This is a genomic window from Indolivaga macrotermitis (genome assembly GCF_900128985.1).
Lineage (GTDB): Bacteria > Bacteroidota > Bacteroidia > Bacteroidales > Dysgonomonadaceae > Dysgonomonas_A > Dysgonomonas_A macrotermitis.
Map to the genome: position 1 here is coordinate 1 of NZ_FQUC01000014.1, position 114,575 is coordinate 114,575.

A 114,575-nucleotide genomic window follows, 5' to 3' on the forward strand; every position below is an offset into this window, starting at 1 on the left:
CATAAGCATAACAACATACAATATAATATAATTTATAAGATGAGCATATAGGAAACCTTTAGGAGATAATTTAATTTCTTTGTTGAATAGAAAACACTATTAATAGTTAAACCTTTGTCTATATGACCAGTCATATCATATAAGTATAAACAACTCTTTAAACTTAATGATTATGGACACAATCTTTTCATTTGTCTCAAAGAGACTATTTTATTTTCTATTTCCGATTTTAGGAATATTATTTATGTCAACAGAATGCGCCGGCTTTGGCTTAAGTGGACTTGGAGATATTATTTATAATATAGATGGTTCATGTATTAGAGAAGGTGCATCCTCTTCGGGTAGTGTTGTGTATAATATAGATAATAAGTATATAAGAGCAGGTAGTAGTACTTATGGTTCTATTATATATAATATTGATGGTAATAACATTCGGTATGGTAGTAGTGCTTTTGGTACAATAGCATATTACATTGATGGCGATAATATAAGAAAGGATACTTCGGATGGTGTTATTATTTATATAAAAGATGGTAATTATATTCGTGCTAATTATTGAATAATAATTTATAATGATATAAAGTCGGGTAGATAAATATATCTACCCGACTTTATATTATTATGTGGTTTTACTATCGTTTAGTAATTAGTACTACATTGATAAATGAACCGGGCCCTAGCAATGTGCTGATTACATTATAATTAATTACTCCTGATGCTGATATACTATTGATTTTTATAACGTCCTGATCATAGTAAGTAACCACATAATCTAGCTCTGTGGCTGCATAGCGACCTGCCGGAATCATGCTTAAAGTACTGTTGCTTGTTGTATATGATGTATTGCCTGTTTGAATAAACTGCATCTTATATACATTGTTATACAGGTCGAAAGTATATCCAGTACCTATAGCCGAAGCAGGAATAGAAAATGTAGGTAAGTAAAAATATTGTCCCGGTTGGTCTATCGCTTGCCAAAGAGAACCATCAAAGTAGTAATACCCTATATTGATTACTTTTGCAGTTTTAGAGGTCGCTGTGCCATCAATAGCAGTTACGTAGACTATTGCTCCGGATTGAGCTGTAGAGTAGCGAGAATCCTTTGAAATTAGCTGAGATCTTGTCAGATTAGGAGCAATGATTCCTTCGGCCGTGCTACTTGTAGTAGAGAGAGGCATTACGTGTAGACTAGCTTTCGCTCCACTGTTAATAATCCCAACCTGTGCATAAGATGCAGAACTTCCCAATAATAAGAAAGATGCTAGTATATATTTTATTTTTTTCATTCTTTATTTTCTTTATTCATTTATGCCTCTGATGTGAGGATTTACCCTTAATGCACAAGTGTTTATCTTCATCTGTGATGATGTAGTTAACTCTACACCTCCGCTCGAATTGTAAGCGGTGACGGTAATAGTGTAGGTTCCCGGTTTCTTATAAGTATAAGCTTGGGTATATGTTCCTAAAGAAGGACTGGTAATCGTTACTAATGAATTGGCTCCCCCATCTCCAAAGTCCATCACTATTCTGGAAACGTCTGTTAGTCCCATCCCGTTAATGACTTCGAGAAGATAAGTAGCACTAGCTTCGGCACAACGCTCGGAATTGGAGGGTGGATCAATTTCCATACGAAACCAAGGTGCGGCGAAGTTTGGTAGACCCCAAACCCCTCTGGCTGTAAGAAGATCACTTATTTTATACATTTTCATATTGGAGGGATCTTCAGGATTATCAATTACAAACATTCCGGTTGAGTTAAACCGCGGAATATACATGCGTCCATCAGGTCCGGTTTGTATAGCACCGAAATGGTCTGTCACTCCATCTGTTAGAGAAACTGGATTCACTATGGATATTATAGGGCTAATTGTATTAGGGGTAGAAGTAGCTAGCAAAGCTTCAAAGTCAAAAACCAATAATCCTGATGTGTTATTTGTACCTACATTACTCGGGGCATAGGTCAGATATAGATATTTACCACTGGCAGAAAACTCAACTCCATAGCCATAGCCAAAAGGTGATGTAGTATTCAACGCCCCAGTACGAACTCTGACATTGCTTATTATACCTGTCGATGGATTAAAATCTCCATAAACAAAGAACTGATTACCAAAGTCAACCCAAACAAAATGTTGTCCATCCGATGTAAATTTGATATATCCACCGGGAGCACTAGGAGATGTAGCTACATTTACACTAATACTACTATGTCGAGCTGTTTGTACCCCTGTAGAAGTAACTTTCCATACATTCAGGTAATTGGGAGAAGTGGTGTTGCGTCCGACTGCTACTATCCAAAAATCATTTCGGTTACTATGCCTTACTGCTGCAACCGATTCTCCCAGTAAGCCTGATTGACCTGTTAGGAGAATATTCTTATAAGTAGCATCTACTGCACCTAATCCACCTCCTTGAGACATATCTACAACGGAGTAAGAGAGGTTGTCGGCTTGTCTCTCCCCTAAACTTACTGCTATGTATTTAGTCGGATTGTAAGGGTAAGGAAAGATTATCCCTGATTGTGCAGATGATTTATTCCCCGTTAAACCTGATCCGTTAGTCATTATATCCATGTTCTTATCCCAGATAGTCATACCATCCGAAAAGAATAATAGATTTCCATCGGCGTCGGATATTGAAAAACAACCTTCGGATGTAGTTAAAGGTGATCCGGATATAGCTGTGGGCATTCCGGTTAGAGTAGCATTAGCAGTCCCGTACATACCTGTTGCGCTGTAACTGGTCGTGGTTTTCCATGTCATGGCAGCATAATAGCCAAAGAACCAGTTACTATTCTCCTTCTGAGTAAAGCCGGAGAATACCGCTGATAGCAATAATAATAAGATCGAATATTTTTTTAGCATTTGTTCCTCCTTTATTTCTTAACTACCAACACGATATTGATAAATGAATTATTGTCGGGATTGGTGTTCAGTACGTCGTAGTTCAGAACGCCTGCAGCCGATACACTATTAACTTTAATAATGGTATTATCGTAATAGGTCACAACAAAATCGAGTTGACTTGCAGTGTATAGAGTGGGAATCTGAGCTAAACTTGAATTACTGCTCACAAAGTTCGAATTTCCTGCCTTAGTGAATTGCAATTTGTAAACATTGGTGTAAAGATCGTAAGTTACACCTGTTGCTATTGCCGTTACAGGCAGGTTGAAAGAGGGTAGATATAAAAATTCGGGAGTGTAATCCATCGGTTGCCAAATACTACCATCGAAATAATAATATCCCGGTATAGTAATCTTAGCCGTTTTGGTTGTTAGTGTTCCGTCTAAGGTTGTCACATAGACATAGGCTCCCTTTTGATTTGTTGTGTACTGTGCATCTTTGCTAATAACTTGTGCACGGGTCAGGTTCGGCGCAATTATACCTTCGGCTGTCGAGGATCCTGTAGTCTGTGGAGATACATGTAATGTTGCCTGCGGGTTATCTGTGTTTATTCCGATCTGGGCATGAAGCGATCCAAATACGATTAAACTGAGAGTAATTAAATAAAGCTTTTTCATTATCATTCTTAAAAATTTGTTGTTTTTATAAAGAGTTGTTGGGGTCGCAGACCCTTTTGTTGCTGTTTTTGTAATATGAAGTAATTGTTTTTGAAGCAGGATATTGTAGGAGCAGGACTTTGCTCTGCCTTGGCATCTTTGTGTTTCTAACAATTGATTAGATCGATGAAAAGAAAGCAGCAAAGTGCACACGCTGCACCCTGCTGCAAAGGTCAGTCGGCCAAAGCATGATCTGTTATCCGAAATAGTATTCGAACGACAACAAAACAACAATGATTCTACCGGACACAGTTTGCCTAGCCAACTTATTTTGAAATGGATATATATGACGAAGTATACGAAGACATAGAAAAATGTCCCGTAGTTTTGACACAATAGAAAAATTTGTATTTTAGAAAAATTCTGTTTAGTTAACGCAAGTGATGCGTCTCTCTCTCTCTCTCTCTCTCTCTCTCTCTCTCTCTCTCTCTCTCTCTAATATTTCAGCACATAAATACAAATCTAAATTGTTAAATTTTAGATCGTTGTTGTCAATTTTATGTGTGAAAATATTATTCATGTATATTCTATAAAGAGTTATTTCTGTGGCAAATATAGATTCTTTTCTTTTAACAAACAAACTAAATAACTACTAGTGTGGTTAATTAAATAATTTCTCGGCTTCCCGCAAAGCATCATCTAAACAAAAAACAACAACATTATCATAGGGCTCTATTTGAGTATCTCCATCTACGAGCATAGCTTCTCCGTTTCTCATCAATCCTCCTACAGTCATGTTATTAGGCAATGAAAGATGTTTGATTTCTTTTTTTGTTATTTTAGAATTGGGGCGTGCTACAATCTCTGCAACATCGGCATTGGCAAAAGTGAGTGTTTTTACATTTGTTACGTCCGCATTTAATAAGAACCGGTATATATTACTTACAGTTATCAATTTCTTATTAATGATAGAACCGATGTTCAGATTTTCCGCCATTGGGATATAATCCATATTCTCGACTTCGGCTACCGTTTTAGGAACTCCGAAGCGTTTTGCTGCGAGACAAGCCAGAATATTGGCTTCTGCATTTCCGGTTACAGCGATAAAAGCATCTATATTGCGGATACTTTCTTGTTGCATAAACTCGGAGTTACGTCCATCGTCATGAAATACGGTGACATTTTTTGGTACCTTTTCTAGTAACTTATAACATTTTTCTTTGTCTACCTCCAACAGCTTAATATTTACGTCCGATGGGAGGTATTGGCAGGTACGTATAGCTATACGGCTACCGCCCATTATCATTACATCTTTTACTTCGAATTTATTTTTTCCTGCAATAGCTGGAATTTCGTCAATAAATTCATTGGTTGTAGTGAAAAATACAATATCGTCTGTGAAGACTTTATCTTTACCTTTTGGGATGATTGTAGTATTGTTGCGCTTAATGGCTACAATATGAAATTTCTTTTGACTACTTGATATTTCGTATAAGAATTTGTCTACCAATTCAGAATTATCCCGGACTTTTACTCCTACCAATATGATTGATCCTCCAAATAATTCGACCCAAAGCCTGACCCAAGGGCGTTTCAGGGCAGAAACTATTTCTTTGGCAGCCAACATTTCCGGGTAGACCATTGAGTTTATACCTAAACTTTCGAAAAACTCTTTATTCTTCGGTAGCAGGTATTCGAAGTTGTCTATACGGGCAAAAGTTTTTTTTGCACCCATTTTCGCGGCTAACATACAAGAGGTGATGTTTACGGACTCATCAGGTGTAACGCCGATAAATAAATCAGCATTTTCAACTCCTACTTCATCTAAATCTTTCAGAGAAGTGGTAGAGCCTTCCATAGTCATTATTTCAAGATTGCCTTTCGACAGATTCAATTTTTCTTTATCTGAATCCATTAAAATTACATCCTGATTTTCGCCGGAAAGCAATCTGGCCAAATGGGTGCCGACTGCACCGGCTCCTCCGATAACAACTCTCATAGTAAAACCTTTAAGGAATATTATTTTTTGAGAACCTGGCCTAGTTGCTCGGTCAGACCTTCTACATCTATTTTGCAGAGTTTATTCAGTTCGGGAATAGATCCGTGGGTGATGAACGCATCGGGAATACCTATACGTGTAACTTCTATCTCCTGATAATTTCTATCTGAAAAATATTCGAGTACAGCAGACCCCAAACCTCCTGCAATAACGCCATTTTCTACAGTTACCACTTTTTTGAACTTAGATGCCACTTCATCAAGTAATTCAGTATCTATAGGTTTTAAGAATATGATATCGTAGTGAGCTATACTATGTCCTTTTTCTTCTAATTTTTTGATCGCAGAACTTACAGTATTACCTATAGGTCCGATCGAGATCACAGCTAGATCATTACCCTCATTGATTTTCCGTCCTTTTCCGATAGGTAAAACTTCCATAGGGCACTCCCAATCTTTTAATTCTCCTTGTCCTCTCGGGTAACGGATAACAAAAGGGCCATCGTTTCCGTATGCTGCTGTGTACATAAGATTCCTCAAATAATGCTCGTTATATGGAGACGAGACAATGAGATTAGGTACACAACGCATATATGCTAAATCGAAAACTCCATGATGCGTAGGGCCATCTTCTCCAACCAATCCGGCTCTGTCGAGACAGAATATAACATGTAGTTTTTGAAGGGCGATATCATGTATAACTTGATCATAGGCCCGTTGCATAAACGATGAATAGATGTTACAGAAAGGAATTAATCCTTCCTTGGCTAATCCTCCGGAGTAAGTTACGGCATGAGCTTCGGCAATACCAACATCGAATGCCCTTTCGGGAAAGGCTTTCATCATGAAAGTCATAGATGATCCGCTAGGCATGGCAGGTGTAATCCCTACAATACGTTTATCTTTTTCAGCTAATTCGACCAACGTATGGCCAAATACATTTTGATATAATTGGGGCTGGTCTTTAGCCTGTGAAACGATGCGTTCGCCGGTATCTTTATTAAATTTACCGGGTGCATGCCATTCTGTAGCTGATTCTTCTGCCGGTTTGTAGCCTTTGCCTTTAACTGTATGTATATGTAGTAGCTTAGGCCCTTTCAGATCTTTTATATTTTCTAGAATACGTATCAGTCCTTTCAGGTCATGACCGTCAACAGGACCAAAGTACCTTATATTAAGCCCTTCGAATATATTCTGCTGTTTAGTAATCAAAGATTTCAGGCTATTGTTGAATCTGAGAATAAAATTCTTCCCTTTTTCTCCAATCAGGTTCTTACGTTTAAATTTTTGGTAAACATCATTTCTTACTTTATTGTAAGTGTGCGATGTTGTCATCTTTACCAGATAATCCTTTAAGCCGCCGACATTATCGTCAATAGCCATTTCGTTATCGTTCAGGATAATGAGTAGATCATTTGGTTGAGAACTGGCATTGTTAAGACCTTCATAAGCTAATCCTCCGGTTAAGGAACCATCGCCGATAACGGCTACTACCTGCTTCTTCTCGTTAAGAACCTGAGAGGCGACAGCCATGCCCAGTGCAGCCGATATAGAATTGGATGCATGTCCTGCCGAAAATGTATCGTATTCGCTCTCTTCCGGATTTGGGAATCCTGCCAGACCGCCGAATTTTCTGTTTGTATGAAACTGGTCTCTGCGTCCTGTCAATATTTTATGACTGTATGCCTGATGACCTACATCCCATACAATACGGTCGTAAGGGGTATTATATATATAATGTAATGCAACAGTAAGTTCTACTGTACCTAAGCTGGACCCAAAGTGTCCGGGATTGTTGCATAATTGATCTATAATGAATGTCCTCAACTCTTGACACAAAGTGTCGAGCTGGTCTATATTGAGTTTTTTAAGATCTTTTGGAGAATCTATTGTCCGTAATAATGGTATATTGGTCTTCTCGTTCTCAGACATGTTTAACTTATACTTGTGAATATTCTTAGATAATATAAATAAACGAAAAATAAATAGCAAAATTATAAAACAAATGGTTGTAATCCTATGTTTAACTTTTAAAATATGAATTAAATGTAGGTATTATTCTGAAAATGAATTATAAATGGGTTTTTTGATAAGGATATGCTACTTATGATATTGGCAGGTAACTAAAATTCTATTACATTTGCACCGTCTCTTATAATAAACAGAGAGAGGGCGCGATAGTTCAATGGATAGAATAGAAGTTTCCTAAACTTTAGATCCGGGTTCGATTCCCGGTCGTGCTACATTAGAAGCCGCTTCAATAGCGGCTTTTTTATGTCTCACACCTTTCTGATACTCCATTATAAGTACATTCAAGATACATTGCAAGTACATTGCAAAAACATTCAAAGTGCATACAATTTCGGACTTATTTTGTGCATTTTTGATTATTGACTCTTTTAAAAAGTCCGAAATTTGAATAATGTTGCTGTCACTTATAGATATTCAATCTTATGACTAGATCTATGAGTGACGTTGATTTCCATTATTATAAAGAATAGAGCAAGCAAGTTATTACAACACCGAACCAAAATAAACATATGTTGTTTTTATTTATAACGAATAGTTTTGTCAAGGTCAGATTGTTTTGTTCGGTCTGCGAATAGAAAAGATATTCAATAAGAATGCTTATATTTGCGCCGTCGCAAGTAGGGTAGCGATAAAAAGAAATACAAACATATTACAATAAAAAAGTCTGTTAAATAATTATTTATGTATTTTAAGCTGCCGATTGACAAGACTCTTTTATTTTATTTCTAACAAATTATGATTATGAAAAAAAATTACATGGGATTAGTAAAAGGTTTGGCTGTTGCTTGTCTGATCTTTATTGGAGCTACACAAGCTAACGCTCAGCTACGTTTCGGGTTAAAAGGAGGTTTTGACGTTAGCAATAACCGTATCAATAAAGATATTTTGAATGCCCATAACCGTCTAGGCTTCCAAATTGGAGGAACTATGGAACTGATGGCTCCTATTGTAGGATGGGGTGGTGAGCTTTCAGTTTTATACGGACATCAGCAATATGATGTAAAGGACTCTAAAGAAAGCGGAACCAATTATTCTCTATCAGATTATAACTACCTGAGAGTTCCTTTGAATCTTAAGAAGAAATTCAGTATCATGGGATTATTTGGGGTATTTATTCAAGCTGGTCCTTATGCTGAATTTAAGCTGAGCGGAGGTGACTTGAAACCTGAAAATTTAGATACTCAATATAAATCAAAATCGTTCGGAGCAGGTATTAATGCAGGAGCAGGTGTTGAACTGCTGAATCACCTTGAATTGGGTATGTATTACCGCAAAGCTTTGACTGATAATTATTCGGATAATACTGGTTGGGGTAATATATTAAAGAAGAAACCGGACAACTGGAGTGTTAACCTTACATACTTTTTCTAAGAAGATAAATGTTGTATATTGATGTAATAGTGCCGTTACCTTTACAGGGAGTATTTACTTATTCAGTTCCTGATTCACTAGCTGATCAGATTGACATAGGATGTCGTGTGATAGTACAGTTTGGAAAGAAAAAGTATTATACGGCTATAATACATCGTATACATGAAGATAAAAAATTAGAAACGGAGATTAAGGAAATAATCTCCGTTTTAGATAAATATCCGATCGTATTGCCCGAACAATTGCAGTTTTGGGAATGGATCGCTTCGTATTACATGTGTACCTTAGGTGAAGTTTCGAAAGCAGCGTTACCTGCAGCTTTAAAACTAGAAAGTGAAACACATGTGTTTTTAGATCCGGAGTTTGAATCTCAGGTTTCTTTTACACCTAATGAGGAAAAGATATTCTATATCCTGTCTGATACTAAACCACTACGAATATCTGAGATTGAAAAAATTACCCACATATCGAATGCTATTCCTTATGTGAAATCACTGGTCGATAAAGGAGCAGCCTATATTAGTGAACGGGTTAAAAATAAATATTCGGCTAAAACCGAAACTGCCTATCGGCTGGCTAAGGACTTTTCGGATGAAGAACTTTCGCAGATTCTGGATGAATTAAAAAGAGCAAAGAAACAGCTTCAGTTACTATATATTTTTCTTGAGTTAAGACATGAAGCAGGAAATCCTCCCGATTTCTACATACTTAAAAAACAACTGATGGATGAAGCGGCTGTGACTGCTGCAGTATTGGATAGTTTAGAGGAAAAGGGGATACTCAATAGTTTCCGGTTCGAAGTAGGCCGCTTCAATAGTATAGATGCAACGCTGAAACCGATAAAAGACCTTACGCCCGACCAATCTAAGGCTTATAACGAAACTAACCACGCGTTTACTGATAAGCAGGTTGTTCTCCTTCATGGCATTACTTCATCGGGGAAAACCGAAATTTATATCCGTCTTATACAGGATGCTATTGATAGAGGGGAGCAGGTTTTGTATCTGCTGCCCGAAATTTCACTAACGGCACAAATGACCGACCGGTTGAAATCTGTATTCGGTAATCAGTTGATGGTATATCATTCAAAGTTCAATGATAACGAACGGGCGGAGATTTGGCAATCATTGTTAACTAAAGATGATTGCAAGATCGTTTTAGGAGCAAGATCGGCTATTTTTCTTCCTTTCCGGAAGTTAGGGCTCATTATTGTCGACGAAGAACACGAATCATCCTTTAAGCAACAAGATCCGGCTCCTCGTTATAATGCCAAGAATGCATCTATTGTTTTGGCTGCAAATTTCGGAGCAAAAGTTTTGCTCGGAACAGCGACACCTTCTATCGAAACATACTACAATGCCCTCGAAGGTCGGTTTGGATTGGTAACCTTATCTAAACGATATGCAGAGATAGAATTGCCCGAAGTTGTGCCTGTTAATACAAAAGACCTGCGCAGACGAAAGATCATGAAAACCATTCTTTCTCCTCCTCTTCTGGACGAGATGAAGGAAGCGTTGTCCAGAAAAGAGCAGGTCATCCTGTTTCAGAACCGGAGAGGATTTGCTCCATTACTTGAGTGTAAAACCTGTTCATGGACACCGAAGTGTGAGCATTGTGATGTGAGTTTAACTTACCATAAAGGGCAAAGGGTTATGATATGCCATTATTGCGGAGCAGTATATTCTGTACCCTCTCAATGCCCCGAATGTCAGACTCCGACTTTGGACGTTCAAGGATATGGAACCGAACGTATCGAAGAACTTGTAACGGAACAACTGCCTGAAGCGAATGTTGTGAGGATGGATCTGGATACTACCCGTAGTAAGCGCGCTTATGAACGGATAATTGCCGACTTTGAACTAAATATAACCAATGTACTTATAGGTACTCAGATGGTGTCGAAAGGGCTCGATTTTGATAATGTAAGTGTTGTCGGGATCCTCAATGCCGATTCGATGTTGAATTATCCCGATTTCAGGGCTCACGAACGGGCTTTTCAGCTAATGACACAGGTTAGCGGGCGAGCCGGACGAAAGAATAAACGAGGACTGGTGCTTTTACAAACAGCCCATCCCGGACATCCTATCATTTCTTTTATCCGGAATAATGATTATGCCGGTTTTTATGAAACTCAGATAAACGAACGCCAATTATTCCGTTATCCTCCTTTCTATAGATTGATAGAGATTGTTCTGAAGGCTAAAGATGAGTCGCTTGTAGATTCTATGGCCGGAGAATTTGGACGGATATTGCGCCAGACATTTAATGACCGGGTATTAGGTCCGGTTAAGCCTACGGTAGCACGTATCCAGTCTTTATATATCAGGAAAATCCTTCTGAAAATTGAAAATCAGGCCTCACCATCAAAAGTTCGTGAAATGATTGACCTTTGCCATAAATATGTTTTACAAAATTCGAAATATAAATCAGTCCTCCTTTATTATGATGTCGATCCGATGTAAATATCTTATGATAATGAGTTGCTTTTGTTTCCTGTTTTCCTGTAATGATTTGAAAAAGCAGCAAACACGGGAGAAGGAAGACACGGATATTGAAGTGGCAAATGATTCGGTTGTAGTCGAAGATATCGAATCGGTAATTGAGGTATCCGCATTAGAGTCTTATCTTAATGAACATGGTTTGTTGAATATCCGGACTCTCGATCCGTCCATCAAAGTTGACCTGAAATATGCTTCTACTGATAATTTTACAAAGACTATATTATACGATTCATTGAGTAATGTTTACCTGCATCCCCAAGCTGCTGAAAAACTAATAAAAGCTCAAACCTTATTAAAAGACTATGACAATAACCTGTTTTTGCTAATATATGATGCTGCGCGTCCTATGTCTGTCCAAAAAAAGATGTATGCGGTAGTTCAAAATACACCGTATCATGCTTATGTTGCCAATCCATCGAGAACGGGTATGCACAATTATGGTATGGCTGTAGACCTCACAATCTGTACTGTTGAAGGTCTGCCTCTGGATATGGGGACACCTTTTGACTATTTTGGCGCTGCTGCCGGTATTAATAAGGAAGATGAACTGGTTTCAAAAGGGGTTTTGACTACAGAGCAGGTCGTAAACCGCCGACTGTTAAGACGGGTAATGACCGAAGCCGGGTTTATAGCTATTCGTGGTGAATGGTGGCATTTTAATGCTTCGACATTGGAATATGCCAAGAATAATATTCCGCTTATTGAGTAATTTGTTCGTAAGAATAAATCTGTTTCTTTTGCTATTATAATCTTTGCAGGAAGGTGACAGTAAACTAAACAAAGGTGACAAAAAGGTGACACATGTGTAACATCTGTTACCCTACTTATTGTCTGTATTACTGATTCTTATCCCCAATAAGGTGACAAAGGTGACACCTTTCTTAAATTTATTTTTTTAGCTTCCCCTTTTAGTTTCTTCAGTTTCAATATATCAATGAACCCTCTTTTTATATGATAGATAAAAATAGCACGAATCAGAAGTTGAGAGAAGTACTCTGATTTTTTATTTATTCACTAGTATGTGTCTTCGGTTGACAGGCATAGGCTGGATTATGTGTATAACAAAAGAACATTCAACTACAGATTCGCATAATTTTTATTTATGGAATTTCCAGACTTTTATTCTCTATAAGGAAAATAAAAGACTTATGCCATGAAAAATCTATCTCTGAATATAGCCGCACTATGCTGTCTTTGCATAGTATTATTCGGTTCTTGCAAAAATACACCTTCCTCAGAAATGTCGTCTATAAATACAGATTCAACAGTAATAGATTCATCTTCTATTAACATGGATAGTAAAGTCTCGGAAAGTATTATAGATTCTGCTAAAATCAAACCAGAAACCGGAGTATGTTTTATTCCACCTGTAATAATAGAATGTGAAGATATTTCTGATATTGTAGTTGGTGGATGTACCGGATATCCGGAAATTATAAATGATACATTAGAGGTGAAAAATAAAAATAAAGAGCCTTTCCATAACGTAGAACAAATGCCTGATTTTCCCGGAGGGACAGAAGCTCTGATGCAGTTTATCAAGGATAATTTAGAATATCCTGAAAGTGCAGAACACGATGGTGTACAAGGGCGCGTTGTTATCCGTTTTGTTGTAAACAAAGAAGGGGTATTGAGGGATTGGCAAGTGCTGAGAAGCCCTCATCCCGATATGGAAAAAGAAGCTGTAAGGCTTATCCTTACTATGCCACGCTGGATTCCGGGTAAGCAAAATGGGATACCTGTGGATGTATATTATACAATACCGATTACATTTAAATTAGACTCTTAGAGTTGAATGTTTTGAGAATATAAACTACCTTTCGACTTAATAATTTAATGAAACAACACCGTCTATGAAGAAAATCTGTTTAATCTTATTTTTGCCTCTATTGTTGATTGGCTGTAAAAATAATACATCTGCTAATCCGGAGGATGTTGCAGATAGTAATTCTTTGACTGTTGAAGTGGAAGATTCCACATTAGTGAATGATTCAATTGTTATTGATACTATACCTTTAGATGAAGAAAAAGCTCCGGAGAAAGTGCATGTTACTGTATTAAGAGAGCATAAAGTAATAGTTGAAGAAATAGAACCGGAGATAAATATAGAAGTTGATACGATTGGAGTAATGCCTCAGTTTCCGGGAGGAGATCAGGAGTTGATGAAATTTATTTCGAACAATCTGAAATATCCGGTCATAGCACAGGAAAATGGAATTCAAGGGAGAGTTACTCTCCGGTTTGTGGTTAAGAAAGATGGTTCTATTGCAGACATTCAGATAATAAGGGGTTTAGACCCCTCTTGTGATAAAGAAGCGATGAGGGTAGTGAAAGCAATGCCCCGTTGGATTCCCGGAAAGCAGAATGGGCAGACTGCCGATATTAGTTATGTTTTGCCTGTCAATTTTAGGTTACTGCATTAAATAATCTATCATAAACAAAAGAAGGTACCTATATGGTACCTTCTTTTTATATTATGTTATTCGAGTCTTTTTTATAAAGTGACTCCTGATTTGAATATGGCAATTTCTTTGAATCCTGTAATTTCGTGTTTCAGATGCGCTCCGTCAGCTGTTTTGACGATAAAGTTTACAAAATCTTTCAATACTGTTTCCATACTATTTCCTTCAAGAAGGACTCCGGCGTTGAAATCGATCCAGTTGTTCTTGAAATTGAACAAACGGGTATTGGTCGAAATTTTCATCGTTGGAACAAATGCTCCGAATGGAGTTCCGCGACCAGTGGTGAAAAGAACAATCTGGCATCCTGATAGTGCAAGTGCAGATGCTGCTACAAGGTCATTACCCGGAGCGTTTAACAGGTTTAATCCGTGTTTGGTTACAGGTTGGGCATAGTCCAAGACGTCTACTACTTCCGAGTTACCTCCCTTTTGAGTACAACCTAACGATTTATCTTCAAGGGTTGTGATACCTCCGGCTTTATTTCCCGGTGATGGATTTTCGTAAATGGGTTGTTCGAATTTACGGAAATAATTCTTGAAATTATTTATCAATGCTACAGTATCGTCAAATACTTCTTTTGTTTCCGCTCTGTTCATCAGGATAGTTTCTGCACCGAACATTTCAGGTACTTCTGTCAGTATAGTTGTTCCTCCCTGTGCGATCAACCAATCTGAAAATTGACCGACTAGCGGGTTGGCGGTGATTCCTGAGAAGCCGTCGCTTCCTCCACATTTCAGACCAACTTTCAGTTTAGATAACGGAAGAGGTTCGCGCTTATCTTTTCTCATACGTTCAACCAGTTCTTTCATCATCTGGAATCCGGTTTCAATCTCGTCCTGTACTTCTTGCGAAATAAGGAAACGGACTCTTTCAGGATCCCATTCGCCCATCTCTTTCTTAAAGTCCGATTGCTGATTGTTCTCACAACCTAAACTTAGTACAAGTACACCTCCTGCATTAGGATGCTTTGCTAAAGCGGCAAGGGCTTTCTTGGTATTGTTGTGGTCGTCTCCGAGCTGAGAGCAGCCGTAATTGTGTGTGTATACACGTATATCGTCTATGTGAGCAACGTCCAGTTCTCTTTTTACTCTTTCGATAATAGCTTGTGCCTGTCCGTTTACACAGCCTACAGTAGGAACTATCCACAGTTCGTTACGGATGCCCATCTCACCGTTGTAACGTAGATATCCGTTTACCTTCAGGTGGCTTTTAGGTATATCCAGTTTGGGGTGCACAGGTACATACGAGTATTGCAGATTATCGTGTAGATTGGTTTTTACATTCTGAGTGTGTACATGTTCACCTGTTTGTATATCGGTAGTAGCATGCCCGATAGGATACCCGTATTTGATTACGTTTTCGTTTGTTTTGATATCTTTTATGGCAAACTTATGTCCGGTTTCGATCGTATTTTTAATGGTGATTGATGCACCTTCTACATTAACGACATCACCTTCTGCGAGGTTCTCTATCGCTACGCAGACATTGTCGTTTGGGTTGATTTTTATATACTTATTCATTTTACTAGTTCTTTTTTTATAGAATTGATCATTTCTGTATATTCTGGGTCGGTAAGATATACCTTTTGAGGATTCATAACAAAAGTTGAACCATAGTCCGCTCCGTCTACATATTTGGGAGCCAGATGTATATGTAGGTGTGGTAGTTTGTCGGAATAGGCTCCGTAATTGATTTTTGCGGGTGAATATAGCTTTGCCAAAGTGGCAGCAACTTTATTCACATCTGTCATAAATGCCAGAAGTTCTTCGGGCGACAGTTGATATAATTCCACATTGTGGTCTTTATAAGCGATAACGCAACGTCCCTTATACGTTTGTTCTTTGAATAAGAAAACGGTAGAAACACTTAGCTCACAAATTTCGATCATCAGGTCTTTTTGAGTCTGATTTTTATTACAATATAGACAGTCGTTATTCATATCGGAAAAGTTTTTTAGGAAAAAAAAGGGAGAAGGATTTGCCCTTCTCCCTGATATCTGGTTTTAAGCCATAATCGATTTAAGAGCTTTGAGCATTCCGCCGTTTAGTATCAGCTTGACGTCATCGGCAACTTCATCTATGAATTGAGGAACTTCAGCAAAATTTTCTTTCCACATTTCCTTGTGTTTTACAATACCTTCGACCCATCCGTTTATATCGTATTCTTTGAATGTCGATTGGATAAACTCTATAAACTCGGGTGTATCGTTCGGAGTAAATGCTACTTCCGATTTTCCGCTGTAAAGAACCAGTAAGGCCGCAAAAGAGAATATGGTCAGTTTAGCATCCTTATTCAGATTTTTACAGTTGTCATATACTGTCGGATAATCGCGGGTTTCCCATTTCGAGATAGAATTAAGTGATATATCTTTCAGGTAATGTTTCAGGAACGGATTATAAAAACGTTCCAGAATCTTTGCTGCAAATGCTTTTAATTCTTCAGGGTCTTCGTTGATTGCCGGAAGAACTTCTGTAGCAACCATCTGATTGATGTATTTTTCGACCTCAGGTGTATTGAATGCATCCATTACAGTTTCGCATCCTAGTTGTAGGGAAACAGGTACCATCGCGGTATGTGATCCGTTGAGGATACGTACTTTTTTCGCACGGAAATCTTTGATGTCATCCATATAGATAACATTCAAGCCTGCTTTGTCTAATGGAAGTTTGTCTTTGATGATAGAGTCTCCTCCGATAGCCCATACATGAAAATATTCGCCTTTTACAACCAGATTGTCATCGAATCCAATCTCTTCCTTAATCTCATTGATGTTTTCTTTCGGGAATCCCGGTACGATACGGTCGACTAAAGTATCATAGAAATGACAAGCTGTATTTATCCAATTGATAAAATCTTCTCCCAAGTTATTGAACTTAGCATGCTTCAAAACATAGTCATGAAGTGTAGAACCATTGTCTTCGATCAATTCGCAGCATACAATAAGAAGTCCTTTGTTTGCATCGCCGTTAAACTTCGTGAAGCGTTTGTGCAGCAAAGCAGTCATTTTCGCAGGGAATGATTTAGGCGGATTTGCATTCAAATCGTCTCCTTCTTCGTAACGTATACCGGCTTCGGTAGTGTTGGAGATAATCATCTCCAGTTCTTCACTCAGAAATATCTTTTCGTATTCGGCATATTGAGTATAAGGGTTTAATACCTCATTGATACTTTTTACAAGAGAAACCTCTTTTACCGGTTTTTTATCTTTGATACCTTCCAGGTATACGTGATACATACAATCTTGTTCTTTGAACAGATTGGCAACGAATTCTCCTCCCGGAATAGGCTGTACGGCAACTATTCCGTGATTCATAACTCCGGCATCATTTGCTTTGTCTATCATCCAGTCTACAAAAGCGCGAAGGAAATTACCTTCTCCGAATTGCAGGATTTTTACAGGAAGCTGTTTTTTATCGACAGTTGTTTTATTTAGTTTTTTCATTGTCTTTACTTTAAATAGTGTTTTGTTATGGATTAAAGGTCTGTGATAGGTTTATACTTAGGTACAAGTATTTTCATAACTACCCATCCTATCAAGTAAGCTACTGCACAGATAGAGAATATAATCATATATCCGGTGCTGATACCATCTACTACAACCGAACCGCTATCGGTAAGGCTTTGTAAGAAACCTTCGGGAATATGTTCAGTCGCAAATTGAGGGAATTTTTCTAATAGAGGAGCTCCGTCTACAGTAGTCCATTGCAAATGGCTATGGTCGAATAATACCCCTGAACCTTTATTGATAAGGAACGAGCCGATACCTCCGGCCATACCTCCGATACCTGTGATGGTTGCAATGGCTTTTTTAGGAAACATATCACCAATAGTAGAGAAGATATTAGCTGACCATGCCTGGTGTGCTGCTCCTGCAATACCGATGATGATAACCGGTACCCAATAAGAAATATGCCCTAAAGGTTGAGCTAATAATGCCAAAAGAGGGAAGAATGCGAATATCAACATCGCTTTCATACGGCCTGCATATGGGTTCATACCTTTCTTTTCTACAAAGTATGAAGGTAACCATCCTCCGATAATAGAAAGAAGTGTAATTGCATACAATACAAAGATAGCCAACTGCCCTTCGGTATCAGATGATTTGATTCCGTATACCGAGCTTAGGTAAGCAGGTGCCCAGAATAGGAAGAACCACCATACTCCGTCTGTCATGAATTTACCGAAAGCGAAAGCCCATGTTTGTTTGTAGCGGAAAGCGTCTTTAAATGATATTTTTTTGCTTTCCTGTGCTGCTTCTACTTTTTCTTCTACAGGGTCTGTCGATTCCTGATCCGATTGGATATAAGCAAGCTCGGCTGCATTTACTTTAGGATGTTTTTCGGGTTTATTATAGATAAATACCCAAAATCCCATCCAAATGAAACCTAAAGCACCGATGATTATAAAGGACATTTCCCATCCCCATACCGAAGCAATTACAGGAATTGTAACGGGAGCAGCAAGTGCACCGACTGTGGCTCCTGCATTGAAGATACTTGTAGCAAGTGCTCTGTCTTTTTTAGGGAAATATTCGGCTGTGGCTTTGATGGCTGCCGGAAAGTTTCCTGCTTCCCCGATCGCTAAAATTAAGCGAGCAAAGATAAACAGTACTACACTGACACTGGCAACACGTCCTATATTTTGTACATGCGAGATTGCTTCACGTGCACCTTCAAATCCGACAAACCATTCTCCGGCAGTGATACCCGATGTCGCAATACCACAGAAAGCATGGATTACAGCACCTAGTGACCATATACCGATAGCCCAAAGGAATCCTTTTTTAGTATCCATCCAGTCAACGAATTTACCGGCGAACAGCATACTTACTGCATAAAATATAGAGAAGAGTGCGGTAATTGTACCATAGTCGTCATTTGTCCAATGGAATTCGGGCGAAATAAAGTCTTTCCATGTCAAGGACAGAACCTGCCTATCCAGATAATTGATAGTCGTGGCAAAAAACAACATGGCACAGATGGTCCATCTATAGCCGGTCATTTTTCCACTTGTATTATTGGGTGTATTCATGGTTATTATTTTACGGGTTATTATTTGTTTCTCAGTTTAGCGATAATAGCCAAAGCATCTTTACACAATTGGGTGATTTTGCCCCAGTCTTTTGCTGCTACTACTTCTTTAGGAAAAAGGTTTGAACCCATACCTACAGAGCCAACGCCTGCGCTAAACCATTTGCTGAGATTTTCTTCCGCAGGGGTTACACCTCCTGTTACCATGATGTTGGTCCATGGCATAGGAGCTTTAACGCCTTTAACGAAAGCAGGTCCTACAACATCTCCTGGGAATACCTTTACTATTTCGGCTCCCAACTCTTGTGCATAACCTACTTCTGATACCGAACCGCATCCGGGCACATAAGCTACTTGGCGGCGATTACATACTTTGAAAATATCAGGATTAAGTAATGGTCCTACTACAAAGTTTGCACCTAATTGAAGGAAAAGTGAAGCTGTTCCGGCATCAACAATAGAGCCGATTCCGAGAATCATTTCAGGGCATTCTTTTGCAGCCCATTTATTTAGTTCACCGAAGATTTCATGAGCGAAGTCTCCACGGTTAGTGAATTCAAAAGCACGAACGCCTCCTTCGTAACAAGCTTTGACTACTTGTTTCGAAATTTCGAGGTCACTATTGTAAAACACAGGAACCATTCCTGTTGCGGCTATTGCCTGACATACTTGTATTCTTGTAAAACGAGCCATAATTTCTATAATTAAGAATTAAAAATGAAGAATGAGGAATTATAATTTACTTTTTAATGTTTTAACGGATGATACAAGCAACGAGATTAACTCATTACAATCGTTTTTCAAACTTTCGTAAAGTTTCTCATCTATATATTCAGTATCGCATAATAATGATAGCCAATAATCTGTTTCATTAGCTTCTTTTAAAGAAATACTTAATTTATGAACAAAGTCTTGTTTGCTTTGACCAAATTCTGATTCTCTTATTAATGCACCAATAGCCGTACCGCTGCGAAGAATTTGTTTTGAAAGAACATATTCCGATTTTTCTTTCTGCAAATATTGAGATAACCTCACTATACGAATAGCAAAAGTATAACTCTTAATATTTAGAACAGAATCAAGCCGTTTCATTATTCTTCATTATTAATTCTTCATTCTTCATTTGTTTTATTTTTTATCTTGATACACGGCCTGAACCGTCTCCTTTCATCAGGTTTTCTACTTCCGGTACGGTAACAAGGTTGAAGTCTCCGTAAACAGTATGCTTCAAACAAGATGCTGCTACAGCAAACTCCAATGCTTTCTGATCATCCGAAGGATAAGAAATCAATCCATAGATTAATCCTCCCATAAATGAGTCTCCTCCACCTACGCGGTCAACGATATGGGTAATGTCGTAACGTTTCGATTGATATAATTTGTCAGAATACAAACATCCGCCCCAAGTGTTATGGTTAGCATTGATCGAACCACGTAGGGTGATAATTACTTTTTTCGCGCGAGGGAATTTTTTCATCATCTGAGTACATACTGATTCGAATTCAGCAGCATTAACCTCTCCACCGGTATGTGCTACATCGAAACCTTCAGGTTTGATGCCAAATACTTTCTCTGCATCCTCTTCGTTTCCTAATATAATGTCGCAGCCTTCTACTAAGGCAGGCATTACCTGATCAGCTGTTTTGCCGTATTTCCAAAGGTTCTTACGATAGTTAAGGTCAGTTGAAACAGTTACGCCCATTTCGTTAGCTATTTTGATAGCTTCTAAACATGCGTCAGCTGCACCTTGCGACAAGGCAGGCGTGATACCTGTCCAATGGAACCATTGAGCATCTTTCAATACTTCTCTCCAATTGATCATGCCGGGTTTGATTTGTGCAATAGCCGATTCAGCACGGTCATAAACAACTTTTGAAGCACGTGCTACAGCTCCTGTTTCGAGGAAATAAATACCTACACGGTCGCCGCCTCTGACAATATTACTTACACCCACGTTGTATTTACGAAGGTCAGAGATACACCACTCTGCTATGTCATTTTTAGGTAAACGGGTTACAAAATCAGTGGGTATTCCATAGTTAGATAGTGATACAGCTACATTGGCTTCCCCTCCGCCGAATGTGGCATTGAGGTTAGTAGACTGTATAAAACGTTGATAGCCGGGAGTTGCTAAACGCAACATAACTTCGCCGAAGGTTACTACTTTTTTCATATTATTGATAAATTATAATTTTAAATGTTTGTATAAAAATGCTGTTTTAATGTTGCCTTATTTAAAATTGAAAGAAATTTTTCGCATTATAGTAAGATACATCTTCTACCAGTTTACTCAGAAATGGAAGTTCGGATGCTGGGAGTAAACCTTCTTCCACATCATTACCGATGAGGTTGCAAAGAATTCTTCTGAAATACTCGTGACGAGGATATGACAGGAAGCTGCGAGAATCGGTAAGCATACCGACAAAGCGGCTTAATAACCCCAGATTTGAAAGAGAATTCATTTGTGCTTCCATACCTGTTTTTTGATCAAGGAACCACCATCCCGATCCGAATTGGATCTTTCCGGCAACTGATCCGTCCTGAAAGTTTCCGATCATAGTTGCGATCAGGTCATTATCTCTCGGATTCAGATTGTAAATTATAGTCTTAGCCAATTGGTTATTAGTATCCAGACGGTTGAAGAACTTAGACATCGCTTTTGCTGTGTTAAAGTCTCCAATTGAATCGAATCCTGTATCGGGCCCTAATTTATTGAATAGGCGTGTATTGTTATTGCGGATAGCTCCATAGTGGAACTGTTGGGTCCAGCCTTTTTCCCAGTCCATGATAGCACCTTCTACCATCATTGCTGATTTGAACTTGCAGATTTCTTCTTTTGTAAGTTCTTTACCTCCGTATACTTTATTGAAAATAGCTTCAATTTCGGAAGTAGTATAGTCTTCTGCATAAAATTCTTCTATACCATGGTCAGAAAGTTTACACCCGACACTGGCAAAGAAATCATGACGATTGCGCAATGCTGCGATAAGATCAGAGAATTTACTTATAGATACCCCTGATGCCGTAGATAATTTTTCTACATATGTTATGAAATCAGCAGCTACTTCTACAGCCATTGCTTTGTCGGGACGCCATGTAGGAAGAACTTTTATTGTGAAACCTTCTTTTTTCAAAGAAAGGTGATATTCCAGAGAATCAATGGGATCATCCGTTGTACAAACTGTTTCTACACCATAGTGTTTCATTAAGCCTCGGGCTGAAAATTCCGGTGTGCGAAGTTTAGCAGTACAAGCATCGAAAATTTCTTTGGCGGTTTCTGGTTTTAGTAATTTAGTAACGCCAAATGCCGTTTTCAGTTCCAGGTGTGTCCAATGGTATAATGGATTACGCATTGTGTATGGTACTGTTTCTGCCCATTTTTCGAATTTCTCCCAGTCTGTGGTATCTTTTCCGGTGCAGAAGCGTTCGTCTACACCATTTGTGCGCATAGCACGCCATTTATAGTGGTCGCCGGCCAGCCAGATCTCTCCTAGATTGTCGAACTGATAGTTTTCGGCAATCAGTTTTGGATCGAGGTGGCAGTGGTAGTCGATAATTGGTAACTTCTTTGCATGCTCATGGAAAAGCATTTGTGCTGTTTCTGTTTGTAAGACGAAGTTGTCGTCGAGAAATTGTTTCATTGCAAGAATGTTTTTATTATTAGTTAATATTTTTCATATTTACGGTCAACTTTCTGCTTTTTGTCGTCATTTCCGTTTTTTTATTGTGTGTGCGAACACACTCTTGGGCATTATATAACGGATATATGGAAAAGCATCCTACAAATAAAGCTCAAAGGATGCTTATTTCCAATAATATCCGCAATTATTTTAGTCCTGTTATGTTAAATTTACTATTTAACCTGTTTAAAACTTCATCAATGCATTTCAAAAAAGTGGCTTCGTCTTTTACAGGTTCTTTATCTAGCTCCCATGTCGGCATAAAGTAGTATTCTAAATACCCGTTGTCAGGCGACAATACTAATACATGGTTTAACTCATCTTCTGTTATTTGTTTGATTTGCTTAGTATGCACGAATACGACCAATCCCTGCATGTCTTTATTCAAACTTTGTTTGCCAAAGGTCGCAATATATGACCATTCGCTTCCTTCTTCTTTTTTTATTGTCAGCTTAGCGTTTTTATCCTTGATGATTCCTGTAGCCAGATTGTCTATGTTTTTATCCACAAACAGCTCCATGTGGGATGCGCGGCTACCGGCATCAATAGAGATAAGAGATGTAAGGTTACATTTGGTTCCGTTTGCGTCCCATCCATAATATATGGTTTTAACCTGAGAGCGAATCTTTCCGTCCATCGGGATTAAGCAGGTAGTACTGTCTTTTTTATCAACCCGGACAGCTTTGCTCCCGTTCCATACAGCAATGGTGCCGATACCCAGTCCGGCTCCTACTTTCATATTATCCATTCCCCATGCAGCCATATTATGGTAGTTGCTAAATCCGTCTATACCTACACCCGGAAGAACGATTTCGGATGTTTTTTTTGCAAATACATCAATTGCATTGCGGTTATCGAGATAAAAGCGAAAGGCAACTTTATCACTTTCCCAACCCGGGCCTTCGTACTTGATATAATATGAGTGATCGGTAAAACTACCGGGTAGAGTTATATTGTTCGGCTTTACCCAAGAGTGTTCGCCTATATATTCGCGCCCAACAAATTGACCGCCTATCTTATGAGATAATTCGGCATAGGTCCGTTTGGGATATGCTTCGGCATGGCCGCTCTTGATCGTTATTTTCAGTTCTTTATTAGCGTCTATCTTGTCGATAGGTAGTATAGCGAAAGTTTTATTGTATATATTGCTGCTGATCTCTACAGGAACCACTTTGCCTTCGTATTCGGCTATATAGTTACCGAAGGGAAGAGCCAGATTTTCTACCGGAATTTCGAGAGTGTAGTCTGTTACTGTCGTCGAAGAGTTGTTTTTCAGACGGATTTCTTTACTGGTATTCTGACCTGAAAGGCTTACTGATGCTACAGAGAGGAATAAGCCTGCAAAAACAATTTTTTTCAGAAATAAAGCTGATGTGTTCATGATGATAAGGTTCCGATAAGTAAAGCCAATTTTATTGTTTGACTCTTCTGGTTTATACTATATACAGACAAATATAAATAAAAAGAAACTACAATAAGAGGGGTTATTTTGACTTTGGCTAATTCTTCCCCGTATTTGTACGATATTACATTATTTTTTAGACTCAGGTTCTCTGTGCTGGTTTCTGTATTCGCTGGGTGTTGTTCCGAATATTTTCTTGAAACATTGGGTGAAATATTTTGTGTCGGAAATACCTATCATGAAAGAAATCTCTTTTATCGTATATTCATTGTTGTTAGTAATAAGTTTAGCAGCATGTTTTATTTTAATATTGCGCACAAATTCGATGGGCGAATATCCTGTCAAACTTTTAAGCTTCTTGAAGAATACGGTACGGCTCATGGCCATAGCCGATACCAGATCCTCAATAAGGAAATCGCTGTTGTCGATATTTGACTCTATAATTTCCTCTACTTTTTGCAGGAACAGGTTATCATGTCCTGTAATTTGTTGTTCTTCCTGATCAATGGCTTGTTCATCGGATGGCGTTAATTCGGGAGCTACGATGGTGCTGCCGGATTGTAATGTGTAGGTGTCGAATAGCCGTTTTCTTTGCTGTACAATATTATTGATACGGGCACGGAGATATTTGACACTGAAAGGTTTTGTGATATAATCGTCGGCTCCGAAATCGAGTCCGCTAAGCCTGCTTTCCATGTCTGTTTTTGCAGTCAGCAGAATGAATGGAATATGGCTGGTTTCACAGTTGTTACGTATTTCCTGTAAGAATTGTACACCATCCATTTCGGGCATCATCAGGTCACTGAGTATAAAATCGGGGATGTTGGTTACTGCAAGTTCGTACCCCTCTTTTCCATTGGAGGCTTCTAATACATCGTAGTAGGGTAAGAGTATTGTAGAAATAAAATGGCGAAGGTCGTCATCGTCTTCTACAACCAGAATAACAGCTTTCTGTTCTTCTTTGTCAATTGAAGTTTCTTCTGTTTCCGGGGTTTCTGTTTGATCTCCAGTGATGTTATCTTTCTTTTCAGTTGGTATGGGCTGAACGGTTTCGGTTAGATGAACTATGTTAACGCTGTCATCGAAATGCTCCACGCCTAAGGGGAAGAGTACGGTGAACGAAGACCCTTCATTAGGGGTGCTTTCCACTTGTATTTTAGCATAATGCCTGTCTGCTACTTCTTTTACGATAGATAAACCGATGCCTGTGCTGGGCTTACTCTTATCCGGATTGAATGATGCAAACCGTGTGAAAAGCTTGTTTAGCACATCTTTGGTCATGCCTTTGCCTTGGTCAGTAACCTGTAAGGCGATGTATTTATCTTTTTTGAAGATATTTACTTCTATGGTACGTCCGGACGGGGTATATTTGAATGAATTAGATAAAAGGTTGAATGTGAGTTTCTCTACACTGTCCCTGTCTATCCATATCTTTTCACCTTCACTCTGGTCATTCACCTTTAAATCTATATTTTGTCCTTCAGCTGTTTTAGTAAAACTCTGACAAATATCGGAAATATAGCTGCCTATAGGTGTTGCCTGTATGGATAACTGATGCTTCTGTATTTTTCTGAAATCGAGTATCTGATTGACCATACGAAGCATACGGTTAGCATTTTTCAATACTAACTGAAGTTGGGATCTGGTTTCCTGTGGGGTTTTCTCGTCTTCGAGTATATTCTCTACAGGAGATACAATCATTGTCAGTGGAGTTCGTATCTCGTGTGAAATATCTGTAAAGAAACGGGTCTTCATTTCAGTCTGTTCATGCTCCAGTATAACCCTGTCTCTCAATCTGTAGAATGTGAAAATCGTTCTAAGGATAGAGTATAAGATCGCGATGAATATAATTAGGTATAGCAGATATGCCCATCCTGTTTGCCAAAAAGATGGAACTATTTCTATCAGTAGTGTATGCTCGTTATCCATCCAGATACCATCGCTGTTGGTCGATTTGACATGAAAGATATATTTTCCGGGTGATAGATTCGAATAGTTAGCTATCCGTTGATCTTTCGTAATGATCCAGTCTTCGTCGAGCCCATCAAGTTTGTATGAATAACTGATTCTTTTCGGGTCGATATAGTCGAGCGCTGCAAACTCTATACTGATGAAATTTTGTTTGTGGCTTAGACGTAAATGATCTAAATCGTCGATATTCTCTTTCAGAGGTGAATCATCCCCGACCTTAACTACTTTATTCGATATTAGTAATTTTGTCAGTGCTACATAGGGAACAAAGGTGTTTCGCTCCAGTCTTTCGGGGTCAATTGAAATCAGGCCTTTTGAATATCCGAAATATATTATTCCCGATCGGGTTGTAATTCTGGAGCCTTCCGAAAAGTTTTGTCCTTTTATTAATCTGCTTACTTCACTGTATGTCTCGCACGATTGGGTTTTAGGATTGTATCGTGTGAGGTTACCTTCGGATGCTATCCACAGGTTTTTCTGGCTGTCCTCTACTATGGTTAGTACAACGTCTGAGGCAAGGCCGTTTTCGGTGGTTAATGATATAAACTGTGTGGGTAAATTATTTTCGTCGACCTCGCTTATTTTATTTACACCACCACCAAAGGTTGCCAGATAGGTCTCTCCGTCTTTGGTGGTACATATATCATATATATCATTATTTGTGATACTCGTGTTTGTACCCGGAACAAGTGTAAATAGTTTGTATGCTATATCCTGATGGGCTTTGAATTCGGGCGAAAACATGATCAGTCCCAATGTGGTACCTATACATATGTTTCCGTATTTATCGGACGATATTATCCTGATTTTTGCTCCTTGCTGTATCGGATAACCTGTGAGGCTGTTGTTTTTGTTGTAAAACTTTCCGGGCTGGTTTTCTTCTGCAAGGTTAAGTCCACCTCCGTATGTTCCTATCCAGATTCGGTTTTTAGAATCCTGATGTATACTGTATATGCTGTTGTCACTCAGGCTATGTGGATCTGACGGATTGTGCTTGTAATGTTCTACATTGTAAGATTTAGGGTCTGAAGTAGGACTGAGCTTATATATTCCGTCACCTTTGGTTCCTATCCAGATATTTTTCTTGTTGTCTTCGATAATGGAATATCCGGTACCTTCCAGTGGTGCGCCTTCTCCGATTTTGCCATTGAATGTTATATATCCTATCAAATTCAGATCTGTATCATAAAGGTACATTTTTCCTCCTTTGGTAGATACCCAGAGCCGTTGTTGCGAATCTTCGAAAATAGACCTGACATCATTGTTTATGGTAGAGTGTATGTCCGAATCTATGATTGTCGATTTAAAAACACTATTGTTAAATATGATCTTTTCGAGTCCATGAGACCGGGTGCTTAACCAGAGGTTACCCTGACGATCCGAAAATCCGACATGCAACATATTCGAAAATCTCCATGAGGGGGATGAAGGCTCGTTATAAAAAGGGATGAGTTGGTCGTTGACCGGATCATAATACCCAAATCCTCCTCCCCGAAGGTGTACATATAGCCTGTCTTGTTTGTCTTCGAATATAAAAAAGTTAGGAGGAAAAACATTTGATATTGCACTCTCTATCTTCATACTGAAGTGCTTCATTTGTCCGGTAAGGATATTATATTTCGAGACTCCAAGTATATCCATTTCTATCCAAACGTTTTTATCTTTATCTATATAGGTCGATATGATAGAGTCACTCTTTAGGTTAGGTGTGTTGAATTTATTGTGCACAGAGATACTGTCGGTCTTTTTATTATATATGCCGAATCCGTTTTTAGCACTTACCATTAGTATGCGCTCATTGTCTATTTTCTTTATCTCTTTGATGAAAGACCCTATTCCGGTATCGAAATAAATAAAGCTGCCATTGTTATTATTGTATCTCCATATCTTTCCATCGGTACTCCCGAACCATATTTCATCATCAATTTGCTGGGCAGAATAAAAAGGGGATGCCTGTTGTCCTTGGGCTGATTTTGGATTTGTGAAAAAGGATTTTATTTTACTTCCTTCTGCCGGTAATAGGTATAAACCGTTATCGGTAAGTATCCAAGTCTGTAGATTGCTGTCTTCGTATATTTTGTGAATTTTGTTGCTTTGTATTTTCTTGTTTTCGATATTGTAGAATTCAACTTTGAATGTTGAGTCGATAATCGATACACAGCCCATTTTATCAGATAGTAACCATACTTTACCGGATGGTGTAGGAGTAATAGTCGTTGCCGTAAAGGTAAGATCCTGATAATCGGGCAAAGATCTTAATCCCATAAAACGATTGGTCTTCGGGTCGAACCGGTGTGCTTCGCTATCATACGATAATGTCCAAATATATCCGTATTTGTCTTCGTACATATGATCGATACGGTTGCTGAGCATATGGTACGAGTCTCCATCCTGTATCTTATAGGTAGTGAAATTATAACCGTCGAATTTACACAGTCCATTCCATGTCGAAAACCACATGAAGCCTTTCTTGTCCTGCAATATTCCCATGACAGTATGCTGAGGTAGCCCGTCTTCAGTCCCATAATGTTCAAAGAAACATTTGGGTTGGCCAAATATTCCCGAGAAAATGAAAGTAAAGTATATTATAAGGTAGTAGCGTGCAGATGTCATTTCATGGATTTGATAGATTGAGTACAAATATAATTTAGTCATAGCAGAATTCCGAGTAAAAAATACAAAAGTCTCTATAAAAGAGGCTTTTTAATATTTGAAAAGGGGGATAAATTGGTAAAAACTAAAGATTCTGATTATATGCGTGTGTGTAGGTAAGGTGTTGATATGTAAATGAATATCTTGAAACGGAAAAGGGGGCTTTTTGTTTATTATCTGAAGATAATTACCGCTATGTGTATTTTTTTCCATGTTATAAGGTATATCCTTTCAGTGGATAGAGACAATTTCTCACCCCCATATGGTCAAAAATACCCCTGCTTAAGTTGTGTATAAATATTAATATTGCATGACAGAATCTAAATCCACACTAAAATTAACTATAAACACATTTTCGCTATGGAAAAATCTAATCAGAAATTACCGTCTATAGAGTAGAGTTTATATCCAATTATTAGCTGCTTAAATAAAGATGTTGGTGCGAACAACCACTAACCTTATAGATGCTTTATAGAAGCAGGTCCGTTAACTTGAAATTTATTTACAACGATGAAAATATTAAAAAGCATTTCCGTTTTATGTATGGGGTTTTTGCTATTGGCATGTCAGGCTAATAAGCAGGAAGAGTATAAATATGAATATCTGTACAAAGATTTACCATTTGAAATGCCGAGGGTGCAAGCTCCGGTTTTTCCAAATAATAAGTTGTCTCTGTCAGATGTAGGAGGAGTGCCTGATGGAGAGACTCTTAATACAGAGGCCTTTGCTAAAGGTATGTCGGAGTTATCGGCCAAAGGCGGAGGAACTCTCGTGGTGCCTGAAGGTATCTGGTATACCGGTCCGATTACTTTTCAGTCGAATATCAATCTGCATCTGGAGAAGGGGGCGTTGATTCTCTTTTCGGATGATTTTGATTTATATCCGTTAATATCCACTAGTTTTGAAGGATTGGAAACCAAGCGTTGCCAGTCACCTATCTCAGGTCGTAATCTGGAGAATATTGCAATAACGGGACAAGGATCGATCAACGGTTCAGGAGGTTCGTGGCGTCCGGTGAAGAAAGGAAAAGTTACAGAAGAACAGTGGAAAGCTTTACTTGCTTCGGGTGGTGTCGTCGAAGGCGGTTATTACTGGTTCCCTACAGAAGGTGCTCACAAAGGTTTCCTTATGTCGGACATGAATGTGCCGACCGGAGACTTGACAGAAGAGCAATGGAACGAGATAAAGCTTTTTTTACGTCCGGTAATGGTTAGTTTTGTAGAATGTAAGAATGTGCTCTTACAGGATGTTTTGTTCGAAAACTCTCCTAGCTGGAATATACATCCGCTGATGTGCGAAAATGTTATACTGGATAATCTCATTATACGAAATCCGTCTTATGCCCAGAATGGAGATGGTTTGGATCTCGAATCATGTAAAAATTCTATTATAGTAGATTGTACGTTCGATGTCGGAGACGATGGTATCTGTATAAAATCGGGTAAAGATGAGGACGGACGCAAAAGAGGACTTCCTACCGAAAATGTGATTGTTGATAATTGTAAGGTTTTCAAAGCGCACGGAGGTTTTGTTGTTGGTAGCGAAATGTCGGGTGGTGTAAAAAATATCTCTGTAACCAACTGCCAGTTTTTGGGAACAGATGTCGGATTGAGATTTAAAAGCAGAAGAGGACGCGGCGGTGTTGTCGAAAATATTTATGTGTCTGATATTCAGATGTTCAATATTGCAACAGAGTCTTTCTTATTCGATTTATATTATGGAGGAAAGTCTGCCTTAGAATCTTTAGTTGATGGGGATGAAACTCCTGTATCAGAAGTAATTCCTTCTGTGGATGAAACTACTCCTGTTTTCAGGAAGATATACGTGAAAAACCTGACATCCCGAAATGCACGTCGTGCTATGTTCTTTAATGGTTTGCCTGAAATGAATATAAGCGACATACATGTCGAGAATGTAACGATCTCGTCTCAAATAGGTGCGGAACTGGTAGAATCAAAAGATATTTCATTCAAGAATGTAAAGATCGTTCCGGCTGAAGGTCCGGCTTTGATTCTGAAAAATGTACAGAATATGAATGTTGAAGGGTTTACTTTTCCTGAGACATTGAAAGAAGTAGTGAATATAAGCGGAGAAAAATCGCAGAATATTAATCTTCCTGCTTCAGTAAAAGAAGATCTTGTGCAAAATTCTTCTAAATCAAAATAATATGAAAATACGATTGTTACCGATATTGATGTTTGTTCTGGCTTCTGTATTTCCCATAGAGGCCGGAAACAAATATTATCAGCAGATGAGTGATTCGGAAATGAAGAGAAATCCCGAATCATGGATGCTTGATTTTTCAAAGACTCCGAAATGGAACTATTGCCATGGTTTGATGCTACAGGCAATATTGCAGACATGGAATGTTACACATGATCAAAAGTATTTCGATTATGCGTATAGTTTTGCCGATCTGATGGTCGCTCCCGACGGGCAAATCAAAACATACAAACCGGAAGAGTATAATATCGACCGGGTGAACTCGGGTAAAATGTTATTCCCGATTTATGCTAAAACGAAAGAAGAGCGCTTCAAACTCGCTTTGGATTTGATGCGTAATCAGATGAAAACCCATCCACGTACGGCAGATGGAAGCTTTTGGCATAAGAAAATATATCCGCATCAGGTATGGCTTGACGGTTTGTATATGGCCGGGCCATTTTTAGCGGAATATGGTAAAACGTTTAATGAACCGGGATTATATGACGAGGTTGTTCTGCAAATAGTGGATGCTCATAAATATCTGTATGATGCCAAGACCGGATTATATTATCATGGATGGGACGAAAGCCGTCAGCAGAAATGGGCTGATCCGGTAACGGGGCTTTCTCCGAATTTCTGGTCGAGAAGTATCGGTTGGTATATGATGTCAATCGTAGATGCTTTGGACTTTATTCCAGAGGATCATCCTAAACGCCCTGAGTTGATCGGGATATTGAAGGATATAAGTGCTGCTGTAGAAAAATTCAGGGAGCCTAAGACCGGAATGTGGTATCAGGTAACTAATCTGGGCACACGCGAAGGTAATTACCTCGAATCAAGCGGATCTGTCATGTTTATTTATACATGGGTTAAGGGTGCGCAAAGAGGGTACCTCGACAAATCGTATTTGAAGAAAGGGCAGAAAGCATATTCTCAATATCTTAAGCGATTTGTAAAAAAAGAATCGGATGGAACTATCTCTATAACCGACGGATGTAGTGTTGCCGGTTTAGGAGGTGAAAAAGTGTACCGCGACGGAAGTTTCGAGTACTATATTTCGGAACCGGTGCGGGATAATGATCCTAAAGCAGTGGGACCGTTTATTATGCTGAGTATATTATTGGATAAGTAAATGTGATATTACCAATTACCCGAAAAAAAATAGAACGATGAAAACTAAATGTATAATGTTTCTGTGTTGCTTGCTGGTATCCGGCGTGTTTTCGGTAGACGCTCAAACTTTAGCCTTTCCCGGAGCCGAAGGTGGCGGGATGTACACCACCGGAGGACGAGGTGGTAAAGTTTATTATGTGACATCACTGGAGGATACTCTGGTTGGTGATAAAGAACTGAGAGAGGGAACTCTGCGTTGGTGCTTAGACAGGTCTGGCCCTAAAACTATATTATTTAAGGTCGCAGGAATTATACATTTAAAATCGAGATTGAATGTTTCGGAAAATACAACTATTGCCGGACAAAGTGCTCCGGGTGACGGTATTTGTATTGCTGATAATAATGTAAAGATAACCGGAGATAATGTGATTATCCGTTTCATGCGTTTTCGTATGGGGGATCTGACCGGTCTCGAAGATGATGCTATATCCGGTTACCGTAACAAGAATATAATAATAGACCATTGCTCTATGAGCTGGAGTACCGATGAGTGCGCGTCTTTCTATGATAATGAGAACTTTACTCTGCAATGGTCTATTATTTCCGAAAGTCTTAGAACTTCGGTGCACCGTAAGGGCAACCATGGGTATGGTGGAATATGGGGCGGACATATGGCCTCATTCCACCATAACCTTTTGGCGCACCACGATAGCCGTAACCCCCGGATGTGTGGTTCGCGTTATTCGAACCGTCCTGACCTCGAGCTGGTCGATTTCAGGAATAATGCGATTTATAATTGGGGAAGTAATAGCGGATATGCCGGTGAGGGCGGACGCTATAATTTTATTAATAATTATTATAAACCAACTGAATCGTCTTCAAACAAAAACCGGATATTTTCGCCAAACGCGGATGATGGCACCAATAAGCAACCGAAAGGAATATGGGGGCAATTTTTCCTGAAAGGAAATGTGATGGAAGGAAATCAAAAAACAACAAAAGATAATAGTCTCGGGCTTCAACCAAACCCATCTTCGAAGAATGTAGCAGAGTTGCTGGTTGCTTCCGAATTTAAAGTTGTTCCGATAAAAACTGATAAGGCGGAAGATGCTTTCGATAAAATTTTATCATCTGCCGGAGCAAGCTTGAAACGCGATAATACAGACTTACGTGTTGTCAATGAGACCCGGAATGGATTAACTCCGGTGAGAGCTTCCCGGAATACGACTACCCGTCCCGGAATGATTGACAGTCAGTCGGATGTTGGCGGATGGGATGTATACGGATTTGCAGAATCGGAAGTTGTTAAAGATTCGGATAATAATGGTATACCTGATGGTTGGTTGGAGAAGAATTATCCGGGCAAGCTGTCTACTGATCTTGATCCGTCCGGATACACTTACCTGGAAGTTTACCTGAATAGTTTAGTTGCGGATATTATTAAGTGACTGTAAATATTTAATGATAAATTTGAGAATCATAGCAGATTGTCATTGTTTTCTAGCCAAATAAACAAATAGGTCTGAGACCTTAAATAACCGATATATAACCATGAGAAAATTTATTTATTTATTTTGCCTTTTGCTCTGCTCCATATCTATATGGGCCGTTGAGAATGATGACAGGACGATAGTCGTAGACCGCAATGGCACAGGGCATTTCCGTAACATACAGCAGGCAATAGATTCGGTCAGGGCTTTTGATCCGAAAGGAGAGATGACCATCTATATAAAAAAAGGAGTGTATAAGGAAAAATTAGTGCTGCATACACATCTTACAAATGTAAAGCTGGTAGGCGAAGACCGTGATAAAACGATAATAAATTACGACGATCATGCTAATGTAAATAAGATGGGTACATTTAGATCTTATTCGTTCAAAATCAGTGGAAATGATATAACCGTAGAGAATTTGACTATCGAAAACTCTGCTGCCCCTATGGGACAGGCTGTAGCACTTTTTGTTGAAGGGGACCGGGTGGTTTTCAGAAACTGCCGTTTTTTAGGGAATCAGGATACGATATACACAGGCCGTGAGGCTATGCGCCAGTATTTCGAGAATTGTTATATCGAGGGAACTACCGATTTTATTTTCGGTCCGTCGACTGCTTGGTTCGAGAATTGCCGGATTTATTGTAAGTCCAATTCGTATATAACAGCAGCCAGTACTCCCGAAAATATCAAATACGGTTATATATTCAATAATTGTACCGTTGAATTGGCTCCGGGCGTAGACAAAGAGTATCTTGGACGTCCTTGGAGAGCTTATGCAATGACTTTATTCATGAATTGTTCTTTGCCTAAAGGGATTAAATCCGAAGGATGGGAAAACTGGAGAAATCCAGAGAATGAAAAGACTGCCCGCTACATGGAGTACAACAATAGCGGTGAAGGTGCGGCAACAGCCGGACGGGTAAAATGGGCAAAAATGTTGACCAAACAAGAAGCTGCTGAATATACAATAGAAAATGTATTGAAAGGGTGTGATAACTGGAATCCTTTAGTTAAAAAATAAAGGATGAGTACATGTTACAGTCCGGAATATATATAAAAAAATTAACCTCACATAGAAACGAAATGAAAAAATCTTTTTTATGCTTAGCCTTTCTTCTTTGTTTGACGGGGCTACAAGCTAAAATTTATAATATAAAAGACCTCGGAGCGGATACTACAGGTAAAAATACCTGTACCCAGTTAATAAACGAGAGTATACAGAAAGCTGCTGCCGAAGGTGGCGGTACAATTTATTTTCCGGCAGGGAATTATCTGACTGCTGCCATTCATCTCGAAAGTAATATTACTTTGGATATAGAGTCGGGTGCAGTACTCCGTTTTTCGGATAAGTTCGAAGAATACCTGCCTTTTGTGAAAGTACGGTGGGAAGGTGTATTTATGAATAGTCTTTCGCCTCTTATCTATGCAGATGGTGTCGAAAATATCACCATCAAAGGTCGCGGAGTGATAGATGGCCAAGGGCATGCATGGTGGAAAGAGTCGCGTCAGCTTATCGATGAGATACGGGCAAATGGCAAAACTTCGGGTACTAATAAATTACAACAAATGTGGCTCGATGCGAATAAAGACATAAAAGTATCGCCCTATTATGAGTCGACATTGGAGCGTAAATTTTTCAGGCCTCCGTTTATTCAGTTTCATGAGTCGAAAAATATAGTTATTGAAGGAATAACTATCATTAATTCTCCTTTCTGGACGATTAATCCTATAGGTTGTGATGACATTATTGTACATGGGGTGACAATAAATAATCCGTCGAAAAATCCGAAAGGGCACAATACGGATGGTATTAATCCCGAATCGTGTCGCAATGTCCGTATTTCAGACTGCTTTATCAGTGTCGGTGACGACTGTATAACTATCAAGTCGGGACGTGACGAAGATGGACGCAAATACGGAAGACCATGTGAGAATATTACTATCACCAACTGCATAATGCTTGCCGGACACGGAGGAGTTGTTATCGGAAGTGAAATGTCGGGAGGTGTAAAAAAAGTAGCTATATCCAATTGCGTATTTAATGGAACGGATGCAGGTATTCGTTTGAAATCGTCAAGAGGCCGTGGCGGAGTTGTAGAAGAAATACGCGTCGATAACATTGTGATGAATGATATCCAGAGGAATGCTTTTATATTCGACTTGTTCTATGATAAAGACTCGAAGGAGGAACCTGTTTCGGAACGTACTCCTGCATTCCGTAATATTCATATAAGTAATGTAACGGGTAATGATATAAAGAAAGTGGGATATATAACAGGTATCAAAGAGATGCCTATTTCCGAAATCTCTTTTTCGAATATAAATATGGTAGCCGAAGTTGGTTTCACAGCAAAAACGGCAAAAAATATACAGTTCCATAATGTTGATTTGGCAGTGAAGAAAGGTGCTTCTTTCGCTTTCGATGAATGTACGGATATTGTATTGAATAATGTTCGTTCAAAAGCTCCGTTAGCCGGACAACCTATTGTTGAATTGAATAATGTGACTAACGGATTGATCAATAACTGTTTCCAGATAACACCTGCTGATGTGTTCTGTAAGGAAGTAAACAGTCAGATTATTTGGGGGAATAACTTTCTGGATAATGTGAAGACTGTAAAGATTAACTGATCTCGATAAAATCTAGTAAGATGAGATTATTCAAAATAGTTTGTTTAACAGTATTATCAGTTCTGGTTTTATCTGCTGATTATCTCAATGCCCAAGTGCGTATTCTTACCATCGGTGATTCTACTATGGCAGATTACGATGTGGAAAAACGAAGCGGCGAGAATGAAATGCGTGGCTGGGGGCAGATGTTACCCTTGTTCCTAACAAATGGGGCAGTATCTACTAATGCGGCAAAAAACGGACGAAGCTCCAAATCGTTTTACTATGAGTTTTGGCTCGACTTGAGGGATACGCTAAAACCGGGCGATTATGTTTTTATTCAATTCGGGCATAATGACGAAAAAGCTCAGGGGCTCGATAGTGATCCCGATGATCATAAAGGACGTGGTACTGCTGCGTGGGGACAATATCAGGAATACCTCAAACGATATGTCGATGAGTCTAGAGAAAGAGGTGCTGTACCTGTGTTATTGACTCCGGTTGTACGTTGCTTATTGGACGAAAATGATAATACAAAACTCTCGGGACAAGGAATGCATAGTTTAAGGGAAATCGCGGCGAACGATTCAACAATGAATTATCCGATGGCTATGCGTGCCCTTGCTCGTAATCTGAATGTTCCTTTGGTGGATATGACCTTGCTGACGGAAAAACTTGTTCTGGGATACGGCGCGGAGAAAGCCCGCGAGATTATTTATGCAAAAAATGATAATACTCACCTGAAAGCTAAAGGAGGTATTTTGTTTGCTAGGCTTGCCGTTGAGGATTTGCTGAAACAGGGAATCCTGACAGATTATTTGACAATTCCTTCCGATGATGTTTTATTCAGTTCAAAATTATTCGAAGCAGAGCAAAAGAAAAAACAGGAACAGCGAATTCAGAAAATAGAAGCACTGAAAAAGAAAGGAGCGAAACCTGTTTTTGCGAAATATTCATTCGAATCCGGAACGAAAGAAGTTTCTGATGGATTATCGGTTGTTTCAGCTCTGGAAGGTCTGAGATATGTAACAAAGAAGAGTGGCAAGGATTTGATTACTATAACTGGAGATAAGTGGCCTGCCGGAGATATCGATTTGAATGCTACCCGTTATCTGGAGTTAGCTATCACTCCCGATGCAGGAATGTTGTCTATCGATTCAATCTCATTCCAACTGAAAAGTGTAGGTGGCGATGGCATGTTCTTTACTGCTTTGGGTAGTAGTGATCCGTCATTTGCCAAAACCGAAACATTAGCCTTGATGGAACGGCTGCCTCAGGATAAGGAGACTTCCTTTGGAGCAGCTACCTTTGTTGAGGTACCAAAAGGTAAGACATTCTACTTACGGATATACCCATGGTACGCTGCTGAAATTCAGAATAAATATTTATCTGTACCATTAATTTCTATTTCAGGATTAACTATTATTGAATAACAGAAATGAAAAAGTATAAGATTTTATTGTGGCTTCTGCCTGTTTTGCTAGTGTTGGTTTCGGCAAAAGAAAGGCCTGTACATATATTTATGGCCGGTGATTCTACTATGGCCTTGAAGCCTTTATCCAAAATGGTATTGGATAGTATTACCGGAGACAGTATTGCTGAACCTTTTCCTGAGAGGGGATGGGGACAGTTGCTTCCTGAATTTTTCGATAACAATGTAGAAGTGGTCGATTATGCCCAAAATGGACGTAGTAGCCGTACTTTTATAGAGCAAGGCTGGTGGCAAAAAATTCTGGATGAAATGCAGGCCGGTGATTATGTGGTAATACAGTTCGGACACAACGATTCGGCTGCCGACCGTCCCGACCGTTATACACCGCCCGAAGAGTATGTGAAGAACTTTTCGATGTTTGTCGATCAGGTGAAAGAACGGGGAGGCAATCCGGTTATATGCACTTCGGTGGTAAGGCGCCGTTTTGATAAAAACGGAAATTTTCTGGATTCTCATGGCGAATATGTCGAACTGGCGAGGAAGGTTGCTAGGGATAAGGGAGTGCCTATGATAGATATGTATGAAAAAAGTAAAAGCCTGATGATCGGTCTTGGCGAAAGCAAATCGACCGCCCTGTTCCTGCATGTGAAATCCGGAACCAATCGCAATTTTCCGGGGGGAAGGATTGATAACACTCATTTTGTGGAAGAAGGTGCGAGAACAATGGCCGGACTTTTTGTTGAAGGCTTGAAAGAAAATAATATAAGTAGTTTAACTAAAAATCTAAAATAATGAACTTGTTGAAAATAGGAATTGCCGGGTTGTTGCTGAGCTTATCGCTGACACCGTCTTTCGCCCAGGACGCTGTATCTCAGACATGGGTTGCTGACTTGGGTAACGGGATGTATAAAAACCCGATTCTTTATGCGGACTATTCTGACCCTGATGCTTGCCGGGTTGGAGATGATTATTACATGACAGCATCTAGTTTTAACTGTATTCCGGGGTTGCCGATTCTTCATTCGAAGGACTTGGTAAACTGGACAATTATAGGATATGCAATAGACCGGATGCCCGAGAATGCTCTGTTCGGAACCGGAGTAAATCATGGTGGTAACGTCTGGGCTCCTGCTATACGTTATCATAATGGTGAATTTTATATTTATTACGGAGATCCGGATCTGGGTATTTTTATGACCAAAACAAAAGATCCCGCCGGAACATGGGAGCCGCTTGTGTTGGTCAAAGAGGGAAAAGGGCTGATTGATTCCTGTCCTCTTTTTGATGATGACGGCAATGTTTATCTCGCTCATGGTTATGCCGGTAGTCGTGCGGGAATTAAAAGCTTGTTAGCTGTTACCCGCTTAACCCCCGATGGTAAAAAAGCAGTAGGTGAGTCCCGTATTATATATGACGGGCATGATATAGATCCAACTATCGAAGGCCCTAAGTTTTATAAAAGGAACGGATATTATTATATTTTCGCTCCTGCCGGAGGGGTTGCCACCGGTTGGCAAGTGGCAATGAGGTCTAAATCTGTTTTTGGCCCGTATGAACGTAAGATAGTAATGGCACAAGGAAAATCTCCGATTAATGGCCCTCACCAGGGTGCTTGGGTAGACACTTCTACCGGCGAAGACTGGTTTATCCACTTTCAGGATGTTGGAGCAATAGGGCGTATTACCCATTTACAACCAATGGTCTGGAAAAACGATTGGCCGGTAATAGGTATCGACGAGGATGGAGACGGATCGGGCGATCCCGTATTAACTTATAAGAAACCGAATGTAGGTAAAACATATCCGATAGCTACTCCTGCCGAAAGTGATGAGTTTTCTGCCGGAACATTAGGCTTACAATGGCAATGGCATGCTAACCCTCAGTCGTGGTGGTATTTTGCCGATTCAACTAAAGGGCTGTTGAGTTTATATTCAGTACCTGTTGTAGACGGATATAAGAGTTTGTGGGATGCTCCTAACCTTTTATTACAAAAAGCTCCGGCACCCGAGTTTACAACGACAATGAAATTAACGCTTGTTCCGGATAACCGATTCTTTGGAGAGAAAACCGGCTTGGTTGTAATGGGTTTGGATTATGGAGTGCTTACATTTGAAAATACAGAGAATGGGTTTGTTCTATCCCAAGCGGAATGTATAAAGGCGGAAAAAGGAACTACTGAAAAAGTGAATGCTTCGGTAACACTAAAAAATCCAACGGTATATTTGAGGGTGAAAATATCAGAAGGAGCCGTTTGTACATTTTCGTATAGCGAAGACGGGAAGAAATTTACTACATTGGGCAATACATTCCAGGCTAAAGAAGGTAAGTGGATTGGAGCTAAGGTAGGAACATTCTGTAACCGTCCGATAGGCGGAAATGATGGAGGACGTGTTGATATCGACTGGTTCAGACTGACCAAGTAAATAAATTGGGTCTGAGACCTTAAATATTCGAGATATATGAAAATTATTCTGTCTTCCATTATATTCTTTTTCAGTATAAGTTTATTTGCTCAGGAGAATAAGGTAGTTGTGCCCCGTGATACGAGTTTTGCTCTTTATACTACTTATATAAAAGAGTCTAAAAAGAGACCCTATATTAAGATGGTAAAACCCGACTTGCCAAAAGGTGTCGAAGCATTTGAAAATGTGGAATATTCTTTTCCGTACGAGGGTAGGGCATTGGTCGTAAATGTGTACCGACCAAAGGATAAGAAAAAATATCCCGCACTATTAATGGTGCACGGAGGAGGATGGAATTCGGGGAACCTTACCTTACAGATTCCTATGGCGCAGGCTATAGCATCGAAAGGATATGTTGCAATACCTGTAGAATACCGGTTGTCCCCCGAAGCCGGTTATCCGTCCGGTGTGTATGACCTGAAAACCGCTGTCAGATGGATGAAAGCCAATGCTGATAAGTATGGAATAGATACTACTCGCATAGCTATATCCGGTTGTTCCGCAGGAGGACAATTGGCCGGACTGATAGGAGCGACGAATGGACAACCTCAATTCGAAGATCGTAAAGAATATGCGAATCATTCGAGTACGGTACAGGCTGTAATTAATATAGACGGTATTTCGGATTTTACGGTTGAAGAAGCCTTGGAAGATGTACGTGCAACTATAGCTAAAGGAAAGGTTTCTGCATCAGTTAAGTGGTTCGGAGGAACTATCGAAGAAAAACCAGATGACTGGAAAGCCGCATCTTCTGTATTCTGGGTGACACCGCAATCGGCCCCGGTTTGTTTTATTAATAGTTCTATAGACCGTTTCCATCAGGGTCGTGACGAGATTATCGAAAAACTGAGTGCTTACAATATTTATACGGAAGTACATTCTATACCCGATACACCGCACCCGTTTTGGTTATTCGAACCGTGGTTCGATACTACTGTCGGGTATATGACCGCTTATCTTGATAAGATGTTTAAGTAATTTCATTTCTTCCGGATCTGAGGTGATTCAGAACCGCTTTGATATCCATATAAGTACATTCCTTGGGCAATAACTCTTTTAGAGCCGAAAGGGATGTACTTGTATTTTGTTTCTGTATGACGGGTATCATATAGCTGAGCTTCGATTCGGGAATAAGTTGTTCAACAGCTATTTCGCCTGAAAGGATAAAATCAGCCAAATGATTTTCTATAGTAGTTGTAGACAGGTTTCGCTCGGTGGCAATCTGCTTGATATTCATTCCTTCGTTGAATAAAGACAGTGTGATTTTTTTACTGTCTCCCTTCTGAGGCTTGGATTTCTTTTCGGGCTCAATGCTTTCAGTGATCTGAGGTGTGATTCTTCTTAAAGTAAGATCTGTTGTCAACTGAATATCTCCGTACGAAATATGTTCTAATTTTTCGAGTAGCTTTAAAAGTGTTGCGTGTATCTCCGAAACTTTCTTGACATACGCTTTTACTTTCGATTTTTTAGTATAAGCTGCCAGATGTTCTTCTATAGGGACTATTATTTTTGTCTGGATATCATTGTGAAAATACAGAATGGCCTTTTGTACCCGCTCTTCCAGTCTTGTTATATCGGGTTTAGGGACGGATAATATTACCCGGAGTTCCTTCTGAAAGTTTCTGGCTATTTCATCCTGTTTTTTAACATCGACATAGAGGCGGGAAATCATTCCTAAAACTTCTTCCTGATCGGGGATCTTTTTTTCTGAAGCTATTTCGTTAAATGACTGGATCGACCGGATGTACGGAGTCCAATCGAAATAACGAAGTAATTGCTCTGCACAGAAACGAGGTTTTTCCTGCTCCAATATCTCTTGCAGGGTATTTACCGGCTGCTCTTTCTTGGAGAATTCTATGGCATAAGGATCGGTGCTGATACTATGCTGAGTAAGGCGCGAATACAAAACAATGCCTCCTAATGATGTACAACGGCTGAGCGCTACATATACTTGCCCGGCAGCAAAAGCCTGCCCTGCGTCTATGATTACATGGTCGAAGGTCAATCCCTGGCTTTTGTGTATAGTAATAGCCCAAGCCAGACGGATAGGATATTGGGTGAACGACCCTAGTTCTTCTTCCTCTATTTCTCCTGAATCTTCATTGAGTCTGTATCGGACGTTTCGCCATGATTCTTTATCTACCTCCAAGAGGTCTCCGTTTTCGAAACGGACTATGATAGATTCTTCCTTCAGGCTTTCGATAATGCCAATTTTTCCATTATAATAACGGCGTGACTCTCCAGCATCGTTTTTAATGAACATGATCTGTGCTCCTGCTTTCAGAGTCAGGTCGTTATCGGTAGGTAAAGCATTCTCCGAAAAGTCGCCCCTGATTTGCCCTTTGAATGTGAACTCTTTGCTTTGCAGGCGCGATAGTTCTGCTTTATTTATCTGGTCAGCTTTGTAGTTGTGGGTACAAAGTGTTACATATTGGCTATCCTTAGGCGGTACAAATTGTGGATTGTAGTGGCTGTTTAGTAATTCCAGATCAGCCGTAGTTGTACGGTTATTACGGATACGGTTAAGTATTTCGACAAATTGCGGGTCATTTTGCCTGTATATTGTTTTCAGTTCCAGATAGAGTAATGGATATTCTGCCAGTACTTGTGCATGGAAAAAGAAAGGAGACTGATAAAACGATTTCAGTATTTCCCATTCAGTATTCTGAACTACGGGCGGTAATTGGAACATATCGCCAATCAGCAGCAATTGTACACCTCCGAACGGATGAGTGTTATTTCTGTACCTTCGGAGCATGTAATCAACGGCATCCAGCATATCGGCACGCAGCATACTAACTTCGTCGATAACGAGGAGTTCCAGTTCGCGCAGCATTTCAATCTTCGAACGACGCAGTTTGAAGTGGTAGTCCAGCTTCTTTTTTCCTTCGAAATTGGGTGTGAACGGTTCGAAAGGAAGCTGAAGCAATGAATGTAAGGTTACCCCTCCGGCATTGATCGCAGCGACTCCCGTAGGGGCAGCTACAATTATATTTTTATTGCAATGGCTCCTGATATAATGGAGAAAGGTTGTCTTACCTGTTCCTGCCTTCCCGGTCAGATATACCGATTGCGATGTATGGCAAACGATATCTGATGCCAGCTTGAATGTATCGCTGATTGTAATATTCATATTTATAGCTTAGACATGAATTTTTCTTTGTCCACTATAAAACGGACATGTGTACCTTCGCCAATAATTCCTGTATTATCTTTGGCGGAAACTGAGAATGTTAGTTTACGCCGGTCTATTTCGGTAAGTACAGCGGTTGCAACGATGGTACTACCGGTTCCTGAAGGTTTGATATGCGTGGTATTCATTTCTGAACCCACAGTTGTCGAACCTTCCGGCAGGTATGCGGCAACTGCTTTCATTGCAGCATTTTCCATCAGGGCAATCATCGCCGGAGTGGCAAATACTGCGAGGTCACCCGACCCTAAGGCAGATGCGATATTGTTATTGTCAACTATTGTTTCGCTACTGAATGATAAACCTTCTTTAAGCATAGTTTTATTATTAGGCGTGTAAGGTCGCAGACCTTTTTATTGTTTTTTGTAAGTAAAATAGCAATGATCAGTTATATTTCGAAAATGTGTTGGTAAATACTTCCTGCTATTTTTTATCCAAAAATACGAAATATTGGTGGATATACAGAATCCGGAAATTATTAAGTGAAGTTTGCTTTCTGAGATATTTGTTTTATTTATAAATGATTGGATATGTTGATTGATTTTGTTTGTTTCTGTTTCTCAGATAATTATTATTTCCGGAAATATCTATATTCTGTATTTCTACGGTTTACTAAACTTAGTCTTCAAATGTTTTGTTAATAGGGTATTAGCATGAATGTTTAGAAGAGACTTGAATAGTTATTATTTTATATAATAAAAGAATTAATATTGATCACATTTATATTGTCCGAGAAGTAAATACATTGAGTAAAAAAGATCGCATTCAGATCATGAGAAAAGTAATACCTTTAATAAGTCTTTTATCCTGAGAGATATAAATATATGAGAGAGTTTTTTTTGAAAATAGACGGACAGTCTAATTCCCCCGAAAATTTATTAATAAATCAATTAGCCGAGACCGATGATTCGTTTACGGTATTTAATATGGAGACAGGCTCCGAGGTTTCGTTAGGAAATCCCGGAGAGAATATAATTGTGTTTTTGCTTAAAGGACGGATTGAGATAAGAACGGCAGATGGTTCTCCCATGACCTTGGCAGGAGGCCGTATGTATTCGATGTCGAGCGACTACACTCCGTATATGGGAAAAGTATTGTTCCCTTCTGTTTATATTGTCTTAAAAGCCGATTCGCTGCTTCCCTATTTTGAGAAGTCGACAATTTTGAAAATCAAAAACAGAAAAGATTTAAGCGGTCAGGAATTAGGAGCTCTGGATATTCAGAAAATGTTGAGGTTTTTTTTAGCTAGTGTTGTATTCTTGAAGAATAATGAATTACGGTCTAATTTATTGTTTAACCTAAAACGCCAGGAACTTATCTTCATTGCGAAAAGAGTATATGACCAGTCCGAATTGATTCGTTTTTTTATTCCGGCACTTGCTCTTGTAAGCGAATTCCGGCTGGAGGTATTGTCCAAATATACAAACTCGATAACAGTAAAGGAGCTTGCCGAAGATTGTTTTATGACTCCAAAGACTTTCACGAAGTATTTCAAAGAGGAATTTGGGGATACTCCTCATAAATGGATTATTGAACGTAAGATTAATAGCCTGAATAATTTTATATTTTACCAGAAAGCATCTATTAATGATATTCTGAAGGAGTTTGGTTTTGCTTCTTTAGGTGAATTGAATAAGTTTTGTGTAAGGTATCAGTTACGGAATATTCTATTAATAACCAAGAGTGCTTCTAAACTGTAGGAGAAAAAAGAGAACTTTTTTGCTAAAAATTGAGTATTTCTACACTTTCGTTACAATTATTTGTGCTTTTTTTATATTATTTCCCTTTTTTTCTGTTTTTTCTCCCTTTTTTTCCTCTTTTGGAGATGGTGCTGTTCTATCTTTGTAAGCGTAAATAAACAACGACAAATTTAGATTTACTTACTTTATTTGATTGATTATTAAGTTGTTGTTTTGGGTTTTTTGAAATGTTGCTTATGCATATTAACAGTTGGTATTTGAGAAGTGTAAGAAACGGTTATCAGAAAAAGTGATTTTTTAAAGACCTTATTTATGAAAAAGAGTGTGTTGTAAAAAAGTAGAAAAAATTAAACAAAAATTTATCAATGAAAACCAAATTTTTAACTGCCGTATTGGCGATTGTAGGATTATTCGGTGTTGTTACAGTAGCAAATGCACAAACTACAGGATCTGTAACATTGAATATCAAATTAAATCCTATTCAAACATTGGTTGTAAATTCAAAACAAACTACAGTAAACTTAGATTACAAAACTAAAAGTGATTATGCAAATGGTGTTAGTGTTGATCAGGCAGACCACCTGACAGTATACAGCACAGGAGGATTTCAGGTAAAAGTAAAAGCAGCGGGTTCGCAGCTGACCGGAAAGGCAAACAATATCGATGCAAGCGACGTTATATTGACTGCTTCTAATGGTACAAGCGCACTATCTAACAGTGCATCTTTCAGCTCGGCTCACTTATCGGCTCAGGATCAGGTAATAGTGTCAAGTACTAAAGGAGGCGTAGATAAGACTATTAATGTAAACTATGCAGCTAAAGGAGATAATAATAAATATCTGGATTATTATCAGAATACCGAAAACCCAACAGTGTTTACTACTACTTTGACCTATACTATCGTAGCTCAATAAGTTTTTCGGAAAATCAAAAGAGATAAGTATCTGATCTCCTGCTCAAAAAGAAGAGTCTTATAGTGAATGCTATATACTCTTCTTTGTTATATAAAAAGATTGTATGACGAAAACATTTTTCCCGGCGATTCTTTTTTTTATCGCATTCTTAACCGGTTCTCCTCTGACCGGATTGGCACAAACCGGAATTTCGGTATCTCCTCCCCGTGTTTATTTCGAAGCGGATCCCGGACAAACTACTACAGAACAGGTTGTGGTTACCAATGTCAGTGCCAAAACTGTATTGGAGCTGGCTGTGACCTTGGCCGATTGGCAGTACGATGAGTTTGGTCAGAATATGATCTATCAGGCTGATACTCTTTCTAACTCTTGTGCGAGTTGGGTAAATCTGAATGGCAATTCGTATCTGTCGCTAAAACCCGGCGAAAGTAAAACGCTCGATATCAGTATTACTGCTCCGGAAGGTCTCACTGCCGATGTACCTGTCCATACGGCGATGTTGTATGTAACACAAATGAATCCGGTGGATGATATTGACGAACATGGTGCTAATATAAAAGTGAGTGTCCGTTCGGGGATTAAGCTTTTTCAGAGAACAAGCGTGCTCCGCGAAAAGAAAATAGAAATAGTAAACCTGACTTACAATAAGGATGTGAAACATATGTTGCTAATGTTTAATAACGACGGTAATGTATGGACAGATGGAAACATTTCGGTGGATCTTTTCAATAAAACTACAGGTAAGGAAACCCAACTCGAAAATATTGTATTCTACTCGATGCCGGGGGATAAACGTAATTTGATTATCCAAATGCCCGGAAAGCTGGAAAAGGGAAATTATACGGCAACTATTCTGATCGATTATGGAGATGATAACAATATGGAAGCAGCCGAACTCGCATTTGCTTATGAATAAGAACCGGATATCGTTTTTACTATCGGTGATCTGTTTTGCTTTGACTCAGGTTACGAATGCTCAACTGGCATTTTCGGGCTGGAGTAATAACTATACCAGTATAAATTCGTTTCAGGGAAAAACTGTCACCGATGCGATGGCTGTGAGATTTACATATAGCGGCACAAACCTGAATGAATCTAACTGGAAAGTTTCGGTAAGTGTGCAGAATGCGATTATGTCAACAGACGGCTCTGCCCAATTTCCGGCCGATAAGATTGTTTTTATACCTCTGAATACTTCGGGGCAGGCTCAACCCAAGGCTATACCTACCGTTCAGGAAATAGGTATGCCGGCCTCAGTTCCATTGAGCGGCGGAAGTGAGGTTTATCTGGTACCGAGATCCAATGCGCCCCTATACAATGTATCTTCGTATAACTCGTATTATGATTTGCAATTACACTATAATCTGCAAATAATGCCCGGCGCTTATTTAAAAGATTTACAGGGTGGGTATACTCAAAAAACTTACATTCTGGCTTTAACCTTCAGGGCTTATGGCGACAATAATAAGATGTTGGGCAGTTATCAGCAAACTTATCAGATAGATGTATTTAACCTTATCGATACATATACGGAGGACAATCTCTATTCGATCGTGATTTCGGGACAGGCTCAAAATGGATTTCTGGAGTTAAAGACTCTGGCTGATTATGCAAATGGTGCAAAGGCTGTTTATTCGAATGGATTGATAGTATCTTCAAACATGGGTTATCAGGTGTCAGTCCGTTCTGTAGCTTCTCAGTTTACTTCATCCAACGGAAGTACTTTACCGTTGAATTCGGTTAAGATGCAGCTGGTGCCTACCGGCTCGAATACGGCTTCGACCGGAACAATAGATCTATCGAATGTCGCACAGATAATTTCCGTAGGGTCATCAACAAATAAAACGCCGGCATATTATGATATTCAGTATTGGACAAAACCATCCGATCAGCAATTGATCGAAGCTGACATGGCGGAATATAGCACTACATTGTTGTATGAAATTACGCCTAAATAAGAGGCTTTTTTATGATATGTATTATCGTTCAGCAATGTCGGGTGTAAGGGTTATCAGGTTGCAGATGTTATAGGCACAATAAAATGACAAGGGAATTCTACACAATATATATACTGGTATTTATCGGGTTATTATCGGGAACACCACTATTCTCTCAAAGCTCTTTTGAGGGAAAGGTCAGGATCGAGACCGAGCCACACTTAAATCCTTCTCCACAACAAACATTGATAGGTTCGATCGTAAAGATTAAAAATACGTCGGATCAGGCTTTCTCCGGAGTATTATTGATTGACACGCCATCGTCACTTAAAGCTATTGCGGGTACTTCTCAGCCGATAGAGCTTCAACCGTTGGACAGCACCTTTGTTTTTGTCAGGTTTCTTAAAAGGAGCGGTATGGAAGCGGGTACATCTACGGTAAAGTTCCGGTTACAGGATTCGGCAGGCAATACCTTATCGGAAAAGACTTCAACTTTTGTTATAGAAGAGAAAATTCAGCTGAATCTGGTTTTGGAAAATACCAACATCTTAGCTGTGAACCCGAACGATTCGGTACGGATAAAAACTATTGTCGGGAACAGGGGTAATAAGAGCCAATCGGTAACGGTTGTTTTTAGTGTTCCTGATCTTTCGGGACAGATAAACTTTATTGAACGAAAAGCGACTATTGCACCGATGGAACAACATGTGTTTTCCTTTAGCTTTCTTCCGACAAAAGCTTTATTGGAAAAAGACCGTTTTGTTGTTAATGTAGTGGGATTGAGAGGGGCAGGTAAAGAAATATTCGGTAACGGATCGGTAACGATTCAAAATGTTCTCTCTTCACGGAAATTTGACGACAGATCGTATGATTTCGGGTCTTTTGCTTCATTTCAGCAAAATAATATAACTGCCAGTTATCGCAGGTATGGTTCGTCGAGTGATATCTTTCAGCTTCAGGGACGGGATGCGTTCAACCTTCCTGCAGGGAGTTTAAGTATACAGGGCAATATTTACAGCAACCTTACACAAAGTAATCAGGTTGTTGCAACTAATACTGCTTTGACATACCGGTTGAACCAAAATGAATTGACATTGGGTAATATCAGTGAAACATTGGAACTTACCATGTTTGGCCGAGGTGCGAAGATCGCTTTAGCTAACGAAGGGCAGAGCCGCAGGTTTCAGGTTGGGGTGGTCGACGGGGCTTTTAATCTTTTTTCGGGAGACCCTTTATTTAAAGGTATTTCGAGTTTTTATATGACAGGCCAGCTGGGAGCGGTTAATGCTCAACGGCAATTTTACGGATCGTATATTTATCAGGATAATCCGTTTGAGGGTGCCCGGTTTAATATTGTGGGTAGCGAGATGAGATGGCTTATACGTAATGCCTGGTATACCCGTTTAAGGGTATCGGGGGCTCACAGTAATTATGACAAACTGAATAGGCAAAAGATGTCCGGTGCTGTTGATTTTCAATACAACGGGCATGTTGACGACCTTGAGCTAAACGGAGCATATTATTACAGTTCGGCATATTTTCCCGGAAGCCGGAGAGGAGTGTTAAGTGGACAACAGTCGATTAGTAAAGGCTTGGGTAAGGGATATCAGATCAGGTCTAATTTCTTATATTCGGACTTTTCTCCCCGATATTATACGAATACGATAAACAGTACTTTCAGGAACCTGAGTGGTGAGGTCGGATTGTCGTTCCCTGCTTTTAAAACTGTATCAACGAGTATTTCTTATCAGAATCAGTATGAGAGGTCAAACTCGTATTACTTATACTTTACTCCTTCGGATGCTAATTCGGCACAGACCATGTTTGCCGGACGGTTTATCGAACGCCTTACATGGATGAGCCGCAATATGAAGCATATACTGGTCTCGTCAATCGAAAATGGCTGGGTGAAATACCCTCAGGAGGATAAGTATCATTTTCAATTCAAATCAGGTGCTTCTTATACTTACCATTGGCTGAATCTGAATGCTTCTTATCAGCAGGGTAGCTATTATATTTCGGAGTATGCCCTGAATATGGATAAGGAAGAGACTTTCAGCAGGGTATTTCTATCGGCAGCTGTAAATAAGACTTTTTCTGATGAAAAGTACGAGGTCAGTGCCGGTGCCAATTACAGTAAAGACCCATTGACAGGCGAAGCTCCTTCGAGTTTTATGAATGTGAGATATAACCACAACCGGAGTTATTCTATTTTTATGAATTCTTCATTATATCATTATAATGTAACTAATCAGGATAGCAAAAATATTTATAATGTTGAGGTTGGGGTAACGGTGCATTTGCCTGAAGGAAATATCTCGAGCCGGAGGAAAAGTAAATTGTCTGTATTTGTCTACTATGATAAGAATGCCAATAATATTTATGACAAAGGAGATGAACCTGCTCCGGGATTTGATATAATGATAAACAATGCGGCTTTCTTATCCGATAATGGCGGAGAATTTGTTTATTCGCAGGTGCCTTTCGGATCATATGAGATAAAACCTGTTTCGCGTAAAGGCTGGTTTTATAAAGGGCAACCATTGGTTATCTCTAAATTTAAAACGAAAGTACAGATACCTCTACAACAAGCCGGAACGGTATCCGGTAAGGTTGCATACATTTATGATAAGAAGACTACAGCAGATATGATCCTGAAATATAGTAATATCCGTTTTAGGATAGTAAATGTGGATAATGAGTTTGTCCAACGTGCTATCACAAATGATGACGGGGAGTTTACTATGTTCTTACCCACAGGTGATTATAAGATAATTCTGGAACCAAACACGTTGGAGCCGAATACATATTGCGAAATATCGGAACAGGATTTTAGGGTACAGGCCGGAAAGATTCAGGATTTGCCTGCATTCCGTATTCAGGTCAAACACAGAAAGGTGAATATTAAGCACTTTTCGGATAATCCGGAAAGCGATAAATAGAAATAAAATGTAACAATTATTCATATTTTGTAGTCTTATAAATTATAGAATGTTAATTTTGTAAAGAAGGTTAACCAATTATCTAACTATAAGTACTCAATATGAAGAAATTATTATTAGTGGCTTTCATGCTTTTGTCTATAGCTGGTATGAAAGCTCAGGAGCCGCCTTTGTGGATGCGCTATTCGGCAATCTCGCCGGATGGAAGCTATATTGCATTCTCATACAAAGGGGATATTTATAAAGTAGCGGTCAGTGGTGGCAGGGCTATACAGTTGACAACGCATCCGGCGCATGATACCAGGCCAGTGTGGTCGCCTGATGGAAAAAGTATTGCTTTTGCATCGAACCGCGAAGGTAGTTTCGATGTGTTCCTTGTATCGGCAGAAGGAGGTATTCCTACCCGTTTGACAAGTAATACTGCGGGGGCATTTCCCGTTACTTTCAAGGATGCGAATCATATCTTGTATACATCGACAGTGATGCTTGATAGTAAGGATAGCCAATTCCCGTCAGGACAATTTCCCCAGGTTTATGAGGTGAGTATTACAGGAGGCAGGTCTAAACTGTTCTCTTCCCTTTCAATGGAAGATATTTCGGTTTCGCCTGATGGTAAACAATTACTCTATCATGATAAGAAAGGATACGAAGACCCTTGGCGTAAGCATCATCAATCATCTATCACCCGGGATATCTGGTTGTGTAAAGATGGAAAAGAGCGATCTTTTCAGAAGCTGACTTCGTTTAGAGGAGAAGACCGTAATCCGGTATGGGCTGCCGATGGCCAGTCTTTTTTCTATTTGAGTGAACAAGACGGCACTTTCAATATCTATAAACGAGGGTTGAATTCGACTTCCGATAAACAGATAACTTCTTTTAAAGGTAATCCGGTGCGTTTCTTAAGCGTGAGCCGACAGGGCTTATTAGCTTTTGCGTATGATGGCGAAATATATACTGTTCGCGAAGGGGAACAGCCTGCTAAGGTTAATGTTCGTATTGTAACCGATAATCAGGAGAATAAACTTAAGTATATGAATTTCTCGAATGGTGCACGCGAAATGTCGGTGTCGCCAAGCGGGAAAGAAATTGCATTTATAGTAAGGGGTGATGTGTTCGTTTCTTCGGTAGAATACGGAACAACTGTTAGGATTACAAATACTCCCGATCAGGAGAGAAATGTGTCGTTCAGCCCTGACGGGCGTTCTGTTCTATATGCAGCGGAACGAAACGGTGTATGGAATATTTACCAGACGACATTGAGCCGCAAAGAAGATGCTTCGTTTGTATATGCAAAAGAATTTAAGGAAGAACAGCTGACCAATTCGGGCGCTGTATCCTTCCAGCCTTTATACTCTCCTGATGGAAAAGAAATAGCTTTTCTGGAAAGCAGAACCACAATAAAAGTATTGAATCTGGATAGCAAGAAGGTTCGTACAGTACTCGATGGCAAGTTCAATTATTCGTATTCCGATGGAGACCAGTGGTACCAGTGGTCGCCCGACAGTAAATGGATTATGACCGAGTATATTGGCATTGGAGGGTGGAATAATACTGATATGGCTTTAGTGAAAGCCGATGGTAGCGGTGAAGTTACCAACCTCACAGAGAGTGGATATACTGATACCAACGGACGTTTTGTACAGAAAGGAAAAGCAATGCTTTGGTTTTCTGACAGGGCTGGATATCGCAGTCATGGTAGTTGGGGCGCTCATATGGATGCTTATATCATGTTCTTTGATAATGAAGCTTACGACAGATTCAGGCTTAGCAAAGAAGAACTGGCTTTAGTAGAAGATCAGGAGAAAAAAGATAAGAAAAAGAAAGACGACGAGGAGAAAGCAAAGAAGGCTAAAGAGAAAGATAAAAAAGACAAAAAAGAAGATGACAGCGAAGACGCAAAGAAAAAGAAAGAAAAGGATGTGAAACCTTTGGTCTTTGATTTCGAAAATAGTAGGGATAGGGTTATTCGCCTGACTCCTAATTCGTCATGGATCGCTGATGCGTTATTAAATGAAAAAGGGGATAAGTTATACTATCTGTCGCGTTTCGAAAAAGATTATGACTTGTGGGTATATGACCTGAAAGAGCGGTCGTCGAAAATATTATTGAAAGGAGCCGGAGGTGGACGGATTCAAACCGATAGTGTAGGGAAAAATATCTTACTGTTGGCAGGAAACAAGATTCAAAAAATAGATATGGAAAAGGGAACTGCTACTCCGGTCAAAATAAATGCACAATTTGAGTATCGTCCTGAAAGTGAGCGTAGCTATATATTCGAACATGCATGGCGTCAGGTGAAAGAAAAATTCTATGTGACTGATTTACATAATGTCGATTGGGATGGCTATAAGATCACTTACGAAAAATTCTTGCCGCATATCAATAATAACTTCGACTTCTCGGAGATGTTGGGCGAAATGCTGGGTGAGTTGAACGGTTCGCATACCGGAGCCAGATATGGGGGCCCATCTGCACCAATGCAAACGGCCTATTTGGGCGCATTCTTTGATGAGGGATACGATGGCGAAGGATTGAAGGTGGAAGAAGTGATAAATCAGGGACCTTTGACAATAGCCTCGTCTAAAATAGCGAAAGGTTCCATTATCCTGAAAATAAATAATGAACCGATTGAAAAAGGACAAGATTATTTTCCTTTATTGGCAGGTAAGTCAGGTAAAAAAGTGTTGCTGACTTACAAGGCTACACCTTCCGACAAAGAGCAGGAAATCTGGGTGAAACCGATTTCGCAAGGAGAGCAGAATAATCTGTTATATAAGAGATGGGTAGAGCAACGCCGGGCAATCGTCGATAAATTATCGAACGGGCGTATCGGTTACGTACATGTTCGTGGAATGAATAGCGAAAGCTTCAGGGAGGTTTATTCCGAATTGCTGGGACGTTGCAGGAATAAAGAATCTGTAGTGATTGATACACGGCATAACGGCGGTGGCTGGTTGCACGATGATCTGGTGACTTTGTTGAGCGGCAAAGAATATCAGCGGTTCGAACCCCGTGGGCAATATATCGGGAGTGACCCTTATAATAAATGGCTGAAACCGTCTGTGGTTCTGATGTGTGAAGATAATTATTCGAATGCACATGGCTTCCCTTGGCTTTACAAAGAGCTGGGTGTAGGTAAGCTGGTGGGTACGCCTGTACCGGGAACGATGACTGCCGTTTGGTGGGAAAGCCAGATAGACCCGAGTATCGTGTTTGGTATTCCTCAGGTAGCAGTGAAAGATATGAGAGGGAATTATCTGGAAAATCAGGAGTTATATCCCGATGTTGAAGTGTATAACGATCCTGCATCTTCCCTTCAGGGCAAAGACCTGCAATTAGAAAAGGCGGTGAACGTTTTACTTGGTAAAAACTAAAGGATAATTGTAATACTGTATAGAAAAAGGCTGAATCTTGTTACTGGGTTCAGCCTTCTTTATTTTCTGTGCGCAATCACAGATTGCTTGCCCTTCTTTTGGCCTAAGTCCCAAAAGAAGGCAAAAACTCATTGGCGCTTCGAGCCTTCGCCTATCTGACAACGTTCGCAGCCGAAACTAAATAAACCTCACCCTTTCGGGCTCAAACAGAGTTTAGTTTTAACGGCTACTTTACGTGTCAGATTACGGCTACACCTCTATATGCGCCTTTGGCTTACGCACGTTAAAAAAAAGGGCCTGAGACCCTCGTCCGTCAGGTTCCGACATCGACGTAAAGCACGGGGTACCCGTTGTGAGAAGGAAGCGTTAAAAGACAAATAGAAGTTGTATTAAGCGTGCTTTATTTGTCTTCGCTTTCGAACACGTAACGGGTCGAGCTTGAAGGCGCAGTCTTGATCTTTTGCTTCGTTTTGCATCAAGGCAAAATGAAGAACAAGCCTTTAGGCGCGTTAGTAAATACTCGAAAAACTAAAGCCTTTTTCAGCTATAAGGTTGATATTTGTCAGTATAGGTAGAAATAAGAACACTTAATGTAACCCTAATATCATATTAGCAAGAATGATGGCTAATACTATCAATGTAATACAGACATACATGTAATCTTTTTCGATAAGAAAAGAAAAAGCCGAAAATGCTACACGGATAATGGGCGTTGCAATCAAAACAATGATTCCGATCTGAACAATTGCTGCTCCGTCGAAATTCAGTACTGCCGGAATGATTGAATTGAGTTCTCTCAGATATTGGTCTACACCCGGAAATGGTTGCCCTGAAGGGGTAGGACTATAATCGGCGGTCTTGGCATGATGTTGAAGCATGTATACAATACCTCCGAATACGGTAATTATGCTGGATAGTACGACTCCGTAGCGTAATAATTTTCCTATGTATTGTTCAACATCCCGTTGATCCCAATATGCTCGCGAAAATATATGTTTCATGTTTTATTGTTTCTGTGAATATTATAGCTTACCTGTTATTCCATTATACATCATGGAGATTGCAAGGAAGAATATAACGATACTGAATAGTTGGCGCAGTCGCTTTACATTGGCTTTCGGCAAAACTTTCGATCCGATAAAAGCTCCGAGTAATACGCCGACTACGATGGGCATACAAAGCCCGGGATCGATATAACCCCTTTGCAGGTAAATTACAGCACTGGCTGCGGCTGTTACCCCCACCATAAAGTTACTGGTGGTGGTAGACACTTTGAATGGGATTTTCATTGCAGTATCCATTGCCAGTACTTTTAATGCTCCCGACCCGATACCCAGTAAACCGGATAGTACTCCGGCTATGGTCATTAACGAATAACCGCCTGCTACATTATGTACCTTGTAGTTTACTATACCTTCTTTTGTCGGATACGAGCCATTCAGTTTAAGCTTATCAGCCAGTTTATCGCCGGGTGCATTGGGATCCAGATGTTCTTCTTTTTTGGTGATAGTACGTATCGCCGAAAATATCAGTACACATCCGAAGATAACGGCAATATACTGTTTGTCGAGGTAGATGGCTATGATGGCTCCAAGTACAGCCCCCGTGGTGGTAGCTATTTCGAGAAACATCCCTATGCGGACATTGGTGATCCCTTCTTTTATGTATGCTGCGGCGGCTCCCGAAGAACTGGCTATGGATGTGACAAGGGCTGCCCCGATAGCATACCTCATATCTACACCGAATCCGAGAGTTAATAATGGAATAACGACTACTCCGCCGCCAAGTCCGGTAAGGGATCCCAAAAAACCGGCAAATATTGCACCTAAAAACAATATCAGAATAAACAGACTTAATGACATATATTTGTGTTTTTAAGGTCTTAGACCTTTTTAATACTTTGATAAGCAAAACAACGATAGCCAGTTATTGTTCGAAAATGTATCATTAAATACTAGCTGTGACTTAATTATCCGTTACAAAAATAGGTAATTTAAGATTGTCTGCCTATTTAATTCCTCTCAAATCGAATATCTTATCTTGAAAAAATAGATTGTATTTATACTTTAGGGTTGGTTATATGTGGCGACGAAGGTAATAATCTAGGAGAATGCCGGTAGTTTTTTCAATGCAGTTAATTGTCGGGGTTGGAATATAAATATATGTAAAAATTAATCTAAGTGATGGTCTTGTTTAGCTTGATTTTGTACATTTGGCTTGTTGGAATAATTTTATCTATAGTATGAGGTTTCAGACCTTTCTGTCGGTTCTGTAAATAGAAGAACAATAATCGGTTATATATCGAAAACGCATTATTCATAACTGTAACTTATATAACTGATAAGATTAGAAAAAATAAAAATGATGTCACAAGTGTCACTTTTGTCACTTTAAATGGGTTAAGTTCCCCATATTAAGACTAATAGCAAGGTGACAAAGTAAACAGTAAAGTGACAGAAAGTATACATGTGGTGTATAAGTTTGTCACCTTTTTATCAAGATATTCAATATAAAATCTAAGTAATTATGGAATATAAATTTTGCGGTAAAAGCGGTTTGAAATTACCTGTCCTATCCCTAGGACTTTGGCATAATTTCGGTGCGATTGATGATTTCGCTAATTCACGCCAAATGATATGTACGGCATTCGATAAAGGGATTACCCATATAGATCTGGCTAATAATTATGGACCGCCTCCGGGCAGCGCAGAGGAGACTTTCGGAAAAGTATTGAAATCGGATCTGGCTTCACACAGGGATGAACTGATTGTTTCGTCAAAAGCAGGCCATCTGATGTGGAACGGACCTTATGGTGACGGGAGTTCGCGTAAATCTTTATTTGCCAGTATCGATCAGAGTTTGAAACGCACGGGATTGGATTATTTCGATATTTTTTACAGTCACCGTTACGATGGAGAAACTCCGGTGGAAGAAACAATGATGGCACTGGTTGATATTGTCCGCCAAGGAAAGGCTCTGTATGTGGGATTGTCGAAATATCCGTATGAAAAGGCGAAAGAGGCGTTTAGTATTCTGAAAGAAAATAAGGTTCCCTGCCTTATCTATCAGGATCGTTACAATATGTTGGTACGTGATGTCGAAAAAGGATTATTGCAACTGACGGAAGAGCAGGGGAGCGGTTTTATCGCTTTTTCTCCTTTGGCTCAGGGATTGCTGACCGATAAATATTTACACGGTATTCCTCAGGGATCGAGGGCTGCAAAAGAAAGCGGCTTCCTTCAACAAGATCAGGTGAATGAACCGGTTATAGCAAAAGCTACAAGACTGAATGAAATAGCCCGGCAAAGGGGACAGTCTCTGGCCGAAATGGCTTTGGCATGGGTATTATATAACAAACGGGTGACATCGGTTATTATCGGGGTGAGCTCTGTGGGGCAACTGAATGATAATATCGATACGTTGAATAATAAAAATTTTTCCACTCAGGAAATTGATCTAATTGAAGATATTCTTAATCAATGAATAATGTGCTGAAGCGTTTAGCTGTTTTGTCTGTGATCCTTATCCTTTGGGGATGTGCTAAAGAGGAAAATGTATCTAGCTCTGTTCCATACCGTCAGGTTGAGATTAATATTAATACGACACTCGAAAACAGCTTTGATAATCCGTATTATACGAAAATATACAGTAGTGCCGGATATGCCGGGGTAATTGTGATCAGCTATTATGCTTCGGGTGTGGATTTGTCTCTGGCGGCTTTCGATCTGTGTTGTCCTTACGAGGCTCCGGCGAAAAATATATTGGAAAAGATTAATACATTACAGCTGCAATGCCCTAAATGCAAGTCGGTCTATAATATAGGGGACGGTTCGGGTAGATATGAGTCGGGACCCACTACTGAACGATTGCGAAAATACTATGTAAATAAAGACGGAACGATGTACCGCATTCGTAATTAATCGGGCTATTTGTTTGTAAAATCAAAAAAAGATTTTACATTTGCACTCGCAATTGTGAAAACGGTCTGCAGCGGTAGATACAGGCAATAGCAGCATTTGCGAAAGTAGCTCAGTTGGTAGAGCACGACCTTGCCAAGGTCGGGGTCGCGGGTTCGAATCCCGTCTTTCGCTCCAAGGATGCTCGGATGGTGGAATGGTAGACACGCAAGACTTAAAATCTTGTGACCATTAGGTTGTGCGGGTTCAAGTCCCGCTCCGAGTACTTTTTTAGCTGATTACCAGTAATTTATGCGAATTATGTTCGGTAAATGTTCGGTTTAACGGCTGAAAAACAAAATTAACGGCTCTGAATAAGGGTCGTTTTTTTGTGTCTTGCACAACATCTATTTATTTTCGAATATTCTTAACCCTTCCATTTTTATGGTATTCCAGATTTTCTGAATGGCAGTTTATTTCTATCTCTGGCATCTCTTAGGGTATCCGTACAAAATGTAGTGTATATACGGGCCTCGGTTTCACTTAACCACCTTTTTTCTATAATAATCCGATTTGACATAGGTTTTTAATCTAAATATACTACTTATATATAAGTAAACCGCCCCTACCTTCACAGGCAAAGACGGTTAAAATTGCAAATACAATATGACTTAGACGAAGCCACATGTTTTTTTAGTCTTTGGCAAATACTTTCATTAGTTCACCTAACATATGTAAATCATTAACAGAGCCTCTGATATCTCCGTTATCTTCAACGATAGCCATGTACATACTGGAGTATGCAAGACTTATCTCTGCCAGGCGTTGATAAAATGAACTAATGCATCCGTATTCATCAAAAATTAGTGCGTTTAACGCATCTATTTGTTTTGTGCTTAATGTATTCATACTGTTTAATATATTAAGTTTAGTTTTTTATATGATCTGAATTCTTGTTTTTCCGTATCGAAGTATACCTGCGTAAAATCATTTTTAGCACGTTCCTTCTTTTCTCTGTTCGATATGGGAATTCCCGTATCGGATAATGTACCCCAAGCTTCACGTATAGACCCATCTACTTTTTGAAAATAGAACTTAACAATACCCTGTTTCATACGCCTTACAAGTTTAAAGTTAGCCCAAGCCAATTTTAAACACTCTGACAAGCTTTTACCGGTAGTCCTTACAAACTGCCAGGCAGTACGCATAATAGTTGAAAAGTCGCTTCGTTTCATTGCTGTATGGTTTTATACAGCGGGGCTTTCACCCCGCCTATTTTTAACGAAAACTAATTTTATATCCGGTAGAATGAAAACTGATTTCGTAACCGCGGATATAACCGACGCGCATAATACATTCTGCATAACTAATAGCGTCGTAATGATTGTCATAAATTGCTTTGTAAGTTGCTTTCATGCTATTTTGATTTGACGTTTATTAATACTCTGGTAAGTCCTTTATACACTATAGTTTCAGAATTTTCTACAATCCAACCGTTTTTGGTTGCATAGTTCAAAGCATCTTCGAATGAATCGAATTGATTCCCGTTCAATATGTACGTTTTCTTTTTCATAACTATCAGTATTTATATTCCGTTGTATTTAATATTCCTATGGCCTGGGCTTCATATACGACGTTCATAAAGTTTCCATTCACATACAATATCGCTTCGTCTTTAACTCTAAGCAGAATATAGCCTTTGTCTACTTTTCTGATTTGGTATTTCATATTGTTTAATTTTCTTTGAATGTGTATAATGTATATGTGTAACCTTTTCCACCTCGGTAAGCTATCCCGTTACTAAGGTTTTTCATGTTTTCATTAGTAGACTCTATTCTTTCATAATAAGACATAAAGTCATCAGCCCCGTTTTCATCTACTGCGTAAAACTCAGTAAGGCGTCTAATTATATCGGATTCGTTAACGGTGTAACTAGGATCTAGATAAATAACGGTCTGTTTTGTGTGTTCTGGATTCTGTATGTCTGTGAACAAAACCGTTTCGCCGTTTATCCTTAGTTGATCCGGATCCCCTTCGAAAAAGCTTAACACATCATCTGTTTCACAGGCTTGCATAGTATCATATACTAAATCGTTTTCCTGTGCGTTTTCCCAACTTATAATAGTTGTTTTCATGTTATTTTTTTTAAATGTTTTTAGTTTCTATTATCATTCTGGCAGCACATTTGAGTATGCAAACCTTACCGGCGGGTGTTGGCCAGTCTCCAGCCTCTCTCATTTTATAAGTGTATGCAATTAGTGGTAGATCATCCCAAACTTGTAATTTAATACTGTATAGATTAGGATTCTCGTTATAGGCTTCTGTTAGTCGCTCTTTACTTAAGAATCTTAGTAACATGTTAATCGTTGCGTCTGTAACGAACTGGCTATAATATTCGTCGTGAGTTGCTTCGCCGTTCAGGTACTGTTTGCGGGTAATTACGTTTGTTTTCATAATCCATAAATTTTTAATTGTATTTGTAATCGTAATATCTTTCTATTTCTTTCTCCTCTGCCAGATCGTAAGATGTATCTGTATCGTCTGGATCTTCAAAGGTTGCATTCCATAAAATTTCGTCCCAAGTCATAATTAATAAATTATATTGTTACTATAATTATTCGATACAAATATATAGTATAAATATATAATATCCAAACAAAATATATACTTTAACTATAATTATTTCAAAATAATTGTGTCAATACTATATATTTTATACATTTGTATAAAATAAAAGTTAAATAATATGGAATTTAGAATTAAAGAGATATTAAAAGAAAGAGGAATAACTGCCCTTACATTAGCAAAGGGTATAGAAATGACACAGGCAAATCTAAGTAACATAATGACAGGTAAAACAAAACCATCATTAGACACATTAGAAAAAATCGCATCCGCTTTAAATGTCCCTATCACAGATCTGTTTGAACGATCGAAACAGAATACAATAACATGTCCTAAATGCGGCACGGCTTTAGAAATAAAGGAGAAAGAAAGCTATAATGTAGATGAGGATCCATTGACAAAATAGAGGTCCTGTACGGCTTTTTTTTGGGTGGATATAGCTTTTTTTTGGGTATACCCCCCCCGGTGGACCGGTGTAAGGCAGGGCAACCCGATTACGCTTAAATTTTTTTATTTTTTTTTCTAGTGAGCGTATGGGGGTATAGCTATTACCGATACCCTGCTGTATAAAAACGAAAAAGCCTTACCCCATTATAGGGTAAGGCCTTCATGTGAGTATCTTTTATGCTCCGGGCAATAGATAAAGAATATTAACTTGCAGCCATTATTCAACTATGCCTATAGTACCGTTATTATTCCATAAAGCACCAACGGGTAAACCATCGGGACTTTTAGGGCAGTTCTTTAGTATGACCAGTAATATATTCTCTCCGTTAATAGTGGCTACCGATGCATCAAAAGCGGTCTCATCAGTTTCTTGTCTGTTATAGTGAAAACCCACACCACTACCACTTAAAGTTCCGAACGTTTTGTTTCCTTCAACATACACGTTTAGAGAACCCGCAAGAAGCTCTGACCTTACGCCGCTACCATTTGATATAACAACGCTATCGTATGCAACCGTAGGACTAGCAAAGGTCGTATTCTTACCGATAGTAACATCGATACCTGTATCAGCACCAACGAATGTTAGATTTCTCGCATGGGGATCGATAATTATTTTATCTCCTTGATCGTTGTTACTCTCGAATTTTCCACTTATAAGGAGATTACCGGTTGCATCCCAAGCCGCATTACCCGCTGCAACATGACCGCTACCGTCTGTTCCATTCAATAAGATATTAGGGTTACCGTCTGCATCCTTCATCAACGACTGGAATTTCTCGTTGTCTACTAAAAATCCACCGAGTTGAGCCAACACTGCATTTAACTTTCCAAAAATGGAAAGTGTATTTTTCTCAGTAACTCCGTAATCCATCCCCGAATCACTATTCCCAATCCTCAGCGTACCATCATTCAAGCCGTACATGCTACCCTCGTTGCTTTCGTCATCCACATAGTTGATCGACTTAATAACATCACCGTAGATAGCCCCACCTGAGATATAAGACATACCATACTTGAATGAAGTATCCCTGCGGTCTTCTGATACCGGAAATATAACTCCCAACAGGAAATGATAATAGTTTATATCGAAATCAAACATAAGTTGCTCTTCTGATATGTACCACTCGGCAAGCTGGCTACTGCGTTCCGCTTTGATATAGATATAATACATCTTATCATTATCCGGTAACTCCATATCTAAGCTGTCGTTTATGCCCCATGTATACTTATCTGATCCCTCAGAAGGCTCGTCCCCACCACCCCACCAGTAAGCACGGTGATTAATATAGCCCGTCGAAAGCGATACCCGGAAAGTATCTCCTGACTTGTAGGTCTTTATGTTTATCCCATTTACAGTAAAGTCTCTGCTCTTGGCACCTACTGCCAGATAAGGCGTTTCAATACTCAGTGGCCGCAAATGTTCATCATTGAAATAGCCGTCTGTATCGAATATCGTATTTTTTAGATCTCTCAGGTTTCTGCTGTTCCTTATACCATTTCTGCGATTTACAGTATTTTGGGTACTCTCGTTGATGATATTCTCTTTATTCTCATCAACTTCACTCTGTATTCTGTTAATGGGGTTGGATGCGATCTTATCGGTAAGAGTAATCTGATAGGATGGTAGTTGCCGTTCCTCGTTATATGCTATAACTAAGCTCTGCACGGACTTTACAGTATACCTTGTACCATCCGGATACTCCATATCACCCAGCTCATTATCTTTTATCCTCAGGCTTACGCCCTCTTTAAGGGCATTTGCAACCAAAGGCCTATTAGCGAAAAATATTTCATCTAAATTTATGGTATAACTGATCTTGCTTTTCGAGTTTTCAGCCAAGTACGCTTGCGCTGCTTCCAGTAACCTTTGCTCGGCTTGTAAGATATAATTATCCGGCATAAGGATATAAAGCAGGACAAACTTATCGCCATATTTGGGCTTAACATTCCCTGAAGGCAGAACATAGTTTGCTGCTGATGTTACATCTTTTTCGAGTCTGAACCTCCACCGGCACCCTTCCGAATAGTAAGGCTCTCCATCTTTGATAGCTATAGCCTCCACTATCTTGAAGTCGGTAACGCAGTATCCGGTCTTCATAGACAGGGTAGGATCTTCGGAAGTGAGATAATCGTTTATATCAAATCCCAGATCATACAGGTAAACATAGAAATAAGATTGCACCAAGGTGCCATCAGGCTTAATGGTATCATCCAGTTCTTCTATAGCATGGATTGTATCTATAGCGTTCCCGTTCGTATCCACCATGCCTTCGATAGATGGATAAATATCATCGAATACCTTTGTACCCGGACGGATACCAAAATAATCAATTAATGTTTGATCTGCCAGAATATAGTCTGTCGGTCTCGGGTTATCGAGTGTTTCCCTGAATACCGGTAGCTGTAAATTCTGAGTAAACCGGGGGAATGCATCAGTCCGCAGATAATCTCTCGGGATGTTCCTGTCACTGCCTTTTACCCTCAACCGGGTTATAACTGTATTTGCTTCTATATTCCTTTGTATCTCATACAGGCCATTACCTTTACCATAAGCAAACTCTACCAGCTGGTCATTTACTTTAAATTCAGGATAAGGGACGCCTATGTATATTTCCTTCTTCGCCGTATCAAGATAGAAGAAGAATCCGAAGTCAGAATTAGCACGGGTCAGGGCATTCCAGCAGTTCTCATTTGAGGGAGATATTTGTTTAGTTTCGCTATCTAAACTCCTTTCAGTCCATCCTATCTCCCGAATTGGTTTAGGCGTTTCTGAGCCCGAATACGGCATTAAAACTTTCCAACGGTCAATACCGTACTCCGCGTCCAGATTTGCCTGTATACGCCTTCCCAAATCGTACACATCCCCATAAAAAGAGAATGAGTCCATGCAGGTGTAATACATATCATCGCCTAGCACATAATCCAGAAAATCACAATTGCTAATCTCGTATTGACCGGAAGTAAAAACAAGAGTTGTGCTGAATGCATCCCCGCGCATGTTGGTACCCGCTGTACGCTTTATAGAAGATTCGTCCCGAAGTGTATAACGCTCGCCCCGGAATTCCAGATAACTGCCTATGGGTAGATCTAGTTTCCGAGCTGACATTATTGTCGTGGTTACTCTCTTCTCAGACATAGCTCCTCCGGTATAGGTGAAATCTCGGGTTACTGTAACCGGTTCGCCTGAAGGATTAAATATTTTAAGTTGCATAATTTATAGCTGTTAGGATTTTATAAAAACTCTGAATCCGGGGCCATCCTCTCCACTAGATCGAGCTAAAGCCGATTTGACAGCATTGTTTATCGCGTTTGCCGTAGAATTCATCAATACAAGTTCGGATAGCATATTAGACTGTATAAGCTGAGAAGCTTCTAAGACAGTTAGCTGTTGCTCATTTACCCGATGTACAGATATCACTACATCGCGCATGGTATTAAGATATGCCTCGATAATTTGGGCAGTTGATTCCGTTAGGCCCTGTATCCCTTTTGATAATCCGGAAAGAGATTCCTGACTTTCTTTGCTGATACCTGCCACTTGCAGAGCAGTGTCATACATATCTTGCCCCTTATTGTATGCGGTTTCCCACATCTTGCGAAGGTCCTCTACTTCTTTAGATGTAAGTGTTTCATCACTATATGCTTTTGCAAACTGGGCGTACCATTCCTCCAGCGCGTTAATCAGGTATTTATTCTTAACGAAGTTCAGTACGGCATTACGCATATGGTCTTCAAAGGAGTCTCCGACATCCGAGAATGTGGTATCAGCAGCTTGTAACAAGTCGTCCAAACCATCTTTCAAGGTGTCAAAGGATAAACCCGTATAGGTCTCTTTTAAGTTCTCCATGACCTCAGATATTTTATCTGTACCTTTAATTATCTGATCAAAATAATTTTGAGTATCCGAATCTAATTGAGAAATAAACACAGGAGCTTCTGTACTTAATTCCTCCAGCTGTTCAATGCTTAGGTCAAATAGACCTGTCATACGGCTACCCATCAGGTTTTTGAACTCTTGAACGGACATTCCTAAAGCTTTTGCAGCCTGCGTCCACCCCTCAGAGGACATGTCTTCTACCTCCTTAGTACCTTTAGATGCTTTACTACCGATACCGGCAAACCCTTTAGATGCTCCTGAATTCAAATACTGTTTACCTAATGTACGAGCTGCGTCTGTTTGTTTTTCAACTAATTCTACGGCTTTATCATAAGCCATTGCCGCGTTTTCACCGGCCAGTACTTCAGCGAATTCGAGTTGCTTCTGAATAACTTTGTCCAGTATACTGATGTAGGAATTATACATGGCTTTGGCCTTCTCGTATTTATCAGTATCACTCTCACCGCCAAATAGATCGGCTATTTTTGTAGCTATCTGTATGGCCGCACTGATAACAGCTAGTATCACCGATGCTTTTTCTATCGCCTGTATAGCTGCAGATGCAGTGGTACTTGCCGATTTCATTCCATCTATAGCAGAAAACACAGTAGTACTTATAGAACCTATCAGCGATATGATTTCCCCTGTCACGCCACCGATAGAGCCTCCTACATCTTCTATCGAACGGGATAATTGACTTAGCGTATCAGCAACTTTCTTTTCAGCAGCTTTTAACTGGTTTGTTTTCTTTATGGATTCATCTTTGGCTGCATTATATTCTGACAGAGCCTGTTCGGCTGTAATAGTGGTGTCATTACCGGCCATAACCTCATTAAGCCTTTTCTCTGCTTCCAACAGGTCTTTATCGGCTTGTACTACCTCTAATTTTAATTCAGCAATACGGCTGAATGGATCTCTGTTAAGCAATTCCTCAATTATGGACTGAGTAGTATTCGTGTATTCTCTTAATTGATCGGGTGTTAGCACCTGAGCCGCTGTCTGCTTGGCCTGCTCCAATTGCTGTAAAAGAGAATTCAAAGTTTTGGTTGATGTATCTTGCAGATTCTCAAAAGCTCTTACATAAGATGGTGTCTTCTTTAGTTGCTCGAAATCGAACGAAATTAGAGCTTCCCCTTTGCTTTTTGTAGCCTTAGCTATGGCACGGTCAATAGCGGTAACCATTGCTTCATTTCCCTCTGTTTCAGCCTTATATCTTTCTCTCCATAAGTCTTTTAGATCCTTATCAAACTTATGCTCAATACTATATCTTTGCGAGGTGTAATCCTGATATGCCGTTAATAAATCTGTGAAAGTATTTTTGTTCATTTCGGACAAAAATGATTTTCTTAACTTCATACCCTCTTCAGAAGACATAACACCCGGGTCGATACGGCGGAATGTTTGTTCAACAGCTTCTCTGAAAGTGTTGTATTCTAGTTTTACAGATATACCCATATCCCGGAATAGCTGTTTTATTTTACTCTTAGCGGCTTCTACATCTATTCCGGATCCGGCTAGTTTCTCTAAAATGGAGTAACCCTCCTTTTCAAAATTTAAGTCTCTACCCAGCGTTTCCCATTCTTTACGAAAGGCGTCAATATCATCACCCGCCTCTGTGCCTCCGATTAAACGGGATACGGCGTTCCGCAGCCCTTTGTCTCTCTTAGACGTCATTTTAGATAAATCGTCAAGTACTTTGGCGAAATAGATAAGAGGATCGGTCGCATATTCGATGGCATTTGCCTCTTTTTTGAACACTTGGGAAAACTGGTCGCCATACTTGGCTGTAACTCTCTTTTTAGCCTCTAGCTCACCCACTACCTCTATATAATCCTTATAATCGGAATAGGCTTGCTTTACCAGATCTATCTCCGCTTCATATTGCTTTATACGCGCATCTTCTGCTTGCTTGTCAACCTTTTCTACGCCGAGTTGTTTCAGCCTTGTTATTTCAGCCTCAATGGACTTTATCTTTCTATTCTTAGTGATTATTTCTGCCTCAGTGGATTCTGATAATAACTTGGCCTGCTCTAATAACCGTTCCTGGTTTTTAATTAAGGACTCCGTTTCTTTATCTATCTGGCCATTCCCGAAATTAAAGGCGCGGTCTATATCTTTGATGCTTTCAGCATATTCTTGCCTGGCAACAATGAGATCATCATACGCGCTTTTCTCGTTCATAAGTACACCGAGGAACATACCGCTGGGAAGGTTACCATGATTGTTTTTAGTCAATTCACCGGTGTACACCATTCGCATGAATTCCTGTATCTGGTCCTGTGTATATTTCTTTGTCTGCTCCAGGTATTTAGCTATTTTGGGTGCACTATCTTTCCACTCTTTAGCAAATTCATTTTCGGCCTCTTGCTTAGCTGAAGCAATTCCCCGGTCTTTGGCTGCTTGTAAAGCAGCGGCCGATATGGCAGAATACGCAGCGGCGATATTATTTAAAGAAGTGGTTTCAGAGTCCAGCCCGTTTAAGTATTTCCCATACCCGCTCATAATTTTATCTCTTGCGGTATTCCATTCGGCAGTACCCTTTTTTGCGTCTTTAAGCTGATCAAACAAGGCCTTTATGGCCCTTTGCTCTGAGTATATGGCCACCTGCGATTTTATAAGAGACTCGGCTAACTTCTCATTCTCTTTCCGGGCGTTAAATAAGCCTCCGATCCAGCTCACAATGTCTTTCCCAAATAAGGTAAATACAGTTAGTAATGCGACTAAAGCTGTTTGCCAGGAGAATATACTACTTACGACTTGACGCCATACGGGGGTAGCTCTTTGTCCTGCGGCCACAAGTTCAGCATATTCTCGTCTAGCTAATCTGATCTGATCTGCCAACATAGGCACGTTGTTAGATATCGCTGCAAAGAACGTGTGCACGCCATAGGAAAGAGAAGGTAATTCACGTGCAACCTGTTGAACTTCAAATTGTAACATGTTCATACCTCTTCGTTGGGTATTGATACTATTTTGAATGGTTCTGTTACTTTCATTTATCTGGGATGTCGGAACAGTGGGGAATCTTAATTCAGCTAATTGCTTTTTAAGGTCCTCGATCATCTTTTTGTAACTCTCATCGATAGACAAGTTTAGCTCAAAGTCCTGTCCGTACAGTATTTTACCTATTTCTTCTAGCAATTTGGTTTTATCTACACTTAGATCTACATTATTTACAGCGCCTATGGTTGATAGCTGTTTTTCAATCTCCCTGATAGTATCAGGGAGTTGAGAGGTATCTATATTAATAGCAAAAGATAAAGATCCTAAATTTTCGTTATCTGCCATGGTTCTCGGGTTTTGTTATATTCTTAAAAGCGTCATCCATGATAGTAAGAATAGCTTCTTCACCTTTCTTTTTAACACAGTCCTGTAAACCGGTCAGTATATCTTTGCTGCATATAGCTCCTTCGCTTATCTCGTCAGCTAGTTTTATGATCATACAGGAGTGAACAGTAGCGGCGCTGATATCCGGTTTCCCGGATAAAGACAGTACGGCATCAACCGCAAGACTTACGATAGTATTCAGTTGCGATTCTGATATAGTCATTTGTTTCTCTTTCATAACTTTAATTATCATGTGGTTGTTTACTGTAAAGCATATCAATGACATGAGGCTGTATCGCTATGTTGCATTTACCTCCTTTGGTATTCACAAGCAATATATCCCCAGCGTATAGGGCCCCACCCCAGATGCTTACACCCCCTACTGGGTGAAGCACATCACCGCGACTTCTTAAGAAGGCTTCAAAGTCTTCGATCTCTTGCTTTAGCCTTTTGGCCCTCTTCAGCACTTCTATTTTGTCAGGAGTATCAGCATAATTAGTATGGGCATCAGTTATAATATGTTCCAGATCATCTACTAAGCTTACGCGTAGATCTTTAATGATAAAATGGTCAGCGTTTAATGTGGCCGAATGGGAGTGACCTGAAACATGCATTGCAGCCTTAACATTGCTTTGAGCCGTTTCTATTTGGCTAAGTAGCGGCTGCATTTGCTCCAGGAACTGTGATTTCATTGCTGTGAGGGCAAATTTACCAGCTTCTTCATTTATTTGCCTTTCGGCTAGCTCCTTAGTGTGCAAACCACTGTTAAACATAAGATCGAGTAAGATATCATCGTTTATTTTTAGGCCGGTATCTTTCAGAGCGTCTACTTCTTTTTGAATAATAGACACTGCTGTATGGTAGCCTGATAGCGTGAACGTTATCAGGGCTTTATTTTGGTAGATAACTTCTTTTTTCATAATGAGTTAGTTTTATCTAGTATATCATTCATTTGCTTATCGAGTGCTTCTTTATCAGCTCTTTCGTCTTCCATCGCCTGGAACACATCGGAAATAGCTTCTATTACTTGCTTGCCGTGTTTAGTTTCTAAACCTGACCGACGTTTGTCTGATAGTTCTAATTTCTTTGCCATAATTGTTTGATTTATTTGTCTTTTAATATTTCGTCTACCTCAGTGATGGTCATGTCCGCATCGATTAATCCACGGGTCATAGAAGAGAGGGTGCGTAAGATAGATTCGCATTCAGAGTCAATGTCTATACCATCTGATAACAGTATAGATCTAACCTGCTGCGCTATTCGGGTTAGGCGACCAATGTTAACGGGGATTTGTACATCCTCCCAGCCAGTAGTATTTATTCCGTTAATTGTTTCCATTTTTTAATTTGTTTTAATGTTATTAAGTTATTAAGTTAATAGCCGTAATATGGCTATAAGATGTAAATTCGTATTGTCTATAGGATATCAATTTTATACTCCTATATATTTACTTGTTATTGGTTAATATGCTTGTTATGAGCTGTCTATGTATTTGTTGTTTCTATAAAAATGTATTCTTCTTTTCATATATCGCTTTAATTACTTAGAATTGTGAAGATTAATTATTTAGATTGATTCTAAATATATTATTTATAATTAGTCTAAATAATATGGGTATATTTTATAAGTTTTTATATTCGATATTATATTTCTTGCACATATTGAAGAATCTACCGATATTGGTGTGATTGGCTTTCAGACACTCGTTATATTTTTTATCACACTCTGAATAGTCATACTTACCCGACATAGAACTAATGGCATGAAAGAACTCCCGGCCATCCTCTCCCAAACAAGAGGCCAGAGAACAACCAACTGCGAACCAGTCTTCATAGGACTCCACAATATTTATAAGCTCTCCACAGATATAATCAACACATTTTTTGATATTGGCTTTATCTGTCTCCGTTACCTGACTATTTGATTTTACTTTCTTAGGCTTTTCTGTATTAGGAGGTAATCGGGTATATACGGTTGCATTTTCATTGATATAAGGCTCGTCATCGGATGAGATGAACCTTAAACGGCTAGGGTTGGAACATAGACGATCTATCGTTATACCGCAACGTTCAAAATCATCGCAGATAGAGATATACTGTTCTTTGTGCCTATCCGGGTATGCAATGGGGATAAGGATATAATAACCTTTCCCGCCAGCCGAATGAGCACAGGCAGCTACATAAGGAATATGATGTGTATAGTTCTTTAGATCCTCCAGATTAGTTATGTGCGGATTAGCTTTCTTATCTAAGTCGATAGCAACTACGCCGTTAAGCCTCATATTAGAATCTTTACGTCCACCAACACATATACCGGATATGGTTGCACAAGGTAGCTTATCTTTAATGAGCTTATCTCCGGTTCTCCGGTACTCTTCTACTAATTTTTTGGTATCCGGATAATAGAGGAAATCTCTTAAGGTTATTTCTTTTTCGGCCGTTGTACTCTTATTGTCTGAGAAGAAAGAGCATTTTTTATTAAGTATATCCATGGTGTTCATAAAAATTATTGATTTTGTATCACTACTGTAACAATAAAATAACATTTAAGTGCTTGATTATCTGAGTTGTTACAGAGTTAACACTGTAACAACACATTTTTACTCTTAGAAGATATTATATAGCGTACAGTAGTCATTATATATGTATAATATTATATTTATATTATTATAAAAAATAGTGTTACAAGTGTTACAATGTTTATTATTAATGGTTTACCTATCTACAAAGTTGTTACATTTGGTTACAAAAAAGTTACATCATTGATTTGCAGCCTTAAATAAATAGGGTCTTCCTACTTTTTCTGTCAATCCCATATAAGGAGTGTACCGCATCAGTGTATTATAAAGTTTAAATTCCTTTCGGAGGCATGTTGTGATCTCGTTAAGGGCGTATCTATTGCCTAGTTTACCGGCTAATTCACTTGCCGTAATGTATAGTTCTGTTAAATTATCTTCAGTCATTATTTCATCGACCACCAAACGGATATCCTGATATATCGGGCTTCTGGATGTTTCGACAATCTTATTAAACTGTTCTGTCTGGATATCTTTAGCAGTAAACCATATTCGAGACTGTTTTTTTATTGTAGGTTCGGTATTAAGTAAATACCATAACATTGCTGGAGCCTCCTCTTTTAATTTGTTATCGAAGTCGGGATCGAAGTCTTTGATCTTTTCAGGCTTAAGAACCAAATATCTAGTATCCTCCTCATTGAGATGGATACAAGTATCTTCATCGTTAGAAGCAATCATTATTTTTACAAATGGCTCAAAGCTAAATTGGGGCATGAATTTTCTATTCACAGTCGTTTTTGCTGCTGTGGAAATAGCTTTTAATTTATTGATACTCTTTTTTGTATCGGATATTTCCTCAAATACAGCTAGTAAGTTCATAATCCAGGTATTAAACTGGCTGTTCAGATCGTCCTGTCCGAATATGCCGGCATTATTACCTAATAGATATGCAACCGACTGCATAAACGTAGATTTACCAGTCTCATTTTCTTTAGAGGCGAATATGATAACAGGGAGTTTTTCTGTAGGATACTGGAAAAGCACTATCAGATAATTAAGTACAATCTCGTATTTGTCTTGTCCTATGTGCCTGATTAGCTTCTCCCATGTGCTATAGTCTCCCTTTTTGGGCTTTATGGGTAACGGGTGATAGCTATTAAAGCTATTTTCTATTACTGGCTTATACCCAGTGTGTGCTGGAACATAACATTCTGTTTCGAAATAAGGTATTGTAGTGATATCCTTTATGCCGTATCGGTCTTTTAGGGTTTGTTTGGTTACTTGTTTTATTTCGGTACGGCTTTGTTCGCGAGTATCATAAGAGGTTGCACGTATATAGAAGTTATCGCCTATCTGGAATATAAGAGGTAGTTCTATCTCCGGTTCGAATAAATCGAATGTATTATCATTTAGTGTTATCTGATTCATTATACCCTCCTTTCTAAACTAAGAGGGTTTTTCCCAGATAAATGATTAAAAGATAGTTTTTTACAGATATTTGTGCTATATTTGTCCTTGTGATACAGGGAGGGTGATTTGGGAGAATTACCTTTTTCTTTTTTCATCCGCGACCTCCCCTATTTGCTGCGATATTCTTCAAAGCTTCTTCAATAGCAGATTCGGTATAGCGTACACGTGTACCGATTCTTTTAGCTTTAATTATACCGATGTTGGTCCAGTTGTTAAGAGTAACAAGCGATATTTTAAGCCTCTCAGAGGTTTCTTTTCTTGTAAATAGATTCTCTTGTTTTGATTCAACAGGTGTAGATGTAATACTTTTTAATTTGTCCAGCCTGTTATCGATAACACGGCCGATCATTTGTTCTATATCCCCCATTGTAGCAATATGGAGAAGAACCGCATTTGTGTTTGATGAACTTTGCATAACATTTTCGTTTTATGTTTCTGCAAAGTTTACGCCTCTTTATGCTGTTAGGGTATAAAAAATATACCCGATTATATACCCTAAATTTATGTTTATTTTTCGGTCTTACCGTTTCTTATCTTTGTAGCTGTGTTTTGAAGCCCTATCTTATCAAACATACCCGCCACGAAATCACAGTCTTGATTGTGTAATTTATCTGAGCGGGTGTTTTGTCCGGTGACATATTTATATATATTAGTATCTTTTGGCGCAGTATTAGGCTCTTTCCCTGTTATAAACTGTATAAATGCAGTGAGGACAGTCTTATCTATTGTACGATCTATCTTTACATATTCATCTAACAACGTTTGAATTGCCAATATCTGTCTAGTTGTTGTGAATTCTTTATTTTCTTTTCTTTGCGGATTCTTTTTAGATATTTCGTCTAATTTTTGAGTAGCTAGATTTTTAATTCTATATAGCATAATTTCTCCTATTTTAAAATCGTCCATTCCTCCCCAGATCAGATTAAAAGTTATAAAATGGTCATCTATTAACTTAATGAACTCTTCTAAAGATGCGATATCCTCTTGAAACTTTAAAATATATCCAAATGCCTCTGTTTCAGTAATGTAGTGTTCTGAAACATGGTCTAAGAACTCTGAACTATTTAATTTCAATAATTCATGTATAGCCAAATTTGATTTTTTCATTTTTCTTCTTTTTCTGGTTTGCTGTATTTTTCCCAATGTTTTTTTAAGAGTTTTGCGTGTTCTTCAGGCGTAACTTTTATATATTTGAGGAAAGCCGATTCCGTTTTATGCCCCGTGATTTGCATCAAGGATACAGTAGGGAATCCGGATTTATACATATTTGTTGCAAAACTCCGTCTAGCCGTGTGGCTACCGATCAATTCCCATTTTTCTTTTTGATCTATTTTTCTTTTTCCACCTTTTGTTATTATTTTTTCAACTACACTGTTTATTTTTGCAGCCTTACAAACATCTTTTAGATTCTCATTAAATTTTTGCACGCTTATATCTAAAGGTATTTCGCCGTTATACTTATCCCATATTTCTTTGAATATAGGTAGCATCGGAATTGCAACTACACCGCCTGTCTTTTGCTGTTTGAGCGTTAATATATCATTTTTTATATATTCTTTTTTTATGCGGGTAAGATCTGAAAACCTTAATCCAGTCCAAGCCCCTATGAGGAATAAATCTCGTGTTTTTTCCAGTCTGGAACTATTCGAGAAATCATGTTTATGCAATATTTCTAATTCTGATTCATCTAATGCAACACTAAAGCTTTCTTCTGTTAAGGCTTTAAATTTTGCCTGTTTGAACATTAAATTTTTATTGATACCTTTTTCTGTAGCTGAATTCAATACGGCCTTTAGATTAATAATATGTCTTCCTATTGTATTGGTTGCAAGGTCTAAGTTTTGGAGATAAGCAACAAAATCAGAATAGAAATCAAGAGTTATGTCTTCAAAATCCAAATTAATCTCCTTTTCAGACTCAAATTTTTTTAGGGTGGAGAAGGTTCGTTTATACTCTAACTTTGCTCTATACCCTATTATTTTACCGCTATTCTCGTTAAATCGAGTTTCGTTCTGATCTATAAATTGCTGAAAGAATTCGTGTAAATTTTTGACAGCTTTGTTTTCTTGTTTTTTACCAAAATGAATATCTAAGAAATGTTTTAGTTTTTCTTTGTTTACAATAAACCCATCTTTTACAGATTGTATTATATATTTATTTATCGCGTTTTCTATGTCTTGTAGATTCTCGTTTAAATCGTCTTTCTCTATACAATATTTTGTGTTTTTTACTCTGTATTTTTCCGGATCCCAATGAATAGGTAACACTTTTAGCCTGGTGGCGTATAGAAGTGTATCTTTACCGAAATAATATTTGATGCAAATTGATTGAGGTTTTTTAGCCTCCATATCACGTATGATAAATCTTAATTCAGCCATAGTTATAAAGATTTATAACAAAGATAATAATTGTTCGGTAATTGTTCGGTATTTTATTTACTTATTTTAATCGTAGTTAATCAAATTTGTTTTTGTGATTGTATTTATTTTATTGATAATCATGCTATATAAATAGTGATAAGATAAATACGGAAAATTACAATAAATCATAAAGTTACTCCCGCTCCGAGTACAAAAGAAGGTTCTGGTTTTCAGAGCCTTTTTTGTTTTATGTGATTTATATATCGATACGTTATATTTCACTGTCAGTTTGGCATAATTATATTATTGGCTTAATGTTTGTCTATATATTGTTATGAAAGAAAGAATTGGAGTATTTGATAACGATAAGGATCAGACTGTAAATGATTTTTATCTGAATTTTAAAGATAAACTGAAAGAGACTCATACATTTCCTACAGATTATATCTTTAAATATATTGTGCCTGCCGAGCAGAGCATAATTGCTCGTTTACACTCGATATTTGATCAATCGAATGGTAGTATTTCGAGCAGGGATAGTAAAAATGGTAAATACACAAGCGTAACTATAAAGGTTCCTGTAAATGATGCTGATGATATTATCATTTATTACAGGCAGGCGGCTGCTATAGAAGGAATCGTGATGTTATAAGTTTAGTGGTCTTATTATAAATATAAATCTCCGGCATAATAGTATGTCGGAGATTTTGTTTTGTAGGTATTTAAATCTAGTTTTTTACTTCTTTTCTTTGAGAACTTCTTCCAATAAAGCGACTTTTTCTCTTTCTGTTTGTAGCATGCGTTCGTAAAGCTCGACTACTTTTTCTAATGGATTAAAAGTACATTTATAATGAACGGCATAGCTAACAGCTTCATCATTATAAGTATTAGCAATAATATTTATAGTTCTTTCTTCATTAAAGTTTTTAATAGCATCAACCGGAACATTAAGGGCTTTTGCAATAGCTTCTAACTGTTCATCTTTTAGTATATCGGTTTGTTCAAGTTTGGATACCGTGCGTTGTGACAAGCCTAACCTTTCGGCAAGGTCTTCCTGTTTAACGCCTAAGATTTCGCGGATGCGTTTTGCATTATATCCATCGCTTCTTTTCTTTGCTTCTGTTGTATCCATAAATATTTATATGCTTATCAGATTAATAAATCAAAAGTACAAAAATAAAAGCCGAAGGTGGTATTTTACTCTAAAAAAGTTCAGCTTTTAGAATTCAAAGGATTAAAATATACTGTCTTATAGCCTGTACTTTGTTCCACAAATAATAAATCGTTGGAATAATGGAAGCATCAACACAAACACTGTTCAATACTTTTGGCTACACTATCAATGATTATGCAACTAGTATTTTAAATAAGACAGAGGGAGCTATAAAACAAATGTTCCCTAAGGCAATATTACTGTGTACCGATTGCCTCAATCAAGAACATAATACGTCTGAAATATTTCTCGAGGTACAAATTGAAGGTGCGACCATATCCTGCACATTTAATAGTAAGACTAATGTATGTGATTTTTTACATATCTTTTTCGATGACGACAAAAACCTGTGTGACCTTATCCGTGTCTGTAACTTGGTTTATAGTTATGATCTAAATAAAAGCTGGTGGTATTCAGATCAGTTTATCGTCTGTTTGAAAAAAGACCAAAAAGATATAGCCATTGCATTTGCAGCTCGCTGATAATCTTTAACCCCTTGGTGGAGAACTCAAATCACGAGATTTGTTCTTACACATGCAGAATTGTTCCGTCGGATCGTAAGACTATAATTCGCTCGTGATCATTCCTTTCCAACTCCAGCTTGTATATTGTTTGCGAACCGTATATCATCTTGGTTATCTCTTCGAAATGATAATCGGGATATACAGCAATAGAAGCGTTTTTTACTATTGCAGGAAGGTCTTTCTCTTCAATTTCGTATTTGTAGGCAATTAAATTGGCTTCTTTGTTATAATAGGCTTTATAATCTGTATCTCCTATTTCGAATTTTACACTGTAGATATCATTGCTCATTTTCCATTCTATGTCCTTAGCCTGAGGAAAGTCTGTCCGGTGTTGCTTTGACAGCTGGTCTGTAGGACGGGTCTTTGCCGGATGGGATATTTCGTAAATGTTCAATAAAGAATCGGCTGTCTCATAGGTGTATTGGGAAGAAACAGGCGGAGTAACCTCAATCGTCCTGTGTTGACAGGAAATTAGCAGGAGGCTGATGGTATAGAATACGGCTGTGGGGTATATTCTCATTTCAGTTAAATTTTAGGGTGATTGTATGTATACCATTAGAATAGTTATGATTTATTTGTATGTTGTATTGTTCGACAATTGTTTTCACTATGGAAAGCCCTAATCCCGACGATTGTTTACTGCCGGAGTACGAAACATATCGACTGAAAATATCAGTATTGTCGGGAGGTAAAGGTTCGCCACTGTTGGATATCGTAATTGTTTTATTGTCGAAAACTATATTTATATGTCCACCTGTTTTGTTGTGGGCAATTGCATTTTTTACGAGGTTATTTACCATAATAAAAGCCAGATCCCGGTTCATGTTTATTTGGGGGATACCTCTTTTTTCAGTGTTTATGGTTATTTCCTTATAGTCAGCTAAAGCTTCGAAATCTTCCAGAACCTCATCGAATACATGTGTGAAGTCGATAAGTTCATTTCTGGTGAACTGTTTGTTTTTTATTTTAGATAGTAACAATAATGTATTATTTAATCTTTTAGTTCGTCCCAGACTGTTAATCACTACGTTTATATCTTCAACTTGCTGTTGAGAAAGACTATCGTCATTCATCATCAGTTCTAATTTTCCTATAGCTATCGCAATAGGAGTTTGAAGTTCATGGGATGCGTTTTCGATAAAATGCCTTTGTTCGGCATATGCATTAATGTTCTTTTCCAATAATTCTTTAACCGATTCTATCAGGTCTGAGTATTCGGATATGGAAGTTGTGGGCAAATCGGGCATCTGCCTCTCGTTTAGTTTGAAATGCTTAAGTTGGCTCAGAAGGGTGTAAAAGGGTTTACTGCTTTTGTTGATGATTCTTTTAGTCGCAATTATCAGGAATAGCGAAAGTGCTACCCATAATGTCATGAGAAGATAAAGCATATTCTCGATCATATCGTCGCTCTCGACTGTGGATGTAAATATCTTTATCCGGTAATATTCGTTATCTTGGGTACAAAGAAAAGCTGTTGTCAGCATGCGTACTTCTTCCTTCTCTTGCTCACTTTCGAAATATACGAATGTGTTGGAGTATACTTCTTTCATGCCAATGGCTTCTTCGTACGATATTTTCTCGATAAAGAGATTTAAGGGATCGTATTTTGCCATATTATCCATGAAGTCGGGAATTTTATTGGCTTCCAATATCAATTCCTGTTTCAGATTGTTAAGACCTTCATCTATTCCGTCATATATTTCATTCATTTGTTTGAAGAAATAGATAACAGACCAGATCAGTAAGATCAGTATAAAAAGAAGAGATAGTCTCAACGTCAGATAATTTGCCAGTTTCATATTATTCGTTCAGGAAAAGACATTATCACTCGGGTTTTAAACGGTTACTTTATAACCTACACCATATACATTAGAGATGGTTATATTGGCATCATTCTCTTTCAGCTTTTTTCTGAGATTTTTAACCTGGGAGTACACAAAGTCGAAGTTATCTGCCATATCTATATTATCTCCCCATACGTGTTCGGCCAAAGTCTCTTTTGTTATCAGGCGGTTTGTGTTTACAACGAAAAAAGATAGGATATCGAATTCTTTCCTGTTTAACTTAAGTTCCGTTCCGTCAATCTCCACAATTCTCGCAGAGAAGTCTATGAATAGATTGCCCAAAGTCAGATTGTTTTTTCCTCCTTGCTGCTTCCTGCGGATTACCGCCTTGATGCGTGATGATAATTCCGCCAGATGAAACGGCTTAGCAAGGTAATCGTCTGCCCCCGAATCCAGACCACTGATTTTATCATCGACCGAATCTCTTGCGGATATAATAATGACATTGCCGCGGATACCCTTTTTTTTCATTTCCTCAAGTATCTTCAGCCCGTTTCCTCCGGGTAGATTGATATCTAAAAGAATGCAGTCATATTCGTACATGGCAATTTTCTCCATTCCAGAGTCGAAGTCTGTAGCTCTTTCTACCAGAAAGTTTTCGGACTCCATAAATGTTTCTATAGACTTCAGCATTTCAAATTCGTCCTCAATAACAAGTATCTTCATTCGCAAATGGTTATAGTGAATATTTCAAATTTAGAAAAAAATAGCAGCTTACAGTAACGAAAATAGAAGGAAATACCAGAGATTGGTATTTCCTCCACCTTTTGGTTGTTTATGAAAATAATTTAATAATCAATAGTCCTGAAAGTTCCGTTCCATTCGAAAATCAGTTCCAGATTATTATTAAGGGTCACTTCATAGCCATTCTTCTGGTTGTCTTTGTCTATTTCGACAATGTACTGGCTGGGATATGTTGTTTGTACGTATTCGGAAACAATGTCCAGTGGTGATAGTGCAAGGATACTTGCCGGTAATTGCTGATGATTTCCATCAACGTTTTTCCATACCCCTTGTTTGTCGAAATCGACTTCATAACCGTTTGACAGATACACATCGTAGCTGTCGTTATCTTCTTCTACAAGCCGTACCGTAACGCCGGGGAAGTGAGTTTCTATAAATAGCCGCGATTCGGCAGGCAGGCTTTCGTAAGAGATCTTCTTGTCATCGTCATCATCACTGCATGAAGTATACGTAAATGCCAGTGTGATAATGCTTAATGTAAATAGTAACTTTTTCATTTCTTTTGAGTGTTTATTTATCAATTCCTATATAGTTTCCTTGTTTATTAAATATGAGTTCAATATAATTGTTCGATATATTTACCTCATACCGGTTATCGTCTATCGAGACTTTTATTATCATCGATTCCGGATATTTTTCTCTAACAAATGAGGTTATTCCGGCTGGTATTAATTGAGAGGGAACCGACGCGTTATGCCTCTCTATTTTATCCCATTCCCTATTCCATTTGAATTCGACATAAGTATCGTCTTCCAGCCAGACACCATAATCGAGAAAGTCGATCTCTGCACTGCGTATATTGGTTTCAGGGAAATTTGTATCAATAAAGTCTACGATACTTTTCGGTAGACTGTCTTTAGCTACAAGCCTGTTATCGTTATATACATCCAGTACAAAGAATGATAAGCAAGCTATGGCTATAATGGCAATTGCGGTAATGATAATCTTTTTCATAATTGCATGGAGTTATGATTGGTGTCTGTTTAATAATCAGTAATTTCACTGATAAATGCCCCGTCTTCTTTGTATATCACAATTAATTCGGCATCAGTACGTTTGTTTTCCAATTCGATGATATATCCTTTTATTGTACCTTTCTGGAAATAATCACAGCCATCGACTTTATATTCAGTGTATTTAGCTGCAACGGCATTTTGTACAGTGCTTGCTATAGTGGGGTATCTTACTTCCTGAGTGTACATTAATAATGTTCCATCGCTTACATACCATGCTTCGTAATCAACATTAGCTATTTCAAAATCTACCTTATATACATTACCAACATAGTCCCAGTCGATATCTCGTGCTGATGCAAATTGGCTGTTGAAAGCTGTAGTTACTAATACCGGAACATTGGCTGCGTTTATATCTTTATCCCTGCCTTGTTGATAGCTTGCTAATAAGGCGTCTATCTCGTCGTCGGTATAGTTTCCGTCAACAGGTATTTCAGGTGTGGTTACTGGTTCTTCGGTATTGTCTCCTGAAGTGCTTGCCTTGTAGAATGAATTGGATATATATGTTCCGTCTTCGGTGAAGTATGCATCTTCTTCAATATTGAGGTTTTCTAATTCTACTAGATACCCTGCACTATTGGCTTTGATTACTTTTTCGACATCTTCGATTGTATAACCGTTGAATTTGTCAGATATCGCTGTTTGTACACTTTGGGGTAATGATGATTTGGTTATGTCGAATCTGTATGCCAGTAATGTTCCATCTGAATTGTACCATGCGTCATAGTCTACATTGTTGATCTCAAAATCTACTTTATAAACATTAGCCGAGGTTTCCCAATCAATATCCCGTGCATTAGGGAATACAGTCTTAAAGTTTGAGGAAATAGCTGATGGCACATTGGCCGGAAGAATATCGGTGTCGTTCCCCGAATAGTATGCGGCAATAAGAGCATCTGTTGCTTCGTCTGTAAGTGTACCACTGATTTCGGGAGTCGAAGTTTCGGCATCGTTGGCGGGTTTTACAGAATCATCTTCCCAAAGGTTCTTGGAGATAAAAGTTCCGTCTTCTTTGTAAAAAGCATGAACTTCTGTCTTGTTTTTCTTCAGGTCGACATAGTATCCAATAATTTCGCCTTTATATACTTTCTCCGCTTCATCAAGAGTATATCCTGTATAATCGCTCGCTATAGCAGATGAAACGGCTGAAGGCAATTCGCCGTTCGCTATGTCATATTTGTACATCAGTAAATTGGCATTGCTGTCGTACCATGCTTCGTAATCGACATTGCTGATTTCGAAGTCTATTTCGTATACGTTGTTTGATGCCTTCCATTCAACATCGGTTGCGTTAGGGAATTTCTTGTCGAATTCTGTCTGAATATTGCTTACCGATTGAGCGGATGTGGAAGGGGCTGAATAGTATTCAGCAATTCTGAGTTTGATCTCACTTTGCTGAATACCTGTTACTTCTGTACCTCCATCGATTAGGTCGGAATTATTGTCATTGCTGCATCCTACACTAAACAGGATGAAGGAGCTTAAAAAAAGAGTTGTTACTAAAGACTTCATATTTATAATGTAATTTTAATTAGATGATTTCTCATTAAGCTTGCATGCTTAGATTCTTGGACATTCAAGAATATATTGCAAAGGAAATGGGCAAATCTGGAAATATTTGGGAATAATCGGGTCTCGGGGTAAATGCTTTGGAGGAAGTCTTTGGCAGTTGCTTGATTTATAGTTAATAAAACTCAAAAAATTACAGCAGAAGTTTATGAGTATTGTCTCTTTTTAATAAAATTATTACATTTAAAATCGAATCAAACTACATGCTATGATAGAAAGCCTGACTGAGTTTTACGAACGTATAAACAGTAGAGGTCCTATGATTTTAAATAAGGGGGAGGAATATATTGATATTGATGCAAGCAAATGTAATATAGGGAAAACCTCTTTCAGCTACCGGGATTTTTATAAGGTTGCCTTAGTTCTGGATATCGGTAAATTATATTATGCCGACAGATGGATAATGGTGGACAGACCGGCTATTCTCTTTTCGAATCCGTTGATTCCTTATGCGTGGGAAGCAATTGAAGCAGGAAGCGAAAGAGGAATGTATTGTATATTTAATGAATCTTTTCTTAAATCGGGAGACCGCAACAGTTCGTTAGCGGAAACTCCGCTTCTCGACATTTCCAAAGAACGTATCTATTTTATAGATGACAACACTGTAAACAATATAAAAGAACTGTTTGCTAAAATGCAAGCGGAACTAACATCTGACTATACACAAAAAGCCGATGTTCTGCGTTCGTACCTCCATTTACTTGTACATGAGTCAGTGAGGGGGCAGTTATCGGATTCTTATATTCCCCAGAAAAATGCGGGACAACGTACAGCTGAATTATTTTTGGCTTTACTGGAACGTCAGTTCCCGGTCGAAATACCGTATAAGGGACTAACACTTAAAACAGCAAATGATTATGCCGAACGTTTATCTGTACATGTAAATCATCTCAACAGGGTGGTTAAATCAAGTACGGGCAGAACTACATCGACATTAATTATAAACAGAATTGTACAGGAAGGAGTGCAATTGCTCCAACATTCTAACTATTCGGTAGGGGAGATAGCTTTTGCTCTGGGCTTCGAAGAACCCGCATCTTTTAGTAATTTTATAAAGAAACATACGGATTTATCACCGACAGCACATCGATCGCCTCAAATTGTTTGAATTGAACAAATGATCGTTTGATTTGCAATAGTGATGATTTCCTCTCCATGGTAATTTTGGTAAACGAACTAAGTAATTTACAAACATGAAAACAAAGTCGTTATTATCAGTTATTATTATCATGCTATTTATCGGAAGTCTCAATGTGTGTGCGCAATCGTCAACTAATCAAAAGAAAGCTTTGATAGTTTATTATTCTCTGCGTAATGGTAATACCCGTATAGTTGCAGAACATATTCAAAAGAGTGTAGGCGGTGATATCTTTAGGATAGAAACCGTAAATGATTATCCGTCTGTCTATAATGAGGTTACAGCACAGGCAAAAAGAGAATTGGAATCGGGATACAGGCCGCCACTTAAAAACAAAGTCAAGGATTTTAGTCAATATGATGTAATATATATCGGGTCTCCTAATTGGTGGAATACAATTGCTCCGGCTGTTATGACTTTTTTGGAAAGTTATAATTTCGAAGGCAAAACAATTGTTCCTTTTATCACTCACGAAGGTAGCCGGCTGGGAGCTAGTGTAACCGATATTAAGAAAATGGCACCTAAAGCAACCGTTCTGAAAGGACTTCCGGTTAGGGGAGGTTCGGTAAACGAAGCTATGCCTGATGTTCAGAGATGGCTGAAAGATCTAGGGCTGATAAAGTAATACTCTGATTAAAAACTTAAATAACCACTTTAAAAGAAGAACATGCTACGAAAAATCAGGATTATAACTGCCGGTATATTCTTTTTTCTTACGACCTTGTTGTTTCTGGATTTCACCGGATCATTTCACTTATGGTTTGGTTGGATGGCAAAAGTACAACTCGTCCCTGCTATACTGGCGGTAAATGTAGTCGCAATTATTTTTCTGCTACTACTCACATTTATTTTTGGTAGATTATACTGTTCTGTAATATGTCCGTTGGGGGTATTTCAGGATGGCATATCTAATGTATCGGGGAGAAGAAAAGGCAAGAAAAACCGTTTCAGGTACTCTTCTCCTAAATCGTACTTACGCTATGGCGTACTGGCATTGTTTGTAGTTTCTATGCTTGCCGGTATCAGTGTCGTTGTTTCCGCTCTGGATCCTTATGCTTCGTATGGGCGAATGGCGTCTGGATTCTTAACTCCTCTTTACCGTTGGGGTAATAATCTCTTAGCTCTGGTTGCAGAACGGATTGACAGTTATGCCTTTTATTCGGTAGATGTTTGGATGAAGAGTTGGATTGTATTCGGTGTAGCAGTAGCAAGTCTTGGAATAATTGCAATTCTTGCATGGAGACATGGGAGAACGTATTGTAATACGATTTGTCCGGTTGGGACATTACTTGGGTTTATCTCACGTTTTTCGATCTTCAAACTTCATTTTGAATTAGAAAAATGTAATGGGTGCGGCTTGTGTGCCCGTAATTGTAAATCGTCTTGTATTGATGCCAAAACAAAGAATATAGATTACAGTAGGTGTGTAACCTGCTTTAACTGTGTGGAGAAATGCAAATCGGGAGCAATCGTATATACATCTCGAAAATGGGGCGCTAGCAAAACTCCGGTAGATACTGTGGATGTGCATCATACTTCGAATACGGAAAATGATAAGGATGGAATGTCGCGCCGCAGTGTACTTTCATTGTTAGGATTACTGGCTTTTACTAATATTGTAAAATCTCAACAGATAAAGGTTGATGGTGGATTAGCTACTATTGAGGATAAGAAAATACCGGATAGGAAAACTCCTATTGTTCCACCTGGAGCATTAAGTGCCCAAAATATGAAGCAGCATTGTACTGCCTGCCAATTGTGTATATCGGGTTGCCCTAATGGAGTATTGCGCCCGTCGAGTAAGCTTGTCACGTTGATGCAGCCGGAGATGTCTTATGAAAGAGGGTATTGCCGTCCCGAATGTGTGGAATGTTCGCAGGTATGTCCTGCCGGAGCCATAAAACCGATAGACATTGCTGAAAAATCTGCAATATCTATTGGCTTAGCTGTCTGGATTAAAGATAATTGTGTGGTGAATACAGATGAGGTACAATGTAATAGCTGTGAATATCATTGTCCCACAGGAGCTATTACTTTAGTCGACAGGGATCCCGGTTATAGTGATTCTCTAAAGATTCCTACAGTGGACAAGGAGCTTTGTATCGGATGCGGGGCATGCGAAAATCTGTGTCCGGCACGTCCGTTTAGTGCAATTTATGTAGAAGGTAATGTCAGGCATCATTCTATCTAAGGTCTCGAACCTTAAAAAAAATGGATAAATAGTATGGAAAATAAAGGCAAAAAAGAAATAAGCAGAAGAAGTTTTCTCAAAGTATTGGGAGCCGGTTCTGTTGCTGCTACAGCTGCATTATATGGATGCAAGTCTGATAATAAAGTTTCAGCAGAGGGGGGGACATTAGGAGAAGTTCCGACTGATAAAATGACTTACCGTACCACCCCTACCACAGGAGACAAAGTTTCTTTATTAGGATATGGTTGTATGCGTTATCCTTTGAGGAAAAACTCAAAAGGCGAAGAAGAGGTCGATCAGGATATTGTAAATGAACTGATTGATTATGCTATTGCACATGGTGTCAACTATTTTGATACATCTCCGGTATATGTGAGGGGGTGGTCCGAGGCAGCTACAGGTATTGCTTTGAGCCGGCACCCCCGCGATAAATATTTTATTGCGACCAAGTTGTCGAATATGAATAATAACCCGAATGTCCGTTCGTATGAAGGATCTTTGGCGATGTATAAAAAGTCGTTTAGCGAACTTAAGGTCGATTATATCGATTATTATTTATTGCATACTGTCGGTAATGGAGGGATGGAAACTTTCGAAAACCGGTATATAGATAATAAAGTACTTGATTTTTTATTGAAAGAACGCGAAGCAGGCCGTGTACGTAATCTGGGATTCTCGTTTCATGGCGATATTGCTGTTTTTGATTATTTGCTGGCAAGCGATATCAAATGGGACTTTGTTCAGATACAGCTGAATTATGTCGATTGGAAACATGCGACCGGAAGTAATACGAATGCCGAATACTTGCTTACTGAACTGGAGAAGAAGAATATCCCGGCTGTAATTATGGAACCTCTCTTAGGTGGACGTCTTTCGAGGGTACCTTCCCAGGCTTTGAATATAATGAAAGAGATACACCCCGAAGATAGTGCCGCACAATGGGCATTCCGTTATGCTGGCACACCTGAAAGTGTTCTGACGGTATTGAGTGGCATGGTATACATGGAACATTTGCAGGAAAATATCCGGACATATTCTCCTCTGATTCCATTGCAAAAGAAAGAATATGAAGCTTTGGACAGGGTTACGGAAATCATGCTGAATGCCGACTATGTACAATGTACCGAATGCCAGTATTGCATGCCTTGTCCTTACGGGCTTGATATTCCGGGAGTTTTCGGGCATTATAACCGTATTGTTAGTGCAGGAAATAAATTGAAAAGTTCGAAGGATGAAAATTATAAGAAGGCACGTACTGCATTTCTTGTCGGATATGACCGTAGTGTGCCAAAGCTTCGGCAGGCAAGTCATTGTATTGGTTGCGAGATTTGTAAACCTCACTGCCCGCAACGGATCGATATACCAACCGAGATGAGGCGTATAGACTTTTATACCGAACAATTAAAACAAAAAATAGAATTTTAAGGAGTAGATGGAAAAAATAATAACGGTATTACATGATGGAAATTATTCCTGTGTAGTCGAAAACAGTAATGGTATACATACTTTTTCGCAACGGGGAGTAGCTGATTTATACAATATGGTGAAGAATCAGCCCAGATTTTTGAACGGAGCGTCTATCGCAGATAAAGTTGTAGGTAAAGGTGCTGCTACGTTGATGATTTTAGGAGGTATAAAAGAATTGTATGCTGATGTGATAAGCCATCCGGCTTTAGCCTTATTGCAGGAGAACGGGATTGAACCGGAATTTGAGACCGTAGTACCTTTTATCGAAAACAGGGATAAGTCGGATTGGTGTCCTCTGGAAAAGATTTGTTACGAAGAATCGTCACCGGATGCTATTTTGCCTTTAATTGAGGAATTCATTAATAGGATGAGAAAGCTACAAAATACATAAGATCATATTTGTCGAAAATTAAAATACAATCATATAATGGAATCAACTACATTAAAACTTTATTCTTTGAATTATAAAGAACTGAGAACTTATCTAGTGGCATCGGCTTTTGTTCTGGGGAATATTATTCTTCCACAGATTTGCCACTTAATTCCGAATGGAGGTTTGATACTGCTTCCGATCTATTTTTTTACTTTGATAGGGGCGTATAAATATGGGTGGAAAGTAGGTTTACTTACGGCGATATTGTCTCCGTCAGTTAATTTTCTTTTGTTCAGTATGCCTCCGTTGGCAGTGTTGCCTGCTATATTGTTAAAATCGGTTCTTTTAGCAGGTTTTGCAGGATTAGCCGCAAAATATTTCAAGAAAATATCTGTCCTTATATTGTTGGCTGTTGTTTTGTCCTATCAGGTTTTAGGAACATTGGGCGAATGGCTTTTGAACGGGAACTTTATTCTTGCCATTCAGGATTTCCGTCTGGCAATTCCCGGAATGTTGTTGCAAATATTCGGAGGGTACTTATTTATTAAACATTTAATTAAAAATTGATATGGAAAGTCTACTATTGATAGGGGGGCTTGGCTTACAGGAGATTCTTCTTATTGCATTGATTATTCTGTTGTTTTTTGGTGGAAAGAAAATTCCCGAATTAATGAAAGGGCTTGGTAAAGGAGTGAAAAGTTTTAAAGACGGGTTGAATGAAGTTGAAAAAGACAATAAGCCATCCGGACAGTCCGAAACTTCTCTGGATAAGGAAACAGAAGAAAAATAAGATTGTATATGTCGACCAAAACCCTCACATTTTGGGAACATTTAGATGAATTGAGGGCTTCTTTAATAAGGATTGTTATAGTAACTGTAATATTCGGTTTTATTGCATTCTTTTTTAAAGATTACCTTTTCAGTCTTGTTCTGGCTCCTAAAAATGAGAGCTTTGTTACTTATACCATATTTCGGGATATAAGTAATTTCTTCTTGTCGTCAGGAAATGAAGGTGAAGCATTTTCTGTGCAATTAATTAATACCGGTCTTGCCGAGCAATTTGTTATACATATGAAAGTTGCTATGTATGCAGGACTCTTGTGCGCATCACCTTATATCCTATATTTGTTATTTAGGTTTGTAGCCCCTGCCTTATATAGTAATGAGAAAAGATATGCTTTTAGAGTTGTTTTAGGTGGGTATATAATGTTTTTGTTGGGTGTGTTACTCAATTATTTTCTTATATTTCCATTAACATTCCGGTTTTTAGGGACATATCAGGTGAGTACCGAAGTTGTTAATATGATATCGCTGCATTCTTATGTAGACACATTAATGATGCTGAGCTTAATGATGGGGTTGGTATTTGAGATCCCTATTTTATGCTGGTTATTTGCTAAGTTTGGTTTTCTCTCTGCTCCTTTTATGAGAAAATACCGGAGGCATGCAATCGTAATTTTGTTGGTAATTTCTGCTGTAATAACACCTACTACCGATATTTTCACACTGCTACTAGTGGCAATGCCAATGTATTTGTTATACGAGATAAGTATTCTGATTGTGATGCGTTGTAATAAAATCGAAGAAGTATTGTAGATTCCTATTTAGTATAATCGTGTTGTTCATTTATATACCCGTTGTCCCAATATTCTTTCATTAGATCGAATTTGGAGAGAACATCTTTACATACTTTTAGATATATATTTCCGAATCCTAAAAGGTGTTTTTTGTCGTATCTGAACCAATCTTCAGTTAGGCTGCTATTAGTTTTCATATTTGATTGAATCCGTTTTCTTGTATATAGATCATGAGCAGTCAGTCTTTTTACCGGGATTCGATCCTCCCACAGTAATGTAGTTTTATCAACGATGCAATTAGCTATTTCTATAACAAAGCCTCCTCCATGTAAATCAAACTGAAAAGTCAATAGGTTAACTTTGGTACCTGTTATTCGCCTGAAATGAGGGAATGAACCTCTGAAATCTAAAAGTCGTAACTGAGGTATTACGTAGTCTTTCAGATAAATATCCATCGTTTTTCTGTCCGTATTATTCATATCCCCAAACATATAAAAAATAGTTTGTTCTTAACCCTTTTTTGATGCAGAATGGTGATTGATAGAAGAGAAAAAGTATAAAAAATGACGGAAATTCCATCCTTTTTTCCTTTCTCGGTGCTAATAAATCCTTTTTCTTAACAATTCTGCCATATGTCGATAGAATAACCCTGTCTGTCGAAAATATTTTATATAAAAATCGCTCCTGTTTATATTTGAAATAAGAAAGAATTGGAAGTCGGACTCAATACTGGGTTCCGTTTCGAATTATGTTGAATTTGTAAAACAATAGGTTGGTCTGATTTGTTGAAACTCAAATATAAATAAGAGGTATGAAGGTTTGGTATAAATTAGTTGTACTGGTTATCATCGCTTTATCGGGCAATCTTTCAGCTCAGGAAAAATGGACACTGCGCGATTGCATTGAGTATGCCAGGCAAGAGAATATTCAAGTAAAAAAATCCCGCATAACTACGGCTAGTTCGGATGTAGACCTGAATCAGGCCAAGGCTGAGCTTTTCCCGAGCCTAAGCGGAAGTGTTTCGCAGAGTTACAGCCATGCAAAAGATGCGGCTAATGACTACAAGTACAAAGGGCTTTTCAATGGCCAATATGGAATAAATGCAAGCTGGACGGTTTTTAATGGAAATAAAAACCGGAATAATATTAAGCAAGCGGCTTTACAAAAAGAGTCTGATGCACTCACTTCAGAACAGCAGCAGAATGATATAGAGATATCGATTACCCAAACTTATCTGCAATTGTTATATGCTCGTGAGTCTATAAAGAATAACGAGAATATAGTTGCTTCGTCCGAGGCTCAGTTGAAACAGACAAAAGATTTTTTGGATGCAGGCAGTATCACACGTGCAGAGTATGCACAGGTCGAATCTCAATACAGTTCTGATAAATATAATCTAGTATTGGCTCAAAACTCGTACGATAGCTATTTTCTGCAACTTAAGCAGTTATTGGAATTTGGTATAAATGAAGAGTTAGCGCTCGATTTTCCCGAGGTGAATGACAGTGAAATAGAAGCTTTAATTCCCTCTAAATATGAAGTATATCAGACCGCATTGCAAATAATGCCCGAGATAAAGAATAATAAGCTGGGAATTGATATTGCGGAAGTTTCCAAATCGTCGGCAAAGGCTGGTTATATCCCAACTATATCGCTCAACGGAAGTATTGGTACAAGTAATATTTGGAACAGTGGTTATCCTGCTTTCACAACTCAGATTAACAGGGGATTCAATCAATATATCGGGCTGTCAGTCAGTGTACCTATTTTTGATAATCGCACTAATAAATCGAATGTAGAAAGGGCCAACCTCCAGATACAAACTGCCGAATTAAATTATACTCAAGCACAAAAGGATCTTCTAAGCACTGTCGAAAGCCTGTATCTGGATGCTGTATCAGGGCAAAGTAAGTATAGTGCAGCTAAAGACAAACTTACATCATCGGAACTTAGTTATACTTTGGTGAAGGAGCAATATGCTCTGGGAATGCGCAATACGGTAGAGTTGACTACCGAACAGAATAATTATGCAAATGCTTTGCAGGAACTGCTGCAAGCTAAGTATTCGGCTTTATTGAGCCTTAAATTACTGAACTTCTATCAAGGGAAAGAAATAACAATGTAAAGAAGCCCTCAGGCTTTTATTATTCGACTAACATAATATCTTTTACTTATAATATACTTTGGAAATGAATAAAGGAAATAAAAAATATCTGATCATAGGAGGGGTAATTCTTCTCACTGTATTGGCGTTTTTCTTTTGGCCGAAAGGAGATAAGAGTTCTTATGCACTGGTAACAGAGCCGGTAAAAAAAGGAGACCTTACTACTGCTGTTACAGCAACAGGTACAGTAGAACCAATAACACTGGTTGAAGTAGGTACGCAGGTTTCAGGTGTAATCTCTAAAATTTATGTAGATTATAATTCTGAAGTAAAAGCAGGTCAGGTGTTAGCCGAACTGGATAAGCGCATGTTAACATCGGAGCTTGAAACAGCTCAGGCTACATTGCAATCCAAAAAGGTGGAACTTGATCAGCAACAACGGACATATAACCGTAATAAAGGATTGTGGGAGAAACAAGCAATAAGTAAAGCTGATTGGGAAGCCGTAGAAACAGCATACGAGACAGCTAAATTAGCGGTGTCTTCTTCTCAGGCTGCGGTTTTCAAAGCCCAGACAAATCTTGGTTATGCAACCATTGTATCTACCATTGATGGGGTAGTTGTATCACGAGCTGTAGAAGAAGGACAAACGGTTGCTGCTTCGTTCAGTACTCCGACTTTGTTTACTATTGCTAATGACTTGACAAAGATGCGTGTTATAGCCAATGTTGATGAAGCTGATATAGGTCAGGTAGCCGAAGATCAAAGAGTAATGTTTACTGTGGATGCTTATCCGAATGACGAGTTTCAGGGTAAAGTTGTACAGGTTAGACTCGAAGCTACGACTACATCTAATGTGGTTACTTATGAAGTGGTTATTGATGCACCTAATCCCGATCTCAAACTAAAACCCGGCTTAACTGCCAATGTTAATATATATACGTTGGAAGAAAACAATGTACTTATTATGCCTGCTAAGGCCTTACGATTTGTTCCTGATCCCGAATTAATGAGTCAGGTAAAAGATATCGAAGTAGAACAAAGTACCGAGAATGCGGCAACGGGTAAAAAATCGGTTTGGGTTAAGTCTGGTAATAAGATAAACCAACGCACTATTACTATAGGTACAAGTGACGGAATCAATATTCAGATACTGGGAGGTTTGGAAGAAGGTGCTGAAGTTGTTACCGGTATTACCGAACATTCGCCGAAAGCTCCCGTAAATGAGGCCAATGGTGAATCGAGTCCTTTTATGCCAAAACGTCCGGGGAAAAAATAAAGGACAGATATACAGGTATAAAAAGATTTAATCAAACAATGAACCATTAGGTTATGAATACAGGACAAAAAAGAGAAATCATAAAAGTCGAAGATATAAAGCGCGATTATGTTGTAGGAGAAGAAGTTGTACATGCTTTGCGTGGTGTTAGCTTTACAATATATGAAGGTGAATTTGTGACTATTATGGGTACCAGTGGTTCCGGAAAGTCAACACTGTTAAATGTTATAGGGTGTCTGGATACTCCTACTGCCGGAGAGTATTATCTGGATGGCATATCCGTTCGTAAGATGGGTAAGAATGAGAGGGCAACACTGCGTAACCGCAAGATTGGTTTTATTTTTCAATCATATAATCTGTTAGCTAAAACAACGGCAGTCGAAAATGTGGAACTTCCGCTGATGTACAATCCCACTATCTCGGCTAAAGAGAGACATTCGAGAGCAATAAAGGCATTGACGGATGTAGGGTTGGGCGACCGGTTGAATCATAAGTCCAACCAGATGTCAGGAGGGCAACAGCAACGTGTGGCTATTGCACGGGCGCTGGTAAATGAACCGGTTATAATACTTGCCGATGAAGCTACCGGAAATCTGGATACACGGACATCGTTCGAAATTCTGACATTGATGCAGAAACTTCATCAGGAGGAACATCGTACAATTATTTTCGTAACCCACAATCCTGAACTGGCTCATTTCAGTAGCCGTAATATTGTTATAAGTGACGGACGGATAAAATCTGACACATACAATGACGAGATTAAACTGGCACGCGAAGTATTGGAAACTCTACCAAAAGAGGAGGCATAATCTATGAATATAGTCAACTTATTTAAAATAGCATTGCGTGCACTGAATGGAAATAAATTCAGGGGATTTCTGACCATGCTCGGTATCATTATCGGGGTAGCGGCGGTAATTGCGATGCTTGCTATCGGACAAGGCTCGAAAAAAAGTATACAGGATCAGATATCGACCATGGGTTCGAATATGATTAATGTTCGTCCCGGAACCGGACAGTTCGGAGGGGTACGCCAAAGTTCCAGCAGTATGCAAACTCTAAAACTCGAAGATTATGAAGCGATCGAAAGCCAGGGTGAGTACATCAGTGCTGCTACTCCGGAAGTATCTTCGTCGGGACAGGTTATTTTTGGAGCGAACAATGCACCGACTACAGTTTACGGAGTAAATCCTTCTTACCTGGATATTCGGAAATATACTGTCAGTGAAGGTAGTATGTTTACTGAGGCTGATGTGAAAGCTTCTACCAAAGTTTGTGTAATCGGACAGACTGTTGTAGAGAATTTATTTACCAACGGTGAAGATCCGATCGGGCAAACAATCCGTTTCAATAAAATACCGATGAAGGTAATCGGTATATTGACTTCCAAGGGCGATAATACTATGGGGATGGATCAGGATGACTTGGTACTTGCTCCGTATACAACTGTGCAGAAGCGTATACTTGCTATTACCTATATTCATTCTATTGCTGTTTCGGCAATAAGCGAAGGGGCAACCGAAGATGCTATTGCCAGTATAGAGGAAATATTACGCCAACGGCACAAGATAGGGATAGGGCAGGAAGACGACTTCAATGTGAGATCACAAAAGGAACTTATATCCATGATGAGTTCGACAACCGATATGATGACCGTTCTCTTGGCTTGTATCGCAGGAATTTCACTCTTTGTAGGTGGTATCGGTATTATGAATATCATGTATGTTTCGGTAACCGAGCGTACCCGCGAGATCGGGTTGCGTATGTCTATCGGGGCTAAGGGTGTCGATATACTGATGCAATTCCTGATAGAAGCTATTCTGCTCAGTGTTACCGGAGGTATTATCGGCGTAATATTGGGGATAAGCAGCGCATATGTAGTAAAGAATGTACTGATGTGGCCTATTGATATACAGCCTTATACAATATTCCTTTCTTTTGCAGTATGTTCTGCTACCGGAATATTCTTTGGATGGTACCCTGCCAAGAAGGCTTCGGATCTGGATCCTATAGAAGCCCTTAGATATGAATAAACAGGGATAATGATATAAAACGAGAAAGAGTCAGGTTTAAACCTGACTCTTTCTCGTTTTTATGAAATAAATTAACAGCTTATTATTTTAACCATTCGTCGAACCATCTTTTGAATTCTCTTTGGAATAAGATTCCGTTTTGAGGTTTGGCAATCCAATGGGTTTCATCCGGGAAAATAAGCATCCGGGTAGGAATACCTCTTAGTTTAGCAGCATTAAATGCCATCATTCCTTGTGAAGCAAGAATACGATAATCGTGTTCACCATGAGTTATCATAATAGGAGTGTCCCATTTGTCCACAAATTTATGAGGGGAATTTGCATATGAACGTTGAGTGATAGAATTGCTGCGATCCCAGAATGAGCCGCCTAAATCCCAGTTGGCAAACCACATTTCCTCGGTTTCCAGATATTGGGCTTCGAGGTTGAAGATTCCGGCATGAGCTAAAAATGCTTTGAAACGTTTATTGTGGTTTCCTGCTAACCAATAGGTCGAAAATCCTCCATAACTGGCGCCTGTACAACCTAGCTTATCTGCGTCAACAAAAGGCTCTTTGGCAACTGCATCTATAGCCGAAAGATAGTCTTTCATATTTTGCCCGCCGTAATCGCCACTGATCTGTTCATTCCATTCCTGTCCGAATCCGGGTAATCCTCTACGGTTAGGGGCAACGATAATGTAACCATTTGCAGCCATCATTTGCAGATTCCAACGATATGACCAGAACTGGCTAACTGTACTTTGAGGTCCTCCCTGACAGTAGAGTAGGGCAGGATACTTCTTATTAGGGTCGAAGTTTGGCGGATATACTATCCATGTCAGCATTTTCTTGCCATCGGTTGTCGGTATCCAGCGTTCTTCCACTTTACCCATTTTCAACTGATCCAGAATCTCTTTATTTTCAAATGACAGTTGTGTTGTATTGCCGTCGGTAACATTAACAGCATAAATCTCATTTGGTTGAGACATAGAATGACGAAGGGCAATCAACTTATCGCCGGCCAAAGAAAATGATTCATAATCATGAACACCCTCGGTTACAGGCTTAATTTCTTTTGTGTTTATATCTGCTTTGAATATTTGAGTCTTAGCTTCTACACAACTAACAATATAAAGACTCTGATTGTCGTCATTCCATTGGGCGAAGTCTGTATTATAGTCGAAATTTTCAGAGACATTAGTCTTTTCACCGGTAGAAAGGTTCATTACAAATAAGCGGTTCTTATCCGACTCGTAACCATCACGCTCCATACTTTGCCAAGCGATGTATTTACCATCAGGTGAGAATATGGGGTTAATGTCATATCCCATCATCCCATCTGTAAGGTTTTGTGTTTCTTTAGATTCTATATTATAAAGGTAAATATCCGAATTTGTAGACAAGGCATAAGCCATTCCTGTTTTCTTACGGCAAGTATATGCTATGGTCTTGCTGTCGGGGCTCCATGCCAGTTGCTCAACGCCGCCGAATGGAAGCATGGGACATTCATAAGGTTCTCCATCCAGAATATCAGTATCGTTACTCAACTTGCTACCATCGAAATCGGCAATAAAGCTATGAGGGATTTCTTCTATCCATTCCGACCAGTGTTTATACATTAGGTCTTCGATAATACGTCCTGAGGCTTCGGGTAAATCGGGATAGATATCGGAAGTACGTTTTCCAAATTTTATATTTTTGATATACAATATCTTCTTACCATCAGGCGAATAGCTGAAACCGTTAATGCCTCCTTCAATTTCGCTAATCTGGGCACGTTCTGATCCGTCAGGATTCATTTCCCATATTTGAGGTGAGCCACTTTCTACTGAAAGGAATGCTATTTTAGATCCGTTCTTCACCCATACAGCACTGTTTTCGCTTGTTTTGGTTTCAGTAATCTGCTTGTTATCCGAACCATCGATATTCATCGTGAATAATTCGCGGTTGGTTTTATTCTGCTCAACACTAACATAGGTCACCCCGTAAAGGATTTTAGAATTATCGGGAGAAACAACAGCTTCACTAACTCTACCGAAGCTATATAGGACTTCCGGAGTCATTATTCCGTCCGATATCTTTATCGTTGATTTTCCGATAAGAGGAGCATTGCTTTTCTCTTTTTCGTTGTCGTTTTTGCCCGAACCACAGGCAAATAAGCCTGCACTCAATGCAATTGCCATAATCGATTTGAATTTCATTTACTTAATTATATTGATTGTTTAATTTTAAAACAAAGAGTTTCAAAGTTATTCATTTTTTGTAAGATAAGAAAAATACATATTATTAGTAGATATATATTTAATCCCATGAAACGTCAGTTTTAACTTTTAGATCGTTTTTCATATTCAGAAATTTTTCAGGTAATCCGGATAGTATAGGATAACTTCTTAATGGCATTGCTTGTATTGGTTTTGTGAGCGATTTTCCGTTATCGTAGATAAATGTCACACTTTCGGCTCGTCCTTTTTGTATATTATCAAAAACTGCCCCTCTCCGATTATTAATTATTACATCATCATCTATCAGTGCACTGTGTATTTTATTAATATCCCAATCTTCGATTGATCTTAGAGGACGGTTATCCGGAATATATTCGTCATTTTCTTTCCGGTAGAAACGGACGGATTTCTTGGGCTCAAAGCATATCTCTAAAGCACCCTCCGGAATAGCTCCATATTTATAGTCGGGAGCTTCTGCTACTTCCAGCCAGATGGATGTGATGTTGAGGCTGGCATTAGGCCTTACATTGTTCGAGAAATGGAGTTTGGCTTCCGCCAGCAATTCTGCGGCATTGTCGGAGTACCCGTTTTGACGAAAATGACTCATCATATTTCTAATAGCTTCTGTTTTATCAGCCACATCTTTGGTCATAGCTTTCACTTTCTTATTTATTGCAGAATTGTGAATCTTATCATTGGTGTAGATGAATGCGATAAGCCCGTCAGGGTTTTTCTTTACGGGAGACAGGGCAATACAATACTTTGGGTCGATGCCTTTTATGGTATATATCCCCAATCCCGGTTCGTAGATAGAAGCACCTTCTGGCCAGCTGTAATCTTTAGGGAAGGCTCCTTGCGGTATTATAACCTTACTTGTAGTTGTACCTAATAATTCGTCGATATTTTCGATCCAAATACTTCCGTAATCTCTGGGCAAAGTGTATGACTCTCCATTAAATACAACTCTGTTGGGCCACGGATTGTCGAGGATATATTGTCTTTCTTCTTCTAATTTCCGTTGGGCTTCGACAATGCGGTCTTTAAGTTTCTTATCCATCTTTTCAAGGATGGCTTTATCCCTTTCGTCATTATTATCAGTAGAATATACAAGATACCCTTTAGTCTCTCCGGTTACTCGAGTATCGTTCTCCCTTGCCACATAGTTTAAACTGTGAATCCCTTTAATCTCGAAAATTCTACTACTCCTATAAAGAGAAACTGGTGGATCTGTTGTGAAGTCTATCTCTTTTATAAACTTTATCCCATTTTGGGTATGAGTAATAATGCCTAATTGTTTGCCTATATCAGTAGAGTCAATTGCCAAATTTTCAGGAATATAATTGCGTCCCAATATATCAAAAGTGTCATGGAGTATAGGTTTTTCTATCATAGGTGTATTTTTTCTGCCATTATCCGGTATCTGACCTTTACATTCAACTTGAGATAAGGATATGATATTTATAATCAGGTATATTATATAGTATTTTGTCATAACAATCAAAAGTATGTGGTTACTGATATATGCCAAACTGGTAAATTTTATAAGAATAGGCATTATCCCGGAGTTTTATATTTAATAGTTTAATTGAGTGTTAAATATAAACTCTAATTTTGAAAGATTTTAATATAAGACATTTTATATTTTGTATATCTTTGATATGCATTATTAATGATTGAATATCTAAAAACAAATTCATACCATGAAGAAACTATTATTTCTATTGACTTTCGCTGTGGTCGCAATAGTCGTAAGAGCACAATCCGAAGCGAAATATCTGGCAGGAGCTGTTCCCGAAGTGGATGGTCGTGTTATATTTTCACGAACTATTAGTGTGGCAAAGCTTATAGCCGACGACAAGTTATTTGATCTGATGGAAACATGGGCAAAAGAAAATTATGCTTCGAAAGCCGGCTCAAAACAGAGAGTCCTTCTGGTAGACAAGTCTGGTAGTTCCATAGCTTGTCAGGGTGATGCCGATCTTGTGTTTAAGAGTACTGCATTGTCTCTGGATAAGGCAGGCATGTTGTATCAACTGATTATTCAGGTACAGGGCGGTAAATGCGAGGCTTCGGTAAGGAGTATCAAGTATGAGTACAATGATACCGGAAGCAAAGTAAATACTTATCCGGCTGAGGAAATGATAGTGGACAAATATGCACTGAATTCGAAAGGAGATAAATTAAGCAGCTATTATAGTAAATTCCGTGTTCATACAGTTGATTCTGTAAATGCTATTTTCGACAGGATAGATGTTTATCTGAATGGAGTGAAAGTTAGAGCCGGAGCTGTGGAACGTGAGTATAATACGCTTGCACCTGTTGCGCAACAAGCACCTGTTCAGGCTGAGCCAGTAGTCAGCCAGTCCGGTGCGGCGTTACCGATTGCAGGTAGTGCTCTTTCCGAACCAAAAGCTGTTACATCAATAGCAACTCCTGTAGTTGAAGCTTTAGACGAGGTTCCTTCTACAATGGTTGGGTTTCGTCAGGTATTGCCTGATAAGATTCCCGGGAATATTATCAAGCTTCTAAATAACTGGACTCTGATTACTTCGGGAACACCGGATGATACAAATGTTATGACAGCTTCGTGGGGCGGTTTAGGTGTGTTTTGGGAAAAGCCTGTTGCTTTTTGTTTTCTAAATCCGACGCGTTATTCCGTTTCTACAATGGACAAAGGAGATACATACACAATATCGTTCTATACCGAAGCCTATAAAGATGCTATGCTGTACTGCGGGCAGAATAGCGGACGCAATACTGATAAGATAAAAGGGTCGGGGCTTACTCCGATCAAAACACCTTCGGGCGCAACAGCTTTTGCCGAGGCATGGATGATTTTCGAATGTAAAAAGATTGTGGCACAGCAAATATCACCGGATGCTGTTAAAACAACCGAGATAAAATCCGACTGGTCAAAGAACGGATTTCATAAAATGTATATAGGAGAGATTCTTAACGTTTGGATCAAATAAGATATTTCCGGTAAAGAAAATAAGAAGCGGGTTGGTATTATAATATCAACCCGTCTTTCATATGTATAACTCTATCAGTGATTTTTGCCAATTCTTCATCATGTGTTACGATGACGAATGTTTGTCCGAATCGGTCTCTCAAGTCAAAGAAAAGCTTATGTAATTCTATCTTATTTTCTGTATCCAAGCTACCCGAAGGCTCATCAGCCAGAATTACGGAAGGATTATTGATCAATGCCCGTGCTACTGCTACACGCTGTTTCTCACCTCCTGAAAGCTCATTCGGTTTATGTTCTTTTCGGTCTGATAATCCCAGAAGATCGAGTAACTCCGTTGCTTTTTGCTTAGCTACAGATTCCTTTTCTTTTGCAATAAGGGCAGGTATCATTACATTTTCGAGGGCTGTAAATTCGGGTAATAGCTGATGGAACTGGAATATAAAACCGATATTCTTATTCCGGAAGTCGGACAGTTTAGTATCGCTCAGGTTATTTATGATTTGGTCGTTGATACTAACACGACCCGAATCCGCTTTGTCCAATGTTCCTATAATCTGTAGTAGGGTAGTCTTTCCTGCACCGCTGGCTCCTACTATGGATACAATTTCGCCTTGATTGACTGTAAGGTCGATTCCTTTCAAGACCTGTAATTGTCCGTAACTTTTGGTTAGTGCCGATACCTGAATTAAAGGAGTTGTATTTTTTATCTCGTTCATGAGACTGTTCTTATTTGGATTTGATTAGCAAATGTAAAATAAAATATTCAGCTACCCTTAATGCCGATGCTGAAATAAGTTTATATTATGTAATGCTTTTGTTTTATATTTGTGCCTGCGTTGTATTTTTAGGAAAGTTCAAAATAATCGTAGTCTCGTTGTAAATGAAATATTTATATTATATAATAATCTTTCTGGGATTATTTGTGAGTGTGTGCGATGCACAAATATACCATAAAGAAGATAAATTGGGATTAATGTCTGTACTGAGGCAGGAGTCTGCCGTAAGAGATAGTCTGAATCTGCATCAGTTGGGACTTAATATATCCGACACTACCAATTGGGCATTATCTGAAAATTGGATACAAAAAGTAGAGGGTATAAAATGGTCTGAAAAATCCCCAAAGAGGATTATTACTGTTGAATGGGATAATCTTAACCTGTCAGGAAATTATGACCTGAGCTTTTTTCCGTCATTAACAGTATTCAAAAGTGCGAATAATCGCATTAATAATATAAACACTCTCAAAAATAAGGATCTGATAGAGGTGGATATCTCCGGGAATGCAATAGCTTCTGTCGACTTTTCGAAAAACCCGAACTTGCTACGCTTAAATGTAAGTGCGAATAGTATAACCCAACTAAATCTGAGGAATAATAAGAAGCTACAGTCTCTCGATTGCAGTTATTGTGGTTTGGAAAATATCGACCTCAGTAATAATCAATTTTTACAGGTACTCGATATCTACTGGAACAGGTTAACCGATTTAGATTTGATCAGGAATAAGAAGCTTGAGGAATTGTCTTGTTATTCTAACTTCTTGACTCAACTCGACCTATCCTCTAATATCCTCCTGAAAGAGTTGGATTGCAGGGAAAACAAACTGACATCGTTAGATCTCACAGCCAATACATCGCTTTTTCATGTCTATTGCGACAAGAATACGATATCTAATCTAAAGATTAATAATATACAGGGGCTCTATATCTTATCGTGTAAATCGAATCAGCTATCCAATCTCGATGTAAGTAATTTGATAAACCTGAATGCCTTGTATTGTTCCGAAAATGACTTACAATCATTAGACCTGACTAATAACAGGGCTTTACAAATACTGGAAATATCTAAAAATCCGCTGATTTCGATTGATGTCAGCGAAAATAGAGTTTTAACAGAGTTACATTGTTCCGAAACAGCGCTGACAGAACTTGATTTACGGAAAAATCTGGATATGCTGGCATTAGACTGTTCATCCAATAAGCTGACAAATATTGATTTTACATATAATTCGGGATTAATCAGAATTAATTGTGCAAATAATCTTCTGGAGGAGCTCGGAATATCTAATCTCAAAAAATTACAGGAATTAAACTGTTCATCAAACAAAATATCGAAATTGGACATATCCGGTCTGGTGGCTTTGGAAGAACTGAACTGCTCAACTAACCGGCTCACATTATTGAACTTATCAGCAAATAAGAAATTGATGAAACTGAATTGTTCCAGTAATGAGTTACCTGCGATAGATTTAAGTAATAATACTTTGCTGGAGAATCTGAATTGTTCATCCAATCTGATTTCTAATCTCGATATAACTAAATGTGCAGATTTAGAGATTCTGTATTGTTCCAATAATCAACTTACAAAACTAAAGACCAATGCTAATCGGGATTTAATAGAGTTGGTTTGTGCTTCGAATAGTATTACCGGTCTGAACGTATCTGATAACAAGGCATTGAATATGCTCGATTGTGCAGACAATGATCTCACTGAATTAGATTTACCGGCAGATTTACCATTGCTGTATCTCGATTGCTCTCATAATCAGTTGTCAGCTCTGGATATAAAAAAGAGTTTTTTCTTTAAGATGAATTGCTCTCATAATGCGCTCTCTATTTCATCCCTGAATTTTGCTGAATATAACTTTCTACGCAACTGTGTCTATACACCGCAAACCGAGATAGACGGTGGTGTAGCATACTGCGGGGATACGATTGACCTGAGTGCGGAATTCAAAAAAAATGGAAAGTATACAACCTATAAATGGTACGAAAGTAACGAGGAAATAGTGTTTGAAGGAGAAAGTGGTAAATACATTATACCCGATTCTTTTGCAGGTGTAAATCTGGTTTGCCGTATGACCAACGATACTTTTCCTAAGTTAGTGCAGCGTTACAAAATCTTGATAGAAGCGAAGACTAAATAATACCGTGGTAACCGCATCAAAATCGATGATTAATACAGATCGGTGACTAAACAAAGGTGACATCCGCCTGTTACCTGAGTGTCACGTTTGTTCCCTTTTTATTGTTCTTTGTATCAATAGATTAATTTCTTTAAAGTGACAAAGGTGACAAAAGTGACACCATTTTTGAATATTTTTTTCTTCTTCATTGTTTTTCGTTTTTTTAGCATCAATACATCAAAGAACCTTTTTATATCGAATAGATAAATTTTTCTGTGTGCAATTGCAAATACATCTTTGCGGTATATTTTGATGCCTTTGACCTAAAATAATGCCTGTAGCCGATATTTTTCTAACTTTGTAGCTTAAATCAGAGAAAAATGGCTACACCTTTTTTACAAGTCGACAATCTGACCAAGAGTTTTGGCGATTTGGTATTATTCGAGAATATATCTTTTGGTATAGCAGAAGGGCAACGCATAGGCTTGATTGCCAAAAACGGAACAGGAAAAACTACATTATTAAATATTCTTTCGGGAAAAGAATCTTACGATTCGGGTTCTATTGTTTTCAGGCGCGACCTCAAAGTCGCTTATCTGGAACAGGATCCTAATTATCCGGCCGACATTACTGTACTCGAAGCATGTTTTCGTTCAGGTACAGAAGTCACTGAGGTTATAGCCGAATACGAACGGGTTATGGCTTCGGGAAATCATGAGCATCTGGATGCTATTCTCCAAAAAATGGAGATACTGAAAGCGTGGGATTATGAACAACGTGCCAAACAAATCCTCTCTCAACTGAAAATTAATAATTTCGACCAAAAAATATCGGAATTGTCCGGAGGGCAGCTCAAACGGGTCGCTTTGGCTAATGTCCTGATAACCGAACCCGAACTGATTATTCTGGATGAACCTACCAACCATTTGGATCTGGATATGACCGAGTGGCTCGAAGAATACCTTCAGCGTTCGCGGCTGAGTTTATTGATGGTTACTCACGACCGTTATTTCTTAGACCGTGTTTGTTCTGAAATTATAGAAATAGACCAGAAACAAATATTTCAGTATAAAGGTAACTATTCGTACTTCCTCGAAAAGAGGGAAGACAGGATGAGTACCCAAAACGCAGAAATAGACAGGGCTAACAACCTGTTGCGAAAAGAACTCGACTGGATGCGACGTCAGCCACAGGCCAGAGGGACAAAAGCAAAAGCACGCATCGATGCCTTTTACGATTTGGAAAAAAAGGCTCAGCAATTGCGCGACGCCGGTAATGTACGCCTCGAGATGAAAGGCTCATATATCGGCAATAAAATATTTGAGGCAAAGCATGTGTATAAATCATTCGGGGATTTGAAAATACTGGAAGATTTCAACTATGTTTTTGCCCGGTACGAAAAACTGGGAGTTGTAGGAAATAACGGAACCGGGAAATCTACTTTCATAAAAATGTTGATGGGAGAAGTTCCACCCGATAAAGGCGAATTTGACATTGGTGAGACCGTAAACTTTGGATACTATAGTCAGGACGGGCTTAAGTTCAACGAAGAAATGAAAGTGATAGATGTGGTGCAGGATATTGCCGAAGTTATAGACTTAGGTAACGGAAACAGATTGACGGCTTCACAATTTTTACAGCATTTTCTGTTTGCGCCCGAGAAGCAGCATAACTTTGTATACAAGCTATCCGGAGGAGAAAAGCGCCGGTTGTATCTGTGTACGGTATTGATAAAGAATCCAAACTTTTTGGTCCTCGATGAGCCTACAAATGACTTGGATATTATGACCTTAAATATACTTGAAGAGTATCTTCAAAGTTTTAAGGGATGCGTAATCGTTGTATCGCACGACCGTTATTTTATGGATAAGGTTGTCGATCATTTGCTTGCGTTTAGTGGAAATGCCAAGATCAAGGATTTTCCCGGAAACTATACCCAATATAGGGAGTGGAAAGAGATACAGGATCTTTTAGCTAAAGAAACGGAGCAAACAGCTAAACCTAAGGACGAAAAGCCTAAAGCAGAAACAAAGAAAACGGAAGAAAAACGGAAATTGTCTTTTAAAGAAAAGCGGGAGTTTGAAGAACTGGATGCCTTGATTCCTAAACTGGAAGAAGAAAAGACCCAATTAGAAATAGAGATGTCAAGCGGAACTCTTTCGAACGACGATTTATTGAAAAAGTCAGCACGGATTAGTGAACTGATAGACGATATAGATGAAAAGACTTTGCGCTGGATGGAGTTAAGTGAATGGATATAAGCAGTAAACTGAAAATATGAAATTATCCGAAGACTTTATCAAACAAACCAAACCCCTGCTGGAAGAGCAATGGAATGATTTTGTAGAAGCACTAGAACAGCCTTCGCCTACCAGTATACGGATAAACAAGGGTAAATACACTAAAACAGAGGCCTATTCGGAGCCCGTAATATGGTGTCAGGATGGGTATTATCTGGCAGAACGGCCTTCGTTTACATTCGATCCTTTGTTTCATGCAGGAGCATATTATGTGCAGGAAGCTTCGTCGATGATTATCGGTCAGGTTTTTCAGCAATATGTAGGTAACGATACCGTTAAAGTATTGGACTTATGTGCAGCTCCCGGAGGTAAGTCTACTCACATCGCATCACTCATTACGCCCGATAGCGTATTGGTTGCCAATGAGGTAATCCGTAACAGAGCCAATATATTATCAGAAAATATAATTAAAGCCGGTCATCCGAATGTGATAGTTACAAATAACGATCCGGCGGATATCGGAAAGTTGACACAAGTATTTGATGTTATCCTGATCGATGCGCCCTGTTCGGGTGAAGGAATGTTCCGCAAAGATACTCAAGCAATAGAGGAATGGTCGCTGGCTAATGTTCAATTATGCAAAGAACGTCAGCAGCGTATTGTTGCCGATGTGTGGGAGACACTTTGTCCCGGAGGAATCCTGATATATAGTACATGTACATATAACACACACGAAAACGAAGAAAATGTACAATGGATGAAAGATACATTCGGAGCGGAAGTTTTACCGCTGGATTTACCTGACGAATGGAATATTCATGGAGCATTTAATTCCGGTAATTCTGTATATCACTTTCTGCCTCATTTAACAAGGGGTGAAGGTTTCTTCCTCGCAGTACTCCGTAAAACAGGAGACAGTGAAGATGAAACTGATTTTGCACCGAAGAAAAGCAAGAAACAACCAAAATCGAAAAGCATATCATTGGATAGTGTATATAAAAACTGGATTAAGGGAAACGAAAAATATTCCTTTTTCGAAAGATCAGGATCGTGGTTTGCTTTTCCTGAACGAAATTTTGACTTTTTCGAATATATTGTGTCGCAACTAAAGTTGGTGTCGGCAGGTATTCGTCTCGGGGATGTCAAAGGAAAAGATTTTATTCCCGATCATTCATTGGCAATGTCTCAGACATTGAATAAGGACGCGTTTACCTTGTTAGAAGTTGATAAGAAAACGGCAATCGCTTATCTGAGGAAAGAGGCATTGATATTTCCGGATTCTTCTAAGGGATATTTGTTGTTGACTTATTCGGGTATTCCCATCGGATTTGTTAAAAACATAGGAAACAGGGCAAATAATCTATATCCAAACGAGTGGAGGATACGCACTACTTATCTTCCGGATGATTGTTAAACAGATAGAAAAGACAGGGATTCCTTCTCTTAATTTTCCCTATATTTGCCAACAAATAAGGAATAAGTACGTTTTATAGAATATAAACAGTATCGTAACAGGTACAAAAAAAGAAGATAATTATGAGTAGTAGAAGAGATTTAAAAAAATTGATACATAATTCAGTCGGAACATTGTATGATGACCTTATTTTTTATAAAGTTTTCACCCAGAATCCCAATGAAGAAAAAGCGGATGCGCTGATCGACAAAATTTCGGATGCGCATTTCGACCTGATAAACCGTCTGAGTGCAACAGAAGGGAAAGAGGTGAAAGGACGTACAAAAACATATTATTCGAAAATTAAAGCTGATTTGCAATCTCTCGTGAATCAATTCGGAAAAGAGATACAATCACTTGATTAATATTTGTTATGCAGAAACTAAGTAGCTTCATTCTACGGAAATTAGGATGGAAAGCTGGCGGTATTACCGATTATCCGACCAAATGTGTGCTATGTGTGGCGCCCCATACCAGTAATTGGGATTTGTTTATCGGAAAGCTGATTTATTCATCGCAAGGAAGAAAGGCTTCTTTTCTTATAAAAAAGACATGGTTCTTTTTCCCGATGAATCTAATCTTTAATGCAATCGGCGGAATTCCCGTGGACAGGTCTAAAAAAACATCCCTTACCGATCAGATGGCTCATTTATTTGCGACTCGCGATCAGTTTGAGCTGGCAATCACTCCGGAGGGAACCCGCAGCCAGAATGCTGAATGGAAAAAAGGCTTTTACTATATAGCATTGGCTGCTAATGTACCTATTGTTGTAGTTGTTCTCGATTATAAGAGAAAAGTAGCTGATTTTAAAACCGTTTTTATCCCTACGGGAGATGCCGATGAGGATATAGCCGAGATAAAGTCTTATTATAAAGATGCCCAGGCTAAACATCAGGATAGATTTTTATTAGAAAATGAATGACGACGCATTACTTCGGATCAGCCTTGTTCAGATGGATATTCAGTGGGAAGATAAGCCTGCCAATCTGAATAAGGTAAAAGGTTATCTGTCCGGACTGTCAGGAAAAACCGATCTGGTTATATTGCCCGAAATGTTTTCGACAGGATTCTCTATGAACAGCCATACTCTGGCCGAGACTGTTGGCGGACAAACTATTTCTTCTTTACAAAATTGGAGTAAAGAGTACGATCTGGCTATCTGTGGTAGTTATATTGCAGAAGAGAAAGATCAATACTTTAACCGGGGATTTTTTATTACTCCGGAGGATACATATTTCTACGATAAAAGGCATTTGTTTAGGATGGGAGATGAGTCTAAATCTTTTAGTCCCGGAAATAGGCAGTGCATAATCGAACATAAAGGATTCAATATTTGTTTACTAATTTGTTATGATTTGCGTTTCCCTGTGTGGGCGCGTAATGTAGATAACAGATATGATCTGCTGTTATATGTCGCCAATTGGCCACAATCGAGAATTAAAGTCTGGCGTACTTTGCTCGAAGCACGTGCACTCGAAAATCTGAGTTACGTCTGTGGTGTTAATAGGGTTGGTACCGATGGTATGGGCTTATATTACAATGGGCAGTCGGCAGTTATTGATTATAAAGGAAACAGATTGTCGGAGCTAACCGAGCCTGTGGAAATAATCGAAACTGTTGAAATCTCTAAAAAAGGGTTAAACTTATTTAGAAATAAGTTCCCTGTATGGAAAGACGCAGATGATTTTGCTCTAAGGTAAGAAACGATCAAAAACAAATAACTATGAAGAGTTCTAATTTAATGAAAGTTTGTGCAGTACTAATGATTGCACTTGTATCCGGATTATTTTTACAAAGCTGTGATAAAAAAAACGCTCCTACTCAAGCCGAACTGGAAGGTTTTTGGGTACTTAAAACAATGAACGGCGAGCCTGCCGCTAATCTCTTTAAAGGTCCACAACCGACACTCGAATTTAATTTTCAGGACAGTATTGTTTCAGGAACAAGTGGCTGTAACCGCTATACAGGTAAATTTAGTTACAAAGATGGTAATTTCGCGGCTCCTAATCTTGCATCAACCAGAATGTTGTGTTTAGACGAAAATGCAGAGCCTGAGTTTTTACTCGAATTATCTAATGCCGGAAATTCTATAACAATCGTTGACGGTATTTTGACTATAGCACACGACGAAAAGGTGGTACTTGAATTCGAAAAAGAATCGACCCCTCCGCAAGACGGTATCGTTGCAAAAATTGCTCCTGAACAATTAGACGGTTCATGGGTATTAACTAATATAGGTGGCGATGATGCTTCTGTAAAGTTTAAAGATTCGGCAACTTATCCTACTCTGACATTTAATATAGCGGAAAACAGGGTAACCGGAAACGGTGGCTGTAATGTTTATAACGGAGGTTACAAATTAACTAATAATCAACTGATTGTTGATAAAGTTGTAAGTACAATGATGGCTTGTCCTAATCTCGAAGGCGAAGGTTTATTCATAGAAAATCTTTCAGACACAAGCACTGTGTCGTTTTTAGGAGCAGATGTACTGCAGTTGGCTAAGAATGGTAATGTTGTACTCCAATTCACGAAAGTTGTGACAGATACAATTGCTGCTAATTGATAAGAACACTAACATACCAACACTAAAATTGTAATGAAAAAATTGACAAGTAAGATGCTGCTTTTACTGGCAGTTCTATTATTGGGTATTACAGCTCAAAGTTGTAAATCGGGTAAAGATTCAGCTAAATCATCAACGGCATCCGGAGGAACTACGATCGAAGGTACATGGATTTTGAAATCATTGGACGGAGTGCCGGCCGCTGATATTTTTAAGGGCAAAATTCCATCATTGACCATAAACCTCACAGATCGCCTTGTATATGGGAACGGAGGCTGTAACAGATATTCAGGCCCATTTACATTTCAGAATAACATCCTGTCTGCGCCAAATCTGAGATCGACTCTGATGGCGTGTATCTTTGATAACAAAGAAGGCGAATATCTGGCTATGTTAGCCAAAGATAATAAAGTCACTTTTACAGCAACCACATTGACTCTGGAAAATGGAGGCAAAGTAACCGCAGAATTTGTAAAAGGTGTTGATCTGTCTGAGATAGCCGGAACAAAATGGACTTTAGAAGCTATTGATGGCAAAGATGCAAAATCACTTTTCCAAATGCAGGATAAATTACCTACTTTGGAATTGGATACTGAGAAAAGTACAATTCACGGAAATGCGGGATGCAACCACTATAATGCTTCATACAAGCTTGAAGGCTCCTCTATTACAGTAGGGCCGGCTATGTCGACAAAGATGGCATGTCCTAATCTCGAAGGTGAGAGTGCTTTTACACAGGCTCTAACCGGAGTAAGTGAACTGAAAACCACAGGAACAGCAGTCCTTTTTGTAAGAGACGGGAAAGAAGTTTTGAAGTTTGTACGGGCTACAAACTGATAACTGACTTTTAAAATATAATCAGCCAATCGGTAATATATCCGGTTGGCTTTTTTATTTTTACATGGACGAATTTTATCGAAGAATAAACTTTTTATAAAAAAGAAGGAAATTTCTGTAACGAAATTCAACCTTCGTGAGTCATATAAGAAAACAGATTTAATATTAAAAAGTATTATTATGAAAAAGCAAACTCTTCTATTAGCCTTGTTTTGTATTTTGTCAATAACTGTTTATGCGCAGAATATAGTTTCACAGAAACGTCAGGTGAGTTCTTTCTCCGGAATAAAAGTTTGTTGTGCTATAAATGTCTATATAACCGAAGGTAATTCGCCAAGTATTACTGTTAGTGCGAATGGAGATATAATTGATAAGGTTATTACTGAGGTGAAAAATAATGTTCTTTCTATTTCAGTAAATAACAACAAGAAGAAAAAATTCGGAAGGAATGATAAAATAGAAGTGTATGTTACAGCATCTAACCTCAACCTGATAGAAGCTTCTTCCGGTTCAGATATATACGGAAAGTCATTGATTAACGCAAACATCATTAAATTAAATGCGTCTTCGGCTGGAAGCATTAAATTAGACCTGAAAGCGAATACGGTAAAGTGTGATGCCAGTAGTGGTGGCGATATCAATTTAACGGGGAGTGCAAATAATGCCGAAGCTACGGCCAGTAGCGGAGGTGATGTGAAAATGAAGGGGATGATAGTTTTAACTGCAAGTGCCAGTGCTTCTTCCGGCGGTGATGTCAGTATAACAGTAAAGAATGAAATAAAAGCGAGCGCTTCCAGTGGAGGCGATGTAGTTTATTACGGCAATCCTGCTAAAGTAGCGAAATCGGCTAGTAGCGGTGGTGGAGTCAAAAAGAAATAAACAGATATAGAAAATGGCGAGATATTTAATACCTCGCCATTTTTATTTTATAATCGACGGACATTGAATCCGGTGAATTTAGCTCTTGACTGGGTAGTCCGGAAACCGAACCAACCCGAAGTGTATGGGTTTTGATCTGTGTAATCAACTATTGTTTTACCGTCAATGGTATATTGTATATTTCCGTCCTTACACTTTATGGTTATATTGTACCAGTGGTTGGGTCTTAGCAGGTTACCTTTGTCTGTGTATTCGGTGATGATGTCGGGGCGTGTTTTTTCTTTCTCAAATTTCTCGAAATTTCCATTGTACTTACGGAAACGCGTTGTGGTATTGCTGTTGCCTCCATATCCGAGGTAATACATATTTAAACTGTAGTAACGCCCGAATACGCCATCGCGCCACGATGCCTGTTTAAATATATCATCGGGATATAGCGGGTCTTGTGCCATCCAGAAGCAATTCAGGTCACTAAGCCTGTCTCCGGCCTTACCTTGCTGCATAATACAAGCCGAAAATGAAATTTCCAGATTCCCCTCGTATTTTTCGTTACGCCATAGGGTAAATCCTTTTTTTGCCTCAATTTCTATCGTATCGTTGCTGAAACTGATATTGTTTTCCTGAGCTTCTATCGTCCAATACGTTTTAAATAAGGATTTGGTAAGCCCTGCCTTATCTGTTGCCCATTCTTTTGCTTTGGTTACCATGTCGAAACTAGGGTGGGGTGGTTGGTTGTAAGCGACATTCTGCCAGGCTATGGCCATCCTGTATTGGTGATCGTGCATCAGGGTCGGCAATTTATATGCTGCAGGTATGGTTGTCGAGTAAATTCTTAGTTCACTGTTATCGACTGTTCTCCATATCACCTCTTCGCGCCAATCGCCAAGTATGTCCGCCGATAGGCAGGCATTGCCTTTTGTACTGTTGTTTGATACAACTGTTCCCGGGCTGAGTAGTGTGTCGGTCTTGTGATTGATCCAGTCCCACTTTGTAATTGTGGTGTGATCCAGCAGTTCACGCAAAGGATCGGCATCCCACCAGATTCCGAAGTTACATGAGTTGGGTTTATCTTTGTATATTTCTTCGCCGGTATCGCTCCGGTAAGTGCCTCCAAAACCAGACCAGCATTCGGATCCTGCATATCTTGGGTCTATGTCGGCTGACATTCCACGGCCGATATCCCTGCCCGGAAATTTTTGCCAGATGATTTCTCCCGTTTTCCCGTCAAATAAAGCCATTCCGGGAGTATTCAAAGCTTTTGTTTTTTCTTCTGTCTCGTGCACGCCAAATACTTCAAGTCCCGGCCGGCTAGGGATAAGATCTCCTGCATGAAGTGCGTCACCATGCCTTAATCTGGTTGTGTATAAGCCTTTTCCGTTATGATCGACGGTCATAGCCCCGATACAAACCTCATCCAGACCATCTCCGTCGAAATCAGCAACAGTCACAGAGTGGTTACCCATTCCCGAGTATCCTTCCCATTCGGGTAATGCGCTGTCGAATACCCATCTCGAAGATAGCTTTCCATCTTTGTAATCCCATGCTGCGAGAACAGACCGTCCGTACCATCCGCGTACCATTACAGCCGAAGGTGTATCTTTTTCGAAGAAAGCGACGCATGCCGTGAATCTGTCCGATCTGCCTCCGGTAGCGTCATTACCTCCGTTTCCACCAACTCCTCCCCAACCGTCCAGAGGGTAACGTGTCGGGATATATTCGGCAGTAGCCAGTTCTTTTCCTGTTGTACCCTCAAATGCTGATATATACTCGGGACCTTCTACAATTTTTCCATACATCCTCGAGTTCGGGTCTTTATTTCTCCAGTCAGCCAATGGGTCGCCTACAGCCTTGCCTGTTCCATCAATAGTTCCGTCACCTGTCTTACAAATAAGTTCGGCTTTGCCATCTCCGTCAAAGTCATATACTAACAGTTGGGTGTATGCGGCGCCTGATCTGATATTTTTACCCAGATTTATCCGCCAAAGGTGTTTTCCGTTTAGTTTGTATGCATCGATATATGTATCTCCTGTAAATCCGGCTTGTGGAGGACGCTTTGAATTGGTTGGCTCCCATTTTAGAATGATTTCATATTCGCCGTCTCCGTCTAGGTCACCTACGGTAATATCATTGGCGGTATAATCGTATTTTTCGTTGTCAAATGTAATTCCGCCTTCCGGTTTCCGGATAGGTATGCTTAGGTAAGGGTTCTGGGGTTTATTGGCCGCAATATGATAAGAGGCGAGGTTTTTCCCTCTTGCATCTTTCAGGTACCAGGTATTGTCTTTACTAAAGTCTATATTGTCGCAAACATAATCGGATGTATTTACGATTAATGATTTGTTTGCTTTTTCGGGTTTGCTTTTTCCTTCCTGATGGTAAAGGTCGAATCCGTCTTCTTTCTTATCGGTCGATAATATGCGCCATCCGATATACGCCTGATTGTTGCTTACCGGGAGTGCAATTAAGGCTCTGTCCAGATTTTCTTTTCTATGCTGGGCACTGATAGTATTGATTTTGAATACAGGAAAAATGAATATTGTCAAAAACAAGACAATGGCAGATATTGTTTTCATATTAGATATTGGAAAATAAGGATTGGGGTTAATGCTCTGTCAAAAATAGAAAATAAAGTTGAATATCAATTGTGTTTTATTCTGAAAATACAGATAGAAATATGATAGATTGAATACTCGCTTCTTTCTATGTTATTAGCCCGGAATTAAATCTAAAAATATAACTTTGTGAATCATTAATACTATATACAATGAATCAGGATATAACTCAGATATTAAGCGCTTTTGTCGTTTTGTTTGCATTAATTGATGTTTTAGGTTCTGTCCCTATTTTCTTAAATTATCAGAAGAATGGCGATGATGTAAACCCATTTCAGGCATCGTTGTATGCTTTTGTTATAATGACTGCATTTTTGTTCGTCGGAGATTGGATACTGCAACTGTTCAATGTAGATGTATCTTCTTTTGCGATAGCGGGGGCATTGGTTATTTTTATAATTTCGGTAGAGATGATTTTTGGTATCGAAGTTTTTCGGAATGATGCTCCGGGAGGGTCAACAACTCTGGTGCCGATTGTTTTTCCGTTATTGGCAGGCCCCGGAACTTTTACTGCGTTACTGTCTATGAGAGCCGAGTTTCGTGTGACTAATATCATAATAGCACTTTTGCTGAATATGATTCTGGTCTTTTTTGTATTGAAAAACCTGAAATTCGTAGAACGGTTAATAGGCGTAAGCGGAGTATATGTTATGCGTAAGTTTTTTGGAATTATCCTGATGGCTATATCAGTGAGGTTATTTACTTCCAACCTGTCGGGATTGTTAAGTTCATTTTAAGAATAAACAATAGAGAAGCTGGTCGGCTCTTGTTGTCTGTTAATTTGTATATAGATAGCTTCTCTTTAAAGTGGAATACTAGCCCGAAAGTATTTCAATAACCAAAAAAAAGAAGTATTTTTGTTACATTAAAAACAAAGAGAATAGTAATTTACATTATATCATTTAATTTAAAATAAACCAAGTATGAAAATCGAACGTATTTTCGGTCGTGAAATTCTGGATTCAAGAGGAAATCCAACTATTGAAGTTGATGTAACATTAGAATGCGGTGCGTTTGGTCGCGCGGCTGTACCTTCAGGTGCATCTACCGGAGAACATGAAGCATTGGAACTTCGCGATGGAGATAAAAGCAGATACCTAGGAAAAGGTGTAACTAAAGCAGTTGATAATGTAAATAACATTATTGCTCCTGCTCTTGCCGGAGAATGTGCTCTTGATCAAAGAGGAATCGATTTGAAAATGATCGCTCTTGACGGAACTCCTACTAAATCTAAATTAGGAGCAAATGCTATTCTTGGTGTTTCTTTGGCTGTAGCTAAAGCTGCTGCTAATGCTCTTGATATTCCATTGTATCGCTATATCGGAGGTACTAACACATATACATTGCCAGTACCTATGATGAATATCATCAACGGAGGTTCTCACTCTGATGCTCCTATTGCATTTCAGGAGTTTATGATCCGCCCTGTTGGTGCAGCTTCTTTCAAAGAAGGTTTGCGTTGTGGTGCTGAAATTTTCCATGCATTAGCTAAAGAATTCAAAAGCAGAGGTCTTAGTACTGCTGTTGGTGATGAAGGTGGTTTTGCTCCTACATTGAACGGGACAGAAGATGCATTGGATTCTATCATCAAAGCTATCAAAGCTGCAGGATATGAGCCAGGAAAAGATGTTACTATCGGTCTTGACTGTGCTTCTTCTGAATTCTTTGATAAAACTGCTAAAGTCTACGACTATTCTAAATTTGAAGGTGCTAACGGTGCAAAACGTACATCTGCAGAACAAGTTGAATTCCTTGCTAGCCTTGTAGCTAAATATCCTATCGATTCAATCGAAGATGGTATGGATGAAAATGACTGGGATGGTTGGAAACAACTTACTGATAAGTTAGGTGATAAAGTTCAGCTTGTAGGTGACGACTTGTTCGTTACTAATGTTGATTTCTTGAAAAAAGGTATCGAACTTGGCTGTGCTAACTCTATCCTGATCAAAGTAAACCAAATCGGTTCTTTGACTGAAACATTGGATGCTATTGAAATGGCTCACCGTGCAGGTTACACTAGCGTAACTTCTCACCGTTCGGGTGAAACAGAAGATGCTACTATCGCTGACATCGCTGTTGCAACTAATTCAGGACAAATCAAAACCGGTTCATTGAGCCGTTCAGACCGTATGGCTAAATACAACCAATTGCTTCGTATCGAAGAAGAGTTGGGTTCTAAAGCTGTATATGGTTTCAAACGTGTACAACGTAAAAAATAAGAAGACTTCTTGTTATTTATAATAGAAAGCCGGAACCGGATGAAGTGCCCCCCCAAAGTTGGACAATAAATTATTAACTATATTTAGATTGAGTTCGGTATTTTACCGGGCTCAATCCGTTTAAAGACAGTTTAA

The 114,575-nt window shown here is 38.9% G+C and carries 98 protein-coding genes and 3 tRNA genes; 53 read left to right on the forward strand and 48 right to left on the reverse strand.

What is annotated here, in order from left to right; all coding sequences use genetic code 11:
- Nucleotides 1-244: 244 nt before the first annotated feature.
- The gene (locus BUC12_RS15425; RefSeq protein ID WP_139262084.1) at nucleotides 245-559 is read left to right on the forward strand and encodes a hypothetical protein; all 315 of its coding nucleotides are present in this window, start codon (nucleotides 245-247) and stop codon (nucleotides 557-559) included.
- A 73-nt stretch (nucleotides 560-632) separates the two neighbouring features.
- On the opposite strand, the gene BUC12_RS15430 is transcribed toward BUC12_RS15425, so the two are convergent.
- From BUC12_RS15430 to dxs, 5 genes are all read right to left on the reverse strand, one after another.
- A complete protein-coding gene (locus tag BUC12_RS15430) occupies nucleotides 633-1,286 on the reverse strand; it encodes a hypothetical protein (protein ID WP_062181639.1) in 654 nt (217 codons plus the stop codon).
- A 12-nt stretch (nucleotides 1,287-1,298) separates the two neighbouring features.
- Nucleotides 1,299-2,864 (reverse strand): PKD domain-containing protein, encoded by a 1,566-nt coding sequence (locus BUC12_RS15435; RefSeq protein WP_062181642.1) that lies wholly within the window; start codon nucleotides 2,862-2,864, stop codon nucleotides 1,299-1,301.
- 11 nt (nucleotides 2,865-2,875) lie between these two features.
- Nucleotides 2,876-3,520, reverse strand: a complete 645-nt coding sequence (locus BUC12_RS15440; RefSeq protein ID WP_139262086.1) for a hypothetical protein — start codon at nucleotides 3,518-3,520, stop codon at nucleotides 2,876-2,878.
- A 640-nt stretch (nucleotides 3,521-4,160) separates the two neighbouring features.
- Complete coding sequence (gene trkA / locus BUC12_RS15445) at nucleotides 4,161-5,498, reverse strand: Trk system potassium transporter TrkA (protein ID WP_062181648.1); 1,338 nt, start codon at nucleotides 5,496-5,498, stop codon at nucleotides 4,161-4,163.
- Between the two features lie 20 nt (nucleotides 5,499-5,518).
- The gene (gene dxs, locus BUC12_RS15450; protein ID WP_062181651.1) at nucleotides 5,519-7,429 is read right to left on the reverse strand and encodes a 1-deoxy-D-xylulose-5-phosphate synthase; all 1,911 of its coding nucleotides are present in this window, start codon (nucleotides 7,427-7,429) and stop codon (nucleotides 5,519-5,521) included.
- 239 nt (nucleotides 7,430-7,668) lie between these two features.
- Here dxs and BUC12_RS15455 point away from each other — a divergent pair.
- The 6 genes from BUC12_RS15455 to BUC12_RS15480 all read left to right on the forward strand — a co-directional run bounded on the left by BUC12_RS15455 (nucleotide 7,669) and on the right by BUC12_RS15480 (nucleotide 13,823).
- Nucleotides 7,669-7,740 (forward strand) — tRNA-Arg (locus BUC12_RS15455).
- Between the two features lie 529 nt (nucleotides 7,741-8,269).
- The gene (locus BUC12_RS15460) at nucleotides 8,270-8,899 is read left to right on the forward strand and encodes a porin family protein (protein WP_070808606.1); all 630 of its coding nucleotides are present in this window, start codon (nucleotides 8,270-8,272) and stop codon (nucleotides 8,897-8,899) included.
- An 8-nt stretch (nucleotides 8,900-8,907) separates the two neighbouring features.
- Entirely contained in the window at nucleotides 8,908-11,361 is a 2,454-nt protein-coding gene (gene priA / locus BUC12_RS15465; protein ID WP_062181657.1) for a replication restart helicase PriA, read from the forward strand.
- A 49-nt stretch (nucleotides 11,362-11,410) separates the two neighbouring features.
- The gene (locus BUC12_RS15470; RefSeq protein WP_244893476.1) at nucleotides 11,411-12,109 is read left to right on the forward strand and encodes a M15 family metallopeptidase; all 699 of its coding nucleotides are present in this window, start codon (nucleotides 11,411-11,413) and stop codon (nucleotides 12,107-12,109) included.
- A gap of 444 nt (nucleotides 12,110-12,553) precedes the next feature.
- Nucleotides 12,554-13,189, forward strand: a complete 636-nt coding sequence (locus BUC12_RS15475; protein WP_082141923.1) for an energy transducer TonB — start codon at nucleotides 12,554-12,556, stop codon at nucleotides 13,187-13,189.
- A 64-nt stretch (nucleotides 13,190-13,253) separates the two neighbouring features.
- Nucleotides 13,254-13,823 carry an energy transducer TonB gene (locus BUC12_RS15480; protein WP_062181663.1) on the forward strand — a complete coding sequence of 190 codons (570 nt, stop codon included), beginning with the start codon at nucleotides 13,254-13,256 and terminating at the stop codon, nucleotides 13,821-13,823.
- Nucleotides 13,824-13,894: 71 nt separating this feature from the next.
- Here BUC12_RS15480 and BUC12_RS15485 read toward each other — a convergent pair whose 3' ends face one another.
- The 10 genes from BUC12_RS15485 to BUC12_RS15530 all read right to left on the reverse strand — a co-directional run bounded on the left by BUC12_RS15485 (nucleotide 13,895) and on the right by BUC12_RS15530 (nucleotide 28,600).
- On the reverse strand, nucleotides 13,895-15,382 hold the full coding sequence (locus BUC12_RS15485; protein ID WP_062181666.1) for a UxaA family hydrolase: 1,488 nt from the start codon (nucleotides 15,380-15,382) through the stop codon (nucleotides 13,895-13,897).
- Nucleotides 15,379-15,801 (reverse strand): HIT family protein, encoded by a 423-nt coding sequence (locus BUC12_RS15490; RefSeq protein WP_062181669.1) that lies wholly within the window; start codon nucleotides 15,799-15,801, stop codon nucleotides 15,379-15,381. The genes BUC12_RS15485 and BUC12_RS15490 overlap by 4 nt, the downstream gene beginning before the upstream one ends.
- Before the next feature lie 63 nt (nucleotides 15,802-15,864).
- Nucleotides 15,865-17,304: a tagaturonate reductase gene (locus tag BUC12_RS15495; protein ID WP_062181672.1), complete on the reverse strand. Its 1,440-nt coding sequence runs from the start codon at nucleotides 17,302-17,304 to the stop codon at nucleotides 15,865-15,867.
- 32 nt (nucleotides 17,305-17,336) lie between these two features.
- Nucleotides 17,337-18,893 carry an MFS transporter gene (locus BUC12_RS15500; protein ID WP_082141924.1) on the reverse strand — a complete coding sequence of 519 codons (1,557 nt, stop codon included), beginning with the start codon at nucleotides 18,891-18,893 and terminating at the stop codon, nucleotides 17,337-17,339.
- Nucleotides 18,894-18,913: 20 nt separating this feature from the next.
- The gene (locus BUC12_RS15505) at nucleotides 18,914-19,585 is read right to left on the reverse strand and encodes a bifunctional 4-hydroxy-2-oxoglutarate aldolase/2-dehydro-3-deoxy-phosphogluconate aldolase (protein WP_062181675.1); all 672 of its coding nucleotides are present in this window, start codon (nucleotides 19,583-19,585) and stop codon (nucleotides 18,914-18,916) included.
- A gap of 39 nt (nucleotides 19,586-19,624) precedes the next feature.
- Nucleotides 19,625-19,984 (reverse strand): four helix bundle protein, encoded by a 360-nt coding sequence (locus BUC12_RS15510; RefSeq protein WP_062181678.1) that lies wholly within the window; start codon nucleotides 19,982-19,984, stop codon nucleotides 19,625-19,627.
- Nucleotides 19,985-20,027: 43 nt separating this feature from the next.
- A complete protein-coding gene (locus BUC12_RS15515) occupies nucleotides 20,028-21,065 on the reverse strand; it encodes a sugar kinase (protein WP_062181681.1) in 1,038 nt (345 codons plus the stop codon).
- Between the two features lie 61 nt (nucleotides 21,066-21,126).
- Nucleotides 21,127-22,533 (reverse strand): glucuronate isomerase, encoded by a 1,407-nt coding sequence (gene uxaC, locus BUC12_RS15520; protein WP_062181683.1) that lies wholly within the window; start codon nucleotides 22,531-22,533, stop codon nucleotides 21,127-21,129.
- A 184-nt stretch (nucleotides 22,534-22,717) separates the two neighbouring features.
- Entirely contained in the window at nucleotides 22,718-23,953 is a 1,236-nt protein-coding gene (locus BUC12_RS15525; RefSeq protein WP_062181685.1) for a DUF4861 family protein, read from the reverse strand.
- Between the two features lie 150 nt (nucleotides 23,954-24,103).
- On the reverse strand, nucleotides 24,104-28,600 hold the full coding sequence (locus tag BUC12_RS15530) for a hybrid sensor histidine kinase/response regulator transcription factor (RefSeq protein ID WP_070808604.1): 4,497 nt from the start codon (nucleotides 28,598-28,600) through the stop codon (nucleotides 24,104-24,106).
- A 507-nt stretch (nucleotides 28,601-29,107) separates the two neighbouring features.
- On the opposite strand from BUC12_RS15530, the gene BUC12_RS15535 reads away from it, so the two are divergent.
- From BUC12_RS15535 to BUC12_RS15575, 9 genes are all read left to right on the forward strand, one after another.
- Nucleotides 29,108-30,763, forward strand: coding sequence for a glycoside hydrolase family 28 protein (locus tag BUC12_RS15535; RefSeq protein ID WP_062181689.1), 1,656 nt, complete (start codon nucleotides 29,108-29,110; stop codon nucleotides 30,761-30,763).
- Between the two features lies 1 nt (nucleotide 30,764).
- Nucleotides 30,765-31,934 carry a glycoside hydrolase family 88/105 protein gene (locus tag BUC12_RS15540; RefSeq protein ID WP_062181691.1) on the forward strand — a complete coding sequence of 390 codons (1,170 nt, stop codon included), beginning with the start codon at nucleotides 30,765-30,767 and terminating at the stop codon, nucleotides 31,932-31,934.
- Between the two features lie 37 nt (nucleotides 31,935-31,971).
- Nucleotides 31,972-33,363, forward strand: coding sequence for a pectate lyase family protein (locus BUC12_RS15545; protein ID WP_236689400.1), 1,392 nt, complete (start codon nucleotides 31,972-31,974; stop codon nucleotides 33,361-33,363).
- Between the two features lie 103 nt (nucleotides 33,364-33,466).
- Entirely contained in the window at nucleotides 33,467-34,429 is a 963-nt protein-coding gene (locus BUC12_RS15550; protein ID WP_062181693.1) for a pectinesterase family protein, read from the forward strand.
- Between the two features lie 62 nt (nucleotides 34,430-34,491).
- A complete protein-coding gene (locus tag BUC12_RS15555; protein ID WP_062181911.1) occupies nucleotides 34,492-36,039 on the forward strand; it encodes a glycoside hydrolase family 28 protein in 1,548 nt (515 codons plus the stop codon).
- Between the two features lie 20 nt (nucleotides 36,040-36,059).
- Nucleotides 36,060-37,451: a rhamnogalacturonan acetylesterase gene (locus BUC12_RS15560; protein WP_062181695.1), complete on the forward strand. Its 1,392-nt coding sequence runs from the start codon at nucleotides 36,060-36,062 to the stop codon at nucleotides 37,449-37,451.
- Between the two features lie 5 nt (nucleotides 37,452-37,456).
- Complete coding sequence (locus BUC12_RS15565) at nucleotides 37,457-38,242, forward strand: rhamnogalacturonan acetylesterase (RefSeq protein ID WP_062181698.1); 786 nt, start codon at nucleotides 37,457-37,459, stop codon at nucleotides 38,240-38,242.
- Nucleotides 38,242-39,873, forward strand: coding sequence for a glycoside hydrolase family 43 protein (locus tag BUC12_RS15570; RefSeq protein ID WP_062181701.1), 1,632 nt, complete (start codon nucleotides 38,242-38,244; stop codon nucleotides 39,871-39,873). The genes BUC12_RS15565 and BUC12_RS15570 overlap by 1 nt, the downstream gene beginning before the upstream one ends.
- Before the next feature lie 36 nt (nucleotides 39,874-39,909).
- Nucleotides 39,910-40,890 (forward strand): alpha/beta hydrolase, encoded by a 981-nt coding sequence (locus BUC12_RS15575; RefSeq protein ID WP_062181704.1) that lies wholly within the window; start codon nucleotides 39,910-39,912, stop codon nucleotides 40,888-40,890.
- Here the strand turns inward: BUC12_RS15575 and BUC12_RS15580 are convergent.
- On the reverse strand, nucleotides 40,883-43,045 hold the full coding sequence (locus tag BUC12_RS15580; RefSeq protein ID WP_062181708.1) for a helix-turn-helix domain-containing protein: 2,163 nt from the start codon (nucleotides 43,043-43,045) through the stop codon (nucleotides 40,883-40,885). The two genes, BUC12_RS15575 and BUC12_RS15580, sit on opposite strands and share 8 nt — an antisense overlap.
- A gap of 2 nt (nucleotides 43,046-43,047) precedes the next feature.
- Nucleotides 43,048-43,419 (reverse strand): thioesterase family protein, encoded by a 372-nt coding sequence (locus BUC12_RS15585; RefSeq protein WP_062181711.1) that lies wholly within the window; start codon nucleotides 43,417-43,419, stop codon nucleotides 43,048-43,050.
- A gap of 507 nt (nucleotides 43,420-43,926) precedes the next feature.
- On the opposite strand from BUC12_RS15585, the gene BUC12_RS15590 reads away from it, so the two are divergent.
- The 6 genes from BUC12_RS15590 to BUC12_RS15615 all read left to right on the forward strand — a co-directional run bounded on the left by BUC12_RS15590 (nucleotide 43,927) and on the right by BUC12_RS15615 (nucleotide 53,969).
- The gene (locus BUC12_RS15590; RefSeq protein WP_062181714.1) at nucleotides 43,927-44,802 is read left to right on the forward strand and encodes a helix-turn-helix domain-containing protein; all 876 of its coding nucleotides are present in this window, start codon (nucleotides 43,927-43,929) and stop codon (nucleotides 44,800-44,802) included.
- 365 nt (nucleotides 44,803-45,167) lie between these two features.
- On the forward strand, nucleotides 45,168-45,716 hold the full coding sequence (locus BUC12_RS15595) for a hypothetical protein (RefSeq protein ID WP_062181717.1): 549 nt from the start codon (nucleotides 45,168-45,170) through the stop codon (nucleotides 45,714-45,716).
- Between the two features lie 103 nt (nucleotides 45,717-45,819).
- Nucleotides 45,820-46,632: a fimbrial biogenesis chaperone gene (locus BUC12_RS15600; protein WP_062181721.1), complete on the forward strand. Its 813-nt coding sequence runs from the start codon at nucleotides 45,820-45,822 to the stop codon at nucleotides 46,630-46,632.
- Nucleotides 46,625-47,674: a hypothetical protein gene (locus BUC12_RS15605; protein ID WP_062181724.1), complete on the forward strand. Its 1,050-nt coding sequence runs from the start codon at nucleotides 46,625-46,627 to the stop codon at nucleotides 47,672-47,674. The genes BUC12_RS15600 and BUC12_RS15605 overlap by 8 nt, the downstream gene beginning before the upstream one ends.
- Nucleotides 47,675-47,757: 83 nt before the next feature.
- Nucleotides 47,758-50,595, forward strand: a complete 2,838-nt coding sequence (locus BUC12_RS15610) for a carboxypeptidase regulatory-like domain-containing protein (RefSeq protein WP_062181728.1) — start codon at nucleotides 47,758-47,760, stop codon at nucleotides 50,593-50,595.
- A 101-nt stretch (nucleotides 50,596-50,696) separates the two neighbouring features.
- Nucleotides 50,697-53,969: a S41 family peptidase gene (locus tag BUC12_RS15615; protein WP_062181731.1), complete on the forward strand. Its 3,273-nt coding sequence runs from the start codon at nucleotides 50,697-50,699 to the stop codon at nucleotides 53,967-53,969.
- 587 nt (nucleotides 53,970-54,556) lie between these two features.
- Here BUC12_RS15615 and BUC12_RS15620 read toward each other — a convergent pair.
- Complete coding sequence (locus BUC12_RS15620; RefSeq protein ID WP_062181735.1) at nucleotides 54,557-54,970, reverse strand: DUF1634 domain-containing protein; 414 nt, start codon at nucleotides 54,968-54,970, stop codon at nucleotides 54,557-54,559.
- Nucleotides 54,971-54,991: 21 nt separating this feature from the next.
- Nucleotides 54,992-55,831, reverse strand: a complete 840-nt coding sequence (locus BUC12_RS15625; protein ID WP_062181737.1) for a sulfite exporter TauE/SafE family protein — start codon at nucleotides 55,829-55,831, stop codon at nucleotides 54,992-54,994.
- Between the two features lie 664 nt (nucleotides 55,832-56,495).
- Between BUC12_RS15625 and BUC12_RS15630 the strand changes: the two genes are divergently transcribed.
- The 4 genes from BUC12_RS15630 (at nucleotide 56,496) to BUC12_RS15645 (ending at nucleotide 58,151) form a co-directional block, all read left to right on the forward strand.
- The gene (locus tag BUC12_RS15630) at nucleotides 56,496-57,452 is read left to right on the forward strand and encodes an aldo/keto reductase (protein WP_062181741.1); all 957 of its coding nucleotides are present in this window, start codon (nucleotides 56,496-56,498) and stop codon (nucleotides 57,450-57,452) included.
- Nucleotides 57,449-57,889, forward strand: a complete 441-nt coding sequence (locus BUC12_RS15635) for a hypothetical protein (protein WP_062181743.1) — start codon at nucleotides 57,449-57,451, stop codon at nucleotides 57,887-57,889. Before BUC12_RS15630 ends, BUC12_RS15635 begins: the two co-directional genes overlap by 4 nt.
- A 98-nt stretch (nucleotides 57,890-57,987) precedes the next feature.
- Nucleotides 57,988-58,063: transfer RNA gene (locus BUC12_RS15640), tRNA-Gly, on the forward strand.
- Nucleotides 58,064-58,068: 5 nt separating this feature from the next.
- Nucleotides 58,069-58,151 (forward strand) — tRNA-Leu (locus tag BUC12_RS15645).
- A gap of 407 nt (nucleotides 58,152-58,558) precedes the next feature.
- Here the strand turns inward: BUC12_RS15645 and BUC12_RS15650 are convergent.
- From BUC12_RS15650 to BUC12_RS15665, 7 genes are read right to left on the reverse strand one after another with little or no spacing between them, the layout of a single operon-like run.
- Nucleotides 58,559-58,774 (reverse strand): hypothetical protein, encoded by a 216-nt coding sequence (locus tag BUC12_RS15650; protein ID WP_062181746.1) that lies wholly within the window; start codon nucleotides 58,772-58,774, stop codon nucleotides 58,559-58,561.
- A gap of 5 nt (nucleotides 58,775-58,779) precedes the next feature.
- Nucleotides 58,780-59,100, reverse strand: a complete 321-nt coding sequence (locus tag BUC12_RS15655) for an SH3 beta-barrel fold-containing protein (protein ID WP_062181749.1) — start codon at nucleotides 59,098-59,100, stop codon at nucleotides 58,780-58,782.
- A 43-nt stretch (nucleotides 59,101-59,143) separates the two neighbouring features.
- On the reverse strand, nucleotides 59,144-59,281 hold the full coding sequence (locus tag BUC12_RS20110) for a hypothetical protein (protein ID WP_157257545.1): 138 nt from the start codon (nucleotides 59,279-59,281) through the stop codon (nucleotides 59,144-59,146).
- Between the two features lies 1 nt (nucleotide 59,282).
- Nucleotides 59,283-59,438, reverse strand: coding sequence for an ETC complex I subunit (locus BUC12_RS19900; protein ID WP_139262088.1), 156 nt, complete (start codon nucleotides 59,436-59,438; stop codon nucleotides 59,283-59,285).
- 5 nt (nucleotides 59,439-59,443) lie between these two features.
- Nucleotides 59,444-59,593, reverse strand: a complete 150-nt coding sequence (locus tag BUC12_RS20115; RefSeq protein WP_157257547.1) for a hypothetical protein — start codon at nucleotides 59,591-59,593, stop codon at nucleotides 59,444-59,446.
- 5 nt (nucleotides 59,594-59,598) lie between these two features.
- On the reverse strand, nucleotides 59,599-60,000 hold the full coding sequence (locus BUC12_RS15660) for a hypothetical protein (protein WP_062181752.1): 402 nt from the start codon (nucleotides 59,998-60,000) through the stop codon (nucleotides 59,599-59,601).
- A gap of 10 nt (nucleotides 60,001-60,010) precedes the next feature.
- Nucleotides 60,011-60,319 carry a hypothetical protein gene (locus BUC12_RS15665; protein WP_062181755.1) on the reverse strand — a complete coding sequence of 103 codons (309 nt, stop codon included), beginning with the start codon at nucleotides 60,317-60,319 and terminating at the stop codon, nucleotides 60,011-60,013.
- 292 nt (nucleotides 60,320-60,611) lie between these two features.
- Between BUC12_RS15665 and BUC12_RS15670 the strand changes: the two genes are divergently transcribed.
- Nucleotides 60,612-60,896 carry a helix-turn-helix domain-containing protein gene (locus tag BUC12_RS15670; RefSeq protein WP_062181759.1) on the forward strand — a complete coding sequence of 95 codons (285 nt, stop codon included), beginning with the start codon at nucleotides 60,612-60,614 and terminating at the stop codon, nucleotides 60,894-60,896.
- A 258-nt stretch (nucleotides 60,897-61,154) separates the two neighbouring features.
- Here BUC12_RS15670 and BUC12_RS15675 read toward each other — a convergent pair whose 3' ends face one another.
- From BUC12_RS15675 to BUC12_RS15720, 10 genes are all read right to left on the reverse strand, one after another.
- Nucleotides 61,155-64,148 (reverse strand): hypothetical protein, encoded by a 2,994-nt coding sequence (locus BUC12_RS15675; RefSeq protein WP_062181762.1) that lies wholly within the window; start codon nucleotides 64,146-64,148, stop codon nucleotides 61,155-61,157.
- Nucleotides 64,149-64,160: 12 nt separating this feature from the next.
- Nucleotides 64,161-68,102, reverse strand: a complete 3,942-nt coding sequence (locus BUC12_RS15680) for a hypothetical protein (protein ID WP_062181765.1) — start codon at nucleotides 68,100-68,102, stop codon at nucleotides 64,161-64,163.
- Nucleotides 68,092-68,379, reverse strand: a complete 288-nt coding sequence (locus BUC12_RS15685; protein WP_139262090.1) for a hypothetical protein — start codon at nucleotides 68,377-68,379, stop codon at nucleotides 68,092-68,094. Before BUC12_RS15685 ends, BUC12_RS15680 begins: the two co-directional genes overlap by 11 nt.
- Before the next feature lie 4 nt (nucleotides 68,380-68,383).
- A complete protein-coding gene (locus BUC12_RS15690) occupies nucleotides 68,384-69,061 on the reverse strand; it encodes a hypothetical protein (RefSeq protein ID WP_062181772.1) in 678 nt (225 codons plus the stop codon).
- Entirely contained in the window at nucleotides 69,058-69,234 is a 177-nt protein-coding gene (locus tag BUC12_RS20120) for a hypothetical protein (RefSeq protein ID WP_157257549.1), read from the reverse strand. The genes BUC12_RS15690 and BUC12_RS20120 overlap by 4 nt, the downstream gene beginning before the upstream one ends.
- Nucleotides 69,235-69,762: 528 nt before the next feature.
- Nucleotides 69,763-70,632, reverse strand: coding sequence for a BT4734/BF3469 family protein (locus BUC12_RS15700; protein ID WP_062181778.1), 870 nt, complete (start codon nucleotides 70,630-70,632; stop codon nucleotides 69,763-69,765).
- Between the two features lie 267 nt (nucleotides 70,633-70,899).
- The gene (locus BUC12_RS15705; protein ID WP_062181781.1) at nucleotides 70,900-72,084 is read right to left on the reverse strand and encodes a primase-helicase family protein; all 1,185 of its coding nucleotides are present in this window, start codon (nucleotides 72,082-72,084) and stop codon (nucleotides 70,900-70,902) included.
- Nucleotides 72,085-72,217: 133 nt separating this feature from the next.
- Nucleotides 72,218-72,541 carry a helix-turn-helix domain-containing protein gene (locus tag BUC12_RS15710; RefSeq protein WP_062181784.1) on the reverse strand — a complete coding sequence of 108 codons (324 nt, stop codon included), beginning with the start codon at nucleotides 72,539-72,541 and terminating at the stop codon, nucleotides 72,218-72,220.
- Between the two features lie 92 nt (nucleotides 72,542-72,633).
- A complete protein-coding gene (locus BUC12_RS15715) occupies nucleotides 72,634-73,233 on the reverse strand; it encodes a hypothetical protein (protein ID WP_062181787.1) in 600 nt (199 codons plus the stop codon).
- Nucleotides 73,230-74,504 carry a site-specific integrase gene (locus BUC12_RS15720; protein WP_062181789.1) on the reverse strand — a complete coding sequence of 425 codons (1,275 nt, stop codon included), beginning with the start codon at nucleotides 74,502-74,504 and terminating at the stop codon, nucleotides 73,230-73,232. The genes BUC12_RS15715 and BUC12_RS15720 overlap by 4 nt, the downstream gene beginning before the upstream one ends.
- A 316-nt stretch (nucleotides 74,505-74,820) precedes the next feature.
- Between BUC12_RS15720 and BUC12_RS15725 the strand changes: the two genes are divergently transcribed.
- Complete coding sequence (locus BUC12_RS15725) at nucleotides 74,821-75,138, forward strand: DUF493 domain-containing protein (RefSeq protein WP_062181792.1); 318 nt, start codon at nucleotides 74,821-74,823, stop codon at nucleotides 75,136-75,138.
- Between the two features lie 84 nt (nucleotides 75,139-75,222).
- On the opposite strand, the gene BUC12_RS15730 is transcribed toward BUC12_RS15725, so the two are convergent.
- Nucleotides 75,223-75,618: a helix-turn-helix domain-containing protein gene (locus tag BUC12_RS15730; protein ID WP_062181795.1), complete on the reverse strand. Its 396-nt coding sequence runs from the start codon at nucleotides 75,616-75,618 to the stop codon at nucleotides 75,223-75,225.
- A 161-nt stretch (nucleotides 75,619-75,779) separates the two neighbouring features.
- On the opposite strand from BUC12_RS15730, the gene BUC12_RS15735 reads away from it, so the two are divergent.
- Nucleotides 75,780-76,181: a hypothetical protein gene (locus BUC12_RS15735; RefSeq protein WP_062181798.1), complete on the forward strand. Its 402-nt coding sequence runs from the start codon at nucleotides 75,780-75,782 to the stop codon at nucleotides 76,179-76,181.
- A gap of 46 nt (nucleotides 76,182-76,227) precedes the next feature.
- On the opposite strand, the gene BUC12_RS15740 is transcribed toward BUC12_RS15735, so the two are convergent.
- The 6 genes from BUC12_RS15740 to BUC12_RS15765 form a co-directional block, all read right to left on the reverse strand.
- Nucleotides 76,228-76,743 (reverse strand): hypothetical protein, encoded by a 516-nt coding sequence (locus BUC12_RS15740; RefSeq protein ID WP_062181801.1) that lies wholly within the window; start codon nucleotides 76,741-76,743, stop codon nucleotides 76,228-76,230.
- 1 nt (nucleotide 76,744) lies between these two features.
- Entirely contained in the window at nucleotides 76,745-78,022 is a 1,278-nt protein-coding gene (locus BUC12_RS15745; protein WP_062181804.1) for a sensor histidine kinase, read from the reverse strand.
- A 36-nt stretch (nucleotides 78,023-78,058) separates the two neighbouring features.
- On the reverse strand, nucleotides 78,059-78,733 hold the full coding sequence (locus BUC12_RS15750; protein ID WP_062181807.1) for a response regulator transcription factor: 675 nt from the start codon (nucleotides 78,731-78,733) through the stop codon (nucleotides 78,059-78,061).
- A gap of 122 nt (nucleotides 78,734-78,855) precedes the next feature.
- Nucleotides 78,856-79,308 carry a PepSY-like domain-containing protein gene (locus BUC12_RS15755; protein ID WP_062181809.1) on the reverse strand — a complete coding sequence of 151 codons (453 nt, stop codon included), beginning with the start codon at nucleotides 79,306-79,308 and terminating at the stop codon, nucleotides 78,856-78,858.
- 13 nt (nucleotides 79,309-79,321) lie between these two features.
- On the reverse strand, nucleotides 79,322-79,765 hold the full coding sequence (locus BUC12_RS15760) for a PepSY-like domain-containing protein (RefSeq protein WP_062181812.1): 444 nt from the start codon (nucleotides 79,763-79,765) through the stop codon (nucleotides 79,322-79,324).
- A 29-nt stretch (nucleotides 79,766-79,794) separates the two neighbouring features.
- Nucleotides 79,795-81,336, reverse strand: a complete 1,542-nt coding sequence (locus tag BUC12_RS15765; protein WP_062181815.1) for a PepSY-like domain-containing protein — start codon at nucleotides 81,334-81,336, stop codon at nucleotides 79,795-79,797.
- 265 nt (nucleotides 81,337-81,601) lie between these two features.
- On the opposite strand from BUC12_RS15765, the gene BUC12_RS15770 reads away from it, so the two are divergent.
- The 8 genes from BUC12_RS15770 (at nucleotide 81,602) to tatC (ending at nucleotide 88,158) form a co-directional block, all read left to right on the forward strand.
- Nucleotides 81,602-82,501, forward strand: a complete 900-nt coding sequence (locus tag BUC12_RS15770; protein WP_062181818.1) for a helix-turn-helix domain-containing protein — start codon at nucleotides 81,602-81,604, stop codon at nucleotides 82,499-82,501.
- Between the two features lie 85 nt (nucleotides 82,502-82,586).
- Nucleotides 82,587-83,156 carry a flavodoxin gene (locus BUC12_RS15775; RefSeq protein WP_062181820.1) on the forward strand — a complete coding sequence of 190 codons (570 nt, stop codon included), beginning with the start codon at nucleotides 82,587-82,589 and terminating at the stop codon, nucleotides 83,154-83,156.
- A 42-nt stretch (nucleotides 83,157-83,198) separates the two neighbouring features.
- A complete protein-coding gene (locus BUC12_RS15780) occupies nucleotides 83,199-84,722 on the forward strand; it encodes a 4Fe-4S binding protein (RefSeq protein ID WP_062181823.1) in 1,524 nt (507 codons plus the stop codon).
- 33 nt (nucleotides 84,723-84,755) lie between these two features.
- The gene (locus BUC12_RS15785) at nucleotides 84,756-86,147 is read left to right on the forward strand and encodes an aldo/keto reductase (RefSeq protein ID WP_062181827.1); all 1,392 of its coding nucleotides are present in this window, start codon (nucleotides 84,756-84,758) and stop codon (nucleotides 86,145-86,147) included.
- 7 nt (nucleotides 86,148-86,154) lie between these two features.
- Nucleotides 86,155-86,580, forward strand: a complete 426-nt coding sequence (locus BUC12_RS15790) for a DUF1893 domain-containing protein (RefSeq protein WP_062181830.1) — start codon at nucleotides 86,155-86,157, stop codon at nucleotides 86,578-86,580.
- A 36-nt stretch (nucleotides 86,581-86,616) separates the two neighbouring features.
- Nucleotides 86,617-87,129 carry a hypothetical protein gene (locus BUC12_RS15795; RefSeq protein ID WP_062181833.1) on the forward strand — a complete coding sequence of 171 codons (513 nt, stop codon included), beginning with the start codon at nucleotides 86,617-86,619 and terminating at the stop codon, nucleotides 87,127-87,129.
- A gap of 1 nt (nucleotide 87,130) precedes the next feature.
- Nucleotides 87,131-87,352: a twin-arginine translocase TatA/TatE family subunit gene (gene tatA, locus BUC12_RS15800; RefSeq protein ID WP_062181836.1), complete on the forward strand. Its 222-nt coding sequence runs from the start codon at nucleotides 87,131-87,133 to the stop codon at nucleotides 87,350-87,352.
- Nucleotides 87,353-87,360: 8 nt separating this feature from the next.
- Entirely contained in the window at nucleotides 87,361-88,158 is a 798-nt protein-coding gene (gene tatC / locus BUC12_RS15805) for a twin-arginine translocase subunit TatC (RefSeq protein WP_062181839.1), read from the forward strand.
- A 4-nt stretch (nucleotides 88,159-88,162) separates the two neighbouring features.
- Here tatC and BUC12_RS15810 read toward each other — a convergent pair whose 3' ends face one another.
- On the reverse strand, nucleotides 88,163-88,618 hold the full coding sequence (locus BUC12_RS15810; RefSeq protein WP_157257551.1) for a DUF4304 domain-containing protein: 456 nt from the start codon (nucleotides 88,616-88,618) through the stop codon (nucleotides 88,163-88,165).
- A 332-nt stretch (nucleotides 88,619-88,950) separates the two neighbouring features.
- On the opposite strand from BUC12_RS15810, the gene BUC12_RS15815 reads away from it, so the two are divergent.
- The 4 genes from BUC12_RS15815 to BUC12_RS15830 all read left to right on the forward strand — a co-directional run bounded on the left by BUC12_RS15815 (nucleotide 88,951) and on the right by BUC12_RS15830 (nucleotide 93,558).
- The gene (locus BUC12_RS15815; RefSeq protein ID WP_062181845.1) at nucleotides 88,951-90,264 is read left to right on the forward strand and encodes a TolC family protein; all 1,314 of its coding nucleotides are present in this window, start codon (nucleotides 88,951-88,953) and stop codon (nucleotides 90,262-90,264) included.
- A 64-nt stretch (nucleotides 90,265-90,328) separates the two neighbouring features.
- A complete protein-coding gene (locus tag BUC12_RS15820) occupies nucleotides 90,329-91,522 on the forward strand; it encodes an efflux RND transporter periplasmic adaptor subunit (RefSeq protein ID WP_062181847.1) in 1,194 nt (397 codons plus the stop codon).
- Nucleotides 91,523-91,575: 53 nt separating this feature from the next.
- Nucleotides 91,576-92,334: an ABC transporter ATP-binding protein gene (locus BUC12_RS15825; protein ID WP_062181850.1), complete on the forward strand. Its 759-nt coding sequence runs from the start codon at nucleotides 91,576-91,578 to the stop codon at nucleotides 92,332-92,334.
- A 3-nt stretch (nucleotides 92,335-92,337) separates the two neighbouring features.
- Nucleotides 92,338-93,558 carry an ABC transporter permease gene (locus BUC12_RS15830; RefSeq protein WP_062181853.1) on the forward strand — a complete coding sequence of 407 codons (1,221 nt, stop codon included), beginning with the start codon at nucleotides 92,338-92,340 and terminating at the stop codon, nucleotides 93,556-93,558.
- 82 nt (nucleotides 93,559-93,640) lie between these two features.
- Here BUC12_RS15830 and BUC12_RS15835 read toward each other — a convergent pair whose 3' ends face one another.
- Entirely contained in the window at nucleotides 93,641-95,740 is a 2,100-nt protein-coding gene (locus BUC12_RS15835) for a dipeptidyl-peptidase Dpp5 (RefSeq protein ID WP_062181855.1), read from the reverse strand.
- 100 nt (nucleotides 95,741-95,840) lie between these two features.
- Nucleotides 95,841-97,316 carry a hypothetical protein gene (locus tag BUC12_RS15840; RefSeq protein WP_062181858.1) on the reverse strand — a complete coding sequence of 492 codons (1,476 nt, stop codon included), beginning with the start codon at nucleotides 97,314-97,316 and terminating at the stop codon, nucleotides 95,841-95,843.
- 145 nt (nucleotides 97,317-97,461) lie between these two features.
- Between BUC12_RS15840 and BUC12_RS15845 the strand changes: the two genes are divergently transcribed.
- The gene (locus tag BUC12_RS15845; protein WP_062181861.1) at nucleotides 97,462-98,733 is read left to right on the forward strand and encodes a DUF4468 domain-containing protein; all 1,272 of its coding nucleotides are present in this window, start codon (nucleotides 97,462-97,464) and stop codon (nucleotides 98,731-98,733) included.
- 37 nt (nucleotides 98,734-98,770) lie between these two features.
- Here BUC12_RS15845 and BUC12_RS15850 read toward each other — a convergent pair whose 3' ends face one another.
- Complete coding sequence (locus BUC12_RS15850) at nucleotides 98,771-99,448, reverse strand: ABC transporter ATP-binding protein (protein WP_062181863.1); 678 nt, start codon at nucleotides 99,446-99,448, stop codon at nucleotides 98,771-98,773.
- Nucleotides 99,449-99,612: 164 nt separating this feature from the next.
- Between BUC12_RS15850 and BUC12_RS15855 the strand changes: the two genes are divergently transcribed.
- From BUC12_RS15855 to BUC12_RS15895, 9 genes are all read left to right on the forward strand, one after another.
- Complete coding sequence (locus BUC12_RS15855; RefSeq protein WP_062181866.1) at nucleotides 99,613-101,655, forward strand: leucine-rich repeat domain-containing protein; 2,043 nt, start codon at nucleotides 99,613-99,615, stop codon at nucleotides 101,653-101,655.
- A 359-nt stretch (nucleotides 101,656-102,014) separates the two neighbouring features.
- Nucleotides 102,015-103,895 carry an ABC-F family ATP-binding cassette domain-containing protein gene (locus BUC12_RS15860; protein ID WP_062181870.1) on the forward strand — a complete coding sequence of 627 codons (1,881 nt, stop codon included), beginning with the start codon at nucleotides 102,015-102,017 and terminating at the stop codon, nucleotides 103,893-103,895.
- Between the two features lie 16 nt (nucleotides 103,896-103,911).
- Nucleotides 103,912-105,288, forward strand: coding sequence for a methyltransferase RsmF C-terminal domain-like protein (locus BUC12_RS15865; protein WP_062181874.1), 1,377 nt, complete (start codon nucleotides 103,912-103,914; stop codon nucleotides 105,286-105,288).
- A gap of 122 nt (nucleotides 105,289-105,410) precedes the next feature.
- Nucleotides 105,411-105,692: a hypothetical protein gene (locus BUC12_RS15870; protein WP_062181877.1), complete on the forward strand. Its 282-nt coding sequence runs from the start codon at nucleotides 105,411-105,413 to the stop codon at nucleotides 105,690-105,692.
- Nucleotides 105,693-105,700: 8 nt separating this feature from the next.
- Nucleotides 105,701-106,249 (forward strand): 1-acyl-sn-glycerol-3-phosphate acyltransferase, encoded by a 549-nt coding sequence (locus tag BUC12_RS15875; protein ID WP_062181883.1) that lies wholly within the window; start codon nucleotides 105,701-105,703, stop codon nucleotides 106,247-106,249.
- Nucleotides 106,242-107,027: a nitrilase family protein gene (locus tag BUC12_RS15880; RefSeq protein WP_062181886.1), complete on the forward strand. Its 786-nt coding sequence runs from the start codon at nucleotides 106,242-106,244 to the stop codon at nucleotides 107,025-107,027. The genes BUC12_RS15875 and BUC12_RS15880 overlap by 8 nt, the downstream gene beginning before the upstream one ends.
- A 23-nt stretch (nucleotides 107,028-107,050) precedes the next feature.
- Entirely contained in the window at nucleotides 107,051-107,893 is an 843-nt protein-coding gene (locus BUC12_RS15885) for an META domain-containing protein (RefSeq protein ID WP_062181890.1), read from the forward strand.
- Nucleotides 107,894-107,926: 33 nt separating this feature from the next.
- Complete coding sequence (locus BUC12_RS15890; RefSeq protein ID WP_082141926.1) at nucleotides 107,927-108,730, forward strand: META domain-containing protein; 804 nt, start codon at nucleotides 107,927-107,929, stop codon at nucleotides 108,728-108,730.
- A gap of 180 nt (nucleotides 108,731-108,910) precedes the next feature.
- Nucleotides 108,911-109,609, forward strand: coding sequence for a head GIN domain-containing protein (locus BUC12_RS15895; RefSeq protein WP_062181896.1), 699 nt, complete (start codon nucleotides 108,911-108,913; stop codon nucleotides 109,607-109,609).
- 47 nt (nucleotides 109,610-109,656) lie between these two features.
- Here the strand turns inward: BUC12_RS15895 and BUC12_RS15900 are convergent, their stop codons facing one another.
- The gene (locus BUC12_RS15900) at nucleotides 109,657-112,182 is read right to left on the reverse strand and encodes a rhamnogalacturonan lyase family protein (protein WP_070808605.1); all 2,526 of its coding nucleotides are present in this window, start codon (nucleotides 112,180-112,182) and stop codon (nucleotides 109,657-109,659) included.
- Nucleotides 112,183-112,373: 191 nt separating this feature from the next.
- On the opposite strand from BUC12_RS15900, the gene BUC12_RS15905 reads away from it, so the two are divergent.
- Entirely contained in the window at nucleotides 112,374-112,958 is a 585-nt protein-coding gene (locus BUC12_RS15905) for a MarC family protein (RefSeq protein ID WP_062181898.1), read from the forward strand.
- Between the two features lie 186 nt (nucleotides 112,959-113,144).
- Nucleotides 113,145-114,440, forward strand: coding sequence for a phosphopyruvate hydratase (eno, locus tag BUC12_RS15910; protein WP_062181901.1), 1,296 nt, complete (start codon nucleotides 113,145-113,147; stop codon nucleotides 114,438-114,440).
- The last annotated feature ends 135 nt before the right edge of the window (nucleotides 114,441-114,575 follow it).

Excerpts from the sequence above, each read along its gene's own strand:
- BUC12_RS15440 (WP_139262086.1), bottom strand. The coding sequence starts at position 3,520 with ATGAAAAAGCTTTATTTAATTACTCTCAGTTTAATCGTATTTGGATCG.
- BUC12_RS15690 (WP_062181772.1), bottom strand. The coding sequence starts at position 69,061 with ATGAAAAAAGAAGTTATCTACCAAAATAAAGCCCTGATAACGTTCACG.
- BUC12_RS15495 (WP_062181672.1), bottom strand. The coding sequence starts at position 17,304 with ATGAAAAAACTAAATAAAACAACTGTCGATAAAAAACAGCTTCCTGTA.
- BUC12_RS15780 (WP_062181823.1), top strand. The coding sequence starts at position 83,199 with ATGCTACGAAAAATCAGGATTATAACTGCCGGTATATTCTTTTTTCTT.
- BUC12_RS15460 (WP_070808606.1), top strand. The coding sequence starts at position 8,270 with ATGAAAAAAAATTACATGGGATTAGTAAAAGGTTTGGCTGTTGCTTGT.
- BUC12_RS15510 (WP_062181678.1), bottom strand. The coding sequence starts at position 19,984 with ATGAAACGGCTTGATTCTGTTCTAAATATTAAGAGTTATACTTTTGCT.
- BUC12_RS15875 (WP_062181883.1), top strand. The coding sequence starts at position 105,701 with ATGCAGAAACTAAGTAGCTTCATTCTACGGAAATTAGGATGGAAAGCT.
- BUC12_RS15430 (WP_062181639.1), bottom strand. The coding sequence starts at position 1,286 with ATGAAAAAAATAAAATATATACTAGCATCTTTCTTATTATTGGGAAGT.
- BUC12_RS15505 (WP_062181675.1), bottom strand. The coding sequence starts at position 19,585 with ATGGCTCGTTTTACAAGAATACAAGTATGTCAGGCAATAGCCGCAACA.
- BUC12_RS15590 (WP_062181714.1), top strand. The coding sequence starts at position 43,927 with ATGAGAGAGTTTTTTTTGAAAATAGACGGACAGTCTAATTCCCCCGAA.
- tatA (WP_062181836.1), top strand. The coding sequence starts at position 87,131 with ATGGAAAGTCTACTATTGATAGGGGGGCTTGGCTTACAGGAGATTCTT.
- BUC12_RS15890 (WP_082141926.1), top strand. The coding sequence starts at position 107,927 with ATGAAAAAATTGACAAGTAAGATGCTGCTTTTACTGGCAGTTCTATTA.
- trkA (WP_062181648.1), bottom strand. The coding sequence starts at position 5,498 with ATGAGAGTTGTTATCGGAGGAGCCGGTGCAGTCGGCACCCATTTGGCC.
- BUC12_RS15820 (WP_062181847.1), top strand. The coding sequence starts at position 90,329 with ATGAATAAAGGAAATAAAAAATATCTGATCATAGGAGGGGTAATTCTT.
- BUC12_RS15720 (WP_062181789.1), bottom strand. The coding sequence starts at position 74,504 with ATGGCTGAATTAAGATTTATCATACGTGATATGGAGGCTAAAAAACCT.
- BUC12_RS15845 (WP_062181861.1), top strand. The coding sequence starts at position 97,462 with ATGAAGAAACTATTATTTCTATTGACTTTCGCTGTGGTCGCAATAGTC.
- BUC12_RS15480 (WP_062181663.1), top strand. The coding sequence starts at position 13,254 with ATGAAGAAAATCTGTTTAATCTTATTTTTGCCTCTATTGTTGATTGGC.
- BUC12_RS20110 (WP_157257545.1), bottom strand. The coding sequence starts at position 59,281 with ATGAAAGCAACTTACAAAGCAATTTATGACAATCATTACGACGCTATT.
- BUC12_RS15865 (WP_062181874.1), top strand. The coding sequence starts at position 103,912 with ATGAAATTATCCGAAGACTTTATCAAACAAACCAAACCCCTGCTGGAA.
- BUC12_RS15500 (WP_082141924.1), bottom strand. The coding sequence starts at position 18,893 with ATGAATACACCCAATAATACAAGTGGAAAAATGACCGGCTATAGATGG.
- BUC12_RS15575 (WP_062181704.1), top strand. The coding sequence starts at position 39,910 with ATGAAAATTATTCTGTCTTCCATTATATTCTTTTTCAGTATAAGTTTA.
- tatC (WP_062181839.1), top strand. The coding sequence starts at position 87,361 with ATGTCGACCAAAACCCTCACATTTTGGGAACATTTAGATGAATTGAGG.
- BUC12_RS15665 (WP_062181755.1), bottom strand. The coding sequence starts at position 60,319 with ATGAAAACAAACGTAATTACCCGCAAACAGTACCTGAACGGCGAAGCA.
- BUC12_RS15895 (WP_062181896.1), top strand. The coding sequence starts at position 108,911 with ATGAAAAAGCAAACTCTTCTATTAGCCTTGTTTTGTATTTTGTCAATA.
- dxs (WP_062181651.1), bottom strand. The coding sequence starts at position 7,429 with ATGTCTGAGAACGAGAAGACCAATATACCATTATTACGGACAATAGAT.
- BUC12_RS15650 (WP_062181746.1), bottom strand. The coding sequence starts at position 58,774 with ATGAATACATTAAGCACAAAACAAATAGATGCGTTAAACGCACTAATT.
- BUC12_RS15710 (WP_062181784.1), bottom strand. The coding sequence starts at position 72,541 with ATGCAAAGTTCATCAAACACAAATGCGGTTCTTCTCCATATTGCTACA.
- BUC12_RS15775 (WP_062181820.1), top strand. The coding sequence starts at position 82,587 with ATGAAAACAAAGTCGTTATTATCAGTTATTATTATCATGCTATTTATC.
- BUC12_RS15825 (WP_062181850.1), top strand. The coding sequence starts at position 91,576 with ATGAATACAGGACAAAAAAGAGAAATCATAAAAGTCGAAGATATAAAG.
- BUC12_RS15615 (WP_062181731.1), top strand. The coding sequence starts at position 50,697 with ATGAAGAAATTATTATTAGTGGCTTTCATGCTTTTGTCTATAGCTGGT.
- BUC12_RS15745 (WP_062181804.1), bottom strand. The coding sequence starts at position 78,022 with ATGAAACTGGCAAATTATCTGACGTTGAGACTATCTCTTCTTTTTATA.
- BUC12_RS15755 (WP_062181809.1), bottom strand. The coding sequence starts at position 79,308 with ATGAAAAAGTTACTATTTACATTAAGCATTATCACACTGGCATTTACG.
- BUC12_RS15660 (WP_062181752.1), bottom strand. The coding sequence starts at position 60,000 with ATGAAAACAACTATTATAAGTTGGGAAAACGCACAGGAAAACGATTTA.
- BUC12_RS20115 (WP_157257547.1), bottom strand. The coding sequence starts at position 59,593 with ATGAAATACCAAATCAGAAAAGTAGACAAAGGCTATATTCTGCTTAGA.
- BUC12_RS15485 (WP_062181666.1), bottom strand. The coding sequence starts at position 15,382 with ATGAATAAGTATATAAAAATCAACCCAAACGACAATGTCTGCGTAGCG.
- BUC12_RS15740 (WP_062181801.1), bottom strand. The coding sequence starts at position 76,743 with ATGAGAATATACCCCACAGCCGTATTCTATACCATCAGCCTCCTGCTA.
- BUC12_RS15840 (WP_062181858.1), bottom strand. The coding sequence starts at position 97,316 with ATGCCTATTCTTATAAAATTTACCAGTTTGGCATATATCAGTAACCAC.
- BUC12_RS15815 (WP_062181845.1), top strand. The coding sequence starts at position 88,951 with ATGAAGGTTTGGTATAAATTAGTTGTACTGGTTATCATCGCTTTATCG.
- BUC12_RS19900 (WP_139262088.1), bottom strand. The coding sequence starts at position 59,438 with ATGAAAAAGAAAACGTACATATTGAACGGGAATCAATTCGATTCATTC.
- BUC12_RS15790 (WP_062181830.1), top strand. The coding sequence starts at position 86,155 with ATGGAAAAAATAATAACGGTATTACATGATGGAAATTATTCCTGTGTA.
- BUC12_RS15700 (WP_062181778.1), bottom strand. The coding sequence starts at position 70,632 with ATGGATATACTTAATAAAAAATGCTCTTTCTTCTCAGACAATAAGAGT.
- BUC12_RS15880 (WP_062181886.1), top strand. The coding sequence starts at position 106,242 with ATGAATGACGACGCATTACTTCGGATCAGCCTTGTTCAGATGGATATT.
- BUC12_RS15435 (WP_062181642.1), bottom strand. The coding sequence starts at position 2,864 with ATGCTAAAAAAATATTCGATCTTATTATTATTGCTATCAGCGGTATTC.
- BUC12_RS15550 (WP_062181693.1), top strand. The coding sequence starts at position 33,467 with ATGAGAAAATTTATTTATTTATTTTGCCTTTTGCTCTGCTCCATATCT.
- BUC12_RS15810 (WP_157257551.1), bottom strand. The coding sequence starts at position 88,618 with ATGAATAATACGGACAGAAAAACGATGGATATTTATCTGAAAGACTAC.
- BUC12_RS15715 (WP_062181787.1), bottom strand. The coding sequence starts at position 73,233 with ATGAAAAAATCAAATTTGGCTATACATGAATTATTGAAATTAAATAGT.
- BUC12_RS15850 (WP_062181863.1), bottom strand. The coding sequence starts at position 99,448 with ATGAACGAGATAAAAAATACAACTCCTTTAATTCAGGTATCGGCACTA.
- BUC12_RS15870 (WP_062181877.1), top strand. The coding sequence starts at position 105,411 with ATGAGTAGTAGAAGAGATTTAAAAAAATTGATACATAATTCAGTCGGA.
- BUC12_RS15630 (WP_062181741.1), top strand. The coding sequence starts at position 56,496 with ATGGAATATAAATTTTGCGGTAAAAGCGGTTTGAAATTACCTGTCCTA.
- BUC12_RS15770 (WP_062181818.1), top strand. The coding sequence starts at position 81,602 with ATGATAGAAAGCCTGACTGAGTTTTACGAACGTATAAACAGTAGAGGT.
- BUC12_RS15525 (WP_062181685.1), bottom strand. The coding sequence starts at position 23,953 with ATGAACACATCAGCTTTATTTCTGAAAAAAATTGTTTTTGCAGGCTTA.
- BUC12_RS15885 (WP_062181890.1), top strand. The coding sequence starts at position 107,051 with ATGAAGAGTTCTAATTTAATGAAAGTTTGTGCAGTACTAATGATTGCA.
- BUC12_RS20120 (WP_157257549.1), bottom strand. The coding sequence starts at position 69,234 with ATGGCAAAGAAATTAGAACTATCAGACAAACGTCGGTCAGGTTTAGAA.
- BUC12_RS15685 (WP_139262090.1), bottom strand. The coding sequence starts at position 68,379 with ATGAAAGAGAAACAAATGACTATATCAGAATCGCAACTGAATACTATC.
- BUC12_RS15560 (WP_062181695.1), top strand. The coding sequence starts at position 36,060 with ATGAGATTATTCAAAATAGTTTGTTTAACAGTATTATCAGTTCTGGTT.
- BUC12_RS15760 (WP_062181812.1), bottom strand. The coding sequence starts at position 79,765 with ATGAAAAAGATTATCATTACCGCAATTGCCATTATAGCCATAGCTTGC.
- BUC12_RS15600 (WP_062181721.1), top strand. The coding sequence starts at position 45,820 with ATGACGAAAACATTTTTCCCGGCGATTCTTTTTTTTATCGCATTCTTA.
- BUC12_RS15605 (WP_062181724.1), top strand. The coding sequence starts at position 46,625 with ATGAATAAGAACCGGATATCGTTTTTACTATCGGTGATCTGTTTTGCT.
- BUC12_RS15765 (WP_062181815.1), bottom strand. The coding sequence starts at position 81,336 with ATGAAGTCTTTAGTAACAACTCTTTTTTTAAGCTCCTTCATCCTGTTT.
- BUC12_RS15675 (WP_062181762.1), bottom strand. The coding sequence starts at position 64,148 with ATGCAACTTAAAATATTTAATCCTTCAGGCGAACCGGTTACAGTAACC.
- eno (WP_062181901.1), top strand. The coding sequence starts at position 113,145 with ATGAAAATCGAACGTATTTTCGGTCGTGAAATTCTGGATTCAAGAGGA.
- BUC12_RS15735 (WP_062181798.1), top strand. The coding sequence starts at position 75,780 with ATGGAAGCATCAACACAAACACTGTTCAATACTTTTGGCTACACTATC.
- BUC12_RS15750 (WP_062181807.1), bottom strand. The coding sequence starts at position 78,733 with ATGAAGATACTTGTTATTGAGGACGAATTTGAAATGCTGAAGTCTATA.
- BUC12_RS15425 (WP_139262084.1), top strand. The coding sequence starts at position 245 with ATGTCAACAGAATGCGCCGGCTTTGGCTTAAGTGGACTTGGAGATATT.
- BUC12_RS15475 (WP_082141923.1), top strand. The coding sequence starts at position 12,554 with ATGAAAAATCTATCTCTGAATATAGCCGCACTATGCTGTCTTTGCATA.
- BUC12_RS15490 (WP_062181669.1), bottom strand. The coding sequence starts at position 15,801 with ATGAATAACGACTGTCTATATTGTAATAAAAATCAGACTCAAAAAGAC.
- BUC12_RS15795 (WP_062181833.1), top strand. The coding sequence starts at position 86,617 with ATGGAATCAACTACATTAAAACTTTATTCTTTGAATTATAAAGAACTG.
- BUC12_RS15595 (WP_062181717.1), top strand. The coding sequence starts at position 45,168 with ATGAAAACCAAATTTTTAACTGCCGTATTGGCGATTGTAGGATTATTC.
- BUC12_RS15540 (WP_062181691.1), top strand. The coding sequence starts at position 30,765 with ATGAAAATACGATTGTTACCGATATTGATGTTTGTTCTGGCTTCTGTA.
- BUC12_RS15585 (WP_062181711.1), bottom strand. The coding sequence starts at position 43,419 with ATGCTTAAAGAAGGTTTATCATTCAGTAGCGAAACAATAGTTGACAAT.
- BUC12_RS15580 (WP_062181708.1), bottom strand. The coding sequence starts at position 43,045 with ATGAATATTACAATCAGCGATACATTCAAGCTGGCATCAGATATCGTT.
- BUC12_RS15680 (WP_062181765.1), bottom strand. The coding sequence starts at position 68,102 with ATGGCAGATAACGAAAATTTAGGATCTTTATCTTTTGCTATTAATATA.
- BUC12_RS15565 (WP_062181698.1), top strand. The coding sequence starts at position 37,457 with ATGAAAAAGTATAAGATTTTATTGTGGCTTCTGCCTGTTTTGCTAGTG.
- BUC12_RS15610 (WP_062181728.1), top strand. The coding sequence starts at position 47,758 with ATGACAAGGGAATTCTACACAATATATATACTGGTATTTATCGGGTTA.
- BUC12_RS15545 (WP_236689400.1), top strand. The coding sequence starts at position 31,972 with ATGAAAACTAAATGTATAATGTTTCTGTGTTGCTTGCTGGTATCCGGC.
- BUC12_RS15620 (WP_062181735.1), bottom strand. The coding sequence starts at position 54,970 with ATGAAACATATATTTTCGCGAGCATATTGGGATCAACGGGATGTTGAA.
- uxaC (WP_062181683.1), bottom strand. The coding sequence starts at position 22,533 with ATGAAACAATTTCTCGACGACAACTTCGTCTTACAAACAGAAACAGCA.
- BUC12_RS15530 (WP_070808604.1), bottom strand. The coding sequence starts at position 28,600 with ATGACTAAATTATATTTGTACTCAATCTATCAAATCCATGAAATGACA.
- BUC12_RS15785 (WP_062181827.1), top strand. The coding sequence starts at position 84,756 with ATGGAAAATAAAGGCAAAAAAGAAATAAGCAGAAGAAGTTTTCTCAAA.
- BUC12_RS15730 (WP_062181795.1), bottom strand. The coding sequence starts at position 75,618 with ATGGATACAACAGAAGCAAAGAAAAGAAGCGATGGATATAATGCAAAA.
- BUC12_RS15625 (WP_062181737.1), bottom strand. The coding sequence starts at position 55,831 with ATGTCATTAAGTCTGTTTATTCTGATATTGTTTTTAGGTGCAATATTT.
- BUC12_RS15515 (WP_062181681.1), bottom strand. The coding sequence starts at position 21,065 with ATGAAAAAAGTAGTAACCTTCGGCGAAGTTATGTTGCGTTTAGCAACT.
- BUC12_RS15900 (WP_070808605.1), bottom strand. The coding sequence starts at position 112,182 with ATGAAAACAATATCTGCCATTGTCTTGTTTTTGACAATATTCATTTTT.
- priA (WP_062181657.1), top strand. The coding sequence starts at position 8,908 with ATGTTGTATATTGATGTAATAGTGCCGTTACCTTTACAGGGAGTATTT.
- BUC12_RS15725 (WP_062181792.1), top strand. The coding sequence starts at position 74,821 with ATGAAAGAAAGAATTGGAGTATTTGATAACGATAAGGATCAGACTGTA.
- BUC12_RS15705 (WP_062181781.1), bottom strand. The coding sequence starts at position 72,084 with ATGAATCAGATAACACTAAATGATAATACATTCGATTTATTCGAACCG.
- BUC12_RS15655 (WP_062181749.1), bottom strand. The coding sequence starts at position 59,100 with ATGAAACGAAGCGACTTTTCAACTATTATGCGTACTGCCTGGCAGTTT.
- BUC12_RS15905 (WP_062181898.1), top strand. The coding sequence starts at position 112,374 with ATGAATCAGGATATAACTCAGATATTAAGCGCTTTTGTCGTTTTGTTT.
- BUC12_RS15535 (WP_062181689.1), top strand. The coding sequence starts at position 29,108 with ATGAAAATATTAAAAAGCATTTCCGTTTTATGTATGGGGTTTTTGCTA.
- BUC12_RS15855 (WP_062181866.1), top strand. The coding sequence starts at position 99,613 with ATGAAATATTTATATTATATAATAATCTTTCTGGGATTATTTGTGAGT.
- BUC12_RS15860 (WP_062181870.1), top strand. The coding sequence starts at position 102,015 with ATGGCTACACCTTTTTTACAAGTCGACAATCTGACCAAGAGTTTTGGC.
- BUC12_RS15635 (WP_062181743.1), top strand. The coding sequence starts at position 57,449 with ATGAATAATGTGCTGAAGCGTTTAGCTGTTTTGTCTGTGATCCTTATC.
- BUC12_RS15555 (WP_062181911.1), top strand. The coding sequence starts at position 34,492 with ATGAAAAAATCTTTTTTATGCTTAGCCTTTCTTCTTTGTTTGACGGGG.
- BUC12_RS15670 (WP_062181759.1), top strand. The coding sequence starts at position 60,612 with ATGGAATTTAGAATTAAAGAGATATTAAAAGAAAGAGGAATAACTGCC.
- BUC12_RS15835 (WP_062181855.1), bottom strand. The coding sequence starts at position 95,740 with ATGAAATTCAAATCGATTATGGCAATTGCATTGAGTGCAGGCTTATTT.
- BUC12_RS15570 (WP_062181701.1), top strand. The coding sequence starts at position 38,242 with ATGAACTTGTTGAAAATAGGAATTGCCGGGTTGTTGCTGAGCTTATCG.
- BUC12_RS15830 (WP_062181853.1), top strand. The coding sequence starts at position 92,338 with ATGAATATAGTCAACTTATTTAAAATAGCATTGCGTGCACTGAATGGA.